Source organism: Streptomyces griseoruber (genome assembly GCF_001514205.1).
GTDB classification, from domain to species: Bacteria; Actinomycetota; Actinomycetes; order Streptomycetales; family Streptomycetaceae; genus Streptomyces; species Streptomyces griseoruber.
Genome location: NZ_KQ948778.1, coordinates 94,270 through 206,567, shown reverse-complemented (window position 1 = coordinate 206,567; position 112,298 = coordinate 94,270). Strand labels below are relative to the sequence as shown.

The following is a 112,298-nucleotide window of genomic DNA, read 5'->3' as shown; positions in this document are numbered from 1 at the left end:
GTCCTCGCGATCTGCTGCATGAGCCTGCTGATCGTGAGCCTCGACACCACCGCCCTGAACGTCGCCCTGCCCGCGATGGAGCGCGATCTGCACGCCTCCACCGCCGGACTCCAGTGGACCATCGACGCCTACACCGTCGTCCTGGCCGCGCTGCTGATGCTCGCGGGCTCCACGGCCGACCGGATCGGCCGCCGCAAGGTCTTCATGGCGGGCCTGGTGGTGTTCTCGCTCGGCTCGCTGCTGTGCTCCCTCGCGCCCAGCCTGGACCTGCTGATCGCGGCCCGGATGGTGCAGGCGGTCGGCGGCTCGATGCTGAACCCGGTCGCCATGTCGATCATCACCAACACCTTCACCGACCCCCGGGAGCGGGCCCGGGCGATCGGTGTGTGGGGCGCGGTCGTGGGCATCTCGATGGCGGCCGGCCCCCTGCTGGGCGGGGCGCTGGTGGATTCGGTGGGCTGGCGCGCGATCTTCTGGGTCAATCTCCCGGTCGGCCTCGCGGCCCTGCTGCTCACGCTGCGGTTCGTCCCCGAGTCCCGCGCGCCCAGGGCCCGCCGCCCCGATCCCGTCGGCCAGCTGCTGGTCATCGCGCTCTTCGGCTCCCTGACGTACGCGATCATCGAGGCGCCCGGCGCGGGCCTGGCGACCAGCGGCCCCTTCGCGGCGCTGGCCCTCGCCGCGCTCACCGGACTCCTGCTCTACGAGCCGCGCCGCGCCGAACCCCTCATCGACCTGCGTTTCTTCCGCTCGGCGCCGTTCAGCGGGGCGACGGTGGTGGCGATCAGCGCGTTCGCCGCACTGGGCGGGTTCCTCTTCCTGTCCACGCTCTACCTCCAGAACGTCCGCGGGCTGGACGCGCTGGAGGCGGGCCTGTGGATGCTGCCGATGGCCGTGCCGATGTTCCTGTGCGCGCCGCTGTCCGGCCGGCTGGTGGGCAGCCGCGGCCCCCGGCTGCCGCTGGTGATCGCGGGCCTCGCGATGACGGCCAGCGCCCTGCTGTTCGCCGTCCTCGACGCGGAGACCTCGGACATCACGCTGTTCCTCGGCTACACCCTCTTCGGCATCGGCTTCGGCTTCGTGAACGCGCCGATCACCAACACGGCGGTCTCCGGGATGCCCCGCAGCCAGGCCGGGGTCGCGGCGGCGGTCGCCTCCACCAGCCGGCAGCTGGGCCAGACCCTCGGCGTCGCGGTGGTCGGCGCGGTGCTGGCGGCGGGCGTGAGCGTGACGTCGTACCGCGAGACCTTCGTCGCCGCCGCCGTCCCCGGCTGGTGGATCCTCACCGCCTGCGGCCTCCTCGTCCTCGCCCTCGGCACCCTGACCACCGGCCCGTGGGCCCGCCGCACGGCGGAGCGGACGGCCCGCCGGCTGGAGGAGGAGACGAAGGACGTCCGGGGTACGGCGGCGGGCGTGAACGCCTGACCGCACGAGCGCCGTAACGCTTCCCGGGGCCCGTACCAAGTACGGGTGTGGCCGAGGAGAGGGAGGCGTCCGTGGAGGGCGGGGAGCGGACAGGGCTCTTAGCGGGGTTCGAGGAGTTCTACCGGCGGCATGTGGACGCGGTGATGCGGTACGTGGCGCGGCGGGTTGACGATCCGCACACGGCGGCCGATCTGACCGCCGAGATCTTCCTCGCCGTGCTCGACTCGGCCCATACCTACCGGCCGGGCCTCGGCAGCGAGACGGCCTGGCTGTACGGCATCGCGCGCAACGTCGTCTCCTCGGAGCGGCGCCGTGTCGCGCGGGAGGCGGAGCGGGACCGGCGGTTCTCGGGGCGCCGGCTGCTGGAGGCGGACGACATCGTCCGGCTGGAGGACAAGCTCGACGCGGAGAGCCCGGGCCGCCGGCTGCTGGCCGCGCTGGCCCGGCTGCCCGAGGGGGAACGGGCGGTGATCGAGCTGGTCGCGGTGGACCAGCTGACGGTCACGGAGGCGGCCGCCGCGCTCGGCATCCGCCAGGTCACGGCCCGGGTCCGGCTGCACCGGGCCCGCAAGGCGCTGCGGGCGGAGGCGGAGACGGGGACGGAGGCGTCGGTGGGGGCGGAGATGTCGGTGCTGCACGTGGTCAGAGGAGAGGCATGAGCGCGCGGGAGAGCTTCGAGGACCGGCTGCTGGCGGAGCTGAAGCGGGAGATCGAGCTGCGGGGGGAGACGTCCGCGGGTCCCGTACGGCAGCGGCCGGTCACCCCGCGCCGACTGGTCGTCGCCCTCGCGGTGTGCGCCGTGGTGGCGCTCGCCCCCGTGCTGATTCCCGGGGCGCCGGGCGGGTCGAAGGCGTACGCGGTGGAGCGCCACGGGGACGGGAGTGTCACGCTCACCCTCAAGAAGCGCCTCATCGACCACACAGGCCGGCGCGAGCTCGCGGAGGCTCTGGGCCAGGACGACATCAAGGTGCTGGAGTGGGGCACGAAGGTCGCCGTGGAGCTGTGCGCCGTCAATCGCGAGAAGCCGGTCGAGGCGCGGAAGGAGGCCGTGGAGACGGCACTCGTCGCGGTGGACGAGTCCGGCCGTCGCACGACCGTCAGCAGCTGGCGGGTGCCGGTCGTGCTGCACCCGGGCGACAAGGTCAGCCTGTGCCCGTCTCCGTAGCCAGCAGATGCAGCTTCTCCAGCCTCCCCCGGGTCTCCTCGTCCACCGGTGTGTACGTCACCAGCCGGGCCCCGTGGTCCGGGCTGAGCCACAGGTCGGTGTGGTGGAGGGTGAGGAGGCCGACGTAGGGGTTGCGGAACTGCTTGATCTTGGTGCGGTTGACGACGACCTCGTAGCGCTCCCAGTTCTCGCGGAACTCCGGGGACTCCGTCTGGAGCCGCTTGACCAGCATCTTCCAGGCCGGCTCGGACAGGTGCCCGGCCATGGAGGCGCGCAGCTTGGCCGCCATCAGCCGCATGGTCTCCTCGAGGTGGACGATCGCGGACCGCCAGTCGGGGTGGGTGTGGACGAGGAGCATGCAGTTGCGGTCCTCGGGCGGGATCGCGTCGAGGTCGCAGAACAGGCGGGCGTACGTGCGGTTGTAGGCGAGGATGTCGTAGCGGCTGTTCTGGACGCAGGCGGGCAGCGGGCCGAGCTGGTCCAGGGTCATGCGTACCGCCTCGGTGACGCCCTCGCAGTTCGCGGCGGGTGTCGGGTCGGTGGCGCCGGCCAGCTGGAAGAGGTGGGCGCGTTCGCCGCCGTCGAGCATGAGGGTACGGGCGAGGGCGTCCAGGACCTGCACGGAGACATGGATGTCCCGGGCCTGCTCGAGCCAGGTGTACCAGGTGACGCCGACCGCCGAGAGATGGGCGACCTCCTCGCGGCGCAGCCCCGGCGTACGGCGGCGGGCGCCGCGGGGGAGGCCGACCTGCTCCGGGGGGATCCGCTCACGGCGGCTGCGCAGGAAGGCGGCGAGTTCGTGCCGCCGTATCTCCGAGCCGGAGCCGCTGTGCGTCGGCGGGGTGACCGCCGTCTCCTGGGCCATCGTCGTCATGCCTCCAGCCTGCCGGGGCCCGGACCCTGTTTCCAGGTAGTGCTTCTACCAGGATAAGAACACTCTGGTACCCGTCTGCGGCGCGGCGCAGGCTCGGGGACGTGACCCAGTCAACGACCACCACCGTCCCGCCGGGCGCCAGCATCGCGCCACCGGCCCGCCCCCTCGGTCCCCTCGGGCTGTTCACCGTGCTGCTCGGTGCGGCGCTGCCCCTCATCGACTTCTTCATCGTCAACGTGGCCCTGCCGACCCTCGGCCGGGACCTGGCCGCGAGCGAGTCCGTCCTGGAACTCGTCGTCGCCGGGTACGGGGTCGCGTACGCCGTGCTGCTGGTCCTCGGCGGCCGGCTCGGCGATCTCTTCGGCCGGCGCCGGCTGTTCCTGGGCGGCATGGCGGCCTTCGGGCTGACCTCGCTGGCCTGCGGTCTCGCCCCCGACGCCTGGTCGCTGGTCGTGGCACGGGTCGCGCAGGGCGCCTCGGCCGCCGCGATGGTCCCGCAGGTCCTCGCCACCATCCAGTCGTCCACGGAGGGCCCGCGCCGGGCCCGGGCGATGAGCCTCTACGGCGCCACGGCCGGCCTGTCCATGGTGGCGGGCCAGATCCTGGGCGGTGTGCTGGTCGCGGCGGACCTGGCCGGCACCGGCTGGCGTTCGGTGTTCCTGGTGAACGTCCCCGTGGTCGTCGTGGGCCTGGTCCTGGCCGTGCGGACCGTCCCCGAGACCCGCTCCCCGCACCCCGAGCCGGTGGACGGCCCCGGCACGGTCCTGCTCGCCGCCGCCCTGCTGGCCCTGCTCGCCCCGCTGACCGAGGGCCGGGCGGCCGGCTGGCCGCTGTGGACCTGGCTGTCGCTGGCCGCGTTCCCGCTGGTGGCGGCGGCGTTCTACGTCGTCGAGCGGCGCGCCGACCGGCTCGGCCGGACGCCGCTCGTCCCGCCGAGCCTGTTCGCGCTCACCACGCTGCGGCGCGGGCTGACGATCATGGCGCCGCTCGCGGTCGGCTTCAGCGGCTTCATGTTCGTGGTGGCGGTGGCCCTGCAGAGCGGGGCGGGCCTCGGTCCGGTCCCGGCCGGGCTGGCGCTCGCGCCGATGGCGGTGGCGTTCTTCGGCGCCTCGCTCGCCGGTCCCCGGCTGGTGGCCCGGTTCGGGTCGCGGGTGGTGACGGCGGGGGCGGTGCTCCAGGGCGTCGGTGTGCTGCTGATCCTGCTGACGGTCCGCGCCGACTGGCCCGACGTCGGCTTCCTGGAGCTGCTGCCGGGCACGGCGGTGGCGGGCGCCGGGCAGGCCTTCCAACTCCCGGTCGTCATGCGGCTGGTGATGTCCGAGGTGCCGCCGGCCCGGGCGGGCGTGGGCAGCGGGATGATGGTGACCACCCAACAGGCCTCGCTGGCCCTGGGGGTGGCCACCCTCGGCACCCTCTTCCTCTCCCTGGTCCCGGGCTCGGGCATGCGGGACGCCCTGGTGACGACGCTGGCCGTGCAGGTGGCGGGAGTGGTGGTGACGGGACTGCTGAGCCTGCGGCTGCCCCGCAGGATCGGGTGACGGCGGGGACGCCAGGGAACGGCTTGGTCAACGTACCCGCGGACACCCCCTGTTGATGTTGCGCGTGCTGCACACTCCTTGCTGGCCGGGGTTTGCCGGGACAGCGACGCTGGAGACGTCATGCCGCAGATCGATCAGAGCAAGGTGAGCCGCTGGGACCAGCACGGACGCGAGCATGTCGTCCGGGTACGACGGACGGGCGTACAGCGCACCATCAGCTGCGACACCTGCGGCTGGCGCCAGGGCGCCCAGTTCCTGCCCTGGCTGAAGGCCGCGGAACACCTCGCCGAGGTCCACCAGGCGACGGTGGATCCGTCGGAGGGGACGCCGCAGCGCTGAGTTCCGGGGGCGCGAGGCGTCGTGGCGGGCGGGAGTGACGGCTCAGGACGGGGCCTGGGTGGCGGCGGCGTCGAGGTCGCTGACCAGCCCCCGCAGCAGCGGCCCGTACTCGGGGTGGGCCAGGGCGTGGGCCATCTGGGCGACCAGGTAGTCGGCGGGGTTGCCGGTGTCGTACCAGCGGCCCTGGATGACCTGGCCGTAGACGGCGCGGGTGGCGGCGTAGGCGTTGATCGCGTCGGTCAGGTAGATCTCGCCGGTGCGGTGCTCGTACCAGCGGCGGGTCTGCTCGCGGAGTTCGTCGACGATGCCGGGAGTGATGACATAGCCGCCGATGGCCGCGTAGGAGGAGGGCGCGGCGTCCGGCTCGGGCTTCTCGACCAGGCCGGTGATACGCAGGGTGCCGGCGCCCAGGTCCTCCTTGACGAGGGGGACGCCGTAGCGCTGGGAGTCGGCGGGGTCCATCGGCATGAGGGCGAGGACGGGGCAGCCGGTCTGCTCGTGGGCGCGGATCAGCTGCTGGGCGCGGGGGACCTCCGCCACGAACACGTCGTCGGGCCACAGGACGAGGACCGGTTCGTCGCCGAAGGAGCGGGCGGCGTTGAGGACCGGGGTGCCGTTGCCGTAGGGGCCGCGCTGGTCGAGGTAGGTGATGTGTCCCCGGCGGGCCAGCTCGGCGATCTCCTCGACGGCGTCCGCGTAGGCGGGCTTGCCGTCGGCGCGCAGCTGCTCGACGAGGGCGGGGTTGGGGCGGAAGTGGTCCTGGATGAGGGACTTGCCGCCGGAGACGACGATCGTGATGTCCGTGATGCCGGAGTCCACCAGTTCGCGCACGGTGTGCTCGATCACCGGCTTGTCGCCGACCGGGAGCATCTCCTTCGGCGTCGCCTTGGTGAGGGGCAGCAGTCGGGAGCCGAGTCCGGCGGCGGGGATCACGGCCCGGCGAATCGTCGGAGGCATCGGGTCTCCCTCGTCGTCACTCAGGTCGCCGCAAACTCTAGCTGGCCCGCAGCCCCCTCAGCAGCAGCTCCACCAGCGCTTCGAAGTCACCGTCCGCCTCCGGGTCCCTCCACACGTCGCGGTAGGCGGGGTCGTGGAAGCGGCCGGTGGCCTGGAAGACGGCCCGGGCCTCGGTCGCCGGATCCGGGACGGCGAAGGCGCCCGAGGCGACCCCCGCCTCGATGATCCCGGCGACCTGTCCGGTCAGGTCGGCGATGTGCTCGCCGACCAGCGCGCCGCTCTCCTCGGACAGCACCATGTACGTGGCGAACAGCTCCGGGTCGTCCCCCGCCTTGCGCCGCTTGGCCTCGAAGAGGGCGGCGAGCCAGTCCCGCAGCCGGGCCTCCGGGTCCCGGCCCGTGTCGGCCGCGATGTCCGCGAGCGTCTCCGAGGTCCGGTCCAGCCACCGCTTGGAGACCGCCTCGCGCAGCGCCGCCTTCGTCCGGAAGTGCCGGTAGACGCTGCCGTGGCTGACGCCGAGCGCGCGGGCCACGTCCACCACGGTGGCCTTGGCCGGGCCGTGGCGGCGCAGCACCTCCTCGGTCGCTTCGAGGATGCGCTCGGCGGTCAGGGTCACGGTGGTCGCTGCCATGCCCTAGACGGTACCCGGCGCCACGATCACTGCTCCGTGCCGAGATGTGCCATCTGCTGGGCCGGGTAGCGGGTACCGGCCGCCGCGTCCGCCGGGACGGCCTCCTCGATCGCCGCCAGGTCCGCCGCGTCGAGTACGACGTCCAGGGCGCCCAGCGACTCGGCGAGCCGCTCCCGGGTGCGGGCGCCGACCAGCGGCACGATGTCCTCGCCCCGCGAGAGGACCCAGGCGGTCGCGATCTGGGCGACCGTCACGCCCTTCCCGTCGGCGATCTTGCGCAGTGCCTCGACCAGGTCGAGGTTGTGGTGGAGGTTCTCGCCCTGGAAGCGGGGCGAGACGGAACGGTAGTCGTCCGCGGCGAACCGGCTGTCGTGGGTGAGGTGGCCGGAGATCAGGCCTCGGGAGAGCACTCCGTACGCCGTGACGCCGATGCCCAGCTCCCGGGTGGTGGGCAGGATCTTCCGCTCGATGTCGCGCGTGACGATCGCGTACTCCAGCTGGACGTCGACGATGGGCGCGGTGGCGGCGGCCCGCCGGATGTTGTCCGCGCTCGCCTCGCTGAGGCCGATGTGCCGGACGTGTCCCTTCTCGACGAGTTCCGCGATCGCGCCGACCGTCTCCTCGATCGGCACGTCCGGGTCGACGCGGGCGATGCGGTAGACGTCGATGTGGTCGACACCGAGGCGCTGGAGGGAGTAGGCGGCGAAGTTCCTCACGGCGGCGGGCCGGCCGTCGTTGCCGCCCCAGCCGCCGTCCGGGTCGCGCAGGGCGCCGAACTTCACACTGACCCGGGCCTGTTCGCGGCGGGCCGCGGGGGCGGTGCGCAGGGCCTCGCCGACCAGCGTCTCGTTGTGCCCCATGGCGTAGAAGTCGCCGGTGTCGAGCAGGGTCACGCCGGCCTCCAGGGCGGCGTGGACGGTGGCGATCGCCTCGGTGCGGTCGGCGTCGCCGTACACGGCGGAGGACATGCCCATGCAGCCGAGGCCGAGGGCGGAGACCTGGGGGCCGGTGGTTCCGAGGGAACGGGTTGGCATCGTCATGTCCACCAGCATCACATGACAGATGACAGATTTCAATATCTGTCAGTCCACACCTGTCAACACGACAGCCCTCGCCGACGCCCGGAAAATGAGGATTGTCCGCGAACAGTCACCCCGAGGAGAGGTCATGACGATCCGCATCGGCACGTACAACGCGGAGAACCTGTTCCGACGGCCCAAGGTCTTCGACATACCGGACGCCGCCGAGCGCCAGCGCGTCCTCGACGACTTCAACGAGCTGGTCGGCCTGCTCGACAAGGCCGTCTACAGCGACGACGACAGGACCCGCATCGGGCAGATCATCAAGGAGCACCGGGCCTACGACCAGGATCCCGCCCACCCGCGCCCGCCGTTCGTCGTCCAGCAGACCCGCGGCGGCACGGCCTCGCTCTTCCAGCAGAGCGGGCCGGAGGGCGACCCCGAGATCACCGTCACCGCGAAGGGCCGTGCGAAGTGGACCGGCTGGGCCGAGATGGTGCGGTCCGAACTCGACTGGGACGTGGTCCGCAACACCGGCCGGGTGGTCGCCGAGGTCAACGCCGACATCCTGCTCACCGTCGAGGTCGAGGACCGGCTCACCCTGGACCGCTTCAACCGGCAGGTGCTGGGCGGGGCGTTGGGGAAGCAGCCGTACCCCTACAGCATGCTGATCGACGGCAACGACCCGCGCGGCATCGACGTCGGCATCCTCAGCCGGCATCCGATCACGTCGATCCGGTCGCACATCTTCGACCTGCGGCCGGGCGGCGAACCGGTGTTCAGCCGGGACTGCGTGGAGCTGGAGCTCGCGGTCAACGGGACCCCGCTGTGGATCCTCGGCAACCACTTCAAGAGCAAGCGGGGCGGCGGTTCGGCCGGCGCGGCGCTGCGGCTGGCCCAGGGCGAGCGGGTCGCCCAGATCTACGCGGACGCCCTCCAACGCTCCCCGCGCGTCCTCATCGCCGGTGACCTCAACGACTCCCCCGACAGCCCCGCGGTCAGGAAACTGCTGGCCACCGGCGCCCAGGACGTGATGAGTCACGCCTCCTACACGGGCGACCCCGGCACCTTCGGCACGGGCCACTCCCTCGACCAGAAGATCGACTACCTGCTGTGCTCGCCGGAGCTGTTCGGCAAGGTGCAGCACGTGGACGTGGAGCGGCGCGGGGTGTGGGCGCCGAAGTCCTTCAAGTCCTTCGACACCGTGACGTCGAAGGCGGACGAGGCGTCGGACCATGCGGCGCTCTACATGGACGTGGACCTGTAGGGACGCCGAGGCCGGCCCGGCGGGTCTCCCCCGTCCGGGCCGGCCTCCCGCGTATGCCTAGCAGCCGATCAGGCGGCCCGCCAGGTAGCCCTCGATCTGGTCGAGGGACACGCGCTCCTGCTTCATGGAGTCGCGCTCGCGCACGGTGACGGCGTTGTCCTCGAGGGTGTCGAAGTCGACCGTGACGCAGTACGGCGTGCCGATCTCGTCCTGGCGGCGGTAGCGGCGGCCGATCGCGCCCGCGTCGTCGAACTCGATGTTCCAGTGCTGGCGCAGCGCGGCGGCGAGGCCCTTGGCCTTCGGGGACAGCTCCGGGTTGCGGGACAGCGGCAGGACCGCGACCTTCACCGGGGCCAGGCGGTGGTCGAGGCGCAGGACCGTGCGCTTCTCCAGCTTGCCCTTGGCGTTGGGCGCCTCGTCCTCGACGTAGGCGTCGAGCAGGAACGCCAGCATCGCGCGGCCGACACCGGCCGCGGGCTCGATGACGTACGGCGTCCAGCGCTCGCCGGCCTCCTGGTCGTAGTAGGCGAGGTCCTGGCCGGAGGCCTTGGAGTGCGCGCCGAGGTCGTAGTCGGTGCGGTTGGCGACACCCTCCAGCTCGCCCCACTCGTTGCCGCCGAACTGGAAGCGGTACTCGATGTCAGCGGTGCGCTTGGAGTAGTGGGAGAGCTTCTCCTTCGGGTGCTCGTACCACCGCATGTTCTCCTCGCGCAGGCCCAGGCCGGTGTACCAGTTCCAGCGCTGCTCCATCCAGTACTCCTGCCACGTCTCGTCCTCGCCCGGCTTGACGAAGAACTCCATCTCCATCTGCTCGAACTCGCGGGTGCGGAAGATGAAGTTGCCGGGCGTGATCTCGTTGCGGAAGGACTTGCCCATCTGCGCGATGCCGAACGGCGGCTTGCGGCGCGAGGTGGTCTGCACGAGGGAGAAGTTGGTGAAGATGCCCTGGGCGGTCTCGGGGCGCAGGTAGGCGATGGAGCCGGTGTCCTGCGTCGGGCCGAGGTGGGTGGAGAGCAGGCCCGAGAACTGCTTGGGCTCGGTGAACTGGCCCTTCGTACCGCAGTGGGTGCAGTTGATGTCGGCCAGGCCGTTCGCCGGGGGACGGCCGTGCTTGGCCTCGTAGGCCTCTTCCAGGTGGTCCGCGCGGAACCGCTTGTGGCAGGAGGTGCACTCGGTCAGCGGGTCGGAGAAGGTGGCGACGTGACCGGAGGCGACCCAGACCTCGGGGGCCAGGATGACGGACGAGTCGATGCCGACCACGTCCTCGCGCGACGTCACCATGTAGCGCCACCACTGGCGCTTCAGGTTCTCCTTGAGCTCGACACCCAGCGGTCCGTAGTCCCAGGCGGCACGCTGGCCACCGTAGATCTCACTACAGGGGAATACGAAGCCACGGCGCTTGCTCAGGCTGACGATGGTGTCGATCTTGTCGGCGGCCACGGTGCTCTCTTCATAACGACGACGGGCGACGAAGCGAGATGCTTCCAGCGAATGATTCAGGGTACCGGCGGGTGCTCCCCCTGAATCAAATCGGTTCCCTTGGCCAGTCCTTACCCAGCCCTTCACCGCACCCTTGGCCGGGCTTGTTGACAACGGTTTCCATATTTGTTGAAAATGACTGTCATGAACGTACGGCGTCAGCACATATCCGGCATAGCCATGGCGGCCACCGCCGCCCTCGGGCTCGGCACCCTCACCGCCTGCTCGGGGGCCAGTGCCGCCGGCAACACGGACAAGTTCGACGTCGTCGCGTCGTTCTACCCGATGGCCTTCCTCGCCGAGCGGATAGGCGGCGACCACGTCCACGTCACCAGTCTCACCCAGCCCGGCCAGGAGCCGCACGACCTGGAGATCAGCGCCCAGCAGACCGCGCGGCTCCAGGAGTCCGACGCGGTGCTCTACCTCAAGAACCTCCAGCCCTCCGTCGACGACGCGGTGGCCCAGTCCGAGGTCAAGACCAAGATCGACGCCGCTTCCCTGACCTCCCTGGAGAAGCACGGCAACGAGGTCGGCGGCCACGCGGCCGAGCACGACGACCACGAGAACGAGGAGCTGTCCGGCCTCGACCCCCACATCTGGCTCGACCCGGTGCGCTACGCCCAGGTCGCCGAGGGCGTCGGCAAGGCCTTCGAGAAGGCCGACCCGGACCACGCGGCCGACTACAAGACCAACACCGCGGCCCTGGTGAAGCAGCTCGACGCCCTCAACACCGAGTTCAGGGACGGGCTCGCGGACACGAAGTCCAAGGTCTTCGTCACCACCCACGCCGCGTTCGGCTACCTCGCCGAGCGCTACGGCCTGACCGAGGAGGCCATCAACGGCCTCGACCCCGAGTCGGAGCCCAGCGCCGCGCGCGTGAAGGAGCTTGAGAAGATGGCGAAGGCCGACGGCGTCACCACCGTGTTCTACGAGACGCTCGTCAGCGACAAGACCGCGAAGACCATCGCCTCCGACGCGGGACTGAAGACGGACGTCCTCGACCCGATCGAGGGCATCACGGACAAGTCCCGCGGCAAGGACTACTTCTCGGTCCAGCAGGCGAACCTCAAGGCGCTCCAGACGGCCCTGGGAGCCAAATGACCAGCCGATCGGAGAGCGGCATGACCGAGCCCGTCATTTCCCTGCGCGGGGTCCGCGCCGACCTGGGCTCGCGCCCGGTCCTGCGGGGCATCGACCTCACCGTGCACCGCGGTGAGGTCGTCGCGCTGCTCGGCGCCAACGGCTCCGGCAAGTCCACCGCCGTGCGGACCGTCATCGGCCAGGTGCCGATCGGCTCCGGCGAGATCGAGCTGTTCGGCACCCCGCGCCGGCGGTTCCGGGACTGGGCGCGGATCGGTTACGTCCCCCAGCGCACCACGGCCGCCGGCGGCGTCCCCGCCACCGTCACCGAGGTCGTCTCCTCCGGTCGCCTCTCCCGCACCCGCTTCGGCGTCTTCCGCAAGGGCGACCGGGAGGCCGTACGGCACGCCCTGGACCTCGTCGGCATGGCGGACCGGGCGAAGGACAACGTCGACGCGCTCTCCGGCGGCCAGCACCAGCGCGTCCTGATCGCCCGCGCCCTGGCCTGCGAACCCGAGCTGCTCATCATGGACGAGCCCATGGCGGGCGTGGACCTGGCCAGCCAGGAGGTCCTGGCGCAGACCCTGAAGAACCAGGTCGCGGCCGGTACGACGGTCCTCCTCGTGCTGCACGAACTGGGCCCCCTGGAGCCCCTGATCGACCGGGCGGTCGTCCTGCGCGACGGCTGTGTGCAGCACGACGGGCCGCCGCCGAAAGCCGTCGGCCAGCACGCCCTGCCCGGCCACGACCACGTACACCCGCACGCCCCGGCGGGTGCCGAACCGATGCGCACAGGACTGCTGAGCTGATGGACTTCCTCGACTACGCCTTCATGCAGCGGGCGCTGCTCGCCGCCGTCCTGGTCGGCATCACCGCGCCCGCCGTCGGCATCTACCTGGTCCAGCGCCGCCAGGCCCTGATGGGCGACGGCATCGGCCACGTCGCGATGACCGGCGTCGGCCTCGGCTTCCTGCTCTCCGCGTCCCCGGTCTGGATGGCGACCGCGGTCTCGGTCCTCGGCGCGGTACTGATGGAGCTCATCCGCTGGTACGGCCGCACCCGCGGCGACATCGCCCTCGCCATGCTCTTCTACGGCGGTATGGCCGGCGGCGTGATGTTCATCAACCTCGCGCCGGGCGGCTCCAACGCGAACCTCACCTCGTACCTCTTCGGCTCCCTGTCGACGGTGTCCGACTCCGACGTCACGTCGATCTGCCTGCTGGCCGCGCTCGTCGTCCTGGTCACCGTCGGCCTGCGCCGCCAGTTGTTCGCGGTCAGCCAGGACGAGGAGTTCGCGCGGGTCACGGGCCTGCCGGTGCGTGCCCTCAACCTGCTGACGGCGGTGACGGCGGCGGTGACCGTGACGGTCGCGATGCGGGTGGTCGGCCTGCTGCTGGTGTCCGCCCTGATGGTGGTCCCGGTCGCCGCCGCCCAGCAGCTCAGCCGCAGCTTCGCCGCGACCTTCGCGATCGCCGTGGCGATCGGCGTGAGCGTGACCATCGGCGGCACGGTCACCTCGTACTACCAGGACGTCCCGCCCGGCGCGACGATCGTGCTGCTGACCATCGCCGCGTTCCTGGTGCTCGGCGCGCTGGCCGCCCCGCTGGCCCGCCGCCGCGCCCGCGCGGCCGCCGCCGCCCACCCCGCCGGAGACCCGGCGGAGTGCACGATTCCGGCCACGCGAGGAGCGGGCGACGGAGTCGGTGTCTGACTCGGCACAGGCCGGGCTGGCACAATGGCCCGGCAAGCCGCAGACGTGAGGAGGCAACGGTGACGACCGCTGGACCGCCCGTGAAGGGCCGTGCCACCCGGCAGCGCGCCGCCGTCGCGGCGGCACTGGACGAGGTCGACGAGTTCCGCAGCGCGCAGGAACTCCACGACATGCTCAAGCACAAGGGCGACTCCGTCGGCCTGACCACCGTGTACCGCACCCTCCAGTCCCTCGCCGACGCCGGCGAGGTGGACGTCCTGCGCACCTCCGACGGCGAGTCCGTCTACCGCCGCTGCTCCAGCGGCGACCATCACCACCACCTCGTCTGCCGCACCTGCGGCAAGGCCGTCGAGGTGGAGGGACCCGCGGTGGAGAAGTGGGCGGAGGCGATCGCGGCGGAACACGGGTACGTGAACGTGGCGCATACCGTGGAGATCTTCGGGACGTGTGCGGAGTGCGCGGGGACGGTTTCCTAGGAGCGGCCGCTTTCCAGGAGCGGCGGACTCCTACCGGTGACGGCTCCGGTTGCGGGCGAGCGCGATCTCACCGTTGTCGTCATGGAAGCTGAGCCTCGGCTCGGGAAGACCGGCGGCCCCGAGCCGGTGTCGCAGCTCCTGGTTCAGCCCCCTCAGCGAGACGACCTCCGACCCGTCGGCCAGACCTCCGGCCAGGACGTCGATGAGCTCTCCGGTGAGCGCCATGCACCCGTCCCCGGGCGGAGCCGACACCGCCAGGACGGTCACATCGTCCAACGGCACGGCATTGAACACCCCGGGCACGCCGTCGGGCCCCGGAGGCCCGCTGTAGCAGCAGTCCAGGATGACGACCTTGTGCCGGGCCGCACTGCTGTGGACCACTCTCCGGATGTCGTCGAACGGCAGGCCCGTGACGGGCGCGTACGGACGACTGCGGCGAAGCGCCAGGCTCAGTTCGCCGGAGACCGAGTCGTACAGACCGTGTCCCGCGAAGTACACCAGCAGGGTGTCCTCGGCGGAGATCGCCGCATGGGCGACGACGCCGAGGACCGCCGCCCCGTCGTCCGGGTCCGGCAGCACCGTGGTACGAGCCCCGCTGAAGGTGCCCTCCGAGGGATCCGTGAACAGCAGCGACAGCTCGCGCAGTCCCACGCCGACCTGCGGCAGACGGGGCAGTTCGGTGTAGGCGCCGACCCCGATCAGCACCGCGTTGGAGCGATCCGGGTCGGGAAGCAGGGGCGGGTCGGGCCGCAGCCACGCCCAGGTCCGGAGCGCCTTCTCCTCGATCCGCACCCGCTGGAGGCGGCCGTGGAGTTCGGGCACGCTCTCGTACAGCGACTCGGACACGATGAGCGCGCAGTCGGCCCGTGACCCGCGCAGGACGGCCGAGTCGGCCAGGCGGGCGACATGGAGTACGGCCTCCCCCTCGGCACCCCGCCCGCTCACGCCCGCGGCGCCGAGGGCCAGTGCGGCCCGCACGCGCATCCGGACTCCCCGCTCGTGCACGTGCCGCAGCCCCTGGGCGAGACCGTCCACGAATCCGCGGACCGCCCTCGCCTCGTCCACCCCGTGGGGCAGCAGGACGAGTGTGCCGTCACCACGGTCCTGGCGGACCCACAAGCGGCGGGGAACCCCCGTCATCCTCATCGCGAGGTCGAGGACGTCGTGCAGGGCATCCTGCATCCGCAGTCCCGTGCGGCTGTCCATCTTCGCGTAGCCGACGATGTCGACGGCGATACAGATCCTGCGCGTTCCCGGCGAGCCCGGTGAGCCGGTCGGGGCACGGTTCTGGAAACGCAGGCCGATGAGCGACAGGTCCGGCCAGGCCACCACACACTGGTCGAACGGGACCCGTCCGTCCGGCTTCTCGTCGTCGTCCACGGCGAGGAGGAAGGCCGGGACCGTCAGGGAGTCCCAGGGCAGCACCCAGCCGAAGGGTGCGGCGGCCCGCTGGATCACCACCGTGCAGATCCAGCCGTCACCGTGCCAGAGCAAGTCATGCCGGCGCGCGCCCTCCCCCGAATAGCCCCGCTCGCGTTCGAGACGGAGGCCCCGCTCGTCGAGATACCGCAACAGGTCCCCGGCGATCTCCGCCTCGCTCTTCCGCGTCGCGGCGGGCTCGTCATGGACGTATCCGAGCAGATGCAGAAGCAACACATCGGTGTCCTGCGGAACGCCGCGCACCCGGGCGAACGCGCTCCGGACCTCCACGGGGCACCGGGACAGCAGCGCGTCCACATACTGCTCGCGCATCCGGGACCGAACCCCGGCGGGCGGCTCGTCCAGTGATCCGGCGGCGCTGTCCGCCAGGCTCATGACGTAGTCCCAGCGAGGGAGCTCGACGGAGGCCTCACCCGGCGCCCACCCGGGCGCCGTCTCCTCGGCCTGCGGCGACCGGACCACCCCGTCGGCGGCCGAGGCGGGCACCCCCAGCCGTGCCTGCATCGCCGGCCCGAGGTACGCGAACGGCGCGGTCTCTGCCGTCTCGTCCCGGTCCAGCGGCCAGGCCGGGAAGTCCGACGAGCGGCCTGTCAAGCTCTCGATGCGCTCCCCCACCCGGCGGCTGCAGTCGAGGAGTTCCGCGGTGGGGACGGCGTCCAGGAGCAGGTCCTTGGCCTCCGGGGTGAAGTCGAACAGCCGGTGGCGTCCGGTGAGGGTGGTGTCCTCGGGCTCCACGGGCTGTATCAGGCCGCCCAGGAAGACCTCGGCCAGTGGCGCGGTGTCCAGGCGCTGGTCGAGGCAGGAGTGGACGAGCTGCATCACGGGCACGGTGACCGGAGCCATGGCCGCCAGATGCGCGGCCAGGCGCAGGGCCTCGGGCGAGGCGGCGCGGGCGAAGTCCTGGACGGAGACGCCGACCGGCCCGGCCGGCGCCTGGCTCGGCTCGGGAGCCCACAGGCGGACCGGGACCGGTCGGCCGACCACCGTGTTCAGGGCGGCCCAGGTCGAGAAGCCGGCCGGGGTCACTTCCAGGACGGGGACGGGCACCGGCGGGGGCGGTGCGACGCTCGGGGGGAGCACCTGGTCCGTCACGGTCCAGGCGGTGTTGGCCGCGCCCGGACGAGGGGAGACGACCTGCCAGCTGCCCGCCCGTACGCCGGAGCCCGCCCACAGCCGACGGGGCAGGGTGTGGAGCACCGCGGTGGGGCCGCAGCGGGCCCAGGCTTCGAGCACCGGCCGCAGGCGTCCGTCGCGCCACGCGGCCGCCGCGCCGTCGGTGACGACCAGCACCATGGTCCGGCCGGCGGTGTCGGACACGGTGTCGGCCGGCCGGGTCTGCGTCGCGGTGGTCCAGGGGCGGCCGAGACGGACTTCCGCGCCCTCGGTGCCGTAGCGGATCTGGTAGGTCTCCACCTGGCGGAAGGCGCCGCTGCGTTCGAAAAGGCCCTGGAGCTCGGCGCACTGCCGCTGCCACAGAGGCATGGACACACCGCCGTCGATGATCAGGGTCAGCCGCAGCCATCGCTCCGGCTGCGCGCGCAGGACCAGTTGCGAGGTGCGGGTGTCGGCCTGGAGGTCGGCGGTGGCCGCTTCGTCGAGTTCACTGCGGCGGCGGCTCGGGACCCGCCGTTTCAGCGGACGCAGGGCCCGGCCGAGGGCAAGGGTCGGACCGAGGGCCCGGGCGCCGGGGGTCCACAGGGCTCCGGTCGGCGGTTCGGCGGTCAGCGGACCGGAGACGACCGGCAGTTGGGGGACCGGGCGGGCGGTTCTCCGTGTGTTCCCCGGCCCCTTTCCCGTCATGGTGCCGGGGGGTGCGGTCGCGTCCGGGTCCGGCTCCACGCCCGGCAGGGAGCCCTCGGCGTCCGGGGACTCCGGGTCGGTGCCCGGCGGGATGTGCGCGGCCAGGGGTGCCGCCGGGCCGGACGGGACGCGTGCCGCCAGCCAGAGAATGTCGAGGAGTTCTTCCTGCCCCGGGGACGGCAGCCCGGCCTCTTGTCCGAGTACCCTCCGCAGCTCCTCGAACATTTCTCAGCCGTCCGCGTTGAGCCGGTGCAACACCGTCTTCAGTAGTCCGTCGGCGTCCAGCCGGGCCCCGCCCCGGCGCAGGAACACGGCGTTGAGAAGCTGATCGGTGGCCAGTTCCCCGACCGCCCGCTGGGCCAGGAACGCCATGACGAGGTCACCGGCGTCGGCGAGGGCGTCGGGCCCGAGATGGCCCTCGACGATGCCGCGCAGCCGCGCCTCGTCCGGGTCTCCCAGGTGCAGGGGGAGACAGCGGCGGCGGAACGCCGGCGGGAAGTCGCGCTCACCGTTGCTGGTGATGACGACGAGCGGGAACTCGGCGCAGCGTACGATCCCCCGCGTCACCCGGGCCGTCATGTGCGGGTCGACGGTGAGGACGTCGACCTCCGCCTGGTTCTCGGGCAGCCTGGACAGCTCCGGGATCTCGAAGGTGCCCTCCTCGAACACGGTCAGCAGGTCGTTCGGCAGATCGATGTCGCCCTTGTCGAGTTCGTCCACGAGCAGCACCCGGGGGCGGTCCGCGGCGACGAACGCCGTGCCCACCGGGCCGAGCCTGAGGAACGAGCCGATGCCGGACCGGGTCCCGTCCGGGTCCCGTGCGAGGTTGCTCTCCTGGAGCCGGCCGATGGCGTCGTAGCGGTAGAGGGCGTCCTGGAGCGTGGAGCGGCTGTTGACGGGCCAGTGCAGCACGGGGCCCAGATCGAGTTCGTGCGCGATGGCCGTGGCCAGCGAGGACTTGCCCGTGCCGGGATGGCCGGTCACGAGCAGCGGCCGGCGCAGATGGATGGCGGCGTTGACGACGTCGGTCTCCTCACGGCCGATGACGTAGTGGGCCCCGGCCCGGGCGGTGCCGCCTTCGGCGGTCGCGAAGCGGCGCCAGGGCGGGGCCGCGGGAATCGCGACCGTGCGCCGCTGTCCGTCTCCCCGGAAGAGCCGCCAGTTCTCGTCCGCGGCGGTGGTGACGTCGTCCGTTTCGCATGCTGAGGGCGCTGAGGTCTCTGAGGGCTCTGAGGGCTCTGAGGTCATCGGGTCGCCTCCGGGGAGTCGGAACGGGCTGCCGGGTCGGCGAGTCCGGTCAGGGACAGGACGGGCGGAAGGGGGCGGTCGGCGGATTCCAGCAGCGCCGCCGGGCACACGGGATGGGCGGCCGGGTTCATGCACGCCTGGGCCCGGTAGTCCCGGATCCGCCAGGGCAGCCCGTCCACGGCTCTCTCCGGGCTGAGCGCGTCGAAGTGCGCGTCCGGGACCTGGGACGGTGCCTGCCGGTCCCACAGCACGACGGGGTAGCCGAGCCGCAGCGCGGCCTGCACCAGCCGGTCCCGGCCGTCCGGGCCCGCCCGTACCACAGCGCGGGCCGCGCGGACGTCCGCCATCAGGGCTCCGTAGCCCGTGTATCCCTTGGCATGCCCGTCGTCGAGGAAGACCACCGTGTCGTTGTGCCGCCCCGCCCGACGGTTCTTCAATCCCTCCTGGCGCTGTTCCTCCTGCTCGGCGTCGGCCAGCGGAGCGCACCGCAGTGCGGTCGCCCACTCCACACCCAGCAGGTAAGGCAGCGCATCGCCGTCGTCGGCGCCGTTCCACGCATCCACCGGCAGTTGCACGGCGTCCGGCTGGAGCAGGATCTCCACGACCGGGGTCTCCTCGGTCTCCGCGCGCAGCAGCTTCACCGTCCGCTTTATCCGGCGCACCACGCCCCGGGAGGAGAGGGGCTCAATGCTCTGTTCGGCGGCCTGTACGAGGTCCCCCGCACCGGTGTCGACCCACATCACGCACGTGTAGCGGTCGTCTTCGTCGTCGGCCGGGTCGACGGGCGCCGCGTCCAACTGCGCGAGGACACGGGGTAGGCAGGCCGCCGGTCCGAGCGAGTCCGGCCAGGCCAGTGCCTCGGCACGGCGCTCGGCCAGACCACCGTCGTCGACGCCGAGCCGGTGGGCCACCCGGTCCGCCCACTCATGGAGTTCCCTGCGGAGCGCGGGGACGAGCGCGGCGAGCAGTTCGGTGAAGCGGACGACAGCGGGCACCAGCTGCCGTCCGGGATGCGCCACGCTCTGTCCGCCGGTGAGTTCCTCGAAGTGCTCCACGCAGGCCATGAGCTGGTCGACGGAGGGTCCGTCCCTCTCCTGCGCGGTGGGCGGCGGCAGCCAGGCCTTGCCCAGTGGCTGGGCTGCTCGTACGGCCGCGATCACCCGTGCCGTCGGCGGCAGTTGCGGTACCCGGCCGAACGACTCCCGCAGCGAGCGGTGCTCGAGGGGGGACAGCAGGCCGGGCACGCCATGGGTGCGTCCCAGCGCCAGCAACTGGTCGGCGGCCCGCCGGTTCCGGGTGTGCACGACCTCCACGAGGGCGGCCATGGCCCGTTCGACCGTGAGCAGGGCGTGTGCGATCCGCTCGTCGGAGGGGCACGCCCCCAGGTCGGCTCCCGGGCACTGCACGGCGAGGTGTTCGACACAACGCGCCCGCAGGTCCGCGTCGCCCAGCGCGTCGTGCAGGGCGAGGGCCAGCCGGGACCGGTCGGTGGACGGCGGAAGCGGGGCCCGGCCCGGCCACACCAGCTGTTCCCTGGAACCGTCCAGGGCGCGGACCTCGATACTGACCGGAGTCTGCACCTCGGGCGTCTCGGCCCGGACGTGGGCGACGAGTGCGGCCAGGTCGGGGCGCAGATCGGCGGCGTTCGTCTCCAGCCAGTCGAGCATGGCGTTGGAGAAGACCCCGCTGCGCAGCGCCGGGTCGTTCTCCGCAACCTGGCCGGGGGCGGCCGCGCACAGGGCGAACTGCTCGACACGGCGTCGGCGTACCGTGGGAAAGCCCGCGACGGCGGGCCCCGTCGACTGGTTGTGGTGCTCGAGGAAGGCCGCACACGCGTCGAACAGGAGCACCTGCTGTCCGAATCCCCCGAGGTCGTCCCGCTGGAGGTATTCCATCAGGTTGGCCGTGTCGACGCAGCGCTTGTCCTTGGGGGAGGCGTCCGGGCACAGCAGCAGTCGGCGATCACCCTGGCCGAGCACTCCGTGGCTGCCCCAGAAGACGTACAGCAGGTCGCCGGTCCGCCCGTCGAGGCCCTCGGTGAACGCGTCCATGAGCAGGTCGCGGGTCCAGGTCTGCCGCCAGGTGAGTTCCCCGGCCAGCGCGTCGAGCCGGACGCGGCTGTCCTCCCCAGGTGCCAGCAGCAACTGGACGTTGGCCTCGGGCACCCCTCCTTTGCGCAGCCACCTGTGGAAGCGCAAGGCGTCGTCCACCGCGCCGGGCAGATCCCAGCCGGAGTGCCGGGGATAGCGTTCGACGCCGACGACCACGGCGTGTACACGCGCGGGGTCGTCGACGGCTCTCAGCCCAGCCATGTGCCGATCGCGTCCCAGACCTCGCGGTTGCCCCAGTAGGCGCTGTGCGCGAACGGGAACGGCTGGCGGTTGTCGACCTCGTGGTCGGTGGCGACGGCCGGGAAGACCTGCGCGGCACGGAAGGAGAGCAGGTCGCGCGGGTCGTAGAGGTTGAGCCAGCGGCGCGGGAAGTGAGCGGGCGGCTGCCGGGGATGTTCCAGGGAGACCAGGGCGCCGGTCTCGTAGAAGAACGGCGCCTGGGAGCCGACGGTGATCAGCTGGTCGACCCGGTCGATCCGCTCCTCCACCATCAGGTCGACGCAGGCCACACCGCCGAGGCTGTGGGCGATCACGGTGACGGCGTCGCCGGGGGCGTGCTCGATGGTGCGCTTGATCAGTCGGCGCAGGGCGAGGCCGCGCGCCTGGTAGCGCAGGATGTCGCCGACCGCGGGCACGAGCAGGCCGTCGCTGTGTGCGCCCCGGCGGCGGCGGGCGTGCCGGGTCAGGGCGAGGAGTGCCGGCGCGGCGGCGGCCTTGGCGACCGTTCCGGCGAGTGTGCGTCCCTGGCTGTGCAGATCGGCGCCGATCAGGGTGAGCAGGGCGTCCCGTCGAAGGCCGTCCGGGGCATCGGCTCCGGCGTCCACGGCATCCGCGAGCGCCGCTGCCACGACGGCCCTGGCGAAGGCGTGCCGATGCTCGTAGCCGTCCGCGTCGGCGGTGACCGCCGCGTCCCGCAGTTCCGGCGACTCGGTGACCCTGCGCAGGGCGCGGTCCAGGGCGTCGCTCAGGCCGTGTGCCGCGAAGGCGTCGCGCACCTGGGTGGAGGGGATGTAGCCGGTGAGTTCGTCGAGCAGCTTCTGCGCGCTGCTCCGGCCGCGGTCCAGCCCCGAGACGACGGCCGGGCGCAGGCCGAGCAGGCGTAACTCGTAGCCGGGATCCCGGTAGAGGACGCCCCATACGGCGATGTCCTCGTCCTCCGGGCGCCGGCCGCCGCGGGACTCCGTGTATTCGGGGATGCTCGCACCGTCCAGTGCCAGTCCGGCGCCGGCCTCCCGCCCCCAGAAGCAGCCCCGTATCCCGACCGTGGGCCGCAGCCGGGCCAGCTCCGTACGGACCGTCGCGAACGTCCTGTCGTAGGACTTCTCGCGCACACCGGTGCCATGGACGAAAACCACTGAGCGTTGCACGATCCCCCACCCCGCGGACGCACGTGACCGGGCTTCGCCGCACGGCCATGCGCCGATGCTAGTGGGGGGTGCCGGGCCGCAGGGGGTGATCCGGGGGAATCGGTCCCGCTCTGTGCCAGGTGCGGGGTGGCGCCGGAGGCGTGGGCTACGAAGTGGCCTGCTGGTCTTCGGTTCCGGTTCCGGTTCCGCCTTCCATGGCCAGGAGTTCCTCGTTCGGGATCGCGCCGCCGAAACGGCGGTCCCGGGAGGCGAACTCCACGCACGCCCGCCACAGGTCACGGCGGTCGAAGTCCGGCCACAGCACGTCCTGGAAGACCATCTCGGCGTACGCGCTCTGCCAGATCAGGTAGTTGGAGGTGCGCTGCTCACCGCTGGGGCGCAGGAACAGGTCCACGTCCGGCATGTCGGGGTAGTACATGTACTTCTGGAGCGTCTTCTCGTTGACCTTGGAGGGGTCGAGCCGGCCCGCCTTCACGTCCTCGGCGAGCGCCTGCGCGGCGTCGGCGATCTCGGCACGGCCTCCGTAGTTCATGCAGAAGTACAGGGTGAGGCGGTCGTTGCCCTTGGTCTGTTCCTGGGCGACCTGGAGTTCCTTGGCGACCGACCTCCACATCCGGGGCATCCGGCCCACCCAGCGCACCCGGATGCCGAGCGCGTCGAGCTGGTCGCGGGTCTTGCGGATGAAGTCGCGGTTGAAGTTCATCAGGAAGCGGACCTCGTCGGGCGAGCGCTTCCAGTTCTCGGTGGAGAAGGCGTACAGCGAGATGTTCCGCACACCGATCTCCACACCGCCCTGGAGGACGTCGAGGACGCGCTCGGCGCCGACCTTGTGGCCCTCGGTGCGGGGCAGTCCGCGCTCCTTGGCCCAGCGGCCGTTGCCGTCCATGACGATCGCGACGTGCTCGGGGACCAGCTCGCCGGGGAGCTTCGGCGCGCGGGCGCCGGACGGGTGCGGCTCCGGCGCCCTGTACTCCTTGCGCTGCCGCCCCAGGAACCCGCGTACGACCATGTTTTTCTCGTCTCCCTCAGTCTCGCCGTCTTACTTTTCCACGTACCGGAGTGAGCGCAGTCCGCGCTCCAGATGCCAGTGCAGGTAGGCGGAGACCAGCCCGCTCCCCTCCCGGACGTACCGCGGCTCGCACGCGTCCGCGGACTCCCAGTCTCCCGTGAGCAGCGCGCCGAGGAGGACCAGGGTCTGCGGCGAGGGTACGACGCTGCCGGGCACCCGGCAGTCGACGCAGACGCTGCCGCCCGAGGCCACCGAGAAGAACCGGTTCGGGCCGGGCATGCCGCACTTCGCGCAGGCGTCGAAGCTGGGCGCGTAGCCGTTGACGGCGAGGGAGCGCAGCAGGAACGCGTCGAGGACGAGGTGCGGGGCGTGCTCGCCGCGGGCCAGGGTCCTGAGCGCCCCCACCAGCAGCAGGTACTGCTGGACGGCCGGCTCGCCCTCGTGGTCGGTGAACCGCTCGGCGGTCTCCAGCATGGCCGTTCCGGCGGTGTAGCGGGCGTAGTCGGTCACGATGCCGCCGCCGTACGGCGCGATGGTCTCGCTCTGGGTGCACAGCGGCAGCCCGCGTCCGACGAGTTCGCTGCCCCGGGAGAAGAACTGCACGTCGACGTGGGAGAAGGGTTCCAGGCGGGCGCCGAACTTGGACTTCGTCCGCCGCACCCCGCGGGCCACCGCCCGCACCCGGCCGTGTCCGCGGGTGAGCAGGGTGATGATGCGGTCGGCTTCGCCGAGCTTCTGGGTCCGCAGGACGATGCCGTCGTCCCGGAAGAGACTCATCGCACACCACCGCGGCACCGCTGGGAGCGGAACTGGCTCATGCCGCCCATTCTCGCCTACGCGACCCCGGCTGTGTGCCGGGGTGACCCGCCGGCTTCCCCGTCGCCCCCGCTCACCGGCGCATGACCAGCCGTCCTCGCCGTTCCGCGACCTGGACTTTCGAAGCACGCCCTAGGATCCCCGGGTGGTGCGACGGGCGCTGGGGCGCGATTTCGGGTGGTTGTGGGCCGCGTACGGCGTGAGCACGTTCGGGACCTGGCTCGCTTTCAGTGCCTTTCCGATGATCGCCGTGCTGGAGCTGCACGCCGGGCCGTCGGAGGTGGCGGCGCTGGCGGCGGTGGGGCCCGCGGTGGGGGCGGTGCTCGCGGTGCCGCTCGGGCCGTGGGTGGAGTTCCGCCGCAAGCGGCCGGTGATGGTGACGGCGGACCTGGTGCGGTGTGCGGCCCTGCTGAGCGTGCCGCTCGCCTGGGCGCTCGGCGGGCTGGGGATCGGGCAGCTGCTGCTGGTGTCGGTGGTCGTCGCGGCGGCGGACATCTCGTTCACGGCGGCGAGCGGTGCCTTCCTGAAGGGGCTGGTGGCGCGGGAGGACCTGCTCACCGCGAACGGGCGGTTCGAGTCGACGATGTGGACCGCGACCATGCTCGGGCCGACGCTCGGCGCCGCGGTGATGGGACTGTTCGGGCCGGTGGTGACGGTGGCGGCGGACGCGGTCAGCTATCTGCTGTCGGCGCTCGGGCTGCGGGCGATCGGCGGGCGGGAGCCGGAGCCGGCGGCCGGGCGCAGGGACCCCGCCGGGCGGCTGACCGGCGCGGATCTGCTGGCCGGCTGGCGGCATCTGCTCGGCCACCGGACGTTGCGGGCGCTGTACGTGAACACGATGCTGGTGAACGGGCTGATCATGGTCGGTTCGCCGCTGCTGGCCGTGCTGATGCTGGGCCCGCTGCACTTCGCGCCCTGGCAGTACGCGCTCGCCTTCGCCGTGCCCTGCTCCGGCGGTCTGCTCGGCTCCCGGCTGGCGCCGCGCCTGGTCGCCCGGTACGGGCGGCGCCGGGTGCTGCTGGCGTCGGGGACGCTGCGGGCGTTCTGGCCGGTCGGGCTGGCCTTCGTCGGGCCGGGCGCGGGCGGCCTCGCGCTGGTGATGGCGGTGGAGTTCGGGCTGATCACCTGCTCGGCGGTCTACAACCCCGTGCTCGCCACGGCCCGCCTGGAGCTGACCCCGACGGACCGGGTGGCCCGTACGCTGTCGGCGTGGTCGGTCGGGACCAAGGCGTCCATCGCCGCCCTCACCGCGCTGTGGGGCGTCCTGGCCGCCCTCGTCGGCCCCCGCGCCGCGCTCGCCGCCGCGGGGGTGCTGCTGCCGGCGACACCACTGCTCCTGGTCGCGGTGCGGGACGGCGAGGAGGGGGCCGTGGTGAGCGGGGCGCGGGAGGAGAGGGCGGGGGCCTGAGGGGTCAGCCGCCGTCCGGTCCGGCGCCCGGCCCGCCGCTGGTGGTCAGGGACCGCAGGCCGTCCGGGCCGGGGTGGTTGTTCATGGGCAGCTGGAGTTCCTCGGCGGCCTCCCACAGCTGCTCGAACCGGCGGACCAGGGGCTGGACGAGTTCACGCCGGGCGTTCACGGCGGTCCGGGAGTTCAGCCCCAGCTGGTCGGGGTGGATCTCGTAGGACAGGGCCTGGTCGAAGACGATGAAGTCGATCATGTTGCCGCGCCGGTGATGGGCCTGGAGCTGGTCCAGGGCCACCACGCGCACCTGGATGCGCAGATCCCGCTGTTCCTCGCAGATCGGGGCCAGCGCGGCTCGCTCACCGCGTTCCTTGACGATGAACAGGCGCCGGACCGTGATGCCCCGCTCGATGATCGCCTCGTGCTGGGCGGTGAGATAGCGGTTGGCGGGCTCGGTGGACCAGAAGCCGTCGTCGACGACGGTGGTGCTGATGGCGTCGATGCTGAGCCGGGTGCACCGGGTGAGCGTCATCAGCCAGTCGTGGTTCTCGCCGGGCGTCTCGGCGCTGAGGCTGGTGAGGTCCTCCATCACCCCGGCGAGGCGGTTGATCTCCTCGTTCGCGAAGTCGTGCAGGATCCTGGGCCCGCTCGAGACGACCTTGGTGGCGTTCTCGGCGAGCCGCGGCACACCGTCGTCGCGGAGTTTCTCCACCTCGTTGAAGAGCTTGGTGGCCTTGCCGATGTCGGCGAAGCGCTGGTCGACGGAGCCCTTCACGGCGTGCATCTGGTTCACGAACGACACCAGGAACTGCACGATCAGCACGATGCCGCCGCACAGCACGGACAGCACGAGCTGCCAGGGGCCGTCGTCGTCGGACGAGATCACGTTGGTGAGCAGGTAGACGACTCCCCCCACCACCACCGTGACCAGGAGCTTCTGTGTTACATGCCGTGCATTCAACTCTCTTTCTCCCCCCGTTGGGATCGTGCCTTTCGAGATCGTGCCCGGTCTGTCAGCGGGCCGGCAGCGCCTGGCGTGGGACGCCGAGGTTCTGCAGGACGAGCTGGTCGCGGATGCGCTGGGCGAGGGCGTTCCACTGTCTGCTGTAGCCCGGGGTCCGTTCGAGTTCCCGCCAGGCGGTGTGCAGGGCGCCGTCGACGCGGGCCTGGGGCATCCACAGGTGCAGCAGGTGGTCGACGAGGGGGCGCAGCACCTTCAGGACGGCCCGGCCGTCCTCGGAGCCGACCCGCAGCCCGTCGAGTTTGTCGGCGACGGTGGTCAGCAGCCAGTCGTGCAGCGCGAGGTCCTCGCAGAGTTCGGCCGCGGCGGTGGGCGCGGTGCCGGGCGGCAGCCGCAGTTCCACGATCCGCAGCCCGTCCTCGGCCTTGGTGAACCGCAGGGAGGTCTCCTCCCCGTCGGCCGCCGCTGCCGCCGTCCAGCGCAGGCTGGTGTCGGCGGTGGTGAGCGGGGTGTCGTGGTCGAGGATCCGGTGCTGCCGGGAGATCCTCGCCAGCAGGCTGTCGGCGACGGATCCGATGTCGAGCTCGCCGGGCTGATGGCCGGTCAGGAAGCCCTCGGTGAGGGCCTTCCCGGGCAGCCGGCCGACCGGGACCAGGGTGCCGGGGCGGACCAGGTAGTAGCCCCAGGGCTGGCGCCGGTCGGGGCCGGCGGCGGGTGCGGAGAAGTACGCCGTGGCCTGGAGGACCCGGCCTTCGGTGAGCGCCGCCCGCGCGGTGACGGTGCCGACGGCGCGGCTGCGGGCGCCGGTGGCGGTGGGCAGCCGGCAGTCGACGCCGGTGAGGACGTCCGGGGAGACGGCGTGCCGGTTGGGGTGCCGGGAGACCCGTACGCGTTCGTCGGCGCGCAGCCGCAGCAGTTCCACGGCGGCCCGCTCGTCCACCGCGTCCCGGGTGGGCAGCAGACAGGTGCGCACCTCACCGCAGACGAGGACGGGACCCGAGGCCGTGCCCAGGCCGTCCATCACAGCCCCGGCGGGAACACGTAGGAGGTGCGGTCGACCACGCCGGCCGGCACGGCGAAGCCCTCCGCGGCGGACCGCTCGGCGATCTGGGCGAGCGCCTCGGCCTCGACGTGGACCTGGTCGAGGATGACCCGTACGGCGTGCTCGACGGGCAGGAAGCGGGCGGGCAGGACGCTGCACGTGACGTACGCCGTGAAGGGCGCGGCCTGCGGGTTGAGGCGCAGCACGGGCGGCAGCGCGTCCCACTCGGCCGGGAACTCCTGGTCGTCGAAGGGGGTGGGGGTGAGCACGGCGCGGCCGTTGTCGCGCAGCAGGCCGAGCCGGACGAGCTGCCAGACGGAGGCGAGGAAGGCGCAGGACCAGGTGCGGTCGTCGTCGGGGCCGTTCCAGAGTTCGACGTCCATGAAGACGGAGTGGCCGCGGGCGCCGGTCTCGCTGGGCGGCTGCCAGACGGTGCCGGTGGAGTCGAGGGCGGCGGAGGTGCGCCGGGCGGGGGCGCGGCGGCCGTTGGTGAGCCAGCCGGTGCGGCTGACGGGCGGGCGGAAGCCGTTGCTGCCGGGCGGGGGTGACTCCACGAGCCGGTGCAGGACGGACTCGGCGAGTTCGGCCCGGTCGCGGTGGGCGGGGTCGGCCACGGCGCAGCCCGACTCGCGGGCGAGGTAGTCGATGGTGAGCCCGGCGTCGGCGGCGGCGGCCAGCAGGGGCGGGATCAGCTCGGCGGGGGTGGAGAGCCGGGAGAAGTAGTCGTCGATGAGGAAGCAGGTGCTGATCCGGGGGCGCCGGCCGGTGCCCAGCGGGCCGAGACCGGCCCGGGCGGCGTCCACCCAGGGCCGTACGGCGGCGAAGTGCCGGCGCAGCCGGGCGGGCCCCTCGACGAAGTCCTCCATGTACAAGTGGCCTAATTCCAGGGAGAGATGGGAGAACGGAACGGATTCCGTGCGCGGTTCGGCGCTGGTCTCCCGGAAGACGGCCGCGGACCGGTTCACAACTCCCCCCAGAACTTGTCGTCGTTCACCCGTTGGGCGAGATCTCCCATGGCCTGCCAGGTCTCGTTGTTGGCGATCCTGCGGTCGTGCACGTCCTCGTCGGTGATGAGGCGTTCCTGCCATTGCAGGACGGGTTCCAGCGGAATGGAGGCCAGTACCCGGGTCTTGCCGATTCCGCGGCCCGCGGCGAGTTGTTCGAGTTCCTTGTCGCACTTGCGCATCCAGGCGTACTGCGCGGGCGACACCTGCGACCACAGGGGCGACTCGAGATCGGGTACGGCGGCCCGGACGAAGCGGGTCGAGCCGTTGAGCGCGTCCGGCCGGTGCCCCATGGCTATACCGGCCTGCACGATTCCCTGTTTTCCGTACACGAGTTCGGCGGCGGCCATCACATGCTGGCGGGTCCAGCGGTGATAGACGAGCCAGCGCGTCTTGAGCCGACCGAGTCCGCCGCGGGGCGAGGTGGCGACCAGGGCGAGGTCCATCGCATAACTGCGTCCGGCGCTCAGGTCGACGATGATGACGTCGAATTCGCGTTTCAGACCGAGGATCAGATCGACGCAGCGGTGCAGGTTCTCCTCGTCGGTGACGAATTCCCCGCCGGTGCGGTCCCCGGGCAGCAGGACGAGCCGGCCGGAGCCGCCGGGCCTGCTGCGCAGGTCGGGGTGCTCGGTGCGGGCCCAGACGTCGACCCGAAAGGGTTTGCCGGTCTTGCCCTGGAGGTACGAGTGCAGCCCGCGTTCCTCGGCCTCGGTGAGCACGTCGGGCAGGTCGAACACGGCGGCGGCGGTCGGGGAGCCGAAGTCGAAGTCCAGGTAGCAGACGTCGTCGCCGCCCAGGGCCAGGTGGTAGGCGAGGTTGGCGCTCGTCACGGAGCGGCCCGTGCCTCCCTTGTCGGAGGCGGCGAACACGAGCACGGATCACACCCCCCGGGGGCCGGAGTCGCCCCGGGCCCGGTCGAGTTCGTAGAGCCGGGCGAGGACGCCGAGGGCCAGGGAGTGGGAGGTGCCGGGCTGTTTGTCGAGCAGTTCCCGGGCGCGCCGCAGGTCGGCCTCGATGGCCCGCACCTGTTCGGCCTGGGGGCTCCTCGGGGCGGGCGCGGGCTGCTCGAGCTGCTCCTTGCCGAAGAGATGGGAGGCCTCGCTGATGGCGGCCTGGGCGAGGGTGGTCATCTCGGCGCTGCGGATCGGGTTCTGGGTGTAGAGGCCGCGCGCGACGACCATGCACTCGGTGACGCGCTCGGTGATGCTCCAGGACAACGGCCCTTCGCGGACCGGGAATTCGGGGTACACGGCGTGCACGTTGTCCCAGAGGCCGACGCCCTGGCCGTCGGTGATGCGGCGGGCCCAGAGGTGGTCGAGGATGCTCTCGGCGAGCCGCAGCAGCCGGTCCTGCGAGCCGATGTTCCTGGACAGCGCGCACAGTTGCAGGGTCCGTTTGAGCAGCTGTGCGGAGAAATCGCCCATGGTCCACTTCATGGCGGGGCCGATCTTCTCGCTGCCCAGCAGCGGCAGGGTGACGCCGGGGTTGTGCAGGCCGACCGCCGGGTCCTCCCGGGTCGGGCGGCTGGTGATGCGGCCGCGGTCGGCGAGCCGTTCCATCACGGCGACCGTGCGGGTGAGGTCGTCGTCGGTGGCGCGCCGGCGGACCAGGTCGTGGACGAGGATGGAGGCCACGGAGAGGGAGAAGTACTCGGACTCCAGCTGCTGGAGCGTGGTGCGCCAGGGGATCTCCTCCAGCGGCCAGGTGGCGTCGTCGAAGCGGGCGATGGCGGACCAGTACTGCTGGGTGATCTCCCAGCGCAGCCGCAGGGCGTCGGCGAGCTTCTGCTGTTCGGCGGTGAGCAGACCGAGGACGAGGGTGCGCTCGGAGGACAGGTCGGGGATGCCGTCGAGGGCGACGACGGTGAAGTACAGGTAGGGCACGGCGCGGGCGACGCCCTCGGGCTGTTTGCCGATGCCCTCGGCGGTGGCCGGTTCGACCTCGATCTCGGGGGCGCCCTTCACCAGGCTCCAGGCCCAGCCGCACTCGAAGAGGCGGTTCTCGTTGCGGAGTTCGTCGGTGACGTCGCCGTCGAGGCCGAGGGTGACGCTCTCGGTGATGAGGGCGCGCAGCGACTTGAAGCGGTCCTGGAAGCGGGCGAGGACCTGCCGGTCGGAGAGCCGGCCGCGGCCGAGGAGACGCGCGAGCGCCTGCCCCTGGTCGGAGGTGATGTCGACGACGTTGACCGTGAAGGAGCGCAGCAGGCTGACCATGGCGGCGGTGAGCCGGGCGCTGGTCTCGTCGCGGAGCTTGTCGATGCGGGCGAGGGTGGAGGCGCGGCGGGTCTTGCCGCGGTACACCTTGAGGAAGCCGAGGGTGGCCAGGCACAGCGTGATCGACATGGAGTAGGAGTCGACGACGCCGACCTCCCGCTGCTCCTTGGAGAGTTCCAGGTCGGGGTCCTCGGGCGCGAAGTAGTAGCCGCCCGCGAAGGTGGGGCCCTCCTCGCCGCGGTGCTTCTCCATGAAGTCGCCGAGGATCTCCACGAGGTTCGCGGGGATCTGGCTGGAGTCACCCGCGTTGCGCAGGGACCGTTCCACGTCGAGCTGGGTGGTGTCGGGGTCGTCCAGGCGGAACGGTTCGATCTCGGTGGCCGGGTAGAGGAGGCAGAGCAGACGCTCGGCGTCGGCGACACTGCTGAGGCCTCCCCATTCGCCCCAGTCCCAGGTGCCGTCGTCGAAGGAATGGCGGGCGATGGCCTGCCACACCTCGAGCAGATTCTGTCTCGGCTTGATCTGCATGCCCATTCCCCTCGCACAGGCCGGTCTTTACGGATTCCGCTGCCCCGTGGTCATTCTTTCCGTCGGCCGCAGACCAGAATCATTCCCTCGTATCCGTCGCGCACGAGATGGCCCGGATCGTCGAAGTGATACATCTTCATGTCCTGCGTGAAAGGAGCGAGCGCACTCTCGACCTTTTCGTCGTCGATTTCACGGGTGGCCGGGAAATCCACCTCACCGACGCGATATCCCCGGGAATGCTCCATGAAAGCGGCGGCGAAAGGCGCGCCCGGATTCAGGGCACTCATGAAACAGCCCACTCCGCGCTGGAACTCGTCGAGCGAGGTGGTGATGGATTCGGCGACGAAGAACATGGTGCCGAGATCCCAGCGGCGGGTGTCGGCACAGAGGTCGAAGAGGCTGCCGGGTTCGGGCTGCTGGACGGCTTCCTTGAAACGGACCCGGGGGGTGACGTCGAGTTCGGCATAGGCCGGGTCCTCGCACAGGACGTCCCAGAACTGGTCCCAGTGCGGGTCGTACTCGGCGACCTGGCCGCCGAGGTAGGCGAGATTGCGGGCGGACCGCTCCAGGAGCGTGATCCGGTCGCACCAGGGAAGCATGGCGAGTGCGGGATAGAGATTGGGACCGGCGCCGACGTCAATACCGGAGGGGACTCTGCCGCTCCCCCGGAAATGATCACTGAAGTGGTCCCGCACCCGGGAGACGATCTCCTTGTCCACCGCCTGCATGTGGAGGTAGTTGCGCCCGATGTACGCCTGGGGGTCGAAGTCGTCCCAGCGTACGTCGGCATTCAGTTTTGGATCGGCGGTGGTTCCAGAAGTCATGGTTCACCTTACCGTAAGTCTACCAGCGCACGGGGGTCTTGAAGGTGTGGATACACCTGACCAATGATGGAGATCAGGTACGGAAATCACACAAGGCCCCAATTTGATATGTCGACATTCACAAGGGGACGACATGACTCCACTTCCCGGAGATCATTTCCGGTCGGCCACCGGTCCGGCAGTCGGTCCGGCAGTCGGTCAGGTGCCCGGAAAGACGCGGTTACGGATCCGAAGGGCCACCGAGGACGATCTGCCGCACCTGGCGCGTCTCGACGAGCAGGCCTTCCCACACGGTCCCTACCCGTTCTTCGTGCTGCGGCAACTCCTCACCGCGTTCCCCGACTTCCTGCTCCTCGTCGAGGAGGGCAGCGAACTGCACGGCTATGTGCTCGCCACCTCGCCGCACGAGGCGCAGAGCTGGGTCCTCAGCCTCGCCATCGCCCCCGCCCTGCGCGGACAGGGCCTGGGCCGGCAGCTCATGACGGGGATCCTCGGCCATCTGCGCGCCCAGGGCACCCACTCCGTCTGGCTCTCCGTGGAGCCCGGCAACGAGACGGCCGTCGCCCTCTACCTCTCGCTGGGCTTCGTCCCGGACCCCGGCGGCCCCCGCAAGGACTACTTCGGCCCCGGCGAGGACCGGCTGCTCATGTCGCTGACGCTGTGAACCGCCGTACGAAACGCCGCTGCCACGGCGTCTCCACGGCGTGCCGGTCGTAGTGCCGGCGTACGAACTCCACGGCCTCGCCCGCCGGTACGCCGTCCAGCACCGCCAGACAGGCCAGCGCCGTCCCGGTCCGCCCGCGCCCGCCGCCGCAGGCGACCTCCACGCGCTCGTGTGCCGCCCGCCGCCACGCCTCGGTGAGGGCGGCGCGGGCGTCGGCCGGGTCCGCGGGCAGCCGGAAGTCGGGCCAGCGCACCCAGCGCGCCTCCCAGGGCGTCCGCGGCGGCTCCTTGCCCAGCAGATAGAGCCCGTACGACGGCACGGGCGCCGCCGGATCCAGCTCCCGCCGCAGCCCGCGGCCCCGCACGGTCCGCCCGGACGGCAGCACCAGCACACCGGGCTCCCCGGGCCGCCAGCCCGCCCCCGTCTCCGAAGACCCGTCAGACTCGTCCATCCCTCCATTCGAACCTCACGCGCCCGCACAGGCAACCGATTCCCCCCGGCCGGTGGTCTGTGGGGCGAGGAGGGTGCTTGATGCAGGCCGAACTAGAGGATCGGTTCCAGGAGTTCGTCAGAGCGCGGTGGTCCCGGCTGGTGCGGACCGCGTATCTGCTCACGGGGGACGTCCACCACGCGGAGGACCTGACGCAGACCGCGCTGGCGAAGGCGTACCGGTCGTGGCGGCGGATCGCGCGCACCGACAACCCGGAGGCGTACGTCCGGCGGATGCTGGTCAGCTGCAACAGCGACCGGTTCCGCAAGCGGCGGGTCACCGAGGCGCTGACCGCGGCGCCGCCGGACCGGGCGGGGCGGGACGAGGCCACGGGACGGGTGGACGAGCGGGGCTCCCTGATGGCCGGGCTGGCCCAACTGCCGACGAAGCAGCGGGCGGTGGTGGTGCTCCGCTACTGGGAGGACCTGTCCGAGGCGGAGGTCGCCGAGGTGCTCGGCTGCTCCCCCGGCACGGTCAAGAGCCAGGCGTCGAAAGGGCTGGCGAAGTTGCGTACGTATCCGGGACTGGCTCCCAGCCGCGCCGTCTCCGGGCAGGGCCGGGGAGGCAGCAGGTGAGCGGCGAACGACCCATCGACGGTGTTGACGATATGGACGGTGGTGACGGTGTGGACGGTGGTGACCGTGTTTTCGAGGAGCAGTTGCGGGAGCTGCTGGTGCGGGACGCCGACATCGTCCGCCCCGCACCGGCCCCGTATCCGGCGATCAGGAGGCAGGGAATGGCGGAGCGACGGCGGCGGATGACGGCGGTCGGAGCGGCGCTGGTCGCGCTGACCGTGGTGCCGGTGGGGGCGTACGCCTGGGCCGGCGGAGGCGGGGGACAGAGCGTCGACTCGGCGACACCGATGACCTCGGTCAGCGCGCCGCACGGCCCGGGCGCGTCCCCGGAGGCGACGGCTGCGGGAGACGGACCCGGGCGGCCCGCGAGCGACGCGCAGCTGCTCGACGGCATCACCTTCGCCCAGGCCGCCGACGGGCTGGAGAAGTGCCTGAAGGCCGAGAACGTCGGGTCGATCACCGGGATGTCGGGCAAGGCGGCGGACTACCGGATCATCCTCGCCGCGAAGAGCACGGGCGACTCCAACTCCCCCGGCGACGGCTTCCATGTCGTCGCCGTACGGAACGAGCAGAGCGAATCCCGGCTGATCTGCGACATCAAGGACGGCGAGGCCTCCGGCGTCAGCGTGAGCTCACGCGACGCGGCGGCGCCGGACGCGGGTCCGGTCGTGCCCGACCCCAACGGGGGGCGTCTGTACCAGCAGTCGTTCATCGACAAGGGCCACTGGAAGCTCCCGTTCCGCTGGGCCGCCATCGGCTACGTCAACTCGTCGGTCGCCCGGGTCACCGTCTCCTACGGCGACAGCACCGTCGACCCGGCCGTCCTGGACCACGGCTGGTACATCGCGTACGGGATCCTGAACGAGCAGGTCGATCTCGCCCCGCACGTCATGGGCTACGACGCCGCAGGCAAGCTGGTCTACGACTCCGACACCGACAAGACGTACGACCGCGCCCTGCCCTAGTGCCGCGGCAGGAGCCGCTCACCGGAGACCGCCGACGTCCAGTCTGCGGAACTCGATCGTCTCGTACGGCCCCGCCGTCCCCGTCTCGAACAGCACCCCCACCGTCCGCGCGTCCACCGGCACCAGGTCGGAGTAGGCGGCGGGAAGCCCGGAGAGGGTCGCCGCCCGGGTGAAGGACACTCCGGAGTCCGTGCTGCGCCAGACGGCGGGGGCGCGGCGGGCGGTGGGATCGGAGGGGGCGGAGAACAGCAACGGGGCTCCGGGGCCCCGGAGTTGGAGGGTGCTGCCCTGGACGACAGGGACGTCGGCGAGGGTGGGCTGCGGGGCGTAGGGGTGGAGCAGGGTCTCGCCGCCGTCCTCGGAGACGGCGTCCACCCGGTTGCCGGGCGCCCGGCCGCCCTGGTCACGGGCGTTGAAGTAGACACGGCCGTCCGGGAGTTGGGCGGCCGTGCTCTCGTTGGCGTTGACCGTGCCGTCGTGGTCGGCGTCGACGAACCCCAGCCGCCAGGTGCGGCCGCCGTCGTCGCTGAGCAGGGCGTGGCCGCCGTAGTGGCGGGCCTCCCGGCCGGTGTCGGCGGAGTCGGCGGGCGGGGCGGTGGAGTGGTCGGCGGGGACGACCAGCCGGCCCCGGTGCGGGCCCCGGGTGAGGGCGAGGGCATGGCCGGGGCCGGTGGCGTACCAGCGCCAGGACGGCAGCCGGACCTGGTCCGTGATGTCCCGCGGCGGGGTGAAGCGGCGGCCGTCGTCCGAGCTGTGCTGCACGTGGACCCGGCGGCCCGGCGCCTCCCCGCGCATGATCTGCGCCTCGGTCGCCGTGCCCGGGTTGGCGCAGCTCACGAGGACGACGGTCCCGGTGCGCGGGTCGACCACCGGCGCCGGGTTGCCCCGGGTGTCGCCGTCCCCGGCGGCCACCACGGTCAGCGGGCCCCAGGTGCAGCCGCCGTCGGTGGAGCGGCGCAGCACGATGTCGATGTCCCCGGTGTCGCCGGGCCCGTCCCGGCGCCCCTCGGCGAAGGCCAGCAGGGTGCCGCGCCGGGTGGTGACGGCGGCGGGGACGCGGTAGGAGGCGTAGCCGCCCTGCCCGGAGACGTAGGGCACGGAGGAGGTGCAGCGGGAGGGGCCCGCGGCGGCCGGCCCGGCGGTGGTGAGGGGGGTCAGGAACACGGCGGTGGCGAGGAGGGTACGGCTCAGCGGGGTCATCGCGGCTCCCTTGGACGGACTGTGCACATCGTCCCCGGCGTCACCATTCCCGACTCGTACGCCACGACGACGAGTTGCGCCCGGTCCCGCGCCCCCGGCTTCCCCGTGATCCGGCTGACATGGGTCTTCGCGGTGAGCGGGCTCGGTCCGAGCGCGTCGCCGATCTCGGACCCCCGTCCCTCGGGCCCGCCGCCAGGGTGCCGCCGACGCTGCGGGCCCGCTCCCGCATGCCGACCGGTCCGTCCCCGGGAGCGGGCACCTCCACGGTCAGGTCCCCGCGGCCGCCGTGCCGTACCGCGTTGGTCAGTCCCTCCTGGACGATCCGGTAGGCCGCCGCGCCGACGGCGGGCCGTACGTCCGTGGCGCCCACGGTCAGCTCGACCTTCGCGCCGCCGTCCGGGCCGTGTCGGCGAGCTGATGCCCTTCCTCTTCCCGGGTTCGGGGGTACTGCGGCGGGGGCCCGGGGGCCGCGTTACTCCCGGGGGAGTATCAGGAGGGTGTGCCCGCCGCCGCCAGGAGCCGGGTCACCTCGTCCGCGTCGATCGTCAGGGCCGCGCCCACCGTGGCGAGGACCTCGCGTTCGGAGGGGGTGTAGGGGCCGTCCGCGAGGGCGATACGGGCGCCCTGGAGGAGGATCGCCTCGCGGCCGGTGGGGGCGAGGTGGGGGGCGAGGGGGTCGAGGGCCTCGTGGAGCTCTATGGCGAGTCCGGCGCCGCAGGGTTCGCCGTAGGTGCGGCCGGTGTCGGCGGCGAGGGCGTCGACGAGGGCGGCGAGCTGTTCGCGGGTGCAGTCGGCGAAGCCGGCCGCGCGGACCGCGTCCGCGGCCGTGTCGAGGGAGGGGCGGGCGCAGGTGCCGCTCGCGGAGAGGACGGCGAGGGCGACGGTGTGCACGGCGTCGCGGAGCATCGCGGAGAAGCGGGTGGTGGTGGGGTGGTCGAGGACGTCGGTGCCGTACTGGCACCGGCAGGCCGCGCACTCGACGACCGGGCCGGTCTCACCGCGCGAGAGGACGGGCAGGCCGAGGAGGGTGAACCGGCGCCGGCCGGTCAGCCGCTGGTAGTTGCGGTCGCCGCCGCAGCCGGGGCAGAAGAACTCGCCGTCCCCGACGGGTGTCCACGCGGTGCGGGTGCCCAGGATGCGGGCAAGCCTGGTGACCTGGCCGTCTCGTCCCCGTCCTGGCAGCACGTCGCACCTCCGTAACCCCGCGGCAACATCGCCACGTCTGCGTGATGTTAGCCACAGGGGGGAGGACTAGTCAGCACCCAGGACGAGACCTTTCCGTGACCTCGGCGCGGTGGTGGCCGATAACCGACGGGGCCTTGATCGCCGTATACGACGGTCAAGGCCCCGAAACGGCCGGTCAGGACGGTCAGCGGGTCGCGCGGTTGACGGCGGAGACGACCGCCTTCAGTGAGGCACGCGTCGTGTTCGCGTCGATGCCGATGCCCCACAGGACCTTGTCGTCGATCGCGCATTCGATGTAGGAGGCGGCCTGCGCGGAGGCGCCCTCGCTCATCGTGTGCTCCTGGTAGTCCAGCAGGCGTACGTCGATGCCGATGGACTGGAGGGCGTCGAAGAAGGCCGAGATCGGACCGTTGCCGGTGCCGGTCAGGACGGTGTCCTCGCCGTCGACCGTGGCCTCGACGGTGAGGGTGTCGACGCCGTCGGTGTCGGTGGTCGACTGGCCCGTGCGGACCTGGATGCGGCCCCAGGGGTTCTCCGGGTTCGGCAGGTACTCGTCCTGGAAGACCGCCCAGATGTCGGAGCCGGTGACCTCGCCGCCCTCGGCGTCCGTCTTCGCCTGGATGAGCTTCGAGAACTCGATCTGCATCCGGCGGGGCAGGTCCAGCTTGTGGTCGTTCTTCAGGACGTACGCGATACCGCCCTTGCCGGACTGCGAGTTGACCCGGATGACGGCCTCGTAGGAGCGGCCGACGTCCTTGGGGTCGATCGGCAGGTACGGGACCGCCCACTCGATGTCGTCGACGGTGACGCCCTTGGCGGCCGCGTCGGCCTCCATGGCGTCGAAGCCCTTCTTGATGGCGTCCTGGTGGGAGCCGGAGAAGGACGTGTAGACCAGGTCGCCCACGTACGGGTGGCGCGGGTGGACCTCCATCTGGTTGCAGTACTCCCACGTACGACGGATCTCGTCGATGTCGGAGAAGTCGATCTGCGGGTCGACGCCCTGGGAGAACAGGTTCATGCCCAGGGTCACCAGGTCGACGTTGCCGGTGCGCTCGCCCTGCCCGAACAGACAGCCCTCGACGCGGTCGGCGCCGGCCATCAGCGCCAGCTCGGCGGCGGCGACGGCCGTACCGCGGTCGTTGTGCGGGTGCACGGAGATGACGACGTGCTCGCGGCGGGAGATGTTGCGGCTCATCCACTCGAAGCGGTCCGCGTGGGTGGAGGGGGTGGAGCGCTCCACGGTGGCCGGCAGGTTGAGGATGATCTCGCGGCCCGGGCCGGGCTGGTAGACGTCCATCACCGCCTCGCAGACCTCCAGCGCGAAGTCCAGCTCGGTGTCGGTGAAGATCTCCGGCGAGTACTGGTAGCCGAACTCGGTCTCCGGGCCCAGCAGCTTCTCGGCGTACTCCATGACGAGACGGGTGCCGTCCACCGCGATCTGCTTGATGTCGTCCTTGGAGCCGCGGAAGACCACCCGGCGGAAGACCGGGGCGGTCGCGTTGTACAGGTGGACGGTGGCCCGCCTGGCGCCCTTCAGGGACTCCACGGTCCGCTCGATCAGGTCCTCGCGGGCCTGGGTCAGCACGGAGATCGTGACGTCGTCCGGGATCGCGCCCTCTTCCTCGATGATCGAGCGCACGAAGTCGAAGTCGGTCTGGCCGGAGGCGGGGAAGCCGACCTCGATCTCCTTGTAGCCCATCTTGACCAGCTGGTCGAACATCCGGCGCTTGCGCTCGGGCGACATCGGGTCGATCAGGGCCTGGTTGCCGTCCCGCAGGTCGGTGGAGAGCCAGCGGGGGGCTACGGTGATCCGCTGGTTCGGCCAGGTGCGGTCGGGGATGTCGACCTGCTCGTACTGTCCGTACTTGTGGATCGGCATCTGGCTGGGCTGCTGGCGGTTCGCCATGTTCGCGGGGCTCCTCAGGATGTCCGGAAGGACGGCCGACGATGCAACGCAAAGCTCCGCGGGGAGGGAGTCGACCTGTCTTACAGGCCCTCGCCGCGGCAGCTAAGGAGAAGCAGCCCGAAACGCATAGTGCTCCGCAGCCTAGCCGAGCCGCTCCCGTCGCGTGGGTCCGTATCAGTATGCGGGACCACGGGAACCAAAGGGGCGAAACGTGCGCTATACCACTCCCCGCCGCAGATCGGCCATGTTTGTCACCGTTTTTCACCGATCATGGTTGCCTGTGGTGACAGCGGGATAACACAGTGCAATGGTGCGACTCATGACGACGAACGGGGGCTTCGAGCCCGTCTTCTGCACCGTCGTACCGCCGCATGTCCTGGACAAGCTGGCGAGCAACGACGACCCCGCCCTCGCCCGGCCCGCCCAGCGCACCCTGCTGCGCGACGGCGAGCTGCGCAACCGCCGCCGGGTGGGCACCGAGTACGGCCTGTGGGCCGGTCCGACGGTGAAGGCACCGGCCGACCAGCCGCTGCGCACGATCTTCGACTGCGAGCACGGCACCGACCTGCCCGGCGGCAAGGTCCGCTCCGAGGGCCAGGACCCCGGCCAGGACGCCACCGTCAACCGCGCCTACTCCGGGCTCGGCGCCACCTTCGACCTCTACCTCAAGGCCTACGCCCGCCACTCCATCGACGGCGAGGGTCTGCCGCTGGACGCCAGCGTCCACTACGACGAGGGCTACAACAACGCCTTCTGGAACGGCGAGCAGATGGTGTTCGGCGACGGCGACGGCGAGATCTTCGTCGACTTCACCAACTCCGTCGACGTCATCGGCCACGAACTCACCCACGGCGTCACGCAGTACACGGCGAACCTGACCTACTACGGCCAGCCGGGCGCCCTGAACGAGTCGATGTCCGACGTGTTCGGCTCGCTCATCAAGCAGTACACGCTCGGCCAGACCGCCTCCGAGGCCGACTGGCTGATCGGCGCGGGCATCCTCGCCCCCGGCGTCACCGGATCGGCCCTGCGCTCGATGAAGGCCCCGGGCACGGCGTACGACGACGACGTCCTCGGCAAGGACCCGCAGCCCGCGACCATGGACGACTACGTCCGCACCGGTCGCGACAACGGCGGTGTGCACATCAACTCGGGCATCCCCAACCACGCGTTCTACCTGGTCGCGACGGCCATCGGCGGGCACGCCTGGGAGAAGGCGGGCCAGATCTGGTACGACGTGCTCACCGGCGGCAAGCTGACCCAGAGGGCGCTGTTCGGCGACTTCGCCAAGCTGACCGTGAAGGCGGCGCGGGCGCGGTTCGGGGACGGCGGCGAGGAGCTCCGGGCCGTGCAGAAGGCGTGGGAGCAGGTGGGGGTGCGGATCCTGTAGATCCGTACTAGACACGGTTCCATGCGGATTCGAGTGAGTCGCACGGGCGGCTTCGCGGGCATCGAACGGCACGCCGAGGTGGACACCTCGGGGCTCCCCGATGCCCGCGAGTGGGAGGACCTGGCGAAGCAGGCGCTGGCGGACGGCGGTCCCGCGCGTCCGCGGGGCGTCCCGGACGGGTTCAGCTACGAGATCACGGTGGACGGGAGGACGGTGTACGCGGCCGATCCCCGGCTCACCCCCGAGCAGCGGAAGCTGATCTCGCGGGTGCTGAAGGAAGGGGCCTAGGCAACCGTGCGCCGGGGCGCGCAACCGGTAGTTGCCGTCGGGGCGTTGACTTCCTTACCGGTGGGTAAGGATGATCCCGCCCATGGCGAACGATCCGCGCGACGCGGTGCACCCGATCCCCCAGTTCCCGGCCGGCTTCCTGTGGGGCGTCTCCACCTCCGCCCATCAGATCGAGGGCGCCGCGGACCGGCGCGAGCCGTCCGTGTGGGACACCTTCTCCGCCGAGCCGGGACGGGTGAAGGACGGCTCCACGGCGGCGGTGGCCTGCGACCACTACCACCGCCACACCGAGGACGTGGCCCTCCTGAAGGACCTCGGGGTGGACGCGTACCGCTTCTCCATATCCTGGCCCCGGGTGAACTCCCCCGGCGGTCTGGACTTCTACGACGCCCTGGTGGACGAGCTGCTGACGGCGGGCGTGCGCCCCGTCCCGACCCTCTTCCACTGGGACCTGCCGGCCCACCTGGACTGGCTGGAGCGGGACACCGCCTCGCGCTTCGCGGAGTACGTGTCGACGGTCGTGGACCGCCTCGGCGACCGGGTGAGCAAGTGGATCACCCTCAACGAGCCCGCCGAGCACACCCTGCTGGGCCACGCCCTCGGCACCCACGCGCCGGGCAAGCAGCTCCTCTTCGACGCGCTGCCGGTCGCCCACCACCAGCTCCTCGCCCACGGTCTCGCCGTACGGGCCCTGCGCGCGGCCGGCGCCACGGACATCGGCGTCGCCAACTCCCACGGCCCGACCTGGCCCGCGTCCCGGGAACCGGCCGACCTGGAGGCGGCCGCCTTCTACGACCTCCTGCTGAACCGCCTGTTCGCGGAGCCGCTGCTGCTGGGCGAGTACCCGGAGGGGCTCGGCGAGCTGATGCCGGGCGATGTCGCCGCCGATCTGAAGATCATCGGCGAGCCGCTCGACTGGTACGGCGTCAACTACTACGCCCCGACGAGGGTGGGCGCCCCGCAGGGCACCGAGATCGAGTTCGGCGGGATCACCATGCCGGCCGATCTCCCCTTCTCCGTACGGGAGATCGAGGACGTACCGGTGACGGACTTCGGCTGGCCGGTGGTCCCCGAGGGTCTGACCGAACTGCTCACCACCTTCAAGGACCGCTACGGCGACCGCCTCCCGCCGGTGGTCATCACCGAGAACGGCTGCTCCTACGACGGCCTCGACGACCAGGACCGCATCGCCTACCTCGACGGCCATGTCCGCGCGCTGCACCGGGCGCTGGAGGCGGGCGTGGACGTCCGCGGCTACTTCGTGTGGTCGCTGCTGGACAACTTCGAGTGGGCGGAGGGCTACGCGCGCCGCTTCGGCCTGGTCCACGTCGACTACGCGAGCCAGACCCGCACCCCGAAGGCGTCGTACCGGTGGTTCCGGGACGTCCTGCGGGCACAGGCGCCGCGGGCGCGGGGATGACGACCGAGGACAGGGCGCCGGACCGCGGCGCCCCCGCCGGCCCCGGGCCCGCGCTGGCCGAGCCCGTCGAGCGCGTGGGCCCGGGCTGGACCTCGGCCCTGTCCCTCGCCAACGGGGCGGTCTGGGTGGGCTGGTACGGCCCGCTGCAGATCCTGCTGGCCTCCCAGGCCAAGGACTTCGCACCCGGTTCCGGCATGTCGAAGGAGACCATGCTGGCCTGGGTGACCGGTGTGGGCGCCCTGGTGTCGCTGTGGGCGAACCCGCTCTTCGGCGCCCTGTCGGACCGTACGACGTCCCGGTACGGCCGCCGTACCCCGTGGATCGTGGCGGGCGCGGTGGGCGGCGCCCTGTCCCTGCTGCTGCTCGCGGTGGCGGACGGGGTGTGGACGATGGCGCTGGGCTGGTGCCTGGTGCAGCTCACCCTGAACGCGGCGTTCGCGGCGGTCACCGCGGCGGTGCCGGACCGGGTCCCCCGGTCCCAGCGGGGTGCCGTGGGCGGCTGGCTCGGGGTCGCGCAGGTCCTCGGCGTGGTCGGCGGCACGGCGCTCGCCACGGCGGCGGGCGGCGTGGGCGCGGGCTATGTGGCGTGCGCGGTGTTCACGGCCCTGGGTGTGCTGCCGTACGTCCTGCGCTACGAGGATCTGCGGCTGCCGGTGACGGACCGCCCGGCCTGGTCCTGGCCGGGCTTCCTCAAGGGCTTCTGGCTGAGCCCGAGGAAGTATCCGGACCTGGGCTGGGCCTGGATCACCCGGTTCCTGATGAACCTGAGCAACGCGCTGGTGCTGCTGTACCTGCTGTACTACCTGCGCGACCGCCTGCACTACGCCGACCCCGACGAGGGCGTGCTCATCCTGTCGGCGGTGAACGGGCTCACCCTGCTCGCCACGGTCGTCGTCGGAGGCGTCTGGTCGGACCGGGTGGGCCGGCGCAAGCCGTTCGTGGTCTGGTCCGGCGTGCTGATGGCGGTGGCGACGGCGGGGCTCGCGGTCTGGCAGACCTGGCCGGGGGCGATCGTCGTGGCGGCCGTGCAGGGCGTCGGCTACGGCGTGTTCGCCTCGGTCGACTTCGCGCTGATGACCGACGTCCTGCCGAAGGCCCTTGACCGGGGCAAGGACCTCGGCGTCATCAACGTCGCCAACTCCCTGCCCCAGGTCGCGGCGCCCGTCCTCGCCGCCCCGATCGTCACCTACCTGGGCGGCTACCGGGTGCTGTACCTGGTGGCGGCGGCGGTGGGCCTGGCGGGCGCGGTGCTCGTGGGGCGGATCAGGGGGGTGGAGTAGCCGCGACGGGCCCTAGAGGGCGCCGGCGTCGCGGGCGGCCCATACGCTCGGGTGGATCGGACGGAAGCCCAGGTCCCTGGCGATCCGCCGGTTGGACATGATCCCGGACCAGGGGTCGGGGTCGGTCCGGGTGTGCATCCCGGCAGGCGGCTCGACGCCGTTGAGCCGGTGCAGTTCCAGGGCCGTGACGGGGGCGTCGTCGGCGATGTTGTAGAGCGGCCGGGCCACCGCCGGGGCGTACAGCAGCCGCAGCAGTCCCTGGGCGACATCGACGTGGTGGGCCATCTGGAGCCGCTGGTACGAGGCCCAGTGCGCGGCCCAGTGCAGGGACTGGGCGAGGTGCGGGTCGCCGTTGCCGTAGACGAAGGGCAGCCGCCCGACGCGCACCTCCATCCCCGCCAGGTCCAGCAGCTCCCGTTCGGCCGCCGCCTTGGACTCGGTGTAGGCGCCCCACATCTCGCCGCCGGGCCGGATCTCGTCGTCCTCGGTCAACGGCCGCCCCCGCCCGAGGCCGTACACCAGCCCCGTGCTGACCTGCACGAAGCGCTTGACGCCGGCGGCCAGCGCGGCCCGGCCCAGCTCCACCGCCGCGTCCCGGTTGACCGCCCACGCCTCCTCGTCGGGCACCCCGCGGAAGGAGGCGGCGACGTTCACCACCGCGTCCGCCCCGGCCACGGCCCTGCCGAGCGCCTCCTCGTCCCGCAGATCCCCCACGACCACCTCGGCGCCCAGCTCCGCGAACGGCTCCCCGCGCGCCGCGTCCCGCACCAGGACGCGTATCCGCTCACCGGGCTCCCGCTGGGACAACAGCCGCGGCACGAACCGCCGGCCGACCTGTCCGGTGGTGCCGGTCACGAGTGTCAGCATGGTCTTCCCCTCTCGGTCTGTGCTCCCACCCTGGGCCGGTGCCGGGCCGGGCGGGAGAGACCCGTCGATCGGGGGACCGGCAGTCCCTGGATAAGCCGGACGGAAGGGCGCAGCCTGGAGGGGTGAACCGAGCCGAACTAGCCGACTTCCTGCGCCGCGGCCGGGCCCGTCTCGCCCCCTCGGACCTGGGTCTGCCCCCGGGCGCCCGCCGCCGTACCCCCGGCCTGCGCCGCGAGGAGGTGGCCCAGCTGGCGGCCCTGTCGGTGGACTACTACACCCGCCTGGAGCAGTCCCGGGGCCCGCGTCCGTCCCGCCAGACGCTGACGGCGCTGACCCGCGCCCTGCGCCTCACCGACGACGAACGCGACCACCTCTTCCACCTGGCCGGCGAGGAACCGCCGCGCCGCGAGACGGCGTCGGCCCATGTCGCTCCGGGACTGCTGCTGATCCTGGACCGGCTGCACGACACCCCGGCCCAGGTGGTGACGGACTGCGGCGAGGTCCTGGCCCAGAACGCGATGGCCCGCGCCCTGACCCTCGACGTGATGGCCCGCCGCCGGCCCGAACGGAACCTGTCCCGGCTCTACTTCCTCGACCCGGACGTCCGCGGGCTCTTCCCCGAGGAGGACCGCCCGGACCACGCCCGCGCCCATGTGGCCAATCTGCGCGCGGTGGCCGCGGCCCGCCCCGACGACCCCGAACCGGCCGCCCTGGTCGCCGAACTCCGTGCGGGCAGCGCGGAGTTCGCCCGCCTCTGGGACGCCCACGAGGTGTCCCTGCGGCACAAGGCGACCAAACGCTTCCAGCACCCCGTGGTCGGCCTCCTGGACCTCGACTGCGAGGTCCTCCTCAGCCACGCCCACCACCAGCTCCTCATCATCCACACGGCCCGCCCGGGCACGGACTCCTACGAACGCCTGCGGCTGCTGCGGGTGGTGGGGTTGCAGGACTTCACCACGAGCGGGGCGGGGGCGGGGGCGGCCGGGACGGAAGGCGGCTGAGACTCCGCGTGTCCCCGTTTGCCCGAGCGGCTCTCCCGGGCATCACCTGCCTGCTGAACTGCTCGGGCATCACGGCACAACAGGGGGACGACAGATGCGCGTCGGCGGCTGGGGGCTGGAACTGGTCTGTGTCTGCTACCTGTTGATCGTCTACATCACCAGCCGGGGGCTGATCGCCGCCCCCCGGTACCGGCTGCTCCAGGCGCGGCTGCGGGACTGCCGGGCGCGGGCGGAGTATCTGGGCGGCGTCTGCGGTGAGGGGTCGGCGCAGAAGGCGGTGGTCGCGGCGGTGGCGGGGCGGCTGGCGCAGCTGGAGCAGGGCGGCACGGTGGTGTGGCGGCTGAGTGCGCGGTACGGGGTGATCGCGATCCCGCTGTCGAAGCTCGCCGCCGCGTGGCGGGTGCTGCACACCTCGGAGCGCCGGCTTCTCGGGGTCGAGCCGGACGAGGAGGTGCTCGCGCAGCGGGAGTCGCTGGTGCTCCAGCTGCGCGCCTCGGGCGACGCGGCCGACGAGGAGATGGCGACCCGGCTCGCCGCCGCCGACGTGGGCGCGGTCGAGGGGCGGGCGCTGGTGCTGGCGGCAGCGCAGCGGGTGCACGAGACCGAGGACGGGGCGGCGGAGCGGGACTACGACCAGCAGCGCATCGCCCTGTGGCTGGCGCTGACCGGGCTGTGCGCGATCCTGCTGATCGGGAGGGTGCTGGATCACCGGGAGACGATGCTGCTCGGCGCGCTGGGCGGGTTCCTGTCCCCGGTGGTCGGGGTGATGCGCTCACAGCGTCCGCCGTCGTCCTGGGGGGTGCTGGTGCTCGCGCCGGTCGGCGGGGCGCTGGCGGCGGTCGGGGGGCTGCTGCTGGTGCGGATGCTCGCCGACCCCGACCTGAACCTGCTCGGTCAGGTGTTCCTGGAGAACTCCTGGAACACCCCGGAACGCCCGATCGCGCTGGCCATCGCCCTGCTCTTCGGCTTCTCCGGCCAGCTCTTCTCCCGCCTGGCCCTCACCGCCACCGGCCAGCTGACCGCACCGGCGCCTGGCCCCCGGGCCGTGTGACCGGGCCGGGGGACCCGGGCGGGTGCTCTAGAAGCCGAGCTTGCGCAGCTGCTTCGGGTCCCGCTGCCAGTCCTTCGCGACCTTGACGTGCAGGTCGAGGAAGACGGGGGTGCCGAGGAGGGCCTCGATCTGCTTGCGGGACTTGATGCCCACGTCCTTCAGGCGGCGGCCCTTCGGGCCGATGATGATGCCCTTCTGGCTGGTGCGCTCGATGTAGATGTTCGCGTGGATGTCGAGGAGCGGCCGGTCGGCGGGGCGGTCCTCGCGCGGGAGCATCTCCTCGACGACGACGGCGATGGAGTGCGGCAGCTCGTCGCGTACGCCCTCCAGCGCGGCCTCGCGGATCAGCTCGGCGACCATCACCTGCTCGGGCTCGTCGGTCAGATCGCCCTCCGGATAGAGCGCGGGGCCCTCCGGGAGCATGGGGACCAGCAGGTCGGCGAGGAGGTCCACCTGACGGTCGCCCACCGCGGAGACCGGGACGATCTCCGCCCACTCGATGCCCAGTTCCTTGCCGAGCTGGTCGATGGCGATGAGCTGTTCGGCGAGCACCTTGGAGTCCACCAGGTCGGTCTTGGTGACGACCGCGACCTTCGGGGTCTTCTTGATGCCGGCCAGTTCCTTGGCGATGAAGCGGTCGCCGGGGCCCAGCTTCTCGTTCGCCGGCAGACAGAAGCCGATCACGTCGACCTCGGCCCAGGTGGTGCGGACCACGTCGTTGAGGCGCTCGCCGAGGAGTGTGCGCGGTTTGTGCAGACCCGGTGTGTCGACCAGGATCAGCTGGGCGTCGGGGCGGTGCACGATGCCCCGTACCGTGTGCCGGGTGGTCTGCGGCCGGTTCGAGGTGATCGCCACCTTCTTCCCGACCAGAGCGTTCGTGAGGGTGGACTTGCCCGCGTTGGGGCGGCCCACGAAGCAGGCGAAGCCGGCACGGTGCAGGGTCCCGGCCGGCTGCTCGGATGACTGGTTACGAACGCTCATGGCCCCCATTCTCCCTGATCCAGGAAGCCCCGCCGTACACACGAGCGGCCCGACCGCCGACGGTGAGCTTCCGGAAACCCGCCCGCAACGAAACGTCACGGAAACACACCCGTACGCGACCGGAAACCGGGACCGGTGACCCTCTGACGAGCCCACCCACCGTTGGAGATCCCGTGACGCCCCTCGCCGCCGCACACGTCGACACCGGCGACACCGCCTGGCTGCTCGCCGCCACCGCGCTCGTCCTGCTGATGACCCCGGGTCTGGCCCTCTTCTACGGCGGCATGGTCCGCACGAAGAGCGTGCTCAACATGCTCATGATGAGTTTTGTGTCGATCGCGCTGGTCACGGTGGTGTGGCTGGCCGCCGGCTACTCCCTCGCCTTCGGCGACGACGCGTTCGGCGGGCTCATCGGCGATCTGGGCCACGCGGGCATGGCGGGCCTCGGCCCGGACAGCGTCCAGGGCACGGTCCCCACCCTCCTCTTCGCCACGTTCCAGCTCACCTTCGCGATCATCACGGCGGCCCTGATCAGCGGCGCGATCGCGGACCGCGCGAAATTCGCGGCCTGGCTGGTCTTCGTCCCCGTCTGGGCGCTGCTCGTATACGTTCCCGTCACCCACTGGGTCTGGGGGTCCGGCGGCTGGATCGTCTCCCGGCTCGGCGCCCTCGACTTCGCGGGCGGACTCCCCGTCGAGATCACCTCCGGAGCCTCGGGACTCGCCCTCTGTCTGGTCCTCGGGCCCCGTCTGGGCTTCAAGAAGGACGCGATGCGTCCGCACAACCTCCCCATGGTCGTCCTCGGCGCCGGTCTGCTCTGGTTCGGCTGGTTCGGCTTCAACGCGGGCTCCGCCCTCGGCGCCAACGGTCTCGCCGCCGCGGTCTTCCTCAACACCCTCGCCGCCGGCTGCACCGGCCTGCTCGGCTGGCTCTTCGTCGAGCAGAAGCGCGACGGCCATCCGACCACCCTGGGCGCGGCCTCGGGCGCGGTGGCCGGTCTGGTCGCGATCACCCCCTCCTGCGGCTCGGTCTCCCTGCTCGGCGCGCTCGTCGTCGGTCTCGCCGCGGGCGCCGTCTGCTCGTACGCCGTGGGCTGGAAGTTCAGGCTGAACTACGACGACTCGCTCGACGTCGTCGGCGTCCACCTGGTCGGCGGCGTCATCGGCACCCTCCTCATCGGCGTCTTCGCCGTCGACACCATGACCGGCGGCACGGAGGGACTCCTGTACGGCGGCGGGCTCACCCAGCTCGGCAGGCAGCTGGTCGCGGTGGCCGTCGTGGCGGCCTACGCCTTCGGTGTCACGTACGGCATCGGCACGGTCCTCGACCGCACGCTGGGCTTCCGCGCGGACGAGGACCAGGAGTACACCGGCCTGGACCTTACGGTGCACGCCGAGACCGCATACGATCACGGCGTCCTGGGCCACGGTGCCCCGGTCGGCCACTCCGTCCTCCCCTCCGCCCAGAAGGTCAAGCCCCCGGAATGAAGCTCATCACCGCGATCGTCAAGCCGTACCGCCTCGACGAGGTCAAGACGGCGCTGCAGGAGCTCGGTATCCACGGGCTGACCGTGACCGAGGCCAGCGGGTACGGCCGGCAGCGCGGCCACACCGAGGTGTACCGGGGGGCCGAGTACCAGGTCGACCTCGTGCCGAAGGTGCGGATCGAGGTCGTCGTCGAGGACGCGGAGTCCGATGCCGTGATCGACGCGATCGTGCGGGCGGCGCACACCGGGAAGATCGGGGACGGGAAGGTGTGGGCGGTGCCGGTGGAGACGGTGGTGCGGGTGCGGACGGGTGAGCGGGGGCCCGACGCGCTTTAAGCACCGGTTGTCGTGTGTGTTTTCGTCTGCGGGTGGGTGGGGGCTGGTCGCGCAGTTCCCCGCGCCCCTGACCGGCGTTGGCGTCGCCGTCCGAGCAAGAGCCGACCGGCGATGGCCAGCCCCGCCGCCATCACCCCGACCGGCAGCCACGGCACCGCCACGAACGACGCCGTCGCCGACTCCTTGGTGCCCGTGGCCGTCGCCGTCAGCTTCACGTCCGCCCAGTCGAGCTGAGGCGCCCCCGTCCACCGTTCCGTCAGGCGGACGCGTTGGCCCGGGAGGAGCTGGGAGGGGAGTTTCTTCAGGTCTCGGGTGAGGAGCGTGCGGCCGAAGAGGCCCTCGGCCCTGAGGGCGACCTTGGGCCGGAGGGTGACGTTGCCCGTGTTGTGCAGGGTGTAGGAGATCGTCGCCGTGCTGTCGCCGAGCCCGGGGACCAGGGGCTGGTGGTGGCTGATGTGGACGTTCTCGACGGCCAGCGCGGGCAGGGTGGGACCGCCGACCGTGAGGTAGACGCGGGCGCCGACCGCCCGTTGGACGCCGAGGGCGACCGAGCCGTCGCCCCGGTCTATCCGTTCGTCGAGGGCGACGATCGCGCCGGGATGGTCCCCGGGCTCGGCGTCCTCGGGCACCTTGACGGTGAACGGCACGGTGACGGTCTTGTGAGCGGGCACGGTGACCCGCTCCTTCGGCAGTACGGCCCACGCGCCCACGCCCCGCATCCGCTCCCCGAGCGACTTCACGGCGAAACCGCCGTCGCGGGCGGTGTTGTAGGCGTCGGCGGCGTAGAGCCGGAAGGTGAGGGGCCCGGCCGTCTTGTTGGCGACGACGACCTTGTCCTGGACGCTCTGGCCGGGATCGGCGGAGACATAGAAGTACGGCCGTGCGGCGACGGCCGAGGAGACGGGGTAGACGGACCAGCTGCCGTTGTCGGCGGCCCGGGCGGGCGCGGCGGTCAGCAGGCCCAGCAGCAACGGCAGGAGCACCGGGAGGAGAACGGCGTACGGCTTGCGCAGCGACATGGGTGCGGACCCCCACAGACGTTCCACGGGTGATGGGACGGGCTCGGTGGGCGGGCGGGTGCGGGCCTGTGGGGCGGCCGCCCGGCCACCGCGAGGACGGGTGGTTCAGGTGAGCGTGAGCGTCAGGACACCGGCGTACGAGCCCGGTGGCGTGAACGCCGGTACGTCGAGGGAGAGCCCGGCCTTCGCGGTGAACTCACCACCGGTGAGCGTGCCGTCCGGGGTGGAGGCGAGGGTCGCCCCCGCGCTGCCCACGACGCCGGACGAGCCGGCCTGGCAGGTGCTCGGGCTGTCCGCCTTGGTGGTGCAGACGGGCGTCCAGCTCAGCTTGCCGGCGTCGATCTTGGCGCCGGGTCCGCTGAAGTCGGTGACCTTGCCGGTCAGGGACCAGCCCGCGGGTCCGCCGCGGTAGTCCTTGACCGTCACCGCGTTGAGGTCGCCGGTCGAGGGGTCGCCGGAGCCGAAGTCGACCGTGGACATCGCGACGCTGTCCCCGGACTGCTCCATGGACAGGTCACCCGCCCTGACGGTCGTCGTCAGCTTCTGGCTGCCCTCGGGGACGGGTGTGTCGTCGATGACGACGTACGCGGCGGTCGAGGTGCCCAGGTCGGAGCTCCAGGCGCTGCCCTCGTACGCCACGACCCCGGTGGTGGTGAGGTCATGGACGACGAGCGAGCCGGAGATGCTGCCCGAGGAGTCCGCGGTCACGGTGGTCCTGTCCGCGGTCTCGACGGATCCGGAGCGCCCGGCGACGGTGACCGTCGCGCCCGCGGTGAAGCCGCCGCCGGTGAAGCCGACGGGGTCGCCCGGGCCGCCGGAGGCCGAACCGAGTGCGAGGTTACGGGTGTTGGCGGGCGGGTTGTCCGCCGCGGTGATCGTCTCCGACACCGGGGCGGGCGGGTTGGTCACCGTGCAGACGGTGTCCAGCTCCAGGATGTAGCTGGTGTGGATGTTGTAGTCGCCGGGCGAGAGGGTGATCGCGCCGGGCGAGGTGACCGTGAACGTGCCGGTCATCGAGAACGACGGGAAGGCGCCGTTGCCGGGCACCGGGTCGTTCTTCTTCGGCCCCGCGACGGTGATGTTGCCGGTCTGCGCGCCGCCGAGGGCGACCACGCCGGTCGGCGTCATGATGTCGGCCGGCAGGTCGATCACGGTGGGGTTGCTCGCGGCGGCCTTGACCACCGTGTAGGTCACCGTGACGGTGTCGCCGACCTTGGGGCTGGTGTTGTCCACCGTGATCTTCGCGGTGGTGGTGCCGTCGATCGGCGGGATGCCCGCGATCGCCGGCGGGATGCAGTGCGTCGCGAAGTCCACGTTGTCGGCGGCGCCGGCCGGACACGCGAGCGCGCCGCCCGCGGTGACCGCGAGCGCGGTCGCCCCGAGCAGCGAAGCCCAGCGCCGTCTTCGGGACCTTCGGGGTGAAACCATCGTTGCCCCCTCCTCCAGGGTGCGGGCGCAGCGGCTCGTCTGCGCCGTAGGGGGCATTGAGGTGCGGATCGCGCCAGAAGTCAATGGAGACGGGGATGTCAACTGATGGACCGTCAGCTTCCTGGTCCCGTACGGAAACTGACGGTCCGCCTGCGGTGTTTCCAGTAGCTATCAGCTGAACACGAACGGTCCCGGCGTCTGGTTCGTGTTCGGTGTCGTCGTACAGGTGATGGTGATGCCGAAGATGACCATCTTCAGGCTGCCGCCGTCGAAGGTCAGGCTGTCCCCCACGGCCACGGTCCCGGGAAGCGGACCGACCGTGATGGAGGAGCCGGCGGACATGGCGGGGTTCACCGTGCCGCTGAAGACCCGGTTGGCACCGGTGGAGTTCACCATCGTGAGCGTGGACGCGATGGTGTTCTTGCCGAGCGCGAGCGGTGTGGTGATCGCGCTGGACGTGAGCGTGATGGTGGCCGCGGTGGGGTCGGTGGTGCTCTGGGTGGCGGTGAGTGTGGCGGCGCCGCCACCGAAGATGCCGCAACTGGCGGTGATGGAGGCCGACGTCGGGGTGACGGCGGCGGCGGCCGAGGGCGCGAACGCCAGCCCGGTGACCGCGAGGGCCCCGGCCAGCAGTGCCGCACCTGATCCGATTCGCTTGCTCATGGAATTCCGGCTCCTTCCCGGATGTGGGGAGACGGACGTCGGGAGCGGGACGGTGGGTGCGGTCACCGGGCCCGGTGGGGGGTGAATCTGACGGTCCGTCGGAAGTTACGGCTCCATTGATGAGGGAGGGAAGGGGCGACGGCAAGGTCGAATTCCGGCCGAGTTGACAACAGAACTTCCGGGGTGGGTGAGTGGGTGAGTGAGTGGGCGGGAAGGATCCGTCAACCGGCGGAAGCGGTGCCCCGTACCGTCCCGTCCGGCGAAGCCAGCAGCACCGGTGTCCCCGGCCCGCCGAGATCCCGTACGGCGGCCAGATCCTCCTCGGCGACGCCCTCCGCCTCGCTCACCACCGCCGCCGCCTCCAGCGACGCCGCTCCCGACGCCACCGCCATCGCCACCGCCGTCCGCAGCGCGCTCAGCTTCAGCGACGGCAGCTCGACCGTCCCGGCGACATAGGTTCGGCCCGTGTCGTCCCGTACGGCCGCGCCCTCGGGCACACCGTTGCGGGCCCGCGCCGAACGGGCCAGGGTGACGATCTTGCGGTCCTCGGGGTCGAGCGCGTTGCTGTCGGTCATGGTCCGAGCATACGGAGCAGCCGGCCATTCACCCCGCTCACCCCTCAGGGGCGGTCCAGGCGGAGGCGCTCCGCGCGGGGCAGACCGGCCACCACCAGGTCGTACGAGTCCTCGACCAGCTCGCGGACGAGCCGCTCGGGGAGGTCGCCGTCGACGGTGACCGTGTTCCAGTGGCGTTTGTTCATGTGGTAGCCGGGGGCGATCAGGTCGGGGTGGTCGGAGCGCAGCCGGACCGCGTCCTCGGGGTCGCACTTGAGGTTGACCTTGAGGGGACGCTGGTCCGTCCAGCTCAGCGCGAACATCTTGCCGAGGACCTTGAAGACGGAGATCTCCGGCCGGAAGGGGAAGTCCTCCTCCGCCGCCTCGAAGGACAGGCACAGGGCGCGCAGTTGCTCCGGGGTCACTCCGGCTTCTCCTCCCGCGTCCCGTCCGAGGACCGCTCGACGGGCTCCACCAGTACCGTCACGATCTTGTTCCGGCGGCCGGCCGCCGCCTCCGCCGTGAGCCGCAGGGTGCGGCCGTCCGGGAGGTCGACCACGCCGGCCGCCCCGGCGATGGGGACCCGGCCCAGGGCCTTGGCGAGCAGTCCGCCGACGGTCTCCACGTCCTCGTCGTCGTACTCCTCCAGGCCGTACAGCTCGCCGAGGTCGGTGATGTCGAGGCGGGCGGTGACCCGGTAGCGGTCGTCGCCGAGCTCCTCGACGGGCGGGAGCTCACGGTCGTACTCGTCGGTGATCTCGCCGACGATCTCCTCGAGGATGTCCTCGATGGTGACGATGCCGGCCGTGCCGCCGTACTCGTCGATGACGACGGCGACGTGGTTGCGCTGGAGCTGCATCTCGCGCAGCAGGTCACCGGCGTTCTTGGTGTCGGGGACGAAGGCGGCGGGCCGCATGGCCGTGGAGACGAGGTCGGACTCGGCGTCCCGGCTGATGTGCGTCTTGCGGACCAGGTCCTTCAGGTACACGATCCCGACGATGTCGTCCTCGCTCTCCCCGCTCACGGGTATGCGCGAGAAACCGGAGCGCAGGGCGAGGGTGAGGGCCTGGCGGATCGTCTTGTACCGCTCGATGACGACCAGGTCGGTGCGCGGGACCATCACCTCGCGGACGAGGGTGTCGCCGAGTTCGAAGACGGAGTGCACCATCCGGCGCTCCTCGTCCTCGATGAGGGACTCCTGCTCGGCGAGGTCGACCAGGGCGCGCAGCTCCGCCTCGGAGGCGAAGGGGCCGCGGCGGAAGCCCTTGCCGGGGGTGAGCGCGTTGCCGATCAGGATCAGCAGCGACGGGACGGGGCCCATGATCCGGGCCAGTGGCAGCAGGACGTACGCCGCCGCCGTCGCGGTGTTCAGCGGGTGCTGGCGGCCGATGGTGCGCGGGGAGACCCCGACCGCGACGTACGAGACGAGGACCATCACGCCGATCGCGGCGAGCAGCGCGGGGGCCGTGCCGTGGATCTCCTGGAGGCAGGCGTACGTCACCAGGGCCGCCGCCGCCATCTCGCAGGCGACGCGCACCAGCAGCGCCACGTTGAGGTAGCGGGTGGGGTCGGCGGTGATCTGGGCGAGCTTGGCGCTGCCCCGCCGCCCGGACCGTACGGCCTCCTCGGCGCGGAAGCTGGAGACGCGCGCGAGGCCCGCCTCCGCGCAGGCGGCGAGCCAGGCGACGACGACCAGGGCGATCGCGCCGGAGACCAGGGTGGGGCTCATGAGAGGGTCGGCGCCGGGGACGGGCCGGTCAGGCCCTTCTCCGCGCGCCAGCCGTCCACGATGGCCGCCTGGAGGCCGAACATCTCGGCCTTCTCGTCGGGTTCCTCGTGGTCGTAGCCGAGCAGGTGCAGCACTCCGTGGACGGTGAGCAGCTGGAGCTCCTCGTCCATGGAGTGCTGGGTGGGCGCCTCGGTGCCCTGCTTGGCGGCGACCTCGGGGCAGAGCACGATGTCGCCGAGGAGGCCCTGCGGGGGCTCGTCGTCGTCCTTCGACGGCGGACGCAGTTCGTCCATCGGGAAGGACATGACGTCCGTCGGCCCCGGCAGGTCCATCCACTGGATGTGCAGCTGCTCCATGGCGTCGGCGTCCACGACGATCACCGAGAGTTCGGAGAGCGGGTGGATGCGCATCCGCGCGAGGGCGTAGCGGGCGATGTCGAGGATCGCCTGCTCGTCGACCTCGGTTCCGGATTCGTTGTTGACGTCGATCGACATGTGCTGGCTTGTCTACTTCCGTTTGGTCCGGCCGCCCTTGTGGGTGCCGTTCTCCGTGCCGTTGGTGCTGTCGTACTTCTCGTACGCGTCGACGATACGGCCCACCAGCTTGTGCCGTACGACGTCCTGGGACGACAGGCGCGAGAAGTGCACGTCCTCGACGCCCTCCAGGATGTCCTGGACCTGACGCAGACCCGACTTCGTGCCGTTCGGCAGGTCGACCTGGGTCACGTCACCCGTGATCACGATCTTCGAGTCGAAGCCGAGGCGGGTGAGGAACATCTTCATCTGTTCGGGGCTCGTGTTCTGGGCCTCGTCCAGGATGATGAAGGCGTCGTTGAGGGTACGGCCGCGCATGTAGGCCAGCGGCGCGACCTCGATCGTCCCGGCCGCCATCAGCCGCGGGATCGAGTCCGGGTCCAGCATGTCGTGCAGCGCGTCGTACAGCGGGCGCAGGTAGGGGTCGATCTTCTCGTAGAGCGTGCCGGGCAGGAAGCCGAGGCGCTCGCCGGCCTCGACCGCCGGGCGGGTCAGGATGATCCGGTTGACCTGCTTGGACTGGAGGGCCTGGACCGCCTTCGCCATGGCCAGGTACGTCTTGCCGGTACCGGCGGGGCCGATGCCGAAGACGATCGTGTGCTTGTCGATCGCGTCGACGTACCGCTTCTGGTTGAGGGTCTTGGGCCGGATGGTGCGGCCGCGCGAGGACAGGATGTTCTGAGTCAGTACCTCGGCCGGGGTCTCCTGGCCGTCACTCGTCCCGTTCTCACTCGCCCGCAGCATGGCGATCGAGCGTTCCACTGCGTCCTCCGTCATCGGCTGCCCGGTGCGGAGCACCAGCATCATCTCGTCGAACAGGCGCTGGATGAGGGCGACTTCCCGTGGGTCGCCGGTAGCGCTGATCTCATTGCCCCGGACGTGGATGTCGGCCGCCGGGAAAGCCGTCTCGATCACGCGCAGGAGGGAGTCGCCGGACCCCAGCACGGTCACCATGGGGTGCTGGGCGGGAACGGTGAACTGTGCTCTCGCCTTGCCCTGCGCGGGCGTGTGAGCTGTGGGTGTCTGAGTCATAGGCCGGCCACGAGGGCCTCTACGTCCTCCCGGATGTGTCTCGCCTGCCACTGGGGCGGCCTGGCGTGTTCCAGGGTACGCCAGGGGGCTGACATCGCCGAGGGGTTTTGTCATGGGCCCGGTGCCTACGCCGAGCGGCCGAAACCGATCGTCGGGACCGCGCGGCGCAGCGGCCAGGGTGTGGTCTCCTCCCTGGGCAGCAGGCCCTCCAGGAACGCGTACCGGCGCAGCGCCTCGGGGGCCTGGCCCTCGACCGACTGGACCCTGCGCCACCAGGCGGCGATCTCGCTCCAGCCGGGGGCGGAGAGCGAGCCGCCGAACTCCTGGACGGAGAGCGCCGCGGTGAGGCCGGCGAAGGCGACACGGTCGGCGAGCGGCCAGTCGGCCAGGGTGCCGGTGACGAAGCCGGCCACGAAGACGTCCCCGGCGCCGGTGGGGTCGAGGGCCTCGACGGCGATGGCGGGGACCTCGGCGGTCTCGCCGGTGCGTCCGTCGACCGCGTAGGCGCCCTCGGCGCCGAGGGTGACGACCGCGAGCGGTACGTGCTCGGTGAGGGCGTGGGCGGCGGCGCGGGGGCAGTCGGCGCGGGTGTAGCGCATGGCCTCCTCGGCGTTCGGCAGGAAGGCCTCGCAGTGTTCCAGGTCGGCGAGGCCGGCCAGGTCCCAGGCGCCGGTGTCGTCCCAGCCGACGTCGGCGAAGACCCGGGTGCCGCGGGCGGCGGCCTGGGCGATCCAGGGGTCGCGTGTGCCGGGGGTGAGGGAGGCGACGGCGGCGCGGGCGTGCGGCGGGCAGTCGGGGGCGGGCTCTTCCGGGGGCGGTTCGTGGCCGTGGGAGACCATGGTCCGCTCGCCCTCGTAGGCCATGGAGACGGTGACGGGCGAGTGCCAGCCGGGGACCGTGCGGGAGGCGGCGAGGTCGATGCCCTCGCCCTGTTCGAGGGCGTCCCAGCAGTACTCGCCGTAGTGGTCGTCGCCGAAGGCGGCGGCGAGGGAGGTGCGCAGGCCCAGGCGGGCCAGCGCGGTGGCCATGTTGGCCACGCCGCCGGGGCTGGAACCCATGCCGCGCGCCCAGGACTCGGTGCCGCGCACGGGGGCGGAGTCGAGGCCGGTGAAGACGATGTCGAGGAAGACGGTGCCGGTGAGGTAGACGTCCCAGGGCGGATCTCCCGGCGCCCGCCGGGCGGCCAGGGGGTCGACCAGGGCGGCCTGGCCGTTCCGGCGGTGGTGTCCCTCTCCGGTGGACGCGGTGGACGCGGTCACGGTGCGCTCCCTGACGTGGTACGGACCTGGCCAGTCTGCACCACCCGCCCCCCGGCCCGCCCCTCCTCCCGCTCCCGTCACGCCGCGAACAGAAGCACACCGGTCCCCGCACGCCGCGCGAACCCCCCGAACGCCCGGGAAAGCCGCGTGTCTACCAGCGGGGTACCGAGGGTGTCACCCAGTCGGGGTCGGCCCATCGCATCGCCGCCGCGTCGTCGCGCTCGCGGAGCGAACCGTCGTCGTCGAGCCAACGCCGGTGGAGGAAGGCGAGCTTCTCCCGGTCGAGGGTGACGCCGAGGCCGGGGGCGTCGGAGACGGTGACCTTGCCGTCGTCGAAGGTGAGGCGCTCGGTCAGGACGTCCTCCGCCTGCCAGGGGTAGTGGGAGTCGCAGGCGTGGTGGAGGTTGGGCACGGTGGACGCGACGTGGGTCATGGCGGCCAGCGAGATGCCGAGGTGGGTGTTGGAGTGCATGGACACCCCGACGCCGAACGTCCGGCAGATCGCGGCGAGCTGCTGGGTGTTGCGCAGCCCGCCCCAGTAGTGGTGGTCGGAGAGGACGACCTGCACGGCCCCGCGGGTGAAGGCCTCCTGGATCTCGGCGAAGGTCGTCACGCACATGTTGGTGGCGAGCGGTACGCCGGTCGCCGCGGCGACCTCGGCCATGGCGGGCGTGCCGAGCGCGGGGTCCTCCAGGTACTCGAGGACGTCCCCGAGTTCCTTCGCGACCTTCAGCGAGGTCGCCACGCTCCAGGCCCCGTTGGGGTCGAGCCGCAGCGGGTGTCCGGGGAAGGCCGCCGCGAGGGCGCGTACGGCGGCGATCTCCTCCTCGGGCGGGAAGACCCCGCCCTTGAGCTTGAAGGAGGTGAACCCGTACCGCTCGGTGAAGCGCCGGGCCTGTTCGACGATCCCGGCCGGGTCGATCGCCGCGCCCCAGTCGTCCTGCTCGCCGGGCACCCCCTCGGGGTGGCCGGCCCACTTGTAGAAGAGGTAGGCGCTGTATTCGACGGCGTCGCGGACCTTGCCGCCGAGCAGCGCGTGGACGGGCAGCCCGAGGGACTTGCCGAGGGCGTCGAGGCAGGCGACCTCGAAGCCGGAGACGACGGACAGCCGCAGCTTGTCGGCGGTCTGGACCCCGCGCAGCCCGCCCACGTCGACCTTCCCGGAGACCCGGGAGGAGTCCACCGCCGTCTGGTCGGCGATCGTGAACAGCCCGTTCAGGTCACTGACCTGACGGCCGATCAGCCGCTCGGCGAACGGGCGGGCCAGCTCCAGGTACTTGGTGTCGCCGTACGTCTCGCCGACCCCGGTGACGCCGTCGGCGGTCTCCACCTCGACGATCAGCCGGGGGGTGTACGGCTGGTGCACGCCCTGGGTGTTGAGCAGCGGCGGGTCGGCGACCAGGATCGGCGTCAGGCGTACGTCTGTGATGGCGAGGTTCACAGGGCGGCTCCCACGAGGTCGAGTCCGGTGGTCAGAAGGGTCCTGAGGTCGGCCAGGTCGGCGGCCGAGGGGTCGGTGAGCGGGGCGCGCACGGGGCCGACGGGGGCGCCGCGCAGCCGGGCGGCGGCCTTGACGAGGGACACGGCGTAGCCCGGTGCCCGGTCGCGGAGTTCGACGAGGGGGACGTAGAACGCGCGCAGCAGTTTGTCGACGGTGCTCGCGTCGCCGTCCCGCAGCGCGGTGAAGAAGGCGCCCGCGATCTCGGGTGCGAAGGCGTGCACGGCGGAGGAGTAGGCGGGGACGCCGACGGTGGCGTAGGCGCGGGCCTGGATCTCGGCGGTGGCGGCGCCGTTGAAGAGCAGGAAGCCCTCGGGGGCGGCGAGGGTGAGGCGCTGGAGGCGGTCGAGGTCGCTGTGGCCGTCCTTGAGGCCGACGACCGAGGGGATCGCGGTGATCCGCCGGAAGGCGTCGACCCCGTAGGCGACCGGTCCGCGCTGGTAGGCGATGAGCGGGAGCCGGGTGCGGGCGGCGAGCTGCTCCAGCTGGGCGACCAGACCGTCCTGGGGGGCGGCGACGAGGTAGTGCGGGAGGACGAGCAGGGCGTCGGCGCCCTCCTCCTCGGCGATGCGGGCGAAGCGGGCGGCCTGGGCCCAGCCGTAGCCGGTCCCGGCGACGACCGGCACGCTCCCCGCGGCCTCCTCGACGGCGATCCGCACCACGGTGCGGTACTCGTCCTCGTCGAGGGAGAAGAACTCGCCGGTGCCGCAGGCGGGGAAGAGGCCTCCGGGGGCGGCGGCGAGCCGGCTCGCGACATGGGTGCGGAAGCCGTCGGGATCGAGGGAACCGTCCTCGTGGAAGCTCGTCAGCGGGAAGGACAGCACGCCCGCCGCCATGCCCTCCCGCAGCCGCCGGACCGTGTCGGTGTCGAGGCCCACCTTCTTCATCTCCCTATGTAGACGCTATCCATGTATGAAGATGGAGGTTAGATACGCGAACGGCCACCGTCAATGCCGCGGGTGCCCCCGCTTACGATCGGGGCATGTCGGAGACAGGCGGCGTCCGCGAGGTGAAATCGGCCGCGCGCACGGTCGAGCTGCTGGAACTGCTCGCCGAGCGCGGGGACCGCCCGGCGCGGCTCCAGGAGCTGGCGGACGCGCTGGGCGTGCCGCGCAGCTCGATGTACGCGCTGCTCCAGACCCTGATCGGCCGGGGCTGGGTGCGCACGGACGTGACCGGCTCCCTGTACGGCATCGGCATCCACGCCCTGCTGACCGGCACCAGCTACCTCGACTCCGACCCGCGCGTCCGCCTGGTGCGGCCGTACCTCGACGAGGCGTCCGACGCGCTGGGCGAGACGATCCACCTGGGCCGGCTGGACGGACGGGACGTGGCCTACCTCGCCACCCGTGAGTCGCACGCGTATCTGCGCACGATCAGCCGCGTCGGCCGCCGCCTCCCCGCGCACGTCGGCGCCCTCGGCAAGGCACTGCTCGCCGAACGTCCCGACGACGAGCTGCCCGAGGGGCCCTACGCGGCGCTCACCCCGAAGTCGCACACCAGCCGCGAGTCGCTGCGGGCGGACCTGGCCGGTGTGCGGGCGCGAGGGTACTCCGTGGACCGCGAGGAGGGCGTGACCGGAATCGCCGGCTTCGGGTTCGCACTGCGGTACGAGCATCCGGCGCAGGACGCGATCAGCTGCTCGGTGCCGCTGGCCCGCCTGACGGCCGGGCACGAGGAGCGGATCGTCGCCGTGATGCGGGAGATACGCGCCAAGATCGAGGCGACGGCACCGGGGGCCGGCGGGGCCGTGAACTGGCGCTAGAGAGCGCCGAAAACCGCCATCGTTACCCGTTGTTTCCCCCTGTAAACAGCATGTGACCCGGATCACGCATCCCCAGCTTTTTCGGGCAGCACCCGCTTGATATGAATGGCCCGCGCGTTCCTGTCCGTCGACGGCCTGCGCCCCTCCCCCGAGCCGCCTCTTCTCGCCCGTGCAGGAACGCCCGTGTTCGCCCGCCGCACCCCCATCCCCTGGCCCCTCGTCGCCCTGTTCACGGCCGGCTATCTCGCTCCCTATCTGCTGCCGACCGTCGTCGGCCGGCTGGACGGCGGGCTGCCCCTGACCGCCACCGAGGCGGGCGCCGTCGGCAGCGCGCTGCTGCTCAGCTCGTCCTCGGCCGGCTTCCTGCTGGCCTCCCGCGTGGAGCGGATCGGCGCCCGGACCATGGCCCGGGCCGGGCTGCTGCTCGCCGTGCTCGGCTACGGCGGGGCCGCACTGGCCGGCTCGGTGCCGGCCGTCGTCGCGGGCGCGGTCCTCGGCGGATTCGGCTCCGGTACGGTCACGGCGGTCGCCGCCACCCGGATCGCCGCCGAACCCGACCCGCACCGCGCCTCCACCCTGGGCCTGCTCGGGGTGTCCGCGCTCGCCGGGGCCGTCTATCTGACGGTGCCGCACCTCGGCGCGGGCCACGGACAGCCGCTCGCCGCCATCGCGCTGACCGCGCTCGCCACAGGACCGCTGACGGGGCGTCTGCCCGGCCGCGGCGCGCCCGCCGACCCGGCGCTGCCGCAGACCCGCGTCCCGCTGCCGAACCTGCGGGCGGGACTGGTGCTGGCGGCCGCCATGCCGTTCTGGTCGCTGGTGCAGAACTCCCTCTGGGGCGTGAGCGGACGGATCGGGCTGACGCAGGCGCACCTCGGCGAGGCGGCCGTCGGCGCGGTGTTCGCGGTGGCGCTGGGCGCCGGGCTCACCGGCGTGCTGGCCGCCGGGGCGCTCGGGGCGCGCCTGGGCCGGGCGCTGCCGATCGGGATCGGGACCGTCCTCATCGCGGCCTGCGTGGCGGGCAACGCCTCGGCCACCACCCCGGCCGGCTTCGCGGCCGGCCAGATCGTCTGGAACGTGCTCTACCCGGTCGTCCTGTCGTACCTCATCGGGCTGGCCGCCTCGCTGGACCCGCGCGGCCGCTGGGCGGTACTGGTCGGCTCGGCGGGTTCGCTGGGCACGGCGGCCGGTCCGCTCACCGGGAGCGTGCTGTCCGCGCAGGCCGGGTTCCCCGTGATGGGCCTGGTGCTGGGCGCCGCGCTGCTCGTGGTCGCCGTACCGATGACCGGGGTGGCGCTGCACGCGAGCGGGCGTCGGGTGCTTCCGGGAGCCGTACGGCGGCGGGGCGGGGCGCCCGCCCGCCCGGTCGTGGAGATCCAGGTGGACGCCCCGGCCGTCCCCACGCCGGGCGCCTACGACACGGCCGGACCCCGGCAGGCGGGTGCCGCACCGGGGTCCGGGAACTGAGCGCTCCCACCGGGCCGCCCTCGCCCGCCGGCTGAGCTTCGGCCCGCGCGCACCGCTCGTCATCGACATCCTGGTGGACCGGGTCCACCGGAGCGACTAGTGCCGCGGCAGGCAACGTTTGCCCGTCAAGGAGCGGCGTCCGGTGCGTGCCGGGCGTCGCGACGGGGCGAACGTTGCCTGCCGCGGCACTAGAACCGGTAGTTCTCCACTTCGGCGAGATACCGTGCCCGCCGCTCCTCGTCGTCCTCCAGGAAGGAGGCCGTGAAGGAGTTGCGGGCCAGCTCGCGCAGCCGCTCCTCGGTCAGGCCGAGGGTCTGCCGCACGGCGTCGAAGTTGTCGCCCGCGTAACCGCCGAAGTAGGCGGGGTCGTCGGAGTTGACCGTGCACACGAGCCCGGCGTCGAGCATCGCGGGCAGCGGATGGTCGGCGAGGGTGTCGACGGTGCGCAGCCGGACGTTGGACAGCGGGCACAGCGTCAGCGGGATCCGCTCGCGCACCAGCCGCTCCACCAGCGCCGGGTCCTCCATACAGCGCAGCCCGTGGTCGACGCGCTCGACGCCGAGGACGTCCAGGGCCTCGGTGATGTACTCCGGCGGCCCCTCCTCCCCCGCGTGCGCCACGCGCCGCAGCCCCAGCGCGGCGGCGGCCTCGTACACCGCGCGGAACTTCACCGGCGGATGCCCCACCTCGGCGGAGTCCAGGCCGATGCCGGTGATCCGGTCGAGGTACGGCTTCGCCGCGTCCAGCGTCTCGAGCGCCGACTCGGCGGATTCGTCGCGCAGGAAGCAGAGGATCAGCCGGGTGGAGACGCCGTGGGTGGTCTCGCTGGCGGCCAGCGCCCGCCACAGCCCCTCGACCACCGTGCCCATGCCGACGCCCCGGGCGAGGTGGGCCTGCGGGTCGAAGAAGATCTCCGCGTGCCGGACCCCCTGGGCGGCGGCCCGGGCGAGGTAGGCGTTCGCGAGATCCTCGAAGTCCCGCTCGGTGCGCAGGACGGCCATCAGCTCGTAGTACAGGTTCAGGAAGGACTGGAGGTCCTCGAACCGGTAGGCCTCGCGCAGCTCTTCCGTGTCGGCGTACGGCAGGGTGACGCCGTTGCGGGCGGCCAGCGCGAAGGCCAGCTCCGGCTCCAGGGTGCCTTCGATGTGCAGGTGCAGTTCAGCTTTCGGGACGGGCATCAAAGCATCGTACGGCTGTTTTACCGCCGTTTCGGCAGCGGCACCCTCAGCAGGTCGTGCGCCACGGTCAGCTCGCCCTCGAAGCCGGCCGCCCGCGCCTGCCGCTCGAACTCTCCCCCGGACTCCGTCCGGGAGGTGCCCCCAGGTTCCGCGTACCGCTGGCTGAAGTGGGTCAGCACCAGATGCCGTACGCCGGCCTCCAGGGCGGCCCGGGCGGCCTGACCGGCGGTCAGGTGGCCGTGGTCGACGGCGAGCCGCTCGTCCTCGTCGAGGAAGGTCGACTCGATGACGAGCATGTCGGCGCCCTCCGCGAGCGCGTGGACGCCGTCGCACAGCCGGGTGTCCATGACGAACGCGAACCGCTGTCCGCGCCGGATCTCGCTGACGTCGTCGAGCGTCACCCCGTTCACCGAGCCCTCCCGCTGGAGGCGGCCCACGTCCGGGCCCGCCAGGCCGTGCGCGGCGAGGCGGTCGGGGAGCATACGGCGGCCGTCGGGTTCGATGAGCCGGTAGCCGTAGGACTCGACGGGGTGGGAGAGCTTGCGGGCCTCCAGGAGGTAGGAGGGCCGGGCGTCGAGGACTCCGTCCGCGCTCACCGGGGCCTGCGTCAGGGCGACGGTCTCCCGGTAGGCGGTGGCGTACCGGAGACGGTCGAAGAAGCGTTCGCCGGAGAGCGGGTAGTGGACGGTGACCTCGTGCGGGACCTGGTCCAGGTTGATGCGCTGGATGACCCCGGCGAGGCCGAGCGAGTGGTCCCCGTGGAAGTGCGTGACACAGATCCGGTTGAGGTCGTGGGCGGCGACCCCGGCCCGCAGCATCTGGCGCTGGGTGCCCTCGCCGGGGTCGAAGAGGATGCCCTCGCCGTCCCAGCGCAGCAGATACCCGTTGTGGTTGCGGTGCCGGGTGGGGACCTGGCTGGCGGTGCCGAGGACGACGAGCTCACGTACGGACATGGCGGACTATCCGGGGGGCCAGTGGAGGCCGCGGCCACCGAGGACGTGCGCGTGGGCGTGCCAGACGGTCTGGCCGGCACCGCTGCCGGTGTTGAAGACGATGCGGTAGCTCTCCAGCTTGTCCTCCTCGGCGACCGACTTCGCCTCGCGCAGGACGTCCGCGGCGATCGCCGGTTCGGCGGCGGCCAGTTCCGCGGCGTTCTCGTAGTGCACCTTGGGGATCACCAGGACGTGCGTGGGCGCCTGGGGGTTGATGTCCCGGAAGGCGACGGTCGTCCCGGTCTCCCGGACGATCGTCGCCGGGATGTGCCCCTCGGCGATCTTGCAGAACAGGCAGTCGTCCTGCGGTTCCCCTGCCATACGTGTCTCCTCGTGCACCGGTGATCTCGTCCGGAGGGCATCGTAGCGAGCGGGACCGGCCCGCGGTCATGGCAGCGACTCCTCGGCCGGGCGTTCCTCGGTGGCGTCGGGCTTCCCCCGGCCGGCCAGATGCCGTTGGAGCGTCACATGGCGGAACTCGTAGACGGCACCGTTCTGCCGCAGGATCCCGCGGCGGTGCGCGTCGTCGAGGAACGTCATCAGCCGCAGCGGAAGCCGGCGGGTCAGGGCCAGCCACACCCGGGTCTGCACGAAGAACCCCCACGGGCCGGACAGGAAGGCGATGGCGACGGTGATGAGCGCGAGCCAGAGGACCAGCAGCGTGAGCCGGACCGCGGGTGGTGCCGTGGCGTCCGGCGGCTCCCAGCCGATCACGACCGCGCAGGCGGAGACGAACAGCGGCAGCCAGGTGGTGGCCAGGGTCTGCAGCAGACTCCAGCGGGCGGTTCTGAGCAGATGGTCCGGGCTGGGCGCCCTCGCGATGTTCACCGGCTCCATCGCGTGATCGACCCAGGACTTCCCGAACGACCAGATGCCGGTTCCGACGCCCATGACACACGCCATCGGCCATCCGAGGCCGGCCTTCGAGAGCCACGTGAACAGGAACATGTACAGGAAGGGCGTCATCAGGGTCATGGCTGCCCCGCTGAACAACGCCCGGTGGAGAAGCAGCCGGCGGACACCCGCTCCGGGCTGGACCGGGGAGGTGCGGAAGAACGTCGTGGAGACCTGCCGGGCGACCGGGTAGTGCTGCCGGTAGAGCAGGGCCACCAACAGCAGCCCGGCAAAGGGGGAATACTCGGGGGAGAACCCGAACACGGGGGCCGTCAGGTAACTCACCAGCAAGGTCACGCCCGCGGTGAACACCCCCGCGGCCACGAAGAAGGAGCGCGGCAGTGCCAGGTTCTGCTCCCACCAGGCGAGGCTGTGCGTCGAGCGCCCCTCCATGTCCCGGGCCAGATGCCCCAGCCACTTCCTGGCCCGGTCGGCGGAAGGAGCACGGCGCCGCCGCCGCCCGTCGTGGGGCGCGGTCGCGTACGCGGCCTCGACGAAGGCTCCGAGCAGATGCTCGTCCAGGTCCTCCCGGCGGCGGAACCGGTTCGGTGCCAGTAGCTCGGCGGGGTCCCTCGGGGAGCGGGCGTCGCCGTCACTGTAGATGCGCCGGGCCAGGGAGACGCCGAGGGGCGTGGTGAATGCCTCCCGCAGCACCTCGACCTCCGCGGCGGACCCGTCCGCACGGATCCGGTCGAGGACCGGGTCCCACAGCGTCCGGGATCCGCCGTCCTCCTTGACCGCGGACAGGGGCAGGTAGTCGGCGTAGTCCTCCACCGTCAGGGGCTCCAGGCACACCGCGGACGCCTTTTTCAGCGGGCGGGCGGCGGCGACCGCGTCGCGGTACTCGTCCGGCCGGCTGAGCAGGAGGAAGCCGTCGGCCTGCCGGAGCGAGGCGTTGATCGCCCTGATCGCCTCCGGGCGCAACTCCGGTGCGAGCCCGTCGAAGTCGTCGAGCACCGGCAGCACGCGCCGCGTGGTGAGCAGGCGGGAGACGACGTCCGGACTCCGCTTCTCCGCCTGCTGGAGTGCCGGGTAGGCCCTGACGAGTTCCTCCGCGAGCCAGCCGTGCAGGGACGGCTGGGACGCCGGGTCCCACCCCGGCAGGGAGAAGATCACGGGCACACGCAGGCTCGCGGGGTCGAGCAGGGTGAGGACGAACTCGATGGCGAGGACGGTCTTTCCGGCACCCGCCTGCCCCAGGACGACGAGCCGGCCGGACGGCACATGGTCGAAGATGTCGGCGACGATCCGCAGATCGCCCGTGAGGTCCAGCGGGAGGTGCTCCGTCTGCCGCAGGTTCTGGATGTTGCTGCCGTGGTCCATGAGGGCCGCGGGTGCGTTGTCCCAGTGCACCGGCAGGGGGAAGGGGTCGTTGGAGCGGTGCCGGTGGTGCCGCTCGCTCTCCCACTGCTCGCGCACGGCCTCGGCCAGCGCGACGGCGACATCGTCCAGGACGCCGTCCGGCACCGCCTGCGCCCCGGCCCGCACCTGGGACCGCGCCCGGGACCGCCCGGGAGGCGCCTCGTCGCCGGCGACGGCGAGGGGCGGCCTGCGCAGTACGGCGTCCGCCGTTTCCAGCAGCGGGTGCTGGTCGCGTTCCCGCCAGGCCGAGCCGATGTCGATCGCGGTGTGCCAGGCCCAGCGGTCCGACGCCAGAAGGCGTGCGCCCCGGGCGACGGCCTCCTCGAAGCCCACGCCGAGACCGTCGGTGGGCGAGGACCGCAGCGGCCTGGCCACCCCGACCGGGTCCACGACGAGATACGCGCCCGGCGGCCCCGCGAGCGACGACTGCACCGACCGCGGGAATCCGTCGGGCGGCTGCGGCCACACCGGAGCCCGCTCGGGGTCCGCGGGCACGTCGTCGGTCATGCGTACGGCGACGAGGGCGTGGCCGGTCGCCCGGGACTCGGGGTCGCCGTCGGCCGGCCGGAGCAGGACCACCACCGGGTGCAGCCCGGCCGTGAGACAGCCCGCGGCCAGGACGACGGCCAGATCGAGGCAGGTGCCGTGCCGGGGGGACCAGAGCACCTCGCGCGGGGTGAGGATCACCTGGCGGCCGCGCTCGTCGGACGGCGATTCGAAGGCGTATCCGATCCTCACGGCGGCCAGGGCGTCGTAGACCTCGCGCAGCCGGTCCGTGCGGCTGGCCGAGGACGGTCCCGGCAGCCGCACCAGGGCGGCCACGGCGCCCGGGTTCACGTACTTGGCGAGCGCGACGGGTTCGCCTTCGAGGGACCAGCGCGGCCAGCGGTTCATGCGCCCCCCTCCTCGGCAGCGGCCTCGGCACCGTCGTCGACGACGGCGACCGTCTCGCCGACCGAGAGGTCTCCCGCGCCCGGCACGTCGCGAGCGGTGACCGTCACCGTGTGCAGCCCCGGCTCCAGCGCGGGCAACTCCCCGCGGAAGGCGCCGGTGTCCGCGTCCCACTCCAGCGGCACGGCGACCGGCTCGGCCGTGGGGTCGGCGTCCGGGCGGGCCAGCGCCCACACCGGAGCCGCGGGGGCGAGCGAGGCCGCTTCGCCGGACCGTCCGTGCACCGTGGCACGCACCGGGACGGGGGCGCCCGGCAGGTGTGCCTCGTCCACCTCCAGCCCGAGCGACACGGGCCGCTCGTCGCCCCGCAGCCGGGCCAGGCTGTCGCGCCGCAGATAGCCGGCGATCAGCGGGCCGACCCACTCGGCGGCGGCGAGCGGCCCATGGCGTTCCCGGGTGCGCATGGCGGAGGTGTCACGGCCGCTGTCCTCGATCGGCAGCGCACTGGTGGCCGGCACGGTGCCGTCCCCGAGATCGTCCTGCCAGCCGGGCGGGACCAGCCAGGCCGGCCGCTCGCGGGTGACCCTCAGCCGCGTCCCGTCCCAGTGGCCGGCCGTCGGGGTGGGATGGCTCCAGGAGAACCGGGCCCGCATCTCCGGTCCCGACCGGGGCATCGCCTCCCAGGCCTCCTCGATCTGCCGGTGCAGGGCGAACGCCCGCCGTGCGCCGCGGCGCAGACCGCCGATCGGCAGTTCGTGCGGGTAGCGGATCCCGCCGTCGCTCTCGTGGCGGACCATCGGGTAGCGGGGCAGCAGCTCGGCCACCGACGGCCAGCCGCGGATCACCCCGGTCGCTCCGGGCATCGCGAGACCGCCGACCCGGACACCGTTGACCAGCCAGTCCAGCGCCTTGGGAGCGCCGCGGTGCGGGGTGCCCAGCGTGACGAGGGCACGGCAGACACGCCATCCGCCCAGCACGCCCATCCAGTACCGGGCCACCAGTCCGCCCATCGAGTGGGCCACCACGACCACCCGGCCCCGCCGCTCGGCGGCGCTCAGGCCCGCCAGCCGGAGGTGGATCTGTGCGGCGAGCCGGTCCGCGGCCTCGGCGATGCTCCGCCGGAAGTCGTAGGGGAACAGCAGGACATCGGCCCGCGGATCCGGCCGCTCCGGATGCCCGAGGTCGATCCGGGCGCCCGGGACGCTCCGCCCGATGCCGGCCACGAGCCCCTCGTAGCCGTGTACGACCGTCCAGCCCGGCAGCAGATGCTTGGACGTGATCAGCCCTACGGGGCGCAGCCGCTCCTCCTCGGCGAGGCTGAGCCGGCCGGGGCGCAGCAGCAGTCCCCCGATGCCTCCCACGCCCGCGTCCCAGACCCGGACCGGTCTGCCGTCGGCGCGGGTCCGCTCCAGGACGCTGCCGCCGATCCCCGGAACAACGACGACCAGGTGCCTGACGGTCATCCGTCCCCCCTTTTTTTGTGCCGCTCGAGCCGGCCGCTTGTGCCGGCCGCGGCGGCGCGGCGCCCGGCGGCCGGGGACCGCGCCGCACGGGTCACGGCAGTGTGGGCGGTGTCTTCGCCGGTCGCTCCTCCAGTGCCTCGAGCGCCAGCCGGATCGCCTCGTCCAGCTGGGTGTCGCGGCCCGCCGCGTGGTCCTGCGGGGCCATCACCACCTCCACGTCCGGATCCACGCCGTGGTTCTCCACGGCCCAGCCGTAGCCCTCCAGCCAGATGGCGTACTTGGGCTGGGTGACGAGGGTGCCGTCGACCAGGTGGTAGCGGCTGTCGATGCCGATCGTGCCGCCCCAGGTGCGGGTGCCGACGACCGGGCCGATGCCGAGGGCCTTGATGGCGGCGTTGACGATGTCGCCGTCGGAGCCGGAGAACTCGTTGGCGACGGCGACCACGGGGCCGCGCGGGGCGTCCAGCGGGTAGGAGAAGGGGCGGGCGTCGCGCGGTACGTCCCAGCCGACGATCCGGCGGGCGAGCTTCTCCACGACCAGCTGGGACGTGTGGCCGCCGCGGTTCTCCCGGACGTCCACGACGAGGCCCTCGCGGGCCACCTCGACACGCAGGTCGCGGTGGATCTGGGCCCAGCCGGGCGCCTGCATGTCGGGCACGTGGAGGTAGCCGAGGCGGCCGCCGGAGACCTCGTGCACATGGGCCCGGCGGTCGGCGACCCAGGCGTGGTAGCGCAGGGCCTCCTCGTCGTCGACGGGGACCACGACCGCGTGCCGGGGCTCGCCCCCGCCGGCCGGTGAGACGGTCAGCTCGACGACCCTGCCCGCCGTGCCGACGAGCAGCGGGGCGGGGCCCGTCACCGGGTCCACCGGGTGCCCGGCCACGGCGAGGATCGCGTCCCCGGCCCGCACCGCGACCCCGGGTGCGGCGAGCGGGGAGCGGGCGTCGGGGTCGGAGGTCTCCGAGGGCAGCACCCGGTCGATGCGCCAACTGCCGTCGGGGTGGCGGGAGATGTCGGCGCCGAGGAGACCCTGGCGGGCGCCGCGGCCGTGGCCGCCGCGTGGGGAGACATAGGCGTGGGAGGTGCCGAGTTCGCCGTGCACCTCCCACAGCACGTCGACCAGGTCGTCGTGGGTGGCGACCCGGTCGAGGAGCGGCCGGTAGCGGTCCAGGACGGCGTCCCAGTCGAGACCGCCCAGGTCGGCGAGCCAGAAGTTGTCGCGCATGATGCGGCCGGTCTCGTCGTACATCTGCCGCCACTCGGCGGCCGGGTCGACGGTCTGCCGGATCCGGCCGAGGTCGACGGTGATGTTGGTGTCGCTGTCCTCGTCGCCGGAGGCGCGCCGGTCGCTGGGGACGACCTTGAGCTTGCCGTCGGTCCGCAGCAGCAGCCGTTTGCCGTCGCCGCTGACCTCGAAGCCGTCGGCGTCGGCGGCGAGGTGTTCGAGGCGCTGCTGGACGAGGTCGTAGCGCTCCAGCTCGGTGCGCGGGTCGGGGTCGTCCGGGGTGGCCCTGGAGGCGCCGAGCACCCCGCGCACCGGGTGCCGCAGCCACAGCACGCCGTCCTTGGCGGCGGCGAGCCCGGAGTAGCGGCCGGCCTCGACGGGGAAGGGCACTATCCGGTCGGCGAGGCCTTCGAGGTCGATGCGGGTGGCGGGGGTGCCCTCGCTGTCGGGGGTCTCGTCCTTGTCGGGCGCGTCGAAGGGGCGGCCGTGGCGCTGCGGGCCGAACGGGGACGGGGTCGTCGCCGCGAGGGTGATCAGGTGCGGGCGGGCGCCGGCCGGGAAGGCGAGGTCGAAGACGTGTTCGTCGTAGACCGGGTCGAAGGCGCGGGTGGAGAGGAACGCGAGGTGCTTGCCGTCCAGGGTGAAGGCGGGCGCGTAGTCGCGGAAGCGCAGCGGGGTCGCCTCGGTGACCGACAGATCGGTGACGTTGGCGAGTCTGAGCTGGGCGAGCGGGGGCGGGCCGGGGTGCGACCAGGCGAGCCATGCCGAGTCGGGGGAGAAGACCAGGTCGGAGACTTCTCCGTCGGCGCTGCGGGTGACCTCGCGGACCTCGCCGCTCTCCCGTTCGACGAGGAGGAGCCGGCCGTCGTGCGCGGCGACGGCGGCGCGGCTGCCGTCGGGGGCCATGGCGAGTTCCAGGACCCGGCCGAGGCGGCCGGCCGCGAGCCGGCGCGGGGTGGCGCCGGGGACGGGTCCGGTGGCGGGCGCGAACTCCAGGGCGTCGTCGCCCTCTGCGTCCGTCACCCACACCACCCACTCCTCGCCCTCCGTGCGGAAGGTGCGCGGCAGCCGCGCCCGCACCCCGGGCCGGGCGGCGAGGGCACGCGCGGGCCCGGAGCGGTGGGTCACCCAGTGCACGGCGCCGCGCACCTCGACGGCGCTGCCGCGCGCGGTGTGGTCGGGGGCGGCGCCGCCGAGCCAGCGGGCGGCGGTGACGGCGTGGGGGCGGCGGTCGGTGCGCTGTCCGCCGAGGCGGATGTCGAGGCGGCGGGGCTCGGCACCGTCGAGGTCGTCGAGCAGCCACAGCTCACCGGCCGAGGTGTACGCGATCCGGGTGCCGTCGCCGGTGGCCTGGCGGGCGTAGAAGCCTTCGAGGGGGGTGTGGCGGCGCAGGTCGGAGCCGTCGGCGAGGGAGGAGTAGAGCGCGCCGGTGCCCTCGTGGTCGGAGAGGAACGCGATCCGGTCCCCCGCCCACACCGGGCACTCGAGGTTGCCGTCGAGTTCCTGGTGCAGCCGGACGAACTCCCCGGTGGCGTCCCGGTCGATCCACAGCTTTCCGGCCGTGCCGCCCCGGTAGCGCTTCCAGTAGGCGGCCTCGCGGCCCATCGGCGCGGACAGCAGCACGGTGTGCGGGCCGAACGCGACGGCGCCGACCGGGCCGTACGGCAGGGTGGTGGCGGGTCCGCCGTCGACCGGGACGGCGCGGGCCCAGCTGCGCCGCAGGGTGGCCTGATCGTGGGTGCTGACGGCGAGGACCTGGCCGTCGGGGGTCCAGCCGCGCACCCGGGTCTGCCAACTCCCCCAGTACGTCAGGCGGGTGGCCGGTCCGCCCTCGACGGGTGCGATGTGCACCTCGGGGGCGCCGTCGCGGGTGGAGGTCCAGGCGACGGTGGTTCCGTCGGGTGAGATACGGGGTGCCGAGACGGGTACGTTGTCGGCGCTGACCCGCCAGGCGCGGCCCCCGTCGAGGGGGGCGAGCCACACGTCGTCCTCGGCGGCGAACGCCACCAACTCGCCGTGCGGATGCGGGTGTCGGAAGTATGCGGCAGACGTCGCGGACTGTGTCACCAGATCACTGTATTCAGGGATGGGACCGCAGGTCAGGGGTTTCGATCACTTCTGTCCGCCCTGGGCGTCGACGGTCCGGGTGACGGTCACGGTGACCGTGACGGTCGGCCGGACGCCGGACGGTCCGCCGGGCGGGGCGGAACCGGACGGTCCGGCCGAGGAGGACGGGGCCTCGACCGGCGAGGGCGTCGCGGAGCCGCAGTCCCCGAGCCCGCTGACCCGGAACAGCTCCTTCTTCCCGACGTCCGCCCGCAGATCGCCGCGCACGCACTTCCCGTCGACGGCCCGTTCGACCTTGCCGGTGACCGTGATGTCCTTGCCGCCCGCGGTCTCCCCCTGGCAGTCGACGGAGACGAGGTGGTCGTCCCGGGCGGCGGTGCAGGTCAGCCAGCGGACGTCCACGTCACGGCGCTCGATCTCCGCCGTGGCGGCCTGGTCGGTCGTGTACGCCACGGAGATGCCGCTCACCCCGCCGCCCGGTTCGCAGGCCACGGCGCCGCCCAGGGCGACGGGCACGAACACGAGAAGCGCAATCCGCCTCAATGCCCCCATGGGCGGCAGCCTGCCACTCCGGGCCGCGGGGCGGTAGCCCGGATGCGGCCAGGATCGCCCGGACTAGCCGCGCAGCAGGAGCCACTCCTGAAGCTCCACCAGATTGCCCTCGGGGTCCTTGAGATGGGCGACGCGCATCCGGTCGGTCATGGGGGCAGGGCCGTGGAGCAGGGTGGCGCCCCGGGAGGTGATCTGCGCGCAGTACGCGTCGAGGTCGTCGACGCGCAGCACCACCAGCGAGCGGTGTCCCGCCGCCGGGCCGTCGAGTTCGTCGAGGACCGCGGCCATCATGGCGCGGTCCTGGAGCGCGATCCCGGCGGAGCCGGTGCGCGGGCTGAACTTCTCGTACGGGCCCTCGGCCGCGCCGGACTGCGGGGTCAGGCCGAGGACGTCGTCGTAGAAGCGGTAGCAGGCGGCGAAGTCGGTGACGAGGAGCCGTATCTGGGCGAGTTCCACGGGCGCTCCGGGGGTCAGGACCAGCGGCCGGTGCGGCCGAGGAGGAGGGCCGCGGCGGCGGTGCCCGCGGTGGAGGTGCGCAGGACGGTGGGGCCGAGGACGTAGGGCCGGGCACCGGCCTCGGCGAAGGCGGCCAGTTCCTCGGGGGAGACGCCTCCCTCGGGGCCGACGACGAGCACGATCTCGCCGCGGGCGGGGAGTGCGGCGGTGGCGAGCCGGTCCGCGCCGCTCTCGTGGAGGACGGCCGCGAAGTCGGCCCCCGCGAGCAGCGCGGCGACCTGCTTGGTGCTCGCCGCCTCGGCGACCTCGGGGAAGCGGACCCGGCGGGACTGCTTGCCGGCCTCGCGGGCGGTGGCCCGCCACTTGCCGAGCGCCTTCAGTCCCCGTTCGCCGCGCCACTGCGTGATGCAGCGGGACGCCTGCCAGGGCACGATCGCGTCGACGCCGACCTCGGTCATCGTCTCGACGGCGACCTCGCCGCGGTCGCCCTTGGGGAGGGCCTGGACGACGGTGATACGGGGTGACGCCTCGGGCTCGTCCCGCACGGACCCCAGGTCCAGGACCAGCCGGTCCTTGCCCTCGGCCGCCTTGACGACACCCTCGGCCGAGCGGCCGTGCCCGTCGGTGAGGACGACGTCCTCGCCGGGCCGCAGCCGCTTCACGGAGACGGCGTGCCGCCCCTCGGGCCCGTCGAGCACGAACTCCGGCCCCACGGCGTCGAGCCGGTCGACGACGAAGACGGGCGCGGTCATCGCGCGTCGCCCTCGGCGCAGGCGGCCCGCGCGGTCGCCAGCTCCGCCACCAGGACCTCCACCAGCTCCGCGGCGGGCAGCTCGCGGGCCATACGGTGCCCCTGGCCCGCCCACAGGGCCATGCCCTGCGCGTCGCCCGCCTTGGCGGCGGCCTTGCGCAGCGGGGAGGTGAGGTGGTGGACCTCGGGGTAGGCGGCGGGGGCGTAGGGGCCGTGCTCGCGCAGGAAGCGGTTGACCAGGCCGCGGGCCGGGCGGCCGGAGAAGGCGCGGGTCAGCTCGGTGCGGACGAACAGGGGGTCGGTGAGGGCCGCCTTGTGCACGGCCTGCGCGCCGGACTCGGGGGTGGCGAGGAACGCGGTGCCGAGCTGGGCGGCGCTCGCGCCGGCCGCGAGGACGGCGGCGATCTGGCTGCCGCGCATGATCCCGCCGGCGGCGACGATCGGCAGGCCCACGGCCTCGCGGACCTGGCCGAGCAGGGCGAGCAGTCCGAGGGCGGAGCCGTCGTTCTCGGGGATGTCCTTGTGGGTGCCCTGGTGGCCGCCGGCCTCCATGCCCTGCACGATCACGGCGTCCGCCCCGGCCTGCTCGACGGCGAGCGCCTCCTCGGCGGAGGTCACGGTGACCAGGGTGAACGTTCCGGCCCGGCGCAGGGACTTCAGCGTGTCCGCGTTCGGGACGCCGAAGTGGAAGGACACCGCCGGCACGGGATCGTCCAGCAGTACGGCGATCTTGGCGTCGTAGCCGTCGTCGCGGCCGCTGTCGGGGTCGCCCAGCTCGGTCCCGTACCAGGTGACCTCACCGGCGAGCTGCTCGGCGTAGACCTGGACGGCACCCGTCTCGGCATACTCGGGCTGGGGCATGAACAGGTTGACGCCGAAGGGGCGGCCGGTCAGCCCGCGGAGCTGCTTGATCTCCTGGTACATGCCGTCGGCCGTCTTGTACCCGCCGGCCAGGAACCCGAGCCCACCGGCCTCGGACACGGCGGCGGCGAGCTGCGGCACGGAGACACCGCCCGCCATGGGGGCCTGCACGATCGGGTGGGGGAAGAGATCGGTCAGCTCGGAGGACATGACGGCATGGTGTCACGTCCTCCGAACCACGCCGAATTCAGGCCTCGTCCTGAGGTGATCCAGCCGCTCAGCGACCGTTGAAGGCGTCCTTCAGGCGGGAGAACAGCCCCTGCTGGCCCGGCTGGAACTGCCCCTGGGGCCGTTCCTCGCCGCGCAGCTTGGCCAGCTCGCGCAGCAGCCGCTCCTGCTCGGGGTCGAGCTTGGTCGGGGTCATGACCTCGACGTGGACGATGAGGTCGCCCCGGCCGCCGCCGCGCAGATGCGTGACGCCCCGGCCGTGCAGCGGGATCGACTGGCCGGACTGGGTGCCGGGCCGGATGTCGACCTCCTCCAGGCCGTCCAGCGTCTCCAGCGGCACCTTGGTGCCGAGGGACGCCGCGGTCATCGGGATGGTGACCGTGCAGTGCAGATCGTCGCCGCGCCGCTGGAAGGTGGAGTGCGGCAGCTCGTGGATCTCGACGTACAGGTCACCGGCGGGGCCGCCGCCGGGGCCGACCTCGCCCTCGCCCGCGAGCTGGATCCGGGTGCCGTTGTCGACACCGGCCGGGATCTTGACGGTGAGCGTGCGCCGGGAGCGCACCCGGCCGTCGCCCGCGCACTCCGGGCAGGGGTTCGGGACGATGGTGCCGAAGCCCTGGCACTGGGGGCAGGGGCGGGAGGTCATGACCTGGCCGAGGAAGGACCGGGTCACCTGGGAGACCTCGCCGCGGCCGCGGCACATGTCGCACGTCTGGGCGGTGGTGCCGGGGGCGGCGCCCTCGCCGCTGCACGTGGTGCAGACGATCGCGGTGTCGACCTGGATGTCCTTGGTGGTGCCGAAGGCGGCCTCCTCGAGGTCCACCTCCAGCCGGATCATCGCGTCCTGGCCGCGCCGGGTCCTGGACCTCGGCCCCCGCTGGGACGCCGTACCGAAGAACGCGTCCATGATGTCGGAGAAGTTGCCGAAGCCACCGGCCCCGAAGCCGCCCGCGCCACCGCCGCCGGCCTGGGAGAGGGGGTCGCCGCCGAGGTCGTAGACCTGCTTCTTCTGCGGGTCCGACAGCACCTCGTAGGCGGCGTTGATCTCCTTGAACCGCTCCTGGGTCTTCGGATCCGGGTTGACGTCCGGGTGCAGCTCGCGGGCGAGCCGGCGGAAGGCCTTCTTGATCTCATCCTGCGACGCGTCGCGGCGCACGCCGAGAACGGCGTAGTAGTCCGTGGCCACTTACGACTCCGCCAGGATCTGTCCGACGTACCGTGCCACCGCTCGTACCGCTCCCATCGTTCCCGGGTAATCCATGCGGGTCGGTCCGACCACGCCGAGTTTGGCGACTGCCTCGCCGCCCGAACCGTAGCCGACCGAGACCACGGAAGTGGAGTTGAGTCCCTCATAGGCGTTCTCATGACCGATGCGTACGGTCATGCCCGAATCCCCCGCCTCGCCCAGGAGTTTGAGGAGAACGACGTGTTCCTCCAGGGCCTCCAGGACGGGCCGGATGGTGAGAGGGAAGTCATGTCCGAAGCGGGTGAGATTGGCGGTGCCGCCGATCATCAGCCGCTCCTCGTTCTCCTCGACGAGTGTCTCCAGCAGGGTGGAGAGCACCGTCGAGACCGTGCCGCGGTCGTCCGCCTCGAAGGCCTCCGGCAGATCCTCCACCAGGCGCGGCACGTCGGAGAACCGGCGGCCCGCGACCCGGCTGTTGAGCCGCGCGCGTAGATCCGCCAGAGAGGTCTCCCCGAAGGGCGCCGGGCAGTCCACCATGCGCTGCTCGACCCGTCCGGTGTCCGTGATCAGCACGAGCATCAGCCGGGCCGGCGCGAGCGACAGCAACTCCACGTGCCGCACGGTGGACCGGGTCAGCGACGGGTACTGCACCACGGCGACCTGCCGGGTGAGCTGCGCGAGCAGCCGTACGGTCCGCGCCACGACGTCGTCGAGGTCGACGGCGCCGTCGAGGAAGTTCTGGATGGCGCGCCGCTCGGGCGCGGTCATCGGTTTGACGCCGGCCAGCTTGTCCACGAACAGCCGGTAGCCCTTGTCGGTGGGGATCCGCCCGGCGCTGGTGTGCGGCTGGGCGATGTATCCCTCGTCCTCCAGGGCGGCCATGTCGTTGCGCACGGTGGCCGGGGAGACGCCGAGGTTGTGCCGCTCGGTGAGGGCCTTGGAGCCCACCGGCTCCTCGGTGCCGACGTAGTCCTGGACGATGGCGCGCAGCACTTGCAGCCTGCGTTCACTCAGCACCCGCGCACACCTCCCGTGGTCGTCCCCCAGTCCCCTGGGCGTCAGCCCTGGCACTCTTCGCTTCCGAGTGCCAGACGTTCCCCGGCCAGTGTACGGCGGTGGGGTACACCGGGGGCAAGGTCGGCCGACGCCCGGACGGCTTACCGTTAGCGTCCCGGTATGACGGTGACTTGGGAAGAGCTGGGGTGGGAGCGGGTCGCGGCCGGGGTCGGGCGGGTGCGCCTGCCGGGCTGGGACTGCACGGCGGGGCTGGTCGTCGGGGCGGGCGCGGTGCTGATGGTGGACGCCGGGTCGGGTCTGGCGGAGGGGGTGCGGCTGCGGACGCAGGCCGAGGAGCTGACCGGCGCGCGTGTGACCCATCTCGCGCTCACCCATCCGCATTTCGACCACGTGTTCGGCGCGGCGGCGTTCGCGGGTGCGGAGGTGTTCGGCGCGGTGGGCATGGACACGGTCCCGGCGGAGGAGCTGCGGGCGGACGCGGTGCGGTGCGGTCTGGACGAGGCGACGGCGACCGACGCCGCGGACGCCCTGGTCCGGCCCCGCCATGTGGTCTCCGGCGAGCGGACCCTCGATCTGGGCGCGGGCCGCCAGGTGCTGCTGGCGAACGTGGGCCCGGCGCACACCGCGCACGACCTCGTGGTCCTGGTGCCCGGCACCCCGGAGGTCGTGTTCTGCGGCGACCTGGTGGAGGAGTCCGGCGAACCGCAGGCCGGCCCCGACGCCGTCCCCTCCCACTGGCCCGCGGCCCTGGACCGCCTCCTCGACCTCGGCGGCGAGGACGCGCTGTACGTGCCGGGTCACGGGGCGGTGGTGGACGCGGCGTTCGTACGGCGGCAGCGGGACGCGCTGGCGGCGCGCTTCGGCGTGTCGCGCTGATCCGGGCGCCACCGGGCCGGGGCTTCTCCTATCGTCATCCGAATGCGCCAGTACTCGCCGGATCTGACCCCTCCCTGGAAGAAGCCGCAGCCCGTCCCCGAGGTCCCGGCGGAGCCCGGCCTGGTGGTGGAGGAGCCCGGCACCGGCTTCTGCGGCGCGGTGATCCGCTGCGAGGCGGGCACGGTGACCCTGGAGGACCGCTTCGGCAAGCACCGGGTGTTCCCCCTGGAGCCCCGGGGCTTCCTCCTGGAGGGCCGCGTGGTGACCCTCGTACGGCCGTCGTCGGGTGCTTCGGTCCGTCCCACCCGTACGGCCTCCGGTTCGGTCGCCGTCCCCGGCGCCCGCGCCCGGGTGGCCCGCGCCGGCCGCATCTACGTCGAGGGCCGGCACGACGCCGAACTGGTCGAGAAGGTGTGGGGCGACGACCTGCGGATCGAGGGCGTGGTGGTGGAGTACCTGGAGGGGGTGGACGACCTCCCGTCGATCGTCGAGGACTTCGCGCCGGGCCCGGACGCGAGGCTCGGGGTCCTGGTGGACCACCTGGTGCCGGGCACGAAGGAGTGGCGCATCGCGCGGTCGGTGACGAGCGAGCACGCCTTGGTCGTGGGCCACCCGTACATCGACATCTGGGAGGCGGTGAAACCGTCCGCCCTGGGCATCACGGCCTGGCCCCGCGTCCCGCACGGCGAGGACTGGAAGACGGGGGTCTGCCGGGCCCTGGGCTGGCCGCCCGGGAACACCGGGGCGGTGTGGCAGGCGATCCTGGCGCGGGTGGGGTCCTACAAGGACCTGGAGCCGGAGCTGCTGGGCCGGGTGGAGGAACTGATCGACTTCGTGACCGTGCCCTGACGTTCCCGGCCCACCGGGTCCCGCGCCCTCTCAGTCCACCAGGTCCCGCACCACCGCGTCCGCCAGCAGCCGCCCGCGCAGGGTGAGCACCGCACGCCCCGCGTCGTACGGCTCCTGCTCCAGGAGCCCGTCCGACCGTGCCCGGCGCGATGCCCTGAGGCCTTCGGGCCGGAGCAGGTCCAGGGGTACGCCCTCGCGCAGCCGCAGTTCCAGCAGGATCCGCTCGACCCTGCGGTCCTCCTCCGAGAGCAGCTCACGACCCGCCCCCGGGGAGCGGCCGCCCGCGAGGGCCGCCGCGTACGCACCCGGATGCTTCACGTTCCACCAGCGCACGCCGCCCACGTGGGAGTGCGCCCCGGGGCCCGCGCCCCACCAGTCGGCGCCCCGCCAGTACAGCTCGTTGTGCAGGCAGCGGGCCGACGGCGAGGTGGCCCAGTTGGAGACCTCGTACCAGTCGTAGCCGGCGGCGGTCATCACCTCGTCCGCGATCAGATAGCGGTCCGCGTGGACGTCGTCGTCGGTCATCGGGATCTCCCCGCGCCGGATGCGACGGGCCAGCTGGGTGCCCTCCTCGACGATCAGGGCGTACGCGGAGACATGGTCGGGCCCGGCGCCGAGCGCGGCCTCCAGGGAGGCCCGCCAGTCGTCGTCGGACTCGCCCGGGGTGCCGTAGATCAGGTCCAGGTTGACGTGCTCGAAGCCCGCCGCGCGTGCCTCCGCGACACAGGCCTCGGGGCGGCCCGGGGTGTGGGTGCGGTCCAGTACGCGCAGCACGTGCTGTCTGGCGCTCTGCATGCCGAAGGAGATCCGGTTGTAGCCGCCCGCGCGGAGCGTGGCGAGATAGGACGGGTCCACGGACTCCGGGTTCGCCTCCGTGGTCACCTCCGCGTCCGCCGCCAGGCCGAACTCGTCGCGGATCGCGCCCAGCATCCGTACGAGATCGTCCGCGGCCAGCAGGGTGGGCGTACCGCCGCCCACGAAGACCGTGCGGACCTCGCGCGGGTCGTCGCCGAGCACCTTGCGGGCCAGCCGGACCTCGTCGATCAGGGTGTCGGCGTAGTTGTCGCGGGAGGCGAGGACACCTCCGGTGCCGCGCAGCTCGGTGGCGGTGTAGGTGTTGAAGTCGCAGTACCCGCAGCGGGTCGCGCAGTAGGGGACGTGCAGATAGAACCCGAGGGGGCGGTCGGCGGCGCCGGTGAGCGCCTGCGCCGGGAGCGCGCCGTCGTCGGGGACGGGCTCACCGTCGGGAAGTGCGGAAGGCATGTCCCCCATTGTCCCGCACCGGTACGGCACTCACCGCGCGCTCACTCCGCCTGGAGCACCAGCAGCGCCAGATCGTCCTCCGGCGGGCGCTCGCCGAACTCGTGGACAAGCCGGCGGATGCGCTCGGCGATCAGCTCGGCGTCCAGGCCCACGCATCCGGCGAGCGCGAGGGCCAGCCCGTCGCCGTCGTCGAACTGGCGGATGCCCGAGCGCCGCTCGGTGACCCCGTCGGTGACGCACAGCAGGCTGTCGCCGTGCCGCAGCTCCAGCACGTCGCTGGTGTACGTCACGTCCTCGATGACCCCGAGGAGGGTCTGGGGGCGCGCGGCCGTGGCGACGGAGCCGTCCGGGCCGAGGAGCAGCGGCAGCGGGTGCCCGGCGGAGGCGAGGGTGCAACGGACACCGCCCTCGAAGGGGGCGAGTTCGCCGTAGAGGAGGGACAGGAAGCGGGTCTGCGGGCCGTCGCCGGGCCCGGTGGGGCCGACGAAGGCGCGGGCGGCGGCGTCGGCGGCCTCGGTGGCGTCGTCGAGGAGGAGCTGGTTGAGGCGGTCCAGGACGTCGGGGACGCCGTACCCCTCGCGAGCCAGCAGCCGCAGCCAGGGCCGGGCGAGGCCGATGACGACGGCCGCCTCCGGGCCCTTGCCCTGGACGTCGCCGATGGCGAAGCACCAGCGGCCGTCGCCCGCCGGGAACAGGTCGTAGAAGTCGCCGCTCGGGCCGCCCTGCTCGCGCGGTTCGTGGACGAGGGCGCTGCGCACCCCGGGGATCTCGGCGACGGCGCCGGGCAGCAGACCGCGCTGGAGGACGGCGCTGATGGTGGCCTGGCGGGCGTACTGGCGGGCCGCGCCGATCGCCAGCGCCACCCGGCGGCCCAGGTCCTCGACGAGCCCGGTGACCTCGTCGGCGAAGGCGCCGGGTCCGGCCCGCCCGATGACCAGGGTGCCGAGCGGGCGGCCGCCGGCGATCAGCCGGTAGGCGAGGGCGGCGCCGCGCGGGCCGAGCGCCGGGCCGGGCCAGGGAAAGTGCTCGGGTCCCGAGCGGGGCGGTTCCGCGGGGCGCGGCGGATCCTTCTCCAGGGCCCGGCGCAGCTCCTCGATCCGGCCCTCGTCGCCGTGCCAGACCCGGGCCAGCCGCGGCCCGGGCCCTCCGGCCCACTCGCCCCAGCCTCCGCCGTGTCCGCTGACCTCGTCCTCCAGCCAGACCCCGCACCAGTCGGCGAGCCGCGGCACCAGCAGCTGGCTGCTGAGCGCGGCGACGAGATCCTCGTCGAGCTGCCCGGCGAGCAGGTCGGAGGCCTCGGCGAGGAACGACAGGGCGCCCCGGTTCAGCCAGTCCCCGCCCCGGCAGGCGGGCCGCGGTTCGGGAGCCAGGGCTTCGAGGAGGGGGTCGAGGGGCGCGACGGGCGAGGCACCGTACGTCCCGTCGGTCTCGTACGGCTCGGGCGCCACGGGCAGCAGCCGCGCCCACACCGTCTTCGCGCCCCTGCGGTACGTCACTCCCCACGCGTCGGCGAGCGCGGCGACCAGACGCAGGCCGCGGCCGTACTCCGGGGTCTCGTGCGGCGTCTCCGGCGGGTGGTCGCGCGGGGCACGGGAGGGGTGGTGGTCACCGACCTCGACGACGACCGCGGGTCCCTGCTCCGGATCGTCCTCCAGCCGGCACAGCAGGTCCACGTCGGTGCCGGCGTGCACGACGGCGTTGGTGACCAGCTCGCTGACGACGAGGGTCACGTCCTCGGCGAGGCGTTCGGGAAGGTCACCCCACTCCGCGAACGCGGCCCGCACCAGATCGCGGGCGGCGCCGGGGGCGTGGGGGCTGCCGGCCAGGGTGGCGCGGGCGACCGGGGGCGCGTGCGGGGTCGCGGGCGACGGCGCACCGATGCCGGGGAAGACGGTCTCCCGCTGGGTCGGAATGGCCCCCATGCGCAGCTCCCCGGGCAGTTCGGATGCCCTCAGGGTGACAGACGGATCCCAGCCAAATGCGGTGAGTGACCGAAGGGGATCGGGTGGGGAGAGGTTACTGCTTCAGCTGTGTACGTACGTGTTCGATGAGGGACGAACCAGGGTCGACTTTCGAGCGACGCGCCTGCGGTACCGCCAGGGGCGCGGGGCCGCATCACCATGCGGCCCCGCCGCGTGGGCGCGACCGGCCCCGACGGACCGGCAGCCGCATGCGGTCCCCCGCCCCGGCGCTACGCCTCGCGCGTACCGGCGTACATCTCCTCGATGAGGTGCTTGTACTCCCGCTCCACCACCGGCCGCTTCAGCTTCAGACTCGGCGTGATCTCGCCGTGCTCCACATCGAGGTCCCGCGGCAGCAACCGGAACTTCTTGATCGTCTGCCACTTCTGGAGCCCGGCGTTGAGTTCGGCGACGTGCCCCTCGATGAGCGCGACCGTCTCGGGCGCGGCGACGACCTCGGCGTACGACTTGCCCGCCAGCCCGTTCTCCTTGGCCCAGTCGAGGATGGACACCTCGTCCAGTGCGATCAGCGCCGTGCAGAAGTTCCGGTCGGCGCCGTGCACGAGGATGTTGGAGACGTACGGGCACACCGCCTTGAACTGGCCCTCGACCTCGGTGGGCGCGATGTACTTGCCGCCGGAGGTCTTGAACAGGTCCTTCTTGCGGTCGGTGATCCGCAGATAGCCGTCGGGCGACAGTTCGCCGATGTCACCGGTGTGGAACCAGCCGTCGGCCTCCAGCACCTCGGCGGTCTTGTCGGGCAGCCCGTGGTAGCCCTCCATGATCCCGGGGCCGCGCAGCAGGATCTCGCCGTCCTCGGCGATCCGCACCTCCGTGCCGGGCAGCGGCTTGCCGACCGTGCCGGTGCGGTAGGCCTCGCCGGGGTTCACGAAGGAGGCCGCGGAGGACTCGGTGAGGCCGTAGCCCTCCAGGATGTGGATACCGGCGCCGGAGAAGAAGAAGCCGATCTCCGGGGCGAGGGCGACGGAGCCGGAGATACAGGCGCGCAGCCGGCCGCCGAACGCCTCGCGGATCTTGGCGTACACCAGCGCGTCGGCGGCCTTGTGCTTGGCGGCGAGGCCGAAGGGGGCGCTCGGGGTGCCGGTGCGGCGGAAGTTGTCCTGAGTGACCTTGGCGTACTCGCGGGCGACCTCGGACGCCCAGCGGAAGATCTTGTACTTGGCGGGGCCGCCGGCCCGGGCCTTGTTGGCGATGCCGTTGTAGACCTTCTCGAAGATCCGGGGCACGGCCGCCATATAGGTCGGCCGGACCACCGGAAGGTTCTCGATGATCTTGTCGACGCGGCCGTCGACGGCGGTGACGTGCCCGACCTCGATCTGGCCGGAAGTGAGCACCTTGCCGAAGACGTGCGCGAGCGGCAGCCACAGGTACTGCACGTCCTCGGCGCTGATCAGCCCGGTCGCGGCGATCGCCTTGGCCATGTACGACCAGTTGTCGTGCGGCAGGCGCACCCCCTTGGGGCGGCCGGTGGTGCCGGAGGTGTAGATGAGGGTGGCGAGCTGGTCCTTGGTGATCGCGCCGACCCGCTCCTTGATCAGCTGCGGGTCCTTCTCCAGCCGGGCCGCGCCGCGCTTCTCCAGCTCGTCGAGGGTGAGGATCCAGTCCTCCCCGGTGTCGACGCCGGCCGGGTCGAGGACCACCACATGGGTGAGGGCGGGCAGCTCGGCGCGCTTCTCGACGGCCTTGGCGACCTGCGCCGCGTCCTCGGCGATCAGCACCCGGCTCTCGGAGTCGGAGAGGATGAACGCCGATTCGTCGGCGTTGGTCTGCGGGTAGACGGTGGTCGTCGCGGCGCCGGCGCACATGATGCCGAGGTCGGCGAGGATCCACTCGATCCGGGTGGCGGAGGCGAGCGCGACGCGCTGCTCGGGCTGCACCCCCAGCTCGATGAGCCCGGCCGCGATCGCGTACACCCGCTCGGCGGCCTGAGCCCAGCTCAGCGACTTCCAGTCGTCGGGGCCCGCACCGGACGCGGCGGGCACCGGGTGACGGTATGCCTCGGCGTCGGGCGTGGCGGCCACGCGCTCCAGGAAGAGGCCCGCGACGGACGGCGGACGGTTCTCGATCAGGGTCTGTGTGTCGCTCACGACATCCTCCGGGGCCCGCGACGGCGCGGCTGGCTCTTGCGGCTGTTGTTTAACTCGCGAGTAACTATCGAGCAGGGATCAGGTTAAAGGGCGACCGCCCGGCACGTAAGGGGCCACGTACTGTCACTTTCTACAGACAACGAACAACGGGCCCGCCGCGCGACAGCACGGCGGGCCCGTCGTCCGGGCGTCGGAGGGGCTACTTCTTGCCCTTGGCGGAGCCCGCGCCGTCGTCGCTGCTCAGCACGGCGATGAAGGCTTCCTGCGGAACCTCCACGGAACCCACCATCTTCATCCGCTTCTTGCCCTCCTTCTGCTTCTCCAGCAGCTTCCGCTTACGGGAGATGTCACCGCCGTAGCACTTGGCGAGGACGTCCTTGCGGATGGCGCGGATGGTCTCGCGGGCGATGACCCGGGAGCCGATGGCGGCCTGGATCGGCACCTCGAAGGCCTGCCGCGGGATCAGCTCGCGCAGCTTGGCGACGAGCCGCACCCCGTACGCGTACGCGGCGTCCTTGTGGGTGATCGCCGAGAAGGCGTCCACCTTGTCGCCGTGCAGCAGGATGTCGACCTTGACCAGGCTGGAGGTCTGCTCGCCGGTGGGCTCGTAGTCCAGCGACGCGTACCCGCGCGTCTTGGACTTCAGCTGGTCGAAGAAGTCGAAGACGATCTCGGCGAGCGGCAGGGTGTAGCGGATCTCGACCCGGTCCTCGGAGAGGTAGTCCATGCCGAGCAGGGTGCCGCGCCGGGTCTGGCACAGCTCCATGATCGAGCCGATGAACTCGGTCGGCGCCAGGATGGTGGCGCGCACGACCGGCTCGTACACCTCGCTGATCTTCCCCTCGGGGAACTCGCTCGGGTTGGTGACGACGTGCTCGGTGCGGTCCTCCATGACCACGCGGTAGACCACGTTCGGCGCGGTGGCGATGAGGTCGAGGCCGAACTCGCGCTCGAGGCGCTCACGGATCACGTCGAGGTGCAGCAGGCCGAGGAAGCCGACGCGGAAGCCGAAGCCGAGCGCGGCGGAGGTCTCCGGCTCGTAGACCAGGGCCGCGTCGTTGAGCTGGAGCTTGTCCAGGGCCTCGCGCAGCTCCGGGTAGTCGGAGCCGTCCAGCGGATACAGACCGGAGAAGACCATCGGCTTGGGGTCCTTGTACCCGCCGAGGGCCTCGGTCGCGCCCTTGGCCTGGCTGGTGACGGTGTCACCGACCTTGGACTGGCGGACGTCCTTCACACCGGTGATCAGATAGCCCACCTCGCCGACGCCGAGGCCGTCGGCCGCCAGCATCTCGGGCGAGTTGGTGCCGATCTCCAGCAGCTCGTGGGTCGCGCCGGTCGACATCATCCTGATGCGCTCGCGCTTGTTGAGCTGGCCGTCGATGACCCGGACGTACGTCACGACACCCCGGTAGGAGTCATAAACCGAGTCGAAGATCATCGCGCGGGCCGGGGCGTCCTTGACGCCGACGGGGGCCGGGATGTCCCGTACGGCCCGGTCGAGCAGCGCGTCCACGCCGACACCGGTCTTCGCGGACACCCGGAGCACGTCGTCGGGGTCGCAGCCGACCAGGTTGGCGAGCTCCTCCGCGAACTTCTCCGGCTGGGCCGCGGGAAGGTCGATCTTGTTGAGCACCGGGATGATCGTGAGGTCGTTCTCCATCGCCAGGTAGAGGTTGGCGAGGGTCTGGGCCTCGATGCCCTGGGCGGCGTCGACGAGGAGGATGGTCCCCTCACAGGCCGCGAGCGACCGCGAGACCTCGTAGGTGAAGTCGACGTGCCCGGGGGTGTCGATCATGTTGAGGATGTGCGTGTTGTTCTTGTCGTGGGTGGGAGCCCACGGCAGCCGCACCGCCTGGGACTTGATCGTGATGCCGCGCTCGCGCTCGATGTCCATCCGGTCGAGGTACTGAGCACGCATCTGCCGCTGCTCGACCACACCGGTCAGCTGGAGCATCCGGTCGGCGAGCGTGGACTTGCCGTGGTCGATGTGCGCGATGATGCAGAAGTTGCGGATCAGAGCCGGGTCGGTACGGCTCGGCTCGGGCACATTGTTAGGGGTCGCGGGCACGCAGGGTCCTGTCTCTTGAGGCGCCTTATGCCTCGGGTCGGATCGATACGTAGGCTCCATGGTCCCACGGGCGGCGACCGGGGGACGGTTTGGGCCATTCTCGGGACCGCTGGTAGTGTGGGCAGCTGTGTCTCATGCCCTCTCAGCGCGAGGCACCAAGGAATCCAGGAATCAGAAGAGGCTTATTTCGTGGCGAACATCAAGTCCCAGATCAAGCGGATCAAGACCAACGAGAAGGCTCGGCTGCGCAACAAGGCCGTCAAGTCCTCCCTGAAGACCGCGATCCGCAAGGCCCGTGAGGCCGCTGCCGCGGGTGACCTCGAGAAGGCCACCGAGCTCCAGCGCGCTGCCGCGCGTCAGCTCGACAAGGCCGTCTCGAAGGGTGTCATCCACAAGAACCAGGCCGCCAACAAGAAGTCGGCGCTGGCTTCCAAGGTCGCGACCCTCAAGGGCTGAACCCCTTCGTTGATCTGATCGCCGGAAGGACCCAGAGCGGGCCCTCTCTCATCCGCTCCCGACCGGCACCCAGAGCCTGTACGCGGCCTGCGTTCGCCACGCGGGTACGGGCTCGACAGTCGTGAACCGAAGGCCCCGGCCTCCCACCCTTCCCCAGGGCGGGGGCCGGGGCCTTCGGCGTGCCGGGCCTTCGGCGTTCCCGGTCACATCCAGAACTGGTCCGCCTTCTCCATGTCCGCGACGCACTCGTCGAGGTCGGTGATCTTGTCTCCCATGATCCGGAAGACGATGCCGCCCGTCTCGTCGATGTGCTTGCCGGCCCGGTCGGCGGTGAAGTGGTGCACGGACATGACATGCCCGCGGCCGTCCACGAACAGGTTGCGCAGCTCGACGCGGAACGATCCGCCCGTCTCCGAGTAGAGCCGGCCGTAGTAGTCGTTGAGGACCGCGTCCACCCCCTTGTAGTCCCCGGAGAGCGGGTGGGAGCCGGGGACGTGGTGCGTACAGTCCCCGGTCATCATGGAGCGCAGGGTGTCCATGTCTCCGCGCTGGAAGGCCTCGTATCCCTCGCGGACTATCTTCGCGTGTGGGTGTTCAGCCACGGCGATCGCCACCTCTCCTTGTCGGGCGACAGGGGCCGATACGCACGATTCTCCTCCGGGAAGTCCCTACCGTCCTCTGGAGCGGGCGGCCCGCGCGATGGCGACGACCGCCTTCTCCAGCGCGTACCCCGGGTCGTCCCCGCCGCCCTTCACCCCCGCGTCCGCCTCGGCCACCGCCCGCAGCGCCACGGCCACCCCGTCCGGGGTCCAGCCCCGCATCTGCTGGCGCACCCGGTCGATCTTCCACGGGGGCATGCCCAGCTCCCGCGCGAGATCGGCGGGCCGGCCGCCGCGCGCGGAGGACAGCTTGCCGATGGCCCGCACGCCCTGCGCCAGCGCGCTGGTGATCATCACGGGCGCGACGCCGGTGGCCAGCGACCAGCGCAGCGCCTCCAGGGCCTCCGCGGCCCGCCCCTCCACCGCCCGGTCGGCGACGGTGAAGCTCGACGCCTCGGCCCGCCCGGTGTAGTACCGCCCCACGACGGCCTCGTCGATCGTCCCCTCGACGTCGGCGACCAGCTGCGTCACCGCCGAGGCCAGCTCCCGCAGATCGCTGCCGATGGCATCGACGAGCGCCTGGCACGCCTCGGGCGTCGCGGACCGCCCGGTGGCCCGGAACTCCTGCCGCACGAACGCCAGCCGGTCGGCCGGCTTGGTCATCTTCGGACAGGCGATCTCCCGCGCCCCGGCCTTGCGGGCGGCGTCCAGCAGCGCCTTGCCCTTGACCCCGCCGGCGTGCAGCAGCACCAGCGTGATCTCCTCGGCGGGCGCCGAGAGGTAGGCCTTCACGTCCTTGACGGTGTCGGCCGACAGGTCCTGCGCATTGCGTACGACCACGACCTTGCGCTCCGCGAAGAGCGAGGGGCTGGTCAGCTCGGCGAGAGTGCCGGGCTGCAACTGCTCGGGGGCCAGGTCCCGTACGTCCGTGTCGGCGTCGGAGGCGCGGGCGGCGGCCACCACCTCGTGCACGGCACGGTCGAGCAGAAGGTCCTCCTGGCCGACGGCGAGCGTCACCGGGGCGAGGACATCGTCATTCGCAGTCTTCCTGGCCATCGGGTACAGCATCGCACGAGCCACTGACAGCCCGGTCCGCGTGCCGACGGGCGTCGTGCGGGGCGGGTACGGGTACGGGTGCACGGTGGCCGGTGGCCGGTGGCCGGTGGCCGGTGGCCGGTCGCGCAGTTCCCCGCGCCCCTGAGGGGGTTGCGGTCGCCCCCGCTCTACGGCTCCTCCCGCCACCCCTCCCACTCGGCCGCGAACGCGTCCAGTTCCGCGGCCTCGAACCGGCCCTCCTCGTCGCGCAGTACCACCAGCCACTGCGCGTCCTCGGCGTCGTCCTCACCCGCCAGCGCGTCCCGGACGAGCAACGGCTCCTCGCGTATCCCGAACCGGTCCACGAGCGCCTGAGCCACCTCCTCCGCCGCATCACGGTCGGGCAGCACCAGCACATGTCTCACATCGCTCACGGAGCCATTTTCCGGCACCCGGGGCATGCCCCCGCCCGCGTCTCAGCCCTTCGGCACGATCTGCACGTCCAGCTCGACCAGGATGCTCGGCCCGACCACCGCGATCCCCCGCGCCAGCATCGTCTGCCAGCTCACGGTGAAGTCGTCCCGGTGCAGTTCGGTCCGCGCCCGGCAGGCCGCCCGCATCTCGCCGCCCATGCCGTTGCCGAGCCCGAGGTACTCCGTGTCCAGGGTCACCGTCCGCGTCACGCCGTGCAGCGACAACGCCCCCGTCACGGCCCACCGGCTCCCGCCCTTGTGCGTGAACCGTTCGCCGTAGAACTCCAGCGTCGGATACCGCTCCACGTCCAGGAAGTCCGCCGACCGCAGGTGCTCGTCCCGCATCCGGACGTTGGTGTCGATGGAGGCCGCGTCGATCACCACGTGCATCGCCGACTGGTCCATCCGCTCCTCGATCCGCACCACTCCGGCGAAGGAGTTGAACCGCCCGTGGATCCGGGCCAGCCCGATGTGCCGCGCGGTGAACCCGATCGAGGAATGCGTCGGCTCGATGTCCCAGTCCCCCGGCGCCGGCAGCTCCGGCGGCCGCGCCAGCTGGAGGGTCACGTCGCCGAGCGAGGCCAGCGCGTTCTCCCCGACCGTCGCGGTCGCCCGGTACGGGGTGAACCCCTCGGCGGACACCGCCAGCCGGTACTCACCGGCCGGCACCGTCGTCACGAAGGCCCCGAACGGATCCGTCCCGCCACTGACGACCTTGCGCCCCATGGCGTCGCTCACCGCGAACTCCGCGTTGCGCACGGGTTCGTTGACCGGATCCAGCACCCGGCAGCTCAGCACCCCGGCGTTCTCCGGGGTCCGGACCGCCGCGAGGGGACTCGTCCGTTGCACCCGGTTCGTGTGATTTCCCATCCAGCGGCCGAACATCAACGCCACCCCTGCGCGACTTGACTCCACCTGTTGCCGAAGACCCATTCGATCACCGATGCGGCTTTCGAGGCAACACGATCCCAATTACGCCCGCGGGCCCGCTTCTGCCGCCCTCACCTCCGGCACCTGTTCCAGCACGATCCCGAACCGCTCCCGGTACACCCCGAGCACCTCCTCGTCCGTCACCAACTCCCTTTCCTCGCTGTCCCCTTCAGGCGCGGTCACCTTCAGTCGCCGCCCGCTGAGCGTGATCCTGCCCCCGTCCCGAGTCACCCGCGAACAGACCAGCGACCGTGTGAAGTGCGACTCCGGCGAGGTGCTGTGCCACCAGGCTCCGGCCACGAAGTCCCCGAGCACCCTCGGCCTGACCTCCAGCCGGTACTGCGGCGAGCCGTCCCGTACGACGTCCAGATCGCCCGCGCCCTCGATGCCGGCGCCGGCGCCGGTGTCGGTCTGGGTCTCGGTCTCGGCCTTGGCCTCGGCGATCCGGAACACCCCACCCGGGTCCTTCTGCTCACCCCGGTCCGCCCAGCGCAGCGGGTGGTGGCTGTGCGCCCCGAACCCCACGTCGGCCAGCCATGACCCGCCGTCCGCCGTGCCCACCCTGAGCGCCATGTGGTCGTACGGGATCCCGAGCCGCCCCGACGCCCCGAACACCCGCGCCGCCAGGAACGTCACCTCGAACCCGAGCGCCGTCAGCAGGGTCCCGAACGCCCCGTTCAGCTCGTAACAGAACCCTCCCCTGCGCTCCTCCACCACCTTCTCGACCAGCCGCCTCTCCTCCAGCACGATCCGCTCACCGAGCTGGACCGAGAGGTTCTCGAAGGGCACGGTCAGCAGATGCCTCAGATGGAGTTCGCTCAGGGCGGCGGCCGTGGGGCGGGGCGTGCGGGCGACCCCGAGGCGGCGCAGATACGCGTCGACCAGGCGGCCGTCCGAGCGGGCGTCCGAGCGGACGTCCGAGCGGACGTCCGAGGGAGTGGCCGAGCGGGCGTCCTGGTGTGTGGGATCCATGCCCTCAGTCTCGCGCCACCCGCAGCGCCCCGGCCATGCCGGCGACCGCCAGCGCCCCGTCCCGGTCCGTCCGCAGCACCCTGGCACCTCCCGCCTTCAGCGCCGCGACCGTACCGGGGGCCGGATGTCCGTACGGGTTCCCCACCCCCGCGGAGATCAACGCCAGCCTCGGCGCCACCGCCCGTATGAGGTCCGGATCCTGGTAGGCCGAGCCGTGGTGGGCCACCTTGAGCACATCCACCCGCCGCACCGAGCCGCCCGCCGGTGAGCGCAACAGCGCCCGCTGGGCCGGGGGTTCGAGATCGCCGAGCAGCAGCATCCGCAGCCCGCCCGACCGGACCAGCAGGGTCACGCTCGCGTCGTTCGGCCCGTCCGGTTGCGGGACCGGTTGCGGGGGCGGCCACAGCACCTCCCAGTCGAGCGGCCCGGCCCGGCGCCGCTCCCCCGCCACGGCCCGCAGTACCGGAAGGTGCCGTGCCCGTGCCTGGTTCCGTACGAACTCCACCTGGTCCAGCGGCTCCTCGAACCCCGTCGTCTCGATCGCGCCCACCTCCCGTCCCCGCAGCACCCCGGGCAGTCCGGCCACATGATCGGCGTGGAAGTGGGTGAGCACCACCAGCGGCACCCGGGTGATGCCGAGCGTGCGCAGACACCGGTCGACCGGCTCCGGGTCCGGCCCGGCGTCCACCACCACTCCCGTGCCCCCGCCCGCCGCCAGGACCGTCGCGTCGCCCTGCCCCACATCGCACATCGCCAGCCGCCAGCCCGGCGGCGGCCAGCCCGTGAGCACCCGGGTGAGCGGCGGCGGCCGCACCACGGCCAGCAGGAACACCATCCCGCAGACCGCGCACAGCCACGGCCGGCCCGGCAGCCGCCTGCCGAGCAGCACCACCGCAGCCGTGACGAGGGCGAGCAGCAGCGCCCCTGCCCAGCTGCCGGGCCAGTCCACTCCCCCGCCGGGCAGCGCCGCCCCGGCCCGCGCGATCCGCGCGATCCAGCCGGCCGGCCAACTCGCGCACCAGGCCAGCGCCTCGGCCACCGGCATCGCCACCGGTGCCGTCGCCAGCGCGGCGAAGCCCAGGACGGTCGCGGGCGCCACCGCGAACTCCACGAGGAGGTTGCACGGCACCGCCACCAGGCTCACCCGCGCCGAGAGCACCGCGACGACCGGCGCGCACAGGGCCTGCGCCGCCCCCGCCGCAGCCAGCGCCTCGGCCGGCCGCGGCGGCACCCCGCGCCCGCGCAAGGCGGCACTCCAGCGCGGCGCCAGCGTCAGCAGGGCGCCCGTGGCGAGCACCGACAGCAGGAAGCCGTAACTCCGGGCCAGCCACGGGTCGTACAGGACCAGCAGCAGGACCGCCGTGGCCAGCGCCGGGACGAGGGATCTGCGGCGGCCGGTGGCGAGGGCGAGCAGCACCACCGCTCCGCAGGCCGCGGCCCGCAGCACACTCGGATCGGGCCGGCACACCACGACGAAGGCGAGGGTGAGCGCTCCGCCGAGCAGCGCGGTGGCCCGCAGGGGGATGCCGAGCCGGGGCGCCAGGCCACGGCGTTCGACCCGCTGGGCCAGCCCGGGCGGGCCGAGGAGCAGGGCGAGGACGATGGTGAGGTTGCTGCCGGACACGGCGAGCGTATGGGCGAGGTCCGTCTCCTTGAAGGCCTCGTCCAGTTCGGGCGTGATCCGCGCGGTGTCTCCGACGACCAGCCCCGGCAGCAGCGCCCGGGCGTCCGCCGGCAGGGGGTCGGTGGCCTCCCGCAGGCCCGCCCGCAGCCGGCCGGCCGTTCGCTGGACCGCCGACGGCTCCCGCACGACCTGCGGCGCCCGGGGGCCCCGCACCCGCAGCACCGCCGCGATCCGGTCCCCTCCCGTCAGCGGCGGAGCCAGCCGCCCCGTCACCCGTACCCGGGTGGACGGCAGCAGCCGCAGCCACGGCGACTCCCCGGCCGCCACCCGCCCGGCCGCCCGGACGTCCACCAGCATCAGCACCGGTGTCCGTGTCGCGACCACGTCCCCTTCCAGCCCCTCGACCCTGCGGACCTCCGCGTCGATCAGCACGGAGTCCGGGACCGCGTGGTCCCCGCTGACCCGGGGCCGGGTGAGCCGTGGATCGGAGGTCAGCTCGACCTCGGCGGTCACCGTCGGATACCTCCCCGCCAGCGCCGGCACCGGTCCCCGCCGCAGATCGGCCCCGTGCAGTCCGGCCGAGGCCGCCGCCGCGGCGACACAGAGCAGCGAGGCGGCCACGGTGAACCGCGCCCGGCCGCCGCCCGAGCGCCGCGCCGCCAGCAGCGCGACCGCCCCGACCAGACAGCCGAGCACCAGGCCCACCACGATCCCCGGCGTGGCGTCCAGGGTGAGCGCCGCCGTGGCCCAGGCCGCCGACGCGGGCGGCACCAGCCGCAGATCCACCGGTCCCTCCTGCCGCGGATGCGCGTCCCCCAGCCGCTTGCCGGAGGCGGCGTGGACGCGGCGGCGGGGGCGTGCGGCGGGGGCGCTTCCGGGCCGTGCGCGGTCGGGCGGAGTGGTCTCCGCCTCCTCGCCCGCGCTCATGGCCGGACCAGGTTCCGTAGCTCGGCGTAGCGGCGCTCGCCGATGCCGTCGACCTCGCGCAGCTCGTCCACCGAACGGAAGCCGCCGTGCCGGGTGCGGTGGTCCACGATGTGCTGCGCCAGCACCGGGCCGACGCCCGGGAGGGTGTCGAGTTGCTCGACGGTGGCCGTGTTGAGTGAGACGGGCGCCGAGGGCCCGGCCGCCGCCCCCGGTCCGGCAGGTCCCGCCGCTCCCGCGGCCGCCGGGGGCGCGGGTCCGCCGACGACGACCTGTTCGCCGTCCACCAGGAACCGTGCCCGGTTGAGGCCTTCGGTGCTGGTCCCGGGCCGCACCCCGCCGGCCGCGCTCAGCGCGTCGACGACCCGGGAACCGGCCGGAAGACGATGGATGCCCGGCTTGCGGACCTTCCCGCTGACATCCACCACGATCTCGGCCCCGGGCGCACCGGCCGGCGGGGAGGCCTCGGCCGCCGCCCTCTTCTCCTCGAAGGGAGCCGCCGCCCGCACCACCTCCGGGGGCCGGACCGGCTCGGCCCCGCCCGTCCAGAAGTGCTGTACGGCGAAGCCGACGGCGACGACCAGCACCACGGTCAGCGCGAGCGCGCTCCCGCGCTCCATCCCGCAGCGCGTCTGCACCCACACCGGCATCCGCTCCCACAGAGCCGACACGCACCGCTCCCGTCGGCCGCGTGCCCGGTCCACGTCGAGCGCCGACGGCTCCGGCTCGTCGGGCGGTCCCTCCCGGGCCTCGCCGACACCGGCGTCCGCGTACCGCTCGCCGTCAGCGCCCCGCGCCGCGAACAACACCTCCGCCCGTCGGCGCAGTTCCTCGGCGGAGGCGTGCCGCGTACGGCCGTCCGAGCCGGGTGCCCGGCCGGGGCCGCTGGTCGCGTGGTGGGTGCGTGAACGTGAGGTCGAGCGTGATCGAAGTGCCATGCTCCGAGGATCGGACACATCGCCGGATCGCGATGATCTTGCTCAATTCCCGGGGATTACCTCCCGGTTGTGGACAACTCCGCCACTCGCACGAGTGAGGAAAGGGAGGAGTCCGCCGGCTCCGCTACCGCGGCGACACCACAACTCCCAGCAGCCCGGGCCCCGTATGCGCCCCGATCACCGCGCCGACCTCGCTCACATGGAGGTCGGCCACGCCGGGCACCCGCGCCCGCAGCCGGTCCGCCAGCGCCGACGCCCGTTCGGGAGCGGCGAGATGGTGCACGGCGATGTCGACCCGGGCGCTGCCCGCACGGTCGGCCCCCAGCTCCTCCAGGCGGGCGATGGCCTTGGACGCCGTACGCACCTTCTCCAGGAGGTCGATGCGGCCGGCGTCCAGCTGGAGCAGCGGCTTCACGGCGAGCGCCGAGCCCAACAGGGCCTGGGCGGCGCCGATCCGGCCGCCGCGGCGCAGATAGTCGAGGGTGTCGACGTAGAAGTAGGCGGCGGTGCCGTCGGCCCGTTTCTCGGCGGCGGCGACCGCCTCGTCCACGGTGCCGCCCGACTCGGCGGCCTCGGCCGCGGCGAGCGCGCAGAAGCCGAGGGCCATGGCCACCATGCCGGTGTCCACCACCCGCACCGGCACCGGCGCCTGACGTGCCGCGACGACCGCCGCGTCGTAGGTGCCGGAGAGTTCGGCGGACAGGTGCAGGGAGACGATGCCGGTGGCGCCGGCCTCGGCGGCCCTGCGGTAGGTCTCGGCGAAGAGCTGGGGGCTGGGGCGCGAGGTGGTGACGGGGCGTCGCTTCTGCAGTGCCTGGGCCAGGGAGCGGGTCGAGATCTCGGTGCCCTCTTCCAGGGCCTCGCCGCCGAGGACGACGGTCAGGGGCACCGCGGTGATGCCGTGGCGCTCCATCGTCCCCTGCGGCAGGTAGGCCGTTGAATCCGTGACGATCGCGACATGGCGGGACATGAGCTGGAGGTTACCTGGCGTAGCGCGTGGACGGCAGCCCGGCCCCTCTCGCCTGGACAGGCCTTGACCGAATCCGGTATGGATCACATACCGGACGTCTCGGGGCGGGGCTTCTTCTGCCAGGGGTAGGTGGGGCGCGGTCCGGTCGGGTCGATCGCGGGCCGGGCCGGCTCCGGTGCGGTGTGTGTTCCCGGTGTCTGCGGTCGCGCCTGCGGCCGCGAGGTCTGCGGGGTGTCCTCGGTGGTCCAGTGCCGCAGGGCGCCGGCCTCGACGTCGATCTGGGCGCTGAGGGCGTCCAGATCGTCCTCGGCGAAGCGGCGGGCGCGGTCCCGGGCCGCCCAGCGCAGCGAGTCCGCCGAGCCCGTGACGCGCTCGGTGCGCTCGCGCAGGGACGGCAGCCGCTCGGCGAGCTTCGCCCGGTCGGGCTCGGACTCCAGCCGCTTGAGCTCGCCATCCAGTTCATGGCCGTGGGCGCTGAGCCGCTGGAACAGGCCGAGGGACTCCCTGAGGGACTCGTCCTCCGCCACGCCCGCGTGCAGCGCGTCCTGCGTGGCCCGCATCGAGGTGCGCAGCTTGAGCCGGAGCTGGGCGATCTCGCCGACCGGTCCCGGCTGGGCGAAGGACTTGGCCCGCAGGGTGTGGTCCTCGACCGTGCGGCGGGCCTGGTCGATGGTGCGGTCCACCCCGCGCTTGGCGGCGCCGACCGCCTTCACCGTCGCGTAGACGCCGAGCACCGTGAGCAGCACGAAGAGCAGGGCGACGACTGCGATCACTGCTTCCACGGGCTCCTCCTAGGGCGATCCGCTTCCCTCATCAAACGGTAAACGAGACGGGCAGGTGCGGAGTTCCGGAAGAACCCCGAACCTGCCCGTACACGACCCTTAGGGGGCGACGATCAAGCCATGGCCGGCGGACTACGCCGGAACGATGTTGACCAGCTTCGGAGCCCGCACGATCACCTTGCGGATCCCCGCCCCGTCCAGCGCCTTGACGACGTTCTCGTCGGCCAGGGCCACCTTCTCCAGCTCCTCGTCGGAGATGGCCGGGGACACCTCCAGACGTGCCCTGACCTTGCCCTTGATCTGGACGACGCAGGTGACGCTCTCGTCCACGACGTACGCCGGGTCGGCGACCGGCAGGTCCTGGTGCACGACCGAGTCGGTGTGGCCCAGCTTGCGCCACAGCTCCTCGGCGATGTGCGGGGCCAGCGGGGCGACCAGCAGCACCAGGGCCTCGGCGACGGTGCGCGGCAGCGCCCCGCCCGCCTTGGTCAGGTGGTTGTTCAGCTCGGTGATCTTGGCGATGGCGGTGTTGAAGCGCAGGCCCTCCAGGTCCTGGCGCACTCCGTCGACGGCCTTGTTCAGCGCCCGCAGGGTGGGCTCGTCGGGCTCGGCGTCGACGACGGTGACCTCGCCGGTGGTCTCGTCGACGATGTTGCGCCACAGGCGCTGCAGCAGCCGGTACTGGCCGACGACCGCGCGGGTGTCCCACGGGCGGGAGACGTCCAGCGGGCCCATCGCCATCTCGTACAGCCGCAGGGTGTCGGCGCCGTACTCGGCGCAGATCGTCTCCGGGGTGACCGAGTTCTTCAGGGACTTGCCCATCTTGCCCAGCTCGCGCTTGACCGGCTCGCCCGCGTGGAAGTAGCCGCCGTCGCGCTCCTCGATCTCGGTGGCCGGCACCGGGAAGCCACGGCTGTCGCGGTAGACGTAGGCCTGGATCATGCCCTGGTTGAACAGCTTGTGGAACGGCTCGGCGGACGAGACGTGCCCCAGGTCGAACAGGACCTTGGACCAGAAGCGGGCGTACAGCAGGTGCAGCACGGCGTGCTCGGCGCCGCCGACGTACAGGTCGACGCCGCCGTGCGGGCGGCCCTCGCGCGGGCCCATCCAGTAGCGCTCGATCTCGGGGTCGACCAGCCGCTCGCTGTTGTGCGGGTCCAGGTAGCGCAGTTCGTACCAGCAGGATCCGGCCCAGTTGGGCATGGTGTTGGTCTCGCGGCGGTACGCGCGCGGTCCGCGGCCGTCGCCCAGGTCCAGGGTGACGCTGACCCAGTCCTCGTTGCGGGACAGCGGGGTCTCCGGCGAGGTGTCCGCGTCGTCCGGGTCGAAGGTGCGGGGCGAGTAGTCCTCGACCTCCGGCAGCTCCAGCGGCAGCATCGACTCGGGCAGGGCGTGGGCGATGCCGTCCTCGTCGTAGACGATCGGGAAGGGCTCGCCCCAGTAGCGCTGGCGGCTGAACAGCCAGTCGCGCAGCCGGAAGTTGACGGTGCCCTGGCCGATGCCCTTGCGGGCCAGCCACTCGGTGACGCGGGCCTTGGCCTCGGCGACGGGCAGGCCGTCCAGGGAGATGTCGTCGTTGGACGAGTTGATGATCTTCGCGTCGTAGGACCCGAAGGCGTTCTCCCAGGTGGCGGTGTCGGTGCCGCGGCCGTCGGTCGGCTCGACGATGCAGACGATCGGCAGCTCGAAGGCGCGCGCGAACTCGAAGTCGCGCTGGTCGCCGGCCGGGACGGCCATGATCGCGCCGGTGCCGTAGCCCATCAGCACGTAGTCGGCGATGAAGACGGGGATCCGCTCGCCGTTGACCGGGTTGGTCGCGTAGGCGCCGGTGAAGACGCCGGTCTTGTCCTTGGCCTCGGCCTGCCGCTCGACGTCGGACTTGGAGCCGGCCTGGGCGCGGTAGGCGGCGACGGCCTCGGCGGGGCTCCCGTACCCGCCGGTCCACACGTCGTGGGTGCCCTCGGGCCAGGCGGCCGGGACGAACTTGTCGACCAGCGGGTGCTCGGGCGCCAGGACCATGTAGCTGGCGCCGAACAGGGTGTCCGGGCGGGTGGTGAAGACCGTGATGTGCTCGCCGTCGATGGGGAAGTCGACGCGGGCGCCCTCGGAGCGGCCGATCCAGTTGCGCTGCTGCAGCTTGATGGCCTCGGGCCAGTCCAGCGCGTCCAGGTCGTCCAGCAGCCGGTCGGCATAGGCCGTGATCCGCATGTTCCACTGGCGCAGCTTGGCCTTGAAGACGGGGAAGTTGCCGCGCTCGGAGCGGCCGTCGGCGGTGACCTCCTCGTTGGCCAGGACGGTGCCCAGGCCGGGGCACCAGTTGACCGGCGCGTCGGAGGCGTAGGCCAGCCGGAAGTCGCCCAGGACGTCGGCGCGCTCGGTGGCGGTCAGTTCGTTCCACGCGCGCGTGTGGCCCGGGACGCCGCGCTCACCGGACTCGAACTGGGCGATCAGCTCGGCGATCGGGCGGGCCTTGGCCGCCTCGTCGTCGTACCAGGAGTTGAAGATCTGCAGGAAGATCCACTGGGTCCACTTGTAGTAGCCCGGGTCGATCGTGGCGAACGACCGGCGCTTGTCGTGGCCCAGGCCCAGCCGGCGCAGCTGGGACTTCATGTTGGAGATGGCGGCCTCGGTGGTGACCCGGGGGTGCTCGCCGGTCTGCACGGCGTGCTGCTCGGCGGGCAGGCCGAAGGCGTCGAAGCCCAGGGTGTGCAGGACGTTGTGGCCGGTCATGCGCTGGAAGCGCGCGAAGACGTCGGTCGCGATGTAGCCCAGGGGGTGGCCGACGTGCAGGCCCGCACCGGAGGGGTACGGGAACATGTCCATGATGAACTTCTCGGGGCGGGCGACGACCGCGGGGTCCCCGGCCAGGTCGCCCTTGGGGTTGGGGGCGGCGTAGGTGCCCTCGGCGTCCCAGAAGTCCTGCCAGCGTGCCTCGATGTCGGCGGCCATGGCCGCCGTGTAGCGGTGTGGCGCGGCATCCGCCGACATGCCAGTGGTGGCAGCGGGGTTCGTCTCGCTCATGATCCTCAAAGCTCCATCGATCGTCTCTGCCGACTGCTGCGACTTCCCGGAAACGAAAAATCCCCTCGCACAGGAGGGGACGCCGCGCCGATGCCGAACCGTCCGGTCCACCGGCGTTCGGGACTGATCAGCGCGGCCCGCTAAGCAGAAGGCGTACGGCACGCATGGCGCTAGGGTACCGCAGGGGTTGAGCAAGCTGCGACGGACTTACGTATGACCTACGGACACCGGGCACACCCGGCCGAAGTTGAACAAAGGTCAAGGATTACTTCGCGTAACAGCAACTAAAGGGACATCGTCCCGCCCAGATGGTCACTTGATAACAACGCAATAACTCAAACCTCGTACCCATCGGTATGGAGCCGCTTAGAGTTCGGCAGCGGGACCGCTTTCCCGAAACTGCTCGGAGTTGCCCCCATGAACCCTCTTCTCAACAACAGCTCGATCCCCAAGCCCGGCCGATCGGCCTACGGGGTGGCCTCGGCTGTCGTCCTGGTCCTCATACCCATAGTCGTGCTCGCCGGCGGGGACCAGGTCCAGGCCTTCCTCAACTTCGGCGCGGGCGTCCTGTCGCTGGTGTGCCTCACCTGCTCGGTCATCTGGGGCCTGGTCGCCCAGGACCGGCTGATCCTCAACACCCGCCAGCGCATCATCGCGCAGGGCGTCCACCGGGTGACCGCCGTCGGCTCGATCGCCTTCCTCTTCGTGCACATCACGGTCAAGATCGCGCTGCAGCACACCGTCCTGCTCGCCGCGATCATCCCGTTCTCCCAGGGGGTCACCGGAATCGGCGGCCTGATCGGCCTCGGCTCCGCGGCCGGCCTGCTCATGATCTTCGTGGGCATCACCGGTGCCCTGCGCAACCAGTTCGCCGCCCCGGCCGAGGTCGCCGCCCGCTGGCGCGCCATGCACATGCTCGCCTACCCGGCGCTGTGCTTCGCCCTGATCCACGGCCTCTATGCGGGACGACTGGCCAAGCCGTTCTTCTTCTTCGCATACGAACTGTGCCTGGCCGGCGTCATGGCCGCCCTGCTGCTGCGCGCCGCCCCGCGCGAGTTCAAGCGCAAGGTCGCCGACAAGATCACCATGATGATGGGCACCCAGGACCGCTACGCCATGGAGGGTCTGGAGGCGTCCCGCGCGCGGATGGCCGAGGGCGACTACGACCGTCCCGCCCGGCCCTCCCGCGCGTCCAGGGACGAAGGCAGGGACACCGGCCGCGGGAACCCGCAGACCTCGTCGCTGTTCGGCATGCCGGCCGGCACCGACACCGGGGGCGGGTACGCCGCCGCCTACCGCTCCGCCAACACGCCCGGCGGGCAGCAGCCGTACGCGGGAGTGGCCGACCAGACCGCGCGCATGAACATGCCCACCGACATGCAGGCCACCGCCGCGATGCCGCGCACGGACACCGGCGGCAGCACCTCCGGCAGCTGGCCGATCCCGTCCCCGCCGCCGGTCGGCGAGGCGCCCCCGTCGGCGTACGACCCGATGCAGGACACCGGGTTCAACATCCCGGTCTATGGCAATTCGGGCAACCCGGGGTACGGCGGACGTGATGTGTACAACACCGGTGAGACGAACGCCCAGTACGGCACGTACAACTCGAACGACACGTACAACAGCGGTCCCGCCAGTGCACCATCGCCCGGAGCGTCCACGGACAATCCGGGTTCGGGCGAACCTTGGAACACGCCTTCCGGAGGCTATAGGTGAACGAGGCCCTGCCCGACGTCCCAGAAGTCCGCGTGGTCGGCCTTCCACAGCTCACGTCGGGCTTCGACCTTGTCGAGAGACTTGACCTGCCCATGCACCTCAAGGTGCATGGGCCGCTCGAACCCATGGGCGGGGAGAAGCTCGCGCAGCTCTCCGAACGCATCAACCTCAAGGGACGCGGCGGCGCGGGCTTCCCGTTCCACAAGAAGCTGCGCTCGGTCGCCGACGCGGCGATCAAGCGCGGCGTCCGGCCGGTCGTCGTCGTCAACGGCAGTGAGGACGAACCGGCCTGCCGCAAGGACACGGTGCTGATCAACCGTGCCCCGCACCTCATCCTGGACGGCGCACTGCTGGTGGCGGAGGCGCTGGGTGCCCGCACGCTCGTGGTGGGGGTCACCCGGGAGTCGACCGAGCGCTCCATGGAGGCCGCCCTCGCCGAGCGGGGCCTCGGCACCGGCCGCCGCTCGGCGCTGAAGGCGTTCGTCCAGCGCAACCCGATCCGCATGGTCACCGGCGCCGCCGCCTCGCTGATCCGCTCCATCGACGGCGGCCCGGCGATCCCGCCCGGCCGCAAGACCAGCGCCTCGCAGAGCGGCGTCGGCGGCGCGCCGACCCTGCTGTCCAACGCCGAGACGTTCGCGCAGCTGGCCATCGCCGCCCGCATCGGACCCGAGCGCTACGGCAACACCGGCCTCTACGACGAGCCGGGCACCGTCATGCTGACGGTCTCCGGCGCGGTCGCCCGCCCGATGGTGATCGAGGTCCCCACGGGCGTCCCGCTGCGGTACGTCCTCCAGCTGGCCGGCGCCCCGCCGGTGCCGCAGGGTGTGCTGACCGGCGGCTACCACGGCCGGTGGATCGACGCGGCGACGGTCAACGAGGCCGTCGTCTCCCGCAATTCACTGGACGCGGTGGGCGGCGCGCTGGGCGCCGGCGCGATCCTGCCGATCAGTCAGGAGACCTGCCCGCTGGGCGAGTCGCTGCGCGTGGCGCAGTGGCTGGCGGACGAGAGCGCGGGACAGTGCGGTCCCTGCTACCTCGGTCTGCCCGCCGCCGCGCGCGGTATGGAGGACATCATCAACGGCGGCGGCCCGGCCGCGCTGGAGGCCCTCAAGCAGGTCGCCAAGAACGTCAAGCGGCGTGGGGCGTGCTCGCACCCCGACGGCTCCGCGATGTTCCTCGAGTCGACCATCAAGGCGTTCACCGACGACCTCGCGGCGCATGTGCTCGGAAACGGCTGCGGACGGCCGGTGGAGGGCGTTCTCCCGCTCTTCGAGGAGGGCATGGCCCCGGCGGCCATCACGAGCGGCGGCGCGTCCCAGGACACCGGCGACAGCCGCCAGAAGATCTTCGTCGACTGGACCCTGTGCCGGGGCCACGGTCTGTGCGCGGACATCCTCCCGGAGGTCTTCCAGTTGGGCGCCGACGGCTTCCCGACCGTGGCCCAGGCGAAGGTGCCGCGGTACGCGGAGGCGAAGGCGCTGCGCGCGGTACGCCGCTGCCCCGCCCTCGCCCTGCGCCTGGAGGAGGACACGCGCGGTTCGGCACCCGCCAAGAACCTTCCGGTGCTCTCCCAGGGCCGCGGCCGGCGCGCGCTCGGCCGCTGACCCCCACACGGAAGGGGCCGCCTGTTTCCAGGCGGCCCCTTCGACGTCGTACCCCATCGACGCACAAAGAAAGATCCCGCCAGGTCGGATTCGACCTGGCGGGATCTTTCTTCTGTGGAGCTAAGGAGAATTGAACTCCTGACCTCCTGCATGCCATGCAGGCGCTCTACCAACTGAGCTATAGCCCCTTGCGGCCACGCGGCGGAGCCGCATTTCGACCTTGCCTCCGGGTTTCCCTGGCGGCGACGCCAACATTACACGGTCCAGGGGGTGGACCACCAAATCGTTTCCGTTCTGTCCACTTTGACCGGAATGTCAAGCGGTGACGAATGAATAGAACCGCTTGAGCGTGCAGTGCTCCTCCAGAAGCCGGCCGTAGATCGGCTCGCCCTCCAGCTCGCGGTACGTCTCGATGGGGTCGCCTTTTATGATCAGCGCCCGTGCGCATTCCTCGCACCAGTACTGGTAGTCGGGGTTGACCGGCTCCATGTCACGGACGATCGGGGTGCCGCTGCCGCACCAGTCGCATTTCCGCCTGTGTGCACCCATGAATCAGCTCCAGCTGTGGCCGCAGGCCGTGCACACGTAGGAGATCCCGCCGTTGTCGCCGAGAACCTGGGCCACGAACGCCGAACCGCAGGAAGGGCAGCTGAGCCGGGTGGCCTTGCCCCGTGTCAACGCCGCTCCGGAGAGGTGGCCGACCTCTCCGAGGATGCTCGCAGGCATCGCTACTCCCTCCCGTCGGGCCGCGCCCCCTTCCGGCCGTTTGATTCTGCCACGGCCGGGCCAATACGGTCAGCGACGCCTCAGTACCAGTGTGGACACAGCAGCGCCTCCGCAGAGGTATACGCCTGGTGAGGCGGTTCCGACTCAAGTGCGCTTCCCACAGGGGCTGCAGGAACGAGAAGGACCCCGTCCGATCGAGTCGATCGGACGGGGTCCTGTCGCTGTGGAGCTAAGGAGAATTGAACTCCTGACCTCCTGCATGCCATGCAGGCGCTCTACCAACTGAGCTATAGCCCCATCTGTTCTTCCCGCTCCTGCGGGCCGAACAAGAAGAACTTTAGCCTGCGACCTGCCGGAAAGCGAAATCGGCTCAGTCGTCGTCGCCGAGCACCGGTTCCGGCAGGGTGCCGGCGTTGTGCTCGAGCAGGCGCCAGCCGCGGGCGCCCTCGCCGAGGACGGACCAGCAGCAGTTGGAGAGGCCTCCGAGGCTCTCCCAGTGGTGCGCCTCCAGGCCGAGGAGACGGCCGATCGTGGTGCGGATGGTGCCGCCGTGGCTGACGACGACGAGCGTGCCGTCCTCGGGCAGCTTCTCGGCGTGCCGCAGCACCACGGGCGCGGCGCGGTCGGCGACCTCGGTCTCCAGTTCGCCGCCACCGCGGCGGACCGGCTCGCCGCGCTTCCACGCCGCGTACTCGTCGCCGTACCGGCCGACGATCTCCTCGTGCGTCAGCCCCTGCCACACGCCCGCGTAGGTCTCGCGCAGGGCCTCGTCGTGGGTGATCTCCAGACCGGTGAGCGCGGCCAGCTCGGTGGCGGTGGCCGCGGCGCGCGAGAGGTCGGAGGCCACGATGGCGTCCGGCTTGAGGGAGGCCAGCAGCCGGGCGGCACGGCGGGCCTGGGCCACGCCGGTGCCGGTCAGCTCGACGTCCGTGGTGCCCTGGAAGCGGCGCTCCACGTTCCACGCGGTCTGGCCGTGCCGCCACAGGATGACGCGCCGGCCCCGGCCGGGGCCGCGGTCGGCGGGCCGGTCGGGGGCGCTCACCGCAGTTCCCCGAACCCGGCGGTGTCGTCCTCCTCGGCCCGCAGCTTGGCGTACTCGGCGGCCTTGCCCCTGGTGGCCCGGGCGTCCTCGGGCAGCTCCAGCTCGGGGCAGTCCTTCCACAGCCGCTCCAGGGCGTAGAAGACGCGCTCCTCGCTGTGCTGGACGTGGACGACGATGTCGACGTAGTCGAGCAGGACCCAGCGGGCCTCGCGGTCGCCCTCGCGGCGGACCGGCTTGGCGCCGAGCTCCTTCTGCAGCCGCTCCTCGATCTCGTCGACGATCGACTTGACCTGGCGGTCGTTGGGCGCGGAGGCCAGCAGGAAGGCGTCCGTGATCGACAGCACGTCGCTGACGTCGTAGGCGATGATGTCGTGCGCGAGCTTGTCGGCGGCCGCCTGGGCGGCGGCGGTGATGAGCTCGATGGAGCGGTCGGTGGCGGTCACTACGTGGCTTTCCGTCGGCGGTCGTTTGCCCTCAAGGGTCTCACGGACCACCGACGGCCCCCCACGCGATTAAGGGATCACCAGGTCGCGAGGGGGGTGCTGCGGCTGTGACGGGGGCTACGACGACGGGGGCTACGACGACGAGGGCTCGTAGTCCTGGCCGAGGACGACGGACACATCGGCGTTCCCGGAGACCTTCCCCTTCTTCACGGTGCTGGTGGGCAGGCCCAGGGTCTTGGCGACCTCGGTGGCGTTCTCCTTGTCGGCGGCGTCCGCGTACAGCACCCGGGAGGCGGCCTGCGCGGCCGGGGCCGTACCGCCGTCCAGGAAGGTGAAGCCGCCGTTGAGGAGCACCACGCGCGCGTCCTCGGTGTCGGCCTTGGTGCCGCCGGCGTTCTGCACGGAGACGCTGACGGCCGCGTCCTTGTCGGGGCTCTTCGCGGTGCCGCCGAGGACGTCCTTGACGACGCTCGCGCTGTCCTCGGCGCTGAGCGTGCCGTCCGCCTGCACCGGCAGCAGCGCGGTCTTGTAGTCGCCGCCCTTGGCGAGGTCGGAGAGCTTGGCGAGGAAGGTGCCGAGGTCCTTGTCGGTGAGGGAGGGGTCCAGGATCTGGGCGAGCGTCTCGACGGTGGTGGTCGCCGCGCCCGGATCGGAGGAGACCTTGCGCAGGACGCCCTGCATGACCTGGCCGAACCGCTCCAGCTGGGCGTTCTGCGCCTCACCGGAGGCACGGTAGGTGGCGTAGGCGACGGCCATCTTGCCGCTGAGGGTCTGGTCCTCGCCCTTGTTGACGAGGGGGGCCTGGCCCTTCTTCTTGGCGGCCGGGTCGGGGACGTCGGTGTCGGTGTCGACCTCGATGTTGCCGACGAGGTCGACGAGGTTCTGCAGATAGGGGGTGTCCAGCCGCCAGGTGCCCTCGATGTCGGTGCCGAGGACGGTGTCCAGGGCGTCCCGGGTGCCGTCGGAGCCGTCGTCGTCGACGGACTTGGCGAGGGTCGTGGTGGTGCCGTCCGTGTCGGTGAGGACGAGGGAGTTGGGCAGCAGGACGGTGGTGCCCCGCTTGGTGGTGGTGTTGTCGACGAGCAGCGCCGTGCTGGTGCCGCCCCCGGAGGTGTTGTGGAGGTGGACGACGACCACGTCCCGCTTCTGGGCGGCGCTCGCGGTGGTGGTGCCGGCCTTGGAGCCGGTGGACGAGGACAGTCCGGGCAGCTTCCCGGCGAACCAGAGGTAGCCCACGCCGCCGACCGCCACCAGGGCGAGGACGACGGTGAGCGCGACGAGCCGGCTGCGGGCGCGGCGCTTGGCCTCCTCGCGGCGCTCGGTGCGGTTCTCGGTGAAGTTCAGCCAGTCGATGACGTCCTCGGAGTCCCCGTCGGGCTCCTCCACGAACGCGAACTGCCCGGTGTGGTACTCCGGCCCGTCCCGCTCGGGGGTCTCGTCCCCGGCCCGCTCGTCCGTCTCGTCCGAGGCCGGTCCGGCCTGCTGCGGGATGTAGGCGGTCTGCTCGGCGGTACGGGGCTGCTCGGCCCGGGGCTGCTGTGCGCCGACGACGGTCTGCCCGTAGGGGTCGTACGGGGCGGCGGTACCGGTGTCGTACGGGGCGTAGCCGCCCCCGGTCTGCTGGACGGCGGTGCCGTACGGGTCGTAGGGGGGCGCCTGCTGACCGGTCTGGGCGTACGGGTCGTACCCGTAGCCCTGCTGGTTCTGGTACCCCTGCTGCCCCTGCTGTTCCTGCTGCCCGTAGGGGTCGTAGCCCTGCTGCTGGGGCGGCTGGGCGGGCGTCACCTGCCGGTAGATCGGCTGCCCGTACTCGTCGTAGCCGACGAGCTCGTACGGGTCGCCCCCGTACCCCGCGTCATATCGGTCGTTCACCGGTACCCCTCTCGGCTCACTCGCCGCGGTACAGCTCGCGCTTGTCGATGTAACGCACGACTCCGTCCGGCACCATGTACCAGATGGGGTCTCCCTTGGCGACTCTCGCACGGCAGTCCGTCGAGGAGATGGCCAGCGCGGGAACCTCCACGAGGGAGACGCCGCCCTCCGGGAGACCGGGGTCCGTGAGGTGGTGGCCGGGCCGGGTGACCCCGATGAAGTGCGCCAGGGAGAACAGCTCCTCGCTGTCGCGCCAGGTCAGGATCTGACCGAGGGCGTCGGCACCGGTGATGAAGAAGAGGTCGGTGTCGGGGTTGAGGGCCCGCAGGTCGCGCAGGGTGTCCACGGTGTAGGTGGCACCGCCGCGGTCGATGTCGATACGGCTGACCGAGAACTGGGGGTTCTCGGCGGTCGCGATGACCGTCATCAGATAGCGGTCCTCGGCCGGGGAGACCCGGCGGTGGCTCTTCTGCCAGGGCTCACCGGTGGGGACGAACACGACCTCGTCCAGGTGGAACTGCGCGGCGACCTCGCTGGCCGCCACGAGGTGTCCGTGGTGGATCGGATCGAACGTTCCGCCCATGACCCCCATGCGGCGCTTTCCCGGGTTCGACGGGCCGGTAGGCATGTCCTGCTCTCCCATGCGTGCAGACCCTACCGGCCCGTCCTGAGGGCACCGGCCGGCCGATGCCCGAAATGCCAAGCTATGGACGGCATCAACACGGAGTGCCTCAGCGGTCGCGGTTGAAGCGCGTGGTGACCCAGAGCAGAAGCATCAGGATGATGAACGCGCCACCGCCGGTGAGCAGCGGGTTCAGGCTGTCGTGGTTGCCACCGTGCTCCTCGCCCTCGGCGGCGAGGGTGACCAGCTGGGCAGCGGCGCTGTGAAGGCTCATCTTCGGCAGGACCTATCCGGTGGGCGGGATAAAGACGTCGGCCCATCGTAAGCGGGGCGGTCGGCGGCGATCACGCCGACTCCGCCAATGGGAACCTTCGCGCGGACTCAGTCGTCCTTCCGCTTGTAGCCCCGCAGTACGAACCACGCGGTGAGCACACAGCCCAGGATCATCACGATCAGTACGACACGGAGAAGGTTCCCCGCCCCCTGCTGTCGGGCGGCCTCGGTCAGCCAGACGGCCGCGGGGTGCTGCTCCATGGTTCGGGACTCCTTCGGTGTAGTGCCCGTCCACGGTAACTCCGCCTAGGCTGGGCTCTGCTTCGGGGGCGCAAAGGGCCGCACAAGGGTCCGCAAAGGGCGGGCCGCACGAAGAGGGCCACACAGACGCACATGGGGGAGTACATGTCCGACGACGGCCGCGAGAACAACGGCTCCGAGAACGTGCCGAGCAGGCAGCGCACACGGTTCCCCGGGATCTCCTCGCGCGCGTACGAGCACCCGGCCGACCGCTCCGCCCTGGTGGCGCTGCGCAAGCTGAGCGGTTTCGACACGGTGTTCAAGGCACTCAGCGGGCTGCTGCCCGAGCGGAGCCTGAGGCTGCTGTTCCTGTCCGACTCGGTGCGGGTCTCCGACCAGCAGTTCACGCACCTCAACGACATGCTGCGGGACGCGTGCTACATCCTGGACCTGGAGAAGGTCCCGCCGATGTACGTCAACCAGGACCCGCAGCCGAACGCGATGTGCATCGGCCTGGACGAGCCGATCATCGTGGTCACCACCGGTCTCGTCGAACTGCTCGACGAGGAGGAGATGCGGGCCGTCATCGGTCACGAGGTGGGCCATGCCCTGTCCGGGCACGCGGTGTACCGCACGATCCTGCTCTTCCTGACGAACCTCGCCATCCGGGTCGCCTGGATCCCGCTGGGCACCATCGCGATCATGGCGATCGTCACGGCGCTGCGCGAGTGGTTCCGCAAGTCGGAGCTGTCCGCCGACCGTGCCGGTCTCCTCGTCGGCCAGGACCTGAAGGCCTCGATGCGCGGTCTGATGAAGCTGGCCGGCGGCAACCATCTGCACGAGATGAACGTGGACGCGTTCCTGAAGCAGGCCGAGGAGTACGAGGAGAGCGGCGACCTGCGCGACTCCGTCCTGAAGATCCTGAACGTCCTGCCCCGTACGCACCCCTTCGCCACGGTCCGGGCGGCGGAGCTGAAGAAGTGGGCCGAGTCCCGCGACCACCAGCGGATCATGGACGGCCACTACCCGCGCCGTGACGAGGACAAGAACACCTCGGTCTCCGACTCCTTCCGCGAGTCCGCCTCCCACTACGCGACCAACATCAAGACCTCCAAGGACCCGCTGATGAAGCTGGTCACCGACATCGCGGGCGGCGCCGGCGGCCTGGGCGGCCGAGTCCGCCGAGGCTTCGACGGCTTCACGGGCACGCCGCAGCGGGATGAGGAGCCCCCTGCGGAAAGCACCTCCTGAGAATCGCGGGGCCGGCCCGCAGACTCAGAACTTCGGTTCCGCACCGGCCGCCAGCGTCCCGCACCACGCCGCGGCGCTGCCGGCCGCGTACGGATCGGTCCCGGCCGGACGGCCCGCCGCGGTCTGGCCGGCCAGCAGCGGCCGCAGATGGTTCGTGGAGTCCTCCGCGCAGGACAGCGGCCCCGCCTGCACGGTCGCCGCGACGATCTGCGTCTGGCGGGTCCGCAGATCCTCCCGGTCGAACCGGAACAGCAGCTCCCGGCGGACGGTGAACAGGGAGGCCGGTGCCTTCGCGTCGGCCCCGGCCGGCCGCAGCGCGTACACGAAGGTGTGCTCCGCGGTGACCTCCAGCGTCGCCGAGTCGGTCTCGGTGACCGTCAGCGTGCCCTGGACCCGGACCTTGCGGTCGGCCAGCTCCGTCCGGGCGGGGTCGAAACGCACCAGCCAGCCGGTCGGCGCGTGCCGCCCGTCGGCCGCCGGATGGCTGAAGCTCTGGTCGAACTGGTCGAGCTGCTCGGCGTCGATCAGCCCGCGCACCGGCTGCACCTCCTGCCCGGTGAGCACCTCCGGGTAGAGGGAGGAGCGCACCAGGTACTCCTTGGCGGTGGTCAGGGCGGTGACCACCTGGCTGTCGGAGAAGTGCGCGGTGCGCCGGGCGGCCGGCAGCGGGATCCCCTCGGCGCCGACGCGGAACCGCGCGGCCGGGCTGTGGGCGAACAGCGACGCGGTGTCGGCCGTGCCGGGCACCACCCCCAGCGGGGCCAGCGGGACGACGGTCATCTGCAGGGGTTCCACGGCCCGCCGTGTGGCGGAGCTCTGGTACGGGTTGCGTACGCCCATGTAGATCGCGGTGCCGAAGGCGACGGCGATCAGCAGGACCAGGATCAGGGCCTGCCGGGACAGACCCCGGTGCAGGGGCGGGCGGCGGCGTACGGCGGGCGCGTGGTCGGCCATGCGCTCCAGGGCCGAGTACTCCTGGAGCCGGGCAGCGCGGACGAACGATTCGTCGAAGACGACGGATCGGTATTCGTCCTCTCCACCTCCGGGAGCGCCCTCGGGTGTCCCCTCCGGTGGGTCGCCAGGCCCGCTCATACTTTCAGGGTAGGTCGCGGGGGGCTCGGGTAAACGCCCCGCTGCGCGACAAGTTCTGACAGGTTCTCACCAGGTTCGGCGCGCCGGACAGGCCCGGGCCTCAGGGCGTGCGGGGCACGGCCGATACCGCCGGCCTGGACTGGTCGACGGAGGCGGGGGGCGCCGCGCTGCCCTGTTCCAGCCCGGTCGAGGCGGGCGGCGGCACCTGGTCCCGGCTGCCGGAGGAGGAGCCCCGGTAGACCGCGGCGAAGGCCAGCGCGACCATGCCGACGCCCATGACGACGGCGAGCATCCAGGCGACGGGACGGTGCCAGCGGACCTGTTTGCCGTACGGCCCGAAGGGGCCGCGGTGGCCGTACTGGTCGTCGTCGTCCAGGTCGTCGAAGTCGGGATCATGGCCGAAATCGCCGGGGCCGTACGCGTCGTCGTAGCGGTCGCCGCGCGCGCGGGTGCGGCGTGCTTCGGCCTCGGAGGCCTCGGCTCTCGCCTCGGCGGCGGCCAGCAGGCGCTCTACGGCGGACGGCTCGTGCACCACGGCCGCCCGTACGAAGGCCTCGTCGAAGACCACGGAGGCGAACTCTTCGTCCGACACCCCGCGGTCGTGGTCGTCGTCGGGCTCCCAGCCGTCAGGGAACGGCGTGCCCCCCACGTCCTCCGGCACGGATCCAGAGTAGACCTGGGGGGTCGGTTTGGGCAGGCGGTAGGGAAATTCATCCGTCGGATGAGACGCCTCTCACGGCGGCGTGTCAGCGCCGTACGTGTCCGTCGCCGGTGACGATGTACTTGGTGCTGGTCAGCTCCGGCAGGCCCATCGGGCCCCGGGCGTGCAGCTTCTGGGTGGAGATGCCGATCTCCGCGCCGAAGCCGAACTGGCCGCCGTCGGTGAACCGGGTGGAGGCGTTCACGGTGACCGTGGTGGAGTCGACCAGCTGGGTGAACCGGCGGGCCGCCTGCTGCGAGGTGGTGACGATCGCCTCGGTGTGGCCGGAGGTCCACAGCCGGATGTGCTCGACGGCCTTGTCGAGGGAGTCGACGACGGCGGCGGCGATGTCGTAGGAGAGGTACTCGGTCTCCCAGTCCTCGGCCGTGGCCTCCACGACGGTCGCCTTGGAGTCCTTGGCGTACGCCATGACCCTTTCGTCGGCGTGGACGGTGACCCCGGCCTCGGCGAGGGCGTCCAGGGCGCGGGGCAGGAATTCGGCGGCGATGTCCTGGTGGACCAGGAGGGTCTCGGCGGCGTTGCAGACGCTGACCCGCTGGGCCTTGGAGTTGATCAGGATGCCGATCGCCATGTCGATGTCGGCCTGGGCGTCGACGTAGACGTGGCAGTTGCCGGTGCCGGTCTCGATGACGGGGACCTTGGACTCCATGACCACGGTCTGGATCAGGGAGGCGCCGCCGCGCGGGATGAGGACGTCCACCAGGCCGCGGGCGCGCATCAGCTCGTGCACGGACTCCCGGCCCTCGCCGGGCACCAGTTGGACGGCGTCGGCGGGCAGCCCGGCGCCGCCGACGGCGTCCCGCAGGACCCGGACGAGGGCGGTGTTGGACTCGTAGGCGGAGGCGGAACCGCGCAGGAGGACCGCGTTGCCGGACTTCAGGCAGAGGGCGGCGGCGTCCACCGTCACGTTCGGGCGGGCCTCGTAGATGATGCCGACGACGCCCAGCGGGACGCGGACCTGGCGCAGGTCGATGCCGTTGGGGAGGGTGGAGCCGCGGACGACCTCACCGACCGGGTCGGGCAGGGCGGCGACGTCCCGGACGTCGGAGGCGATGGCCCGCACCCGCTCCGGCGTGAGGGTCAGCCGGTCGATGACGGACTCGGCGGTGCCGGCCTCGCGGGCCTTGGCGATGTCCTTGGCGTTGGCCTCGACGATCTCGCTCGTACGGACCTCCAGCGCGTCCGCGATGGCGAGCAGCGCGTCGTCCTTGGCGGCCCGGGGCAGTGGCGCGAGGTCGGCGGCGGCGGCCTTGGCACGGTAGGCGGCCTGGGTGACCGGGGACATGGCGTCGTACGGGGAGAGCGTGGTCATACGGGAAGGGTAGTGCGCCGGGCGGAAGGGGCCATGGTCGTCCACGGCCCGTCCCAGAAACCGAGACACCTTCCCGACGCCCGAAAGGATCCGGGGCCGGAAGGGCCGAGGGCGGCGAGAAGGGCCGAGGGGCCGAGGGCGAGAAGGGCCGAGGGGCTGGAGGGGCCGAGGGCGAGAAGGGCCGAGGGGCTGGAGGGGCCGAGGGCGAGAAGAGCCGAGGGGCTGGAGGGGCCGAGGGCGAGAAGAGCCGAGGGGCTGGAGGGGCCGGAAGGGCCCGGGGCGAGAAGACCCGATGGGCTGGAGGCGCTGGGGGCCGGAAGGCCGGAAGGCCGGAAGGCCGGAAGGCCGGAAGGCCGGAAGGCCGGAAGGCCGGAAGGCCGGAAGGCCGGAAGGCCGGAAGGCCGGAAGGCCGGAAGGCCGGAAGGCCGGAAGGCCGGAAGGCCGGAAGGCCGGAAGGCCGGAAGGCCGGAAGGCCGGAAGGCCGGAAGGCCGGAAGGCCGGAAGGCCGGAAGGATCCTGGGGTGGAAGGGCCCGAGGTCAGAAGGGCCCAGGGTCGGCAGACCCGGGATCGGACAGGGCCAGGATCGGAAGGGCTAAGCGTCGGACCGGCCCAGGATCGGCCGGGCCAGGGCCGACAGGCCAGGGCCGACA

Annotated in this window: 101 protein-coding genes and 2 tRNA genes (1 of these 103 running past the window's edge); 30 read left to right on the top strand and 73 right to left on the bottom strand. The window is 72.1% G+C overall.

From position 1 onward, the window contains the following. The 3 genes in view from AQJ64_RS33860 to AQJ64_RS33850 are tightly spaced (at most 47 nt apart) and all read left to right on the top strand, a layout consistent with a single transcriptional unit that may run on beyond the window. On the top strand, positions 1-1,422 hold the 3' portion of the coding sequence (locus tag AQJ64_RS33860) for an MFS transporter (RefSeq protein ID WP_055631386.1). Its footprint begins 33 nt before the window's first position; only the last 1,422 of its 1,455 coding nucleotides appear in the window; the start codon falls outside the window, past its left edge; its stop codon occupies positions 1,420-1,422. A 47-nt stretch (positions 1,423-1,469) separates the two neighbouring features. Next, entirely contained in the window at positions 1,470-2,081 is a 612-nt protein-coding gene (locus AQJ64_RS33855; protein WP_276206598.1) for an RNA polymerase sigma factor, read from the top strand. Beyond that, positions 2,078-2,587 (top strand): hypothetical protein, encoded by a 510-nt coding sequence (locus tag AQJ64_RS33850; protein WP_055631388.1) that lies wholly within the window; start codon positions 2,078-2,080, stop codon positions 2,585-2,587. Before AQJ64_RS33855 ends, AQJ64_RS33850 begins: the two co-directional genes overlap by 4 nt. Here AQJ64_RS33850 and AQJ64_RS33845 read toward each other — a convergent pair. Continuing rightward, a complete protein-coding gene (locus tag AQJ64_RS33845) occupies positions 2,565-3,461 on the bottom strand; it encodes a helix-turn-helix transcriptional regulator (RefSeq protein WP_055631389.1) in 897 nt (298 codons plus the stop codon). The genes AQJ64_RS33850 and AQJ64_RS33845 overlap by 23 nt on opposite strands. Before the next feature lie 101 nt (positions 3,462-3,562). On the opposite strand from AQJ64_RS33845, the gene AQJ64_RS33840 reads away from it, so the two are divergent. Next, complete coding sequence (locus AQJ64_RS33840) at positions 3,563-4,999, top strand: MFS transporter (RefSeq protein ID WP_397802945.1); 1,437 nt, start codon at positions 3,563-3,565, stop codon at positions 4,997-4,999. 120 nt (positions 5,000-5,119) lie between these two features. Next, positions 5,120-5,338 (top strand): hypothetical protein, encoded by a 219-nt coding sequence (locus AQJ64_RS33835; protein ID WP_055631390.1) that lies wholly within the window; start codon positions 5,120-5,122, stop codon positions 5,336-5,338. 42 nt (positions 5,339-5,380) lie between these two features. Here AQJ64_RS33835 and AQJ64_RS33830 read toward each other — a convergent pair whose 3' ends face one another. Genes AQJ64_RS33830 through AQJ64_RS33820 form a run of 3 tightly spaced genes read right to left on the bottom strand, consistent with a single transcriptional unit; the run spans position 5,381 to position 7,966 of the window. Then, on the bottom strand, positions 5,381-6,295 hold the full coding sequence (locus AQJ64_RS33830; RefSeq protein ID WP_055631391.1) for a UTP--glucose-1-phosphate uridylyltransferase: 915 nt from the start codon (positions 6,293-6,295) through the stop codon (positions 5,381-5,383). A gap of 37 nt (positions 6,296-6,332) precedes the next feature. After that, positions 6,333-6,926, bottom strand: a complete 594-nt coding sequence (locus AQJ64_RS33825) for a TetR/AcrR family transcriptional regulator (protein WP_055631392.1) — start codon at positions 6,924-6,926, stop codon at positions 6,333-6,335. Positions 6,927-6,952: 26 nt separating this feature from the next. Next, on the bottom strand, positions 6,953-7,966 hold the full coding sequence (locus AQJ64_RS33820) for an aldo/keto reductase (RefSeq protein ID WP_055631414.1): 1,014 nt from the start codon (positions 7,964-7,966) through the stop codon (positions 6,953-6,955). A gap of 127 nt (positions 7,967-8,093) precedes the next feature. On the opposite strand from AQJ64_RS33820, the gene AQJ64_RS33815 reads away from it, so the two are divergent. Further along, entirely contained in the window at positions 8,094-9,212 is a 1,119-nt protein-coding gene (locus tag AQJ64_RS33815; RefSeq protein ID WP_055631393.1) for an endonuclease/exonuclease/phosphatase family protein, read from the top strand. Positions 9,213-9,269: 57 nt separating this feature from the next. Here AQJ64_RS33815 and AQJ64_RS33810 read toward each other — a convergent pair whose 3' ends face one another. Continuing rightward, positions 9,270-10,652 carry a glycine--tRNA ligase gene (locus tag AQJ64_RS33810; RefSeq protein ID WP_055631394.1) on the bottom strand — a complete coding sequence of 461 codons (1,383 nt, stop codon included), beginning with the start codon at positions 10,650-10,652 and terminating at the stop codon, positions 9,270-9,272. 183 nt (positions 10,653-10,835) lie between these two features. Here AQJ64_RS33810 and AQJ64_RS33805 point away from each other — a divergent pair, with 183 nt between their 5' ends. Genes AQJ64_RS33805 through AQJ64_RS33790 form a run of 4 tightly spaced genes read left to right on the top strand, consistent with a single transcriptional unit; the run spans position 10,836 to position 13,958 of the window. After that, positions 10,836-11,792, top strand: a complete 957-nt coding sequence (locus AQJ64_RS33805) for a metal ABC transporter substrate-binding protein (protein WP_055631395.1) — start codon at positions 10,836-10,838, stop codon at positions 11,790-11,792. Between the two features lie 20 nt (positions 11,793-11,812). Further along, positions 11,813-12,580, top strand: a complete 768-nt coding sequence (locus tag AQJ64_RS33800; RefSeq protein WP_055631396.1) for a metal ABC transporter ATP-binding protein — start codon at positions 11,813-11,815, stop codon at positions 12,578-12,580. Next, on the top strand, positions 12,580-13,482 hold the full coding sequence (locus AQJ64_RS33795) for a metal ABC transporter permease (protein WP_055631397.1): 903 nt from the start codon (positions 12,580-12,582) through the stop codon (positions 13,480-13,482). The genes AQJ64_RS33800 and AQJ64_RS33795 overlap by 1 nt, the downstream gene beginning before the upstream one ends. Before the next feature lie 59 nt (positions 13,483-13,541). Next, positions 13,542-13,958, top strand: a complete 417-nt coding sequence (locus AQJ64_RS33790; protein WP_055631398.1) for a Fur family transcriptional regulator — start codon at positions 13,542-13,544, stop codon at positions 13,956-13,958. A 30-nt stretch (positions 13,959-13,988) separates the two neighbouring features. On the opposite strand, the gene AQJ64_RS33785 is transcribed toward AQJ64_RS33790, so the two are convergent. From AQJ64_RS33785 to recO, 6 genes are all read right to left on the bottom strand, one after another. Beyond that, a complete protein-coding gene (locus AQJ64_RS33785) occupies positions 13,989-17,423 on the bottom strand; it encodes a caspase, EACC1-associated type (RefSeq protein WP_055631399.1) in 3,435 nt (1,144 codons plus the stop codon). Between the two features lie 3 nt (positions 17,424-17,426). Continuing rightward, complete coding sequence (locus tag AQJ64_RS33780) at positions 17,427-18,446, bottom strand: AAA family ATPase (protein WP_079062103.1); 1,020 nt, start codon at positions 18,444-18,446, stop codon at positions 17,427-17,429. After that, the gene (locus AQJ64_RS33775; RefSeq protein ID WP_055631400.1) at positions 18,443-20,758 is read right to left on the bottom strand and encodes a VMAP-C domain-containing protein; all 2,316 of its coding nucleotides are present in this window, start codon (positions 20,756-20,758) and stop codon (positions 18,443-18,445) included. Before AQJ64_RS33775 ends, AQJ64_RS33780 begins: the two co-directional genes overlap by 4 nt. After that, positions 20,746-21,924 (bottom strand): lipase family protein, encoded by a 1,179-nt coding sequence (locus tag AQJ64_RS33770; RefSeq protein ID WP_063788632.1) that lies wholly within the window; start codon positions 21,922-21,924, stop codon positions 20,746-20,748. The genes AQJ64_RS33775 and AQJ64_RS33770 overlap by 13 nt, the downstream gene beginning before the upstream one ends. A gap of 145 nt (positions 21,925-22,069) precedes the next feature. Then, positions 22,070-22,933, bottom strand: a complete 864-nt coding sequence (locus AQJ64_RS33765) for an isoprenyl transferase (protein ID WP_055631402.1) — start codon at positions 22,931-22,933, stop codon at positions 22,070-22,072. Between the two features lie 30 nt (positions 22,934-22,963). Then, entirely contained in the window at positions 22,964-23,710 is a 747-nt protein-coding gene (gene recO, locus AQJ64_RS33760) for a DNA repair protein RecO (protein WP_055631403.1), read from the bottom strand. Between the two features lie 187 nt (positions 23,711-23,897). Here recO and AQJ64_RS33755 point away from each other — a divergent pair, with 187 nt between their 5' ends. Beyond that, entirely contained in the window at positions 23,898-25,157 is a 1,260-nt protein-coding gene (locus AQJ64_RS33755) for an MFS transporter (RefSeq protein ID WP_167738960.1), read from the top strand. Between the two features lie 4 nt (positions 25,158-25,161). Here AQJ64_RS33755 and AQJ64_RS33750 read toward each other — a convergent pair whose 3' ends face one another. Genes AQJ64_RS33750 through AQJ64_RS33725 form a run of 6 tightly spaced genes read right to left on the bottom strand, consistent with a single transcriptional unit; the run spans position 25,162 to position 31,726 of the window. Further along, a complete protein-coding gene (locus AQJ64_RS33750; RefSeq protein ID WP_206189592.1) occupies positions 25,162-26,112 on the bottom strand; it encodes a DUF6879 family protein in 951 nt (316 codons plus the stop codon). A 52-nt stretch (positions 26,113-26,164) separates the two neighbouring features. Continuing rightward, positions 26,165-27,133, bottom strand: a complete 969-nt coding sequence (locus AQJ64_RS33745; RefSeq protein WP_055631404.1) for an SCO2521 family protein — start codon at positions 27,131-27,133, stop codon at positions 26,165-26,167. After that, positions 27,133-28,119 carry an SCO2522 family protein gene (locus AQJ64_RS33740; protein WP_055631405.1) on the bottom strand — a complete coding sequence of 329 codons (987 nt, stop codon included), beginning with the start codon at positions 28,117-28,119 and terminating at the stop codon, positions 27,133-27,135. Before AQJ64_RS33740 ends, AQJ64_RS33745 begins: the two co-directional genes overlap by 1 nt. Further along, positions 28,116-29,036 carry an SCO2523 family variant P-loop protein gene (locus AQJ64_RS33735; protein WP_055631406.1) on the bottom strand — a complete coding sequence of 307 codons (921 nt, stop codon included), beginning with the start codon at positions 29,034-29,036 and terminating at the stop codon, positions 28,116-28,118. The genes AQJ64_RS33740 and AQJ64_RS33735 overlap by 4 nt, the downstream gene beginning before the upstream one ends. 3 nt (positions 29,037-29,039) lie before the next feature. After that, the gene (locus AQJ64_RS33730; RefSeq protein WP_055631417.1) at positions 29,040-30,902 is read right to left on the bottom strand and encodes an SCO2524 family protein; all 1,863 of its coding nucleotides are present in this window, start codon (positions 30,900-30,902) and stop codon (positions 29,040-29,042) included. Between the two features lie 50 nt (positions 30,903-30,952). Then, positions 30,953-31,726: an SCO2525 family SAM-dependent methyltransferase gene (locus AQJ64_RS33725; RefSeq protein ID WP_055631407.1), complete on the bottom strand. Its 774-nt coding sequence runs from the start codon at positions 31,724-31,726 to the stop codon at positions 30,953-30,955. Between the two features lie 202 nt (positions 31,727-31,928). Between AQJ64_RS33725 and AQJ64_RS33720 the strand changes: the two genes are divergently transcribed. After that, positions 31,929-32,390, top strand: a complete 462-nt coding sequence (locus AQJ64_RS33720) for a GNAT family N-acetyltransferase (RefSeq protein WP_240512434.1) — start codon at positions 31,929-31,931, stop codon at positions 32,388-32,390. Here the strand turns inward: AQJ64_RS33720 and AQJ64_RS33715 are convergent. Beyond that, complete coding sequence (locus AQJ64_RS33715) at positions 32,371-32,841, bottom strand: phosphatase domain-containing protein (protein ID WP_055631408.1); 471 nt, start codon at positions 32,839-32,841, stop codon at positions 32,371-32,373. The genes AQJ64_RS33720 and AQJ64_RS33715 overlap by 20 nt on opposite strands. Positions 32,842-32,921: 80 nt before the next feature. Between AQJ64_RS33715 and AQJ64_RS33710 the strand changes: the two genes are divergently transcribed. Further along, positions 32,922-33,455, top strand: coding sequence for a SigE family RNA polymerase sigma factor (locus AQJ64_RS33710; RefSeq protein ID WP_055631409.1), 534 nt, complete (start codon positions 32,922-32,924; stop codon positions 33,453-33,455). Between the two features lie 32 nt (positions 33,456-33,487). Beyond that, complete coding sequence (locus AQJ64_RS33705) at positions 33,488-34,420, top strand: hypothetical protein (protein WP_055631410.1); 933 nt, start codon at positions 33,488-33,490, stop codon at positions 34,418-34,420. 18 nt (positions 34,421-34,438) lie between these two features. Here AQJ64_RS33705 and AQJ64_RS33700 read toward each other — a convergent pair whose 3' ends face one another. The 3 genes from AQJ64_RS33700 to leuA form a co-directional block, all read right to left on the bottom strand. Continuing rightward, complete coding sequence (locus AQJ64_RS33700; protein WP_059203253.1) at positions 34,439-35,620, bottom strand: sialidase family protein; 1,182 nt, start codon at positions 35,618-35,620, stop codon at positions 34,439-34,441. A gap of 489 nt (positions 35,621-36,109) precedes the next feature. Continuing rightward, positions 36,110-36,805, bottom strand: a complete 696-nt coding sequence (locus AQJ64_RS33695) for a TerB family tellurite resistance protein (RefSeq protein WP_059203252.1) — start codon at positions 36,803-36,805, stop codon at positions 36,110-36,112. Between the two features lie 184 nt (positions 36,806-36,989). Continuing rightward, positions 36,990-38,711: a 2-isopropylmalate synthase gene (gene leuA / locus AQJ64_RS33690; protein WP_055636861.1), complete on the bottom strand. Its 1,722-nt coding sequence runs from the start codon at positions 38,709-38,711 to the stop codon at positions 36,990-36,992. Positions 38,712-39,030: 319 nt separating this feature from the next. Here leuA and AQJ64_RS33685 point away from each other — a divergent pair, with 319 nt between their 5' ends. From AQJ64_RS33685 to AQJ64_RS33670, 4 genes are all read left to right on the top strand, one after another. Beyond that, positions 39,031-40,101: a M4 family metallopeptidase gene (locus AQJ64_RS33685; protein WP_055636862.1), complete on the top strand. Its 1,071-nt coding sequence runs from the start codon at positions 39,031-39,033 to the stop codon at positions 40,099-40,101. Positions 40,102-40,122: 21 nt separating this feature from the next. After that, a complete protein-coding gene (locus AQJ64_RS33680) occupies positions 40,123-40,389 on the top strand; it encodes a protealysin inhibitor emfourin (protein WP_055636863.1) in 267 nt (88 codons plus the stop codon). Positions 40,390-40,471: 82 nt separating this feature from the next. Beyond that, complete coding sequence (locus AQJ64_RS33675; RefSeq protein ID WP_055636864.1) at positions 40,472-41,809, top strand: GH1 family beta-glucosidase; 1,338 nt, start codon at positions 40,472-40,474, stop codon at positions 41,807-41,809. Then, positions 41,806-43,089 (top strand): MFS transporter, encoded by a 1,284-nt coding sequence (locus AQJ64_RS33670; protein ID WP_055636865.1) that lies wholly within the window; start codon positions 41,806-41,808, stop codon positions 43,087-43,089. Before AQJ64_RS33675 ends, AQJ64_RS33670 begins: the two co-directional genes overlap by 4 nt. Before the next feature lie 12 nt (positions 43,090-43,101). Here AQJ64_RS33670 and AQJ64_RS33665 read toward each other — a convergent pair whose 3' ends face one another. Further along, on the bottom strand, positions 43,102-43,956 hold the full coding sequence (locus tag AQJ64_RS33665; protein WP_055636866.1) for an NAD-dependent epimerase/dehydratase family protein: 855 nt from the start codon (positions 43,954-43,956) through the stop codon (positions 43,102-43,104). 122 nt (positions 43,957-44,078) lie between these two features. Here AQJ64_RS33665 and AQJ64_RS33660 point away from each other — a divergent pair, with 122 nt between their 5' ends. Both AQJ64_RS33660 and AQJ64_RS33655 read left to right on the top strand, forming a co-directional pair. Then, positions 44,079-44,957: a helix-turn-helix transcriptional regulator gene (locus AQJ64_RS33660; RefSeq protein WP_059203251.1), complete on the top strand. Its 879-nt coding sequence runs from the start codon at positions 44,079-44,081 to the stop codon at positions 44,955-44,957. Between the two features lie 94 nt (positions 44,958-45,051). Continuing rightward, on the top strand, positions 45,052-46,008 hold the full coding sequence (locus tag AQJ64_RS33655; RefSeq protein WP_055637931.1) for a hypothetical protein: 957 nt from the start codon (positions 45,052-45,054) through the stop codon (positions 46,006-46,008). A 27-nt stretch (positions 46,009-46,035) separates the two neighbouring features. Here the strand turns inward: AQJ64_RS33655 and era are convergent, their stop codons facing one another. Beyond that, complete coding sequence (gene era, locus AQJ64_RS33650) at positions 46,036-46,989, bottom strand: GTPase Era (protein ID WP_055637932.1); 954 nt, start codon at positions 46,987-46,989, stop codon at positions 46,036-46,038. Positions 46,990-47,162: 173 nt separating this feature from the next. On the opposite strand from era, the gene AQJ64_RS33645 reads away from it, so the two are divergent. Both AQJ64_RS33645 and AQJ64_RS33640 read left to right on the top strand, forming a co-directional pair. Continuing rightward, positions 47,163-48,476, top strand: a complete 1,314-nt coding sequence (locus tag AQJ64_RS33645) for an ammonium transporter (RefSeq protein WP_055637933.1) — start codon at positions 47,163-47,165, stop codon at positions 48,474-48,476. After that, the gene (locus tag AQJ64_RS33640; protein ID WP_055637934.1) at positions 48,473-48,811 is read left to right on the top strand and encodes a P-II family nitrogen regulator; all 339 of its coding nucleotides are present in this window, start codon (positions 48,473-48,475) and stop codon (positions 48,809-48,811) included. The genes AQJ64_RS33645 and AQJ64_RS33640 overlap by 4 nt, the downstream gene beginning before the upstream one ends. Here the strand turns inward: AQJ64_RS33640 and AQJ64_RS33635 are convergent. The 11 genes from AQJ64_RS33635 to AQJ64_RS33585 all read right to left on the bottom strand — a co-directional run bounded on the left by AQJ64_RS33635 (position 48,808) and on the right by AQJ64_RS33585 (position 59,413). Then, a complete protein-coding gene (locus AQJ64_RS33635) occupies positions 48,808-49,824 on the bottom strand; it encodes a WxL protein peptidoglycan domain-containing protein (RefSeq protein WP_055637935.1) in 1,017 nt (338 codons plus the stop codon). The two genes, AQJ64_RS33640 and AQJ64_RS33635, sit on opposite strands and share 4 nt — an antisense overlap. 111 nt (positions 49,825-49,935) lie before the next feature. Next, entirely contained in the window at positions 49,936-51,258 is a 1,323-nt protein-coding gene (locus AQJ64_RS33630; RefSeq protein WP_055636608.1) for a beta-xylosidase, read from the bottom strand. A gap of 171 nt (positions 51,259-51,429) precedes the next feature. Next, positions 51,430-51,921, bottom strand: a complete 492-nt coding sequence (locus AQJ64_RS33625) for a hypothetical protein (protein ID WP_055636607.1) — start codon at positions 51,919-51,921, stop codon at positions 51,430-51,432. Between the two features lie 221 nt (positions 51,922-52,142). Continuing rightward, the gene (locus tag AQJ64_RS33620; protein WP_055636606.1) at positions 52,143-52,496 is read right to left on the bottom strand and encodes a cytidine/deoxycytidylate deaminase family protein; all 354 of its coding nucleotides are present in this window, start codon (positions 52,494-52,496) and stop codon (positions 52,143-52,145) included. Positions 52,497-52,540: 44 nt separating this feature from the next. After that, positions 52,541-52,900 (bottom strand): MmcQ/YjbR family DNA-binding protein, encoded by a 360-nt coding sequence (locus AQJ64_RS33615; RefSeq protein ID WP_055636605.1) that lies wholly within the window; start codon positions 52,898-52,900, stop codon positions 52,541-52,543. After that, positions 52,897-54,204, bottom strand: a complete 1,308-nt coding sequence (locus AQJ64_RS33610; RefSeq protein WP_055636604.1) for a hemolysin family protein — start codon at positions 54,202-54,204, stop codon at positions 52,897-52,899. Before AQJ64_RS33610 ends, AQJ64_RS33615 begins: the two co-directional genes overlap by 4 nt. Beyond that, positions 54,201-54,698, bottom strand: coding sequence for an rRNA maturation RNase YbeY (ybeY, locus tag AQJ64_RS33605; protein ID WP_055636603.1), 498 nt, complete (start codon positions 54,696-54,698; stop codon positions 54,201-54,203). The genes AQJ64_RS33610 and ybeY overlap by 4 nt, the downstream gene beginning before the upstream one ends. Before the next feature lie 12 nt (positions 54,699-54,710). After that, on the bottom strand, positions 54,711-55,769 hold the full coding sequence (locus tag AQJ64_RS33600; RefSeq protein WP_079062100.1) for a PhoH family protein: 1,059 nt from the start codon (positions 55,767-55,769) through the stop codon (positions 54,711-54,713). A gap of 125 nt (positions 55,770-55,894) precedes the next feature. Continuing rightward, on the bottom strand, positions 55,895-57,028 hold the full coding sequence (locus AQJ64_RS33595; RefSeq protein ID WP_059203250.1) for a carbohydrate kinase family protein: 1,134 nt from the start codon (positions 57,026-57,028) through the stop codon (positions 55,895-55,897). A gap of 151 nt (positions 57,029-57,179) precedes the next feature. Further along, entirely contained in the window at positions 57,180-58,469 is a 1,290-nt protein-coding gene (locus AQJ64_RS33590; RefSeq protein WP_059203249.1) for a glucarate dehydratase family protein, read from the bottom strand. Then, positions 58,466-59,413: a 5-dehydro-4-deoxyglucarate dehydratase gene (locus AQJ64_RS33585; protein WP_206189700.1), complete on the bottom strand. Its 948-nt coding sequence runs from the start codon at positions 59,411-59,413 to the stop codon at positions 58,466-58,468. Before AQJ64_RS33585 ends, AQJ64_RS33590 begins: the two co-directional genes overlap by 4 nt. Before the next feature lie 95 nt (positions 59,414-59,508). Here AQJ64_RS33585 and AQJ64_RS33580 point away from each other — a divergent pair, with 95 nt between their 5' ends. Both AQJ64_RS33580 and AQJ64_RS33575 read left to right on the top strand, forming a co-directional pair. Next, positions 59,509-60,291: an IclR family transcriptional regulator gene (locus tag AQJ64_RS33580; protein WP_055634191.1), complete on the top strand. Its 783-nt coding sequence runs from the start codon at positions 59,509-59,511 to the stop codon at positions 60,289-60,291. 183 nt (positions 60,292-60,474) lie between these two features. Next, on the top strand, positions 60,475-61,758 hold the full coding sequence (locus tag AQJ64_RS33575; RefSeq protein ID WP_055634190.1) for an MFS transporter: 1,284 nt from the start codon (positions 60,475-60,477) through the stop codon (positions 61,756-61,758). 188 nt (positions 61,759-61,946) lie between these two features. On the opposite strand, the gene AQJ64_RS33570 is transcribed toward AQJ64_RS33575, so the two are convergent. From AQJ64_RS33570 to hrcA, 12 genes are all read right to left on the bottom strand, one after another. Beyond that, complete coding sequence (locus AQJ64_RS33570) at positions 61,947-62,936, bottom strand: adenosine deaminase (RefSeq protein WP_055634189.1); 990 nt, start codon at positions 62,934-62,936, stop codon at positions 61,947-61,949. 20 nt (positions 62,937-62,956) lie between these two features. Continuing rightward, positions 62,957-63,889: a ribonuclease Z gene (locus AQJ64_RS33565; RefSeq protein WP_055634188.1), complete on the bottom strand. Its 933-nt coding sequence runs from the start codon at positions 63,887-63,889 to the stop codon at positions 62,957-62,959. 6 nt (positions 63,890-63,895) lie between these two features. Next, positions 63,896-64,249: an HIT domain-containing protein gene (locus tag AQJ64_RS33560; protein ID WP_055634187.1), complete on the bottom strand. Its 354-nt coding sequence runs from the start codon at positions 64,247-64,249 to the stop codon at positions 63,896-63,898. Positions 64,250-64,315: 66 nt separating this feature from the next. Continuing rightward, positions 64,316-67,078 (bottom strand): NACHT domain-containing protein, encoded by a 2,763-nt coding sequence (locus tag AQJ64_RS33555; protein WP_055634186.1) that lies wholly within the window; start codon positions 67,076-67,078, stop codon positions 64,316-64,318. Beyond that, positions 67,075-68,538 (bottom strand): lipase/acyltransferase domain-containing protein, encoded by a 1,464-nt coding sequence (locus AQJ64_RS33550; protein ID WP_055634185.1) that lies wholly within the window; start codon positions 68,536-68,538, stop codon positions 67,075-67,077. Before AQJ64_RS33550 ends, AQJ64_RS33555 begins: the two co-directional genes overlap by 4 nt. Before the next feature lie 91 nt (positions 68,539-68,629). Continuing rightward, the gene (locus AQJ64_RS33545; protein WP_055634184.1) at positions 68,630-71,830 is read right to left on the bottom strand and encodes a S41 family peptidase; all 3,201 of its coding nucleotides are present in this window, start codon (positions 71,828-71,830) and stop codon (positions 68,630-68,632) included. 45 nt (positions 71,831-71,875) lie between these two features. Then, positions 71,876-72,382 carry a hypothetical protein gene (locus AQJ64_RS33540; RefSeq protein ID WP_055634183.1) on the bottom strand — a complete coding sequence of 169 codons (507 nt, stop codon included), beginning with the start codon at positions 72,380-72,382 and terminating at the stop codon, positions 71,876-71,878. 63 nt (positions 72,383-72,445) lie between these two features. Beyond that, on the bottom strand, positions 72,446-72,838 hold the full coding sequence (locus AQJ64_RS33535; protein WP_055634182.1) for a VOC family protein: 393 nt from the start codon (positions 72,836-72,838) through the stop codon (positions 72,446-72,448). 14 nt (positions 72,839-72,852) lie between these two features. After that, complete coding sequence (locus AQJ64_RS33530) at positions 72,853-73,590, bottom strand: 16S rRNA (uracil(1498)-N(3))-methyltransferase (RefSeq protein WP_055634181.1); 738 nt, start codon at positions 73,588-73,590, stop codon at positions 72,853-72,855. Then, positions 73,587-74,660 (bottom strand): nitronate monooxygenase, encoded by a 1,074-nt coding sequence (locus tag AQJ64_RS33525; RefSeq protein ID WP_055634180.1) that lies wholly within the window; start codon positions 74,658-74,660, stop codon positions 73,587-73,589. The genes AQJ64_RS33530 and AQJ64_RS33525 overlap by 4 nt, the downstream gene beginning before the upstream one ends. A 67-nt stretch (positions 74,661-74,727) precedes the next feature. After that, positions 74,728-75,864 (bottom strand): molecular chaperone DnaJ, encoded by a 1,137-nt coding sequence (gene dnaJ, locus AQJ64_RS33520; protein WP_055634179.1) that lies wholly within the window; start codon positions 75,862-75,864, stop codon positions 74,728-74,730. Then, a complete protein-coding gene (gene hrcA / locus AQJ64_RS33515) occupies positions 75,865-76,881 on the bottom strand; it encodes a heat-inducible transcriptional repressor HrcA (RefSeq protein WP_055634178.1) in 1,017 nt (338 codons plus the stop codon). 159 nt (positions 76,882-77,040) lie between these two features. Here hrcA and AQJ64_RS33510 point away from each other — a divergent pair, with 159 nt between their 5' ends. Together AQJ64_RS33510 and AQJ64_RS33505 are read left to right on the top strand one after the other, a co-directional pair. Beyond that, entirely contained in the window at positions 77,041-77,757 is a 717-nt protein-coding gene (locus AQJ64_RS33510) for an MBL fold metallo-hydrolase (RefSeq protein WP_059203248.1), read from the top strand. Between the two features lie 42 nt (positions 77,758-77,799). Beyond that, positions 77,800-78,606, top strand: a complete 807-nt coding sequence (locus tag AQJ64_RS33505; protein WP_055634283.1) for a DUF3097 domain-containing protein — start codon at positions 77,800-77,802, stop codon at positions 78,604-78,606. Positions 78,607-78,636: 30 nt separating this feature from the next. Here AQJ64_RS33505 and hemW read toward each other — a convergent pair whose 3' ends face one another. The 4 genes from hemW to lepA form a co-directional block, all read right to left on the bottom strand. After that, entirely contained in the window at positions 78,637-79,869 is a 1,233-nt protein-coding gene (hemW, locus tag AQJ64_RS33500) for a radical SAM family heme chaperone HemW (RefSeq protein ID WP_055634282.1), read from the bottom strand. A 41-nt stretch (positions 79,870-79,910) separates the two neighbouring features. Beyond that, positions 79,911-81,791, bottom strand: a complete 1,881-nt coding sequence (locus AQJ64_RS33495; protein ID WP_206189708.1) for a SpoIIE family protein phosphatase — start codon at positions 81,789-81,791, stop codon at positions 79,911-79,913. A gap of 269 nt (positions 81,792-82,060) precedes the next feature. Continuing rightward, positions 82,061-83,938, bottom strand: a complete 1,878-nt coding sequence (locus AQJ64_RS33490) for an AMP-dependent synthetase/ligase (RefSeq protein ID WP_055634280.1) — start codon at positions 83,936-83,938, stop codon at positions 82,061-82,063. 199 nt (positions 83,939-84,137) lie between these two features. Continuing rightward, positions 84,138-86,006, bottom strand: a complete 1,869-nt coding sequence (gene lepA, locus AQJ64_RS33485; RefSeq protein ID WP_055634279.1) for a translation elongation factor 4 — start codon at positions 86,004-86,006, stop codon at positions 84,138-84,140. 189 nt (positions 86,007-86,195) lie between these two features. Between lepA and rpsT the strand changes: the two genes are divergently transcribed. Beyond that, positions 86,196-86,462 carry a 30S ribosomal protein S20 gene (gene rpsT, locus AQJ64_RS33480; RefSeq protein ID WP_055634278.1) on the top strand — a complete coding sequence of 89 codons (267 nt, stop codon included), beginning with the start codon at positions 86,196-86,198 and terminating at the stop codon, positions 86,460-86,462. Between the two features lie 203 nt (positions 86,463-86,665). On the opposite strand, the gene AQJ64_RS33475 is transcribed toward rpsT, so the two are convergent. The 10 genes from AQJ64_RS33475 to leuS form a co-directional block, all read right to left on the bottom strand. Then, entirely contained in the window at positions 86,666-87,064 is a 399-nt protein-coding gene (locus AQJ64_RS33475) for a nuclear transport factor 2 family protein (protein ID WP_055634288.1), read from the bottom strand. 66 nt (positions 87,065-87,130) lie between these two features. Next, positions 87,131-88,117 carry a DNA polymerase III subunit delta gene (gene holA / locus AQJ64_RS33470; protein ID WP_206189707.1) on the bottom strand — a complete coding sequence of 329 codons (987 nt, stop codon included), beginning with the start codon at positions 88,115-88,117 and terminating at the stop codon, positions 87,131-87,133. Between the two features lie 167 nt (positions 88,118-88,284). Continuing rightward, positions 88,285-88,530: a hypothetical protein gene (locus tag AQJ64_RS33465; RefSeq protein ID WP_079062099.1), complete on the bottom strand. Its 246-nt coding sequence runs from the start codon at positions 88,528-88,530 to the stop codon at positions 88,285-88,287. Positions 88,531-88,572: 42 nt separating this feature from the next. After that, a complete protein-coding gene (locus AQJ64_RS33460) occupies positions 88,573-89,454 on the bottom strand; it encodes a YceI family protein (RefSeq protein ID WP_079062098.1) in 882 nt (293 codons plus the stop codon). An 87-nt stretch (positions 89,455-89,541) separates the two neighbouring features. Then, positions 89,542-90,471 carry an arylamine N-acetyltransferase family protein gene (locus tag AQJ64_RS33455; RefSeq protein ID WP_079062097.1) on the bottom strand — a complete coding sequence of 310 codons (930 nt, stop codon included), beginning with the start codon at positions 90,469-90,471 and terminating at the stop codon, positions 89,542-89,544. 4 nt (positions 90,472-90,475) lie between these two features. After that, positions 90,476-93,022 (bottom strand): ComEC/Rec2 family competence protein, encoded by a 2,547-nt coding sequence (locus tag AQJ64_RS33450; protein WP_079062096.1) that lies wholly within the window; start codon positions 93,020-93,022, stop codon positions 90,476-90,478. Next, complete coding sequence (locus AQJ64_RS33445; protein WP_099053968.1) at positions 93,019-93,957, bottom strand: ComEA family DNA-binding protein; 939 nt, start codon at positions 93,955-93,957, stop codon at positions 93,019-93,021. The genes AQJ64_RS33450 and AQJ64_RS33445 overlap by 4 nt, the downstream gene beginning before the upstream one ends. A 124-nt stretch (positions 93,958-94,081) precedes the next feature. Next, on the bottom strand, positions 94,082-94,927 hold the full coding sequence (locus tag AQJ64_RS33440; RefSeq protein ID WP_055634274.1) for a DegV family protein: 846 nt from the start codon (positions 94,925-94,927) through the stop codon (positions 94,082-94,084). 83 nt (positions 94,928-95,010) lie between these two features. Continuing rightward, positions 95,011-95,709 (bottom strand): hypothetical protein, encoded by a 699-nt coding sequence (locus tag AQJ64_RS33435; RefSeq protein WP_079062095.1) that lies wholly within the window; start codon positions 95,707-95,709, stop codon positions 95,011-95,013. 132 nt (positions 95,710-95,841) lie between these two features. Further along, entirely contained in the window at positions 95,842-98,730 is a 2,889-nt protein-coding gene (gene leuS / locus AQJ64_RS33430) for a leucine--tRNA ligase (RefSeq protein ID WP_059203247.1), read from the bottom strand. 417 nt (positions 98,731-99,147) lie between these two features. Here leuS and AQJ64_RS33425 point away from each other — a divergent pair, with 417 nt between their 5' ends. Together AQJ64_RS33425 and AQJ64_RS33420 are read left to right on the top strand one after the other, a co-directional pair. After that, on the top strand, positions 99,148-100,446 hold the full coding sequence (locus AQJ64_RS33425; RefSeq protein ID WP_206189627.1) for a cytochrome b/b6 domain-containing protein: 1,299 nt from the start codon (positions 99,148-99,150) through the stop codon (positions 100,444-100,446). Then, positions 100,443-102,053: an NADH-quinone oxidoreductase subunit NuoF family protein gene (locus AQJ64_RS33420; RefSeq protein WP_055632190.1), complete on the top strand. Its 1,611-nt coding sequence runs from the start codon at positions 100,443-100,445 to the stop codon at positions 102,051-102,053. The genes AQJ64_RS33425 and AQJ64_RS33420 overlap by 4 nt, the downstream gene beginning before the upstream one ends. A 115-nt stretch (positions 102,054-102,168) precedes the next feature. Here the strand turns inward: AQJ64_RS33420 and AQJ64_RS33415 are convergent. From AQJ64_RS33415 to AQJ64_RS49830, 10 genes are all read right to left on the bottom strand, one after another. Beyond that, a tRNA-Ala gene (locus AQJ64_RS33415) sits at positions 102,169-102,241 on the bottom strand. 127 nt (positions 102,242-102,368) lie between these two features. Continuing rightward, complete coding sequence (locus AQJ64_RS33410) at positions 102,369-102,602, bottom strand: hypothetical protein (protein WP_003976229.1); 234 nt, start codon at positions 102,600-102,602, stop codon at positions 102,369-102,371. A gap of 3 nt (positions 102,603-102,605) precedes the next feature. After that, complete coding sequence (locus AQJ64_RS48465; RefSeq protein ID WP_107103374.1) at positions 102,606-102,779, bottom strand: hypothetical protein; 174 nt, start codon at positions 102,777-102,779, stop codon at positions 102,606-102,608. Positions 102,780-103,003: 224 nt separating this feature from the next. Beyond that, positions 103,004-103,076, bottom strand: a tRNA-Ala gene (locus AQJ64_RS33405). Positions 103,077-103,149: 73 nt separating this feature from the next. After that, entirely contained in the window at positions 103,150-103,821 is a 672-nt protein-coding gene (locus AQJ64_RS33400; protein WP_055632189.1) for a histidine phosphatase family protein, read from the bottom strand. Continuing rightward, positions 103,818-104,264: a ribosome silencing factor gene (rsfS, locus tag AQJ64_RS33395; RefSeq protein ID WP_055632188.1), complete on the bottom strand. Its 447-nt coding sequence runs from the start codon at positions 104,262-104,264 to the stop codon at positions 103,818-103,820. The genes AQJ64_RS33400 and rsfS overlap by 4 nt, the downstream gene beginning before the upstream one ends. A gap of 132 nt (positions 104,265-104,396) precedes the next feature. Further along, entirely contained in the window at positions 104,397-106,136 is a 1,740-nt protein-coding gene (locus AQJ64_RS33390) for an LCP family protein (protein WP_055632187.1), read from the bottom strand. Positions 106,137-106,152: 16 nt separating this feature from the next. Further along, the gene (nadD, locus tag AQJ64_RS33385; protein WP_055632186.1) at positions 106,153-106,779 is read right to left on the bottom strand and encodes a nicotinate-nucleotide adenylyltransferase; all 627 of its coding nucleotides are present in this window, start codon (positions 106,777-106,779) and stop codon (positions 106,153-106,155) included. 88 nt (positions 106,780-106,867) lie between these two features. Continuing rightward, complete coding sequence (locus tag AQJ64_RS49835; protein ID WP_099053884.1) at positions 106,868-107,032, bottom strand: hypothetical protein; 165 nt, start codon at positions 107,030-107,032, stop codon at positions 106,868-106,870. A gap of 107 nt (positions 107,033-107,139) precedes the next feature. Then, positions 107,140-107,292 (bottom strand): hypothetical protein, encoded by a 153-nt coding sequence (locus AQJ64_RS49830; RefSeq protein WP_099053883.1) that lies wholly within the window; start codon positions 107,290-107,292, stop codon positions 107,140-107,142. Positions 107,293-107,436: 144 nt separating this feature from the next. Here AQJ64_RS49830 and AQJ64_RS33380 point away from each other — a divergent pair, with 144 nt between their 5' ends. After that, entirely contained in the window at positions 107,437-108,522 is a 1,086-nt protein-coding gene (locus AQJ64_RS33380; RefSeq protein ID WP_055632192.1) for a M48 family metallopeptidase, read from the top strand. 24 nt (positions 108,523-108,546) lie between these two features. Here the strand turns inward: AQJ64_RS33380 and AQJ64_RS33375 are convergent, their stop codons facing one another. The 3 genes from AQJ64_RS33375 to AQJ64_RS33365 all read right to left on the bottom strand — a co-directional run bounded on the left by AQJ64_RS33375 (position 108,547) and on the right by AQJ64_RS33365 (position 111,647). Further along, positions 108,547-109,614 (bottom strand): SCO2583 family membrane protein, encoded by a 1,068-nt coding sequence (locus tag AQJ64_RS33375; protein WP_055632185.1) that lies wholly within the window; start codon positions 109,612-109,614, stop codon positions 108,547-108,549. Positions 109,615-109,714: 100 nt separating this feature from the next. After that, entirely contained in the window at positions 109,715-110,275 is a 561-nt protein-coding gene (locus AQJ64_RS33370; protein ID WP_055632184.1) for an SCO2584 family spore wall biosynthesis protein, read from the bottom strand. An 85-nt stretch (positions 110,276-110,360) separates the two neighbouring features. Continuing rightward, positions 110,361-111,647 carry a glutamate-5-semialdehyde dehydrogenase gene (locus AQJ64_RS33365; RefSeq protein WP_055632191.1) on the bottom strand — a complete coding sequence of 429 codons (1,287 nt, stop codon included), beginning with the start codon at positions 111,645-111,647 and terminating at the stop codon, positions 110,361-110,363. Between the last annotated feature and the right edge of the window lie 651 nt (positions 111,648-112,298).

Excerpts from the sequence above, each read along its gene's own strand:
- AQJ64_RS33850 (WP_055631388.1), top strand. The coding sequence starts at position 2,078 with ATGAGCGCGCGGGAGAGCTTCGAGGACCGGCTGCTGGCGGAGCTGAAG.
- AQJ64_RS33845 (WP_055631389.1), bottom strand. The coding sequence starts at position 3,461 with ATGACGACGATGGCCCAGGAGACGGCGGTCACCCCGCCGACGCACAGC.
- AQJ64_RS33835 (WP_055631390.1), top strand. The coding sequence starts at position 5,120 with ATGCCGCAGATCGATCAGAGCAAGGTGAGCCGCTGGGACCAGCACGGA.
- AQJ64_RS33830 (WP_055631391.1), bottom strand. The coding sequence starts at position 6,295 with ATGCCTCCGACGATTCGCCGGGCCGTGATCCCCGCCGCCGGACTCGGC.
- AQJ64_RS33825 (WP_055631392.1), bottom strand. The coding sequence starts at position 6,926 with ATGGCAGCGACCACCGTGACCCTGACCGCCGAGCGCATCCTCGAAGCG.
- AQJ64_RS33820 (WP_055631414.1), bottom strand. The coding sequence starts at position 7,966 with ATGACGATGCCAACCCGTTCCCTCGGAACCACCGGCCCCCAGGTCTCC.
- AQJ64_RS33815 (WP_055631393.1), top strand. The coding sequence starts at position 8,094 with ATGACGATCCGCATCGGCACGTACAACGCGGAGAACCTGTTCCGACGG.
- AQJ64_RS33805 (WP_055631395.1), top strand. The coding sequence starts at position 10,836 with ATGAACGTACGGCGTCAGCACATATCCGGCATAGCCATGGCGGCCACC.
- AQJ64_RS33800 (WP_055631396.1), top strand. The coding sequence starts at position 11,813 with ATGACCGAGCCCGTCATTTCCCTGCGCGGGGTCCGCGCCGACCTGGGC.
- AQJ64_RS33795 (WP_055631397.1), top strand. The coding sequence starts at position 12,580 with ATGGACTTCCTCGACTACGCCTTCATGCAGCGGGCGCTGCTCGCCGCC.
- AQJ64_RS33785 (WP_055631399.1), bottom strand. The coding sequence starts at position 17,423 with ATGTTCGAGGAGCTGCGGAGGGTACTCGGACAAGAGGCCGGGCTGCCG.
- AQJ64_RS33780 (WP_079062103.1), bottom strand. The coding sequence starts at position 18,446 with ATGACCTCAGAGCCCTCAGAGCCCTCAGAGACCTCAGCGCCCTCAGCA.
- AQJ64_RS33775 (WP_055631400.1), bottom strand. The coding sequence starts at position 20,758 with ATGGCTGGGCTGAGAGCCGTCGACGACCCCGCGCGTGTACACGCCGTG.
- AQJ64_RS33765 (WP_055631402.1), bottom strand. The coding sequence starts at position 22,933 with ATGGTCGTACGCGGGTTCCTGGGGCGGCAGCGCAAGGAGTACAGGGCG.
- recO (WP_055631403.1), bottom strand. The coding sequence starts at position 23,710 with ATGAGTCTCTTCCGGGACGACGGCATCGTCCTGCGGACCCAGAAGCTC.
- AQJ64_RS33745 (WP_055631404.1), bottom strand. The coding sequence starts at position 27,133 with ATGGACGGCCTGGGCACGGCCTCGGGTCCCGTCCTCGTCTGCGGTGAG.
- AQJ64_RS33730 (WP_055631417.1), bottom strand. The coding sequence starts at position 30,902 with ATGCAGATCAAGCCGAGACAGAATCTGCTCGAGGTGTGGCAGGCCATC.
- AQJ64_RS33725 (WP_055631407.1), bottom strand. The coding sequence starts at position 31,726 with ATGACTTCTGGAACCACCGCCGATCCAAAACTGAATGCCGACGTACGC.
- AQJ64_RS33715 (WP_055631408.1), bottom strand. The coding sequence starts at position 32,841 with ATGGACGAGTCTGACGGGTCTTCGGAGACGGGGGCGGGCTGGCGGCCC.
- AQJ64_RS33710 (WP_055631409.1), top strand. The coding sequence starts at position 32,922 with ATGCAGGCCGAACTAGAGGATCGGTTCCAGGAGTTCGTCAGAGCGCGG.
- AQJ64_RS33705 (WP_055631410.1), top strand. The coding sequence starts at position 33,488 with ATGGACGGTGGTGACGGTGTGGACGGTGGTGACCGTGTTTTCGAGGAG.
- AQJ64_RS33700 (WP_059203253.1), bottom strand. The coding sequence starts at position 35,620 with ATGACCCCGCTGAGCCGTACCCTCCTCGCCACCGCCGTGTTCCTGACC.
- leuA (WP_055636861.1), bottom strand. The coding sequence starts at position 38,711 with ATGGCGAACCGCCAGCAGCCCAGCCAGATGCCGATCCACAAGTACGGA.
- AQJ64_RS33685 (WP_055636862.1), top strand. The coding sequence starts at position 39,031 with ATGACGACGAACGGGGGCTTCGAGCCCGTCTTCTGCACCGTCGTACCG.
- AQJ64_RS33680 (WP_055636863.1), top strand. The coding sequence starts at position 40,123 with ATGCGGATTCGAGTGAGTCGCACGGGCGGCTTCGCGGGCATCGAACGG.
- AQJ64_RS33675 (WP_055636864.1), top strand. The coding sequence starts at position 40,472 with ATGGCGAACGATCCGCGCGACGCGGTGCACCCGATCCCCCAGTTCCCG.
- AQJ64_RS33670 (WP_055636865.1), top strand. The coding sequence starts at position 41,806 with ATGACGACCGAGGACAGGGCGCCGGACCGCGGCGCCCCCGCCGGCCCC.
- AQJ64_RS33665 (WP_055636866.1), bottom strand. The coding sequence starts at position 43,956 with ATGCTGACACTCGTGACCGGCACCACCGGACAGGTCGGCCGGCGGTTC.
- AQJ64_RS33655 (WP_055637931.1), top strand. The coding sequence starts at position 45,052 with ATGCGCGTCGGCGGCTGGGGGCTGGAACTGGTCTGTGTCTGCTACCTG.
- era (WP_055637932.1), bottom strand. The coding sequence starts at position 46,989 with ATGAGCGTTCGTAACCAGTCATCCGAGCAGCCGGCCGGGACCCTGCAC.
- AQJ64_RS33640 (WP_055637934.1), top strand. The coding sequence starts at position 48,473 with ATGAAGCTCATCACCGCGATCGTCAAGCCGTACCGCCTCGACGAGGTC.
- AQJ64_RS33630 (WP_055636608.1), bottom strand. The coding sequence starts at position 51,258 with ATGGTTTCACCCCGAAGGTCCCGAAGACGGCGCTGGGCTTCGCTGCTC.
- AQJ64_RS33625 (WP_055636607.1), bottom strand. The coding sequence starts at position 51,921 with ATGAGCAAGCGAATCGGATCAGGTGCGGCACTGCTGGCCGGGGCCCTC.
- AQJ64_RS33620 (WP_055636606.1), bottom strand. The coding sequence starts at position 52,496 with ATGACCGACAGCAACGCGCTCGACCCCGAGGACCGCAAGATCGTCACC.
- AQJ64_RS33610 (WP_055636604.1), bottom strand. The coding sequence starts at position 54,204 with ATGAGCCCCACCCTGGTCTCCGGCGCGATCGCCCTGGTCGTCGTCGCC.
- ybeY (WP_055636603.1), bottom strand. The coding sequence starts at position 54,698 with ATGTCGATCGACGTCAACAACGAATCCGGAACCGAGGTCGACGAGCAG.
- AQJ64_RS33600 (WP_079062100.1), bottom strand. The coding sequence starts at position 55,769 with ATGACTCAGACACCCACAGCTCACACGCCCGCGCAGGGCAAGGCGAGA.
- AQJ64_RS33585 (WP_206189700.1), bottom strand. The coding sequence starts at position 59,413 with ATGAAGAAGGTGGGCCTCGACACCGACACGGTCCGGCGGCTGCGGGAG.
- AQJ64_RS33580 (WP_055634191.1), top strand. The coding sequence starts at position 59,509 with ATGTCGGAGACAGGCGGCGTCCGCGAGGTGAAATCGGCCGCGCGCACG.
- AQJ64_RS33570 (WP_055634189.1), bottom strand. The coding sequence starts at position 62,936 with ATGCCCGTCCCGAAAGCTGAACTGCACCTGCACATCGAAGGCACCCTG.
- AQJ64_RS33565 (WP_055634188.1), bottom strand. The coding sequence starts at position 63,889 with ATGTCCGTACGTGAGCTCGTCGTCCTCGGCACCGCCAGCCAGGTCCCC.
- AQJ64_RS33560 (WP_055634187.1), bottom strand. The coding sequence starts at position 64,249 with ATGGCAGGGGAACCGCAGGACGACTGCCTGTTCTGCAAGATCGCCGAG.
- AQJ64_RS33555 (WP_055634186.1), bottom strand. The coding sequence starts at position 67,078 with ATGAACCGCTGGCCGCGCTGGTCCCTCGAAGGCGAACCCGTCGCGCTC.
- AQJ64_RS33550 (WP_055634185.1), bottom strand. The coding sequence starts at position 68,538 with ATGACCGTCAGGCACCTGGTCGTCGTTGTTCCGGGGATCGGCGGCAGC.
- AQJ64_RS33540 (WP_055634183.1), bottom strand. The coding sequence starts at position 72,382 with ATGGGGGCATTGAGGCGGATTGCGCTTCTCGTGTTCGTGCCCGTCGCC.
- AQJ64_RS33530 (WP_055634181.1), bottom strand. The coding sequence starts at position 73,590 with ATGACCGCGCCCGTCTTCGTCGTCGACCGGCTCGACGCCGTGGGGCCG.
- AQJ64_RS33525 (WP_055634180.1), bottom strand. The coding sequence starts at position 74,660 with ATGTCCTCCGAGCTGACCGATCTCTTCCCCCACCCGATCGTGCAGGCC.
- AQJ64_RS33510 (WP_059203248.1), top strand. The coding sequence starts at position 77,041 with ATGACGGTGACTTGGGAAGAGCTGGGGTGGGAGCGGGTCGCGGCCGGG.
- AQJ64_RS33505 (WP_055634283.1), top strand. The coding sequence starts at position 77,800 with ATGCGCCAGTACTCGCCGGATCTGACCCCTCCCTGGAAGAAGCCGCAG.
- hemW (WP_055634282.1), bottom strand. The coding sequence starts at position 79,869 with ATGCCTTCCGCACTTCCCGACGGTGAGCCCGTCCCCGACGACGGCGCG.
- AQJ64_RS33495 (WP_206189708.1), bottom strand. The coding sequence starts at position 81,791 with ATGGGGGCCATTCCGACCCAGCGGGAGACCGTCTTCCCCGGCATCGGT.
- holA (WP_206189707.1), bottom strand. The coding sequence starts at position 88,117 with ATGGCCAGGAAGACTGCGAATGACGATGTCCTCGCCCCGGTGACGCTC.
- AQJ64_RS33460 (WP_079062098.1), bottom strand. The coding sequence starts at position 89,454 with ATGTTCGGCCGCTGGATGGGAAATCACACGAACCGGGTGCAACGGACG.
- AQJ64_RS33455 (WP_079062097.1), bottom strand. The coding sequence starts at position 90,471 with ATGGATCCCACACACCAGGACGCCCGCTCGGCCACTCCCTCGGACGTC.
- AQJ64_RS33450 (WP_079062096.1), bottom strand. The coding sequence starts at position 93,022 with ATGAGCGCGGGCGAGGAGGCGGAGACCACTCCGCCCGACCGCGCACGG.
- AQJ64_RS33445 (WP_099053968.1), bottom strand. The coding sequence starts at position 93,957 with ATGGCACTTCGATCACGCTCGACCTCACGTTCACGCACCCACCACGCG.
- AQJ64_RS33440 (WP_055634274.1), bottom strand. The coding sequence starts at position 94,927 with ATGTCCCGCCATGTCGCGATCGTCACGGATTCAACGGCCTACCTGCCG.
- leuS (WP_059203247.1), bottom strand. The coding sequence starts at position 98,730 with ATGAGCGAGACGAACCCCGCTGCCACCACTGGCATGTCGGCGGATGCC.
- AQJ64_RS33425 (WP_206189627.1), top strand. The coding sequence starts at position 99,148 with ATGAACCCTCTTCTCAACAACAGCTCGATCCCCAAGCCCGGCCGATCG.
- AQJ64_RS33410 (WP_003976229.1), bottom strand. The coding sequence starts at position 102,602 with ATGGGTGCACACAGGCGGAAATGCGACTGGTGCGGCAGCGGCACCCCG.
- AQJ64_RS48465 (WP_107103374.1), bottom strand. The coding sequence starts at position 102,779 with ATGCCTGCGAGCATCCTCGGAGAGGTCGGCCACCTCTCCGGAGCGGCG.
- nadD (WP_055632186.1), bottom strand. The coding sequence starts at position 106,779 with ATGGGAGAGCAGGACATGCCTACCGGCCCGTCGAACCCGGGAAAGCGC.
- AQJ64_RS49835 (WP_099053884.1), bottom strand. The coding sequence starts at position 107,032 with ATGAGCCTTCACAGCGCCGCTGCCCAGCTGGTCACCCTCGCCGCCGAG.
- AQJ64_RS49830 (WP_099053883.1), bottom strand. The coding sequence starts at position 107,292 with ATGGAGCAGCACCCCGCGGCCGTCTGGCTGACCGAGGCCGCCCGACAG.
- AQJ64_RS33380 (WP_055632192.1), top strand. The coding sequence starts at position 107,437 with ATGTCCGACGACGGCCGCGAGAACAACGGCTCCGAGAACGTGCCGAGC.
- AQJ64_RS33375 (WP_055632185.1), bottom strand. The coding sequence starts at position 109,614 with ATGAGCGGGCCTGGCGACCCACCGGAGGGGACACCCGAGGGCGCTCCC.
- AQJ64_RS33365 (WP_055632191.1), bottom strand. The coding sequence starts at position 111,647 with ATGACCACGCTCTCCCCGTACGACGCCATGTCCCCGGTCACCCAGGCC.